Raw genomic sequence first — 93168 nt, forward strand, 5'->3', positions numbered from 1 at the left:
AAATCCCCTACTTCATGCTTTCGAAGTTCTTGAAAAGATGAGATACAAATTTTGTGGTTCTTCAAATAGAATAGATTGTATTATTTAAATGTCATCCGGATGTATTGAAAATCATTAGTAATGTTGTGCACGATCTAAATATCAAAGGCGAATGCCATACCGACGTGGAGTTTTAAAAATTAGAAGCGAATTTTTAATTACTGAGCCGGGATATGAGCGAGGTCAAGTAGTTAATCATATCTCGATTGTAGATTCCTTGGTAACTCTTTACGAACTATCAGAATTAACAGGTTGGACGAGGGAGAGCATTCGAATGTATTTTAAATCAAAAGGTGTAAAAGCAATAAATGGATCGCGGTACCAAAGCATCATTACTTCTTACCCTTATAGTAATAATAAATACATAGGGGTTGATAATAGATTTCTTCTACCTCATGATCATAATCGGCAAGTCTGATATAATGTAACTCTAGTCTGCCTTCCCAATGGACCATTTGATTTGTTTTATAGAATGGTTCCTTACCTCTATATATTTTTCAACGCCTTGCTTTGATTTTTCGTGCCGGTTTATACATTAACATCCCCTCCTCAAATTAGATCAAAAACGTATACCACCGGTAAATGACCTGAACATATACATCATCACATATACCAGATAACGAACTTACTTATGAAATTCTTCACATTAGATGTGTTCCGCTCATGTTCCTGATCAAGGAATAGAAGTAAACACAATACTTGATGTCTGTATTTCTTTCAATTTTGTTACTGGCCAGAAAAAGAAAAGGGATATTGATGAATATCTGTCTAACTATCCTCCCGGGAACACCGTGAAAAAATTTTTGATTTAGGTTACGGAACGCGCCTTCTATTGTGCCTTTATGATGACCAGCTTCGACGGGAGCATATTGCAGCCCTATATTCAACACACTGTTTATCATAGAGAGGAAGGGCTCGTGGCTGCACAAATCATTCCCCTTGAAAAAAATGCATATATGAGTAAATCAAGTACGATCAAGCGATTAGGGAATGGTAGGTTTAAATTGTTTAATAGAAAGGAATTAAATCCGATTTATTTTGTCGATAGCCTTAATTATTATGATCAACCGTATTACTTGGTATCGGAAATAAAATTGAACTTGCTCAAGCATATGGAAGAGACCAGCTTATTTTCGCGCAAACGGATGTAAACAGATAAGAGCTTCCTGCTGAAAGCGTCTCTTATGCTGTATCCCCTTGCAATCCAAGTAGCCTCTCTTTGCTGAATGCATTGTGAGATTGGAATCTCCATAATCAAATACGATAAAAGAATCAAATTATGTAATGGAACTAGTCTGAGTTGTTTAGCATGCTTCCATACCTGATCCGTATTCTGATTATTTGAACAGTCTATCCACATACAAGCTCCCTTTTACTAAAATTCCCAAGACATTTCCTAGTTTAAAAGTGGTATTTTTGTGCTAACCACCTTTCATACTTTGTTTCTATTAGCAACTGGGATCGGGATGATCCTGGTTGTTATTTGTGTTTCCCCTCCACGAAGTCAGTAAAAAAAAGTGCCGTACTAAACAGAAAGAGTTTAGTATGGCATTTTTGTATATTTATTCAATTTAATGTATATTTCTATATTTTCTCATTAATTTTGCGAATTTTTCTCAAGTTTCACGCTATTTTTCTCAGTAATCATGCTCACACGCAATAAATGTGTGGTGTCATAATTATTGAGAAAAATGCATCCAGAAATGTTGATTTATCAGGTATGATTTTCACAATTATTGAGAAGACCAATGAATGATTTTATTTATTATAAAGAACTTTTTCATAATTAATGAGAATATCCGCAATTCGTATTATGTATTTTTATGCATAAAATGTATAAGATTCAGAAGTAAGTATTCCGGCAATAAAAAAAGTGCTTAGCATTAACTTAATTCAACGCTAAGCACTTTTTTATTGATTTGCAAATTAAGATGCACGACTGTATTTAACAGATAAACTTCTTCTTAAGATAGATTCTGGTAAGTTGAATTTTCCGGAAGGCTCAGTCCCTAAATAGAATACTTTTAAATCAACTCTATTAATAAGCGAAGAAATAAAATTAAAGTGTTCTTTTCTCATTTCCTTATTAAATAAAAGATTTTGAGAGTTATCGATTAATAATACTACCTCTTGGGCCCTTTCTAGAGGTACGACAATGACACCGCTGTCATCGCCGACGATAATGTCACCGGGCTTTACCTGAACACCTCATATATTGACCGGTACATTACAAGCATCACCTGAACCCGATCCTTTCCAGTTACCATGAATCGCCCCTTTGTAAATATGGGATATTTCAGCTCCAATATACGAGGTATATCCCGGCAAACACCACCACTCGTGGTAGAATAACGCTGGACGAAGGAGCTGTCCCGGAAGCGAATTGCTTTATCTAGGGGCGGCTTCTTCGAATTTCAGCCCCCTCCCGCCCCGCTACCGGTTTTAATGTTCTCTGGCCCTGGATTCCCGATATTCCTGTGGCGTAACCATGAAGTATCTTTTAAAAATGTTAATAAAGTGATGTGTCGTTTGATAACCGAGCTTTAACGCAATCTCATAAACCTTATCGTCTGTTGTTGCTAATAAGAATGAAGCTCTTTGCATTCTAAGCTTGAGCAAATAATCGCCAATGGTTTCACCGGTTTCTGACTTATAAAGCTTAGATATATAGCCGGGATGCAGATGCAGATGCTCCGATAAAGACTGAAGGGTCACACCTTCAGATATATTGTTTTCTACATAGTTTTGAACTTTAATCACAATTTTGGATCGGTTATCTTCGATATCGTGTTCGACATCCTGCCTGATTCGCTCCAGTGTACCTAATGCCCATTCCTTTAGCTGCTGGGGGTTGCGAAAAGCTTCCCCATTTAGAAATTTTTCATAATCATTCCCCAAAATATAGCTCAGCTGCTTTCCATTCTTATGAACGATATAGCAAAAGGCGCTGCACATGACATGGAAAACTTCGAGAATAAATTCATGTGATTTCACATTTTCTTGTTGCAGCTCCATAACGATTGCATTTATTTTGTTAGTTACTTCTTCCCAGCGCCCTGATTCAAGTAAATGAATTAATGAGGGGGGCTCATACAGGGATAAAAAAGATTGGACAGCTATTGGCGCGAAATCATTGGAAACGGTAAGAACCGTTTCTATCTCCTGTCCGATTTGATTTCTCATGCAGCTAAGTGATGCTTCATACAAATAGGTGAGTTTATGGGGAAACTCGCCCAATGGACTTATAACGATCGATATCTTCCCTTTTAGATAAGTGCTGACACACTTTTGTATATGAGATGCCATTCGTTCGAGTAATTGCTGATCCGGCTCGGAAGACGACAGTGTGCTTCCACTTTTGCGCGTTAATAATCCAACCAGATAATCATGACTGTCCTTACAGCTCCATAGTTCAAAGTGCTCTCCCACAATTTCTTTGGTGATATTAAAAATCGCATATTCAATAAGCGAAAGATTATGCAAATCATACTTTCCAAAATCATCTTCTAGCCTTATAAGAAATAAAACAACCGGATGACCGTATTCAAAAGGGACAAGAAACATTTTCATTTTCTCTTCCAGTGCTTGCTGCTGCATTTTTTTGCCCAGGAACAATTGACTTAGAAGATTTTCCGCTAAAAGCGGAGCGTGCTCCCTCAAAGCCATCATTGCATTCTGGTAGCTGCTAACCTGCATCCATTCATGCCCCAATTGCTCTGTAAGATTTCGGACCGTATTCATAACGTCCTCATCGCTTACCGGCTTCAACAAATAGGCGGAAGCTCCCGATTTAATAGCCTCTTGAGCATAAGCAAAATCGGCGATTCCTGTGAGTAACACACATTTGGTTTTCGGCCATCTCGCTCGAATTTTCTCGATGAGTTCAAGCCCGCTCATACCCGGCATTCGAATATCCGTAATGACAATATCGATGTGTGATGAGCTTAGAGTATCTAACGCTTTAGTGGCGCTCAGCGCAATCTGAACCTTATCGATTCCGAAGTCCTCCCACGGAATCTTTCTCCTGAGTCCTTCCAAGACAGCGGCTTCGTCATCCACGATAAGTAATTGATACATAATCCATCAGTCCTCCAAGCAATCATTTTTTCCACTTTAACGTAACCTTGAGGCCTCCTAGAGCAGACTGATCGAAAAGCAACTCTGAGCCTTTACCGTATTGATAAACTAACCGCTGGTGTACGTTCCAAACCCCACAGCCATTCCCCTCTTGCAAAGGCTGCAGCAGCTTGATCTGAATCTGCTCCAGCTCTTCCTTGGTCATTCCAGCTCCGTTATCCTCTACGGTTATTCTGAAATAATCAGTATCCTCTTCCCCGGTAATATGAATTAGACCAATTCCCTCTTTCTTCTCAATGCCGTGGATAATGCAATTTTCTACTATAGGCTGAATCATTAAACGCGGAATTTGCAAGTCCATCATTTGATCGGGTATCTCAATTTGAAAATGAATCCGATCCGAGCGGTATTGTTGAATTTTCAAATAATGATTTAACAGCTGAACTTCATCACGCAAACTAGCGAGCGGGTTCTCTAGGCGCGTCGTATAACGATAATATTCGCCTAAATGCATAGCCATGGATTCGACGGCATGGTCGTTAATACCAACGAGGTTTTTGATAAAGAACAAGCAATTGTACAGAAAGTGAGGATTAATCTGTGATTGCAGATGCTTTAACGTTGCTTCACGGGAGCGAATTTCCTCCTCGTACACCTTCTCAATTAAAAACTGAATTTTTTCTGCCATTTCATTAAATTTCTGAAATACAAAGGTAAATTCTATATTCGTTTTCGCATCAATCCGTGTAGCATAATCGCCATTGCTGAAACGCTGCAGGCTCCTGATTAACCGTAAAATGGGAACCTGAACGTGACGATAAAGCAATAAAGCCGCAATAACACTGAGTACAAGCAGAAAAATTACGGAGACATAAAACAGATTTCTGCTGTTAGTAATCGGTCGCAAAACTTCCTGCACCGGAACATAATCCACTAAATACCAACCATCCAATTTCTCCGAACGAACATAAAAGACAAGATATCTATCATTACCTAGCTCATAGGTAGCATACCCTTTTCCATCCCCGAGCTGCTCCGATGTCAATAACTGAGACAGCCTCCCAATAGATTCCTGTCTAGAAGTTGAGCTGTAAATAAATTTCCCGGACGGGTGGAAAAAAAACGGGTCACCAGTACCGCCCTGTTTAAATTTATCCAGCAGACTAACAATGTTTTTCTCTGAAAAAGATACCTCCACAACAAGTTTTGCCGACTCTACATCGTTATCAACACTCCATGGCTCAACGACACGTTTATAGAAGCTGTATGTCTTTAGATCATCATCATAAAAATTATCTTGCCGAACGCTCCATTTTTGGGGCGAACGTCTATTAAGATGAATATCATCAAAATGTATCTTCGGATTTGTTGAAATAATTTGTTTAATATTCATAAAATAAACGGATAATACATTATTCCAGCTGTTGGATACACTTAGAGAAGTGAGTCTCTTCTCTATGGACAGACGATCTCTTGTGATTTCATAATTATCTTTAAAAATCATAAAATCTTTAAATTCCCTTACCTGGGAGTCACGACTGGCAAAAACGGCAAGCTGGTTCAGCTGCTCCAAATTCGTTTCCAATTGATGCAAAAAAAACATTAATTGCTTTAAGTTACTTGACTTAATTTCTTCTTCAACAACCTTAATACTGGAATAGTTCGAATAACCGTATAGAATGAGGATTGGAATCAGAAGCGCTGCAATTAAAATGACCATCTTTCTATAGATGGATAGTTGATTAGAGTCCATACTCCGCCCCCGATTCAGACATAACTGTATCTCCTGGCATAACACGAAAAGCGAGGAATTCCGGTTTGTAAAAATAAACCAGAATTCTCGCTGCTTCATGAAACACCTTATCTTAAGGCAATTATCGCAAAAAGAATAGCTATTTTAAAGTGTTTTTTTGCCGCTCCGGTGGCACATCATTTTTTAAACTTTGCAAATGACTTCTCGTATTCCTTAATCATTTGTTCACCACCGGCCTTCTGCCATTTTGCTATTTCCGCTTGGTAGCCGGCCTCATCAATTTTCCCCATAATGAACTTTGTTTGTGCGTCCTCCATGATAAGATCCAATTCCCTTCCGCGCTCCGTATAGGTGGCGGAATTTAAAGTGAGCGTCGGATTCGGAACGACATATTTCTGGCCTTCCATTTCGAGCTTGGTTCCCTTTGCCCCGATCGGTGAATCTTTAAGAGGTAGAGCACTGTAGCCTTCAATTCCCAATAAGGTGTCTGCAAATACTTGGACCTCTTTCACATATAAATTATAATCAATGAACTCCGCCTGGTTATCTGCCGTTTTTTTGTAATGCTTCCCTTCGATTCCTCTTAATAATAAAGTCTGCATCTCGGGATCCAATAATTTATTCATGAAGTCCAGCACTTTCCTTAGCTCGGCTTCGGTTTTCACAGAATCCTTCGGAATGAGATAATATCCGGAAGTACCATCAGGAAAACCGGATACCCGAATGCCAGCAGGACCATTCAAACGTTCGACATCCACAACGGCATTTGGTTGAACTTTCTGTAGTGCTTCAGAAAACTTTTTCGCGTTATCGGAGACATTCACAATAACCCCGGCTTTTCCCGCTTGGAATAAATTTCGCGACTCCTGCTCGTCAAAAGAAGCAAAATCTTGATTGATTAATTTTTCATCATACAGCCTTTTGAAAAGTTTAATGACTTCGAAGTGTACTTTAGTCATAAACTCCGGTGTGAACTTTCCATTCTGCTCTTCCCATTTCGTCGGAGCTCCCAGGCTTACAGCAATGCGAGTAGCTAGATTGGACAAGCCTTGGTTATAATTTTTATACAGTACAATCCCGTACGTATCGTTTTTCCCATTTTTGTCAGGGTCATTTAAGGTCATCGCTTTAAGCATATTGTACCACTCATCGATGTTTGTCGGCAGCTTCATGCCCAAGGCGTCAAGCCAATCTTTACGGTAAATAATAGAGGTACGTCCTACATTTTTAAAGAGGGGGATCCCGTACCGCTTCTCGTCAAAGGTACTAAGCGAGTAGTTATCCGGATGTTGCGCGGATAAGTTTTTATAATCTTTTAAATAAGGGCCGATCTCCCAAAAAATTCCGGATTGAATTGCGTTCCTGATACTCGGATCGTTTCTTACTCTTAAGAGCTTCGGCAATTCATTTGACGCAATCATGACATTGACCTTTTCATCGTAAGCGGCTGTCGGAACCCATTGAATATTTAATTTGGTATTCGTATATTTTTCAATTGCCTGCGAAATCTCGTTTCCTGTAGGAGCACTACTTGCGTAAGAAGTTAGTGTTATTTCAAAAGGAGCAGTATCACTTGCTTTTCCGGGATTACTTGAATTTGATGCGTTACTGCAGCCTGCAATTGCGCCTACTGTTAATAATGCCGAACAGCTTAATAATACCAAGCTATTAGTTTTCATTTATGATGTCCCCCTGTTTTTTTTATCCCTTAACCGAACCCAGCAATACTCCTTTAGCAAAATGCTTTTGCAAAAATGGATACACCAGTAAAATCGGTAAGGTCGCAAATACAATAACCGCCATACGTATGGTCTGCGGCTGTATCATTGCTTCATCAAATCCGTTATCTCCAATGCGGGTTTGGGCTAGCATGACGATTTCTCGAAGCAGTACTTGAACTGGCCACAATTTATTATCATTGATATACAATATAGCATTAAAAAAAGTGTTCCAATGACTAACGGCATAAAACAGAGAGAATGTTGCCATGGCCGGCATGGATAACGGCAGAATGATCCGGAACAGAATGCCCACATCGTTGCATCCGTCGATTTTGGCTGAATCTTCGAGTCCGTCTGGAATTTGCTGAAAGAAATTTTTCAAAACAATCAAATTGAACGCGCTTACCGCACTAGGTATCATCAGTGACCATAGTGAATTTGTCAATCCCAACGCTTTTACTACGAAATAGGTAGGAATCATTCCTCCGCTAAACAACATCGTAAACAGCACACCAAATAGTATTACTTGACGCCCTTGTAAGGTTGCGCGTGCCAACGGATAGGCCATTAACGATGTCACCACTAAGTTAATAAATGTTCCTACTACTGTAATGTAAATGGAGACCCCTAAGCTGCGCAGCAACGTATTGGTTGAAAAAATATATTCATACGCAGTAAGTGAAAACTTCTTAGGGAATAAAATGATGCCACCTTTGATAACCTCGGACGCGTCAGTGAAGGAAACCGCTACTATATATATAAATGGAAACACGGTGACTAAACCAATGATTATTAGAATTAAATAATTGAGTCCATCAAATATCTTGTTGCCAATCGACAGATCCTGCTTCATTGTTAACACCTCACTGCGTAGTTTGTTCAATATACCCCTTCTTGACCGAATCTTTTGGCTAACCAATTGGATCCTACCACGAGCACAAGTCCGATCGCTGACTTGAACAATCCGACAGCAGCGCTGTAGCTGTACTGAGCTTGGGTCAATCCCTTCATGTAGACATAAGTGTCGAAGACTTCACCCACCTCACGGTTCGTTGGAGTCAGCATGAGGAAGATTTGTTCAAAACCGATATCCAGAAAACTTCCCAGCCTAAGAATTAGGAGTATTACGATCGTACTTCCGATTGCAGGAAGCGTAATATGCCACAACTGCCTGAAACGATTTGCCCCATCCATACGGGCCGCCTCGTAGAGCTGTAAATCGACACCCGATAATGCGGCTAAAAATATAATGGTTCCCCAACCTACTTCTTTCCAAATCGATTGGCTGATAATAACCGTTCTAAACCATTCCGGTTCCATTAAAAATGCGATTTTATGACCGAATAGCTGGAAGATGAATTCGTTGAGAATTCCCCCTTCAGTAGTAAGCAATAAGTAAAAAACGCCTCCCACAACAACCCATGAAAAAAAATGCGGAATATAAATCAAGGTTTGAATAAACCGTTTGAACTTTTCCCGCCGTACTTCATTCAACATAAGCGCTAAGAATATAGGCAGTGGAAAGAAAAATACAATATTATAAATTGCAAGCAATGCGGTATTCCGAAAAAGCTGCCAAAATTGCGGTTCGCTAAAAAAACGGCTAAAGTGTTTCAAACCTACCCAAGGACTGTTCAAAATACCTAATTGGGGTCTGTAATCCTGGAAAGCCATCAACACACCATACATCGGCACATATTTAAAAATAATAAAGTACATCACGCCAGGTAAAAGCATGAAATATAACCAGCGGTCCCTGATAAAACGCCTTACTCTTTCATTCTTAGTGAGCGTTCTCTGTGAAGTCAAAACCTGATTTAATTCCAATGTACTTCCCCCCACTGTAAAATCGCCATTCTCACAATGAACCGGTGTGAACCGAGCATTTTTTTTGCTGTAATGCGGTGGTTATCCAACTCTTATCTGCTGTTCCATCTTCAATTTGAGACAAACGCAGCAGTTCCGCTTCATTTTGTTTAACGGCTTTTTGGGCAATTTCCAAGGCATGTTGGGGACGGACAAAGATGACTCCATCCGCATCACCTACGGCGATATCGCCAGGAAATACAACCATGCCGCCTATGCTGATCGGTACATTAATTTCACCTGGACCGTTCTTGTAAGGGCCGTTGGGGGATACACTGCGGGCATAAACGGGAAAAGGAACCGCTTTCAAGGACTCCACATCGCGAATCGCCCCGTCAACAACCATCCCGGCAATGCCCTTTGTTGCAGCATACCGAAACATCTGCTCGCCACAAAGAGCACGTTCACAATAACCGCCACCATCTATCACTAGAATATCCCCAGGCTGACAAAGATCGATGGCTCGATGAAACATCAGATTGTCGCCGGCAGGCACCTTCACCGTGCTGGCCGCGCCGAGCAGCGGCAAGCTGTTAAACGGACGAATTGCTGCATTTACGCAATAGATACGGCCCATGTTGTCTCCGATATTGGCAACGGGAATATTACGAAACTGTTCAATCAGTGATAATGGTGCACGCATAAATTGTTCGTAGATTCTAAATCCAACATTTTCCATAATAAATGCCTCCTTAAGAGTTGCTAACGGATATAAATGCTGCGGCAAGGGTTTGATCGTGTCCACATTCGTAAAGATGAACACGATCAAACAGCATTGCATCAGGCACGAAAAGCAGATAAATGGTTCTTGAGGGCTTTGTGCGCCAGCGACTCGTCGCGCCCTACAAGGAAGCAGTTCACTCCCATCTCTTTCAGCTCAGCGACGCGTTTAGGAGTTTCGGCTTTCAGCGTGGGGATTTTACCGTACTCCAGCGCCTTTTTCACTATAAACGCTTCCGCTTCGAGCACATCAGGGTGGTCCTTCTGCCCCGCCACACCCAACGCCTGCGAAATGTCGGCCTTGCCGGTCGCAACCATGTCGACTCCCTCCAAGGAGAGAATCTCGTCGATGTTCTTTATCCCTTCCAGACTTTCAATCTGTACAATAAGGTCGGTGACCGAGTTGGCGTTTGCGATATAGTCCTCGCGTGAGACGCCGCCAAAGCGGAGGGCCCGCGTGTGCCGTCCATGCCCCGCTCACCCACAGGGAGTTATCACGTGCTAATTAGCTTTTTAGTCTCAGGAATCCAACTCCTTAAATAAATAATATAAACTTAGTGTAATGGGATTGAACCCTTTTATATATACAAGAAATTCGATATCCATATCAGTAAATGTACTTTTCTCGAACTTCTTACCCATATCAGGCACATAACAATAAAATCCTCCCTATTTTTCTGGTTGGGGAGGATTTTACTACCATGTCGTTTATGGCCTAGTATTTCGTATTTATGGTCCCAGGAATTGGCTGAGCGAACGAGGAAACTGCTGGAGAGATTTTGCCGGCTTCTCCCATGGGATAGGTTACGACCTCATGCCCGTCAAGCGCCCCAACGAGGAGAAAGCGCCCGTCTGAGAATACCGCACAGCCTCTGCCGCGATCGATGCGACTTATCCGGGCTAGCATTATTTTCATCGAAGAAAGGGTCGCAAAGGATCTTAAAACCATCCGAGCGCTCGATAAGAATGCACATTCCGCCAAATAAGTAAAATTGGTACTCAATTTAGATCATCCTTTCTTGGTAACAGAGTTAAACAAGGTCATGATATCAGCTAAACAGAGTCACTGAGAAATATGAATTATAAATACGGTCATAATCATTATAAATACAGTTTTTCCAACTATAGGTGTAGAGGTTTGTTATGTCTCGTCATGTTTTGGAACTGCAAAGACCGATTTGGCTAACATTGATGAAAGCACTAGTGCTGACAGTAAAAATCCAGCAATCATCCCAACGACGCCTCCACAGCCATAAGAAGACCAAAAGCCCCCTGCAGTTGTCCCGCCAATACTAGAGCCGGCGTAGTAAAAAAATAAATATAATGAAGAAGCTTGGGCTTTGTCGTGACGACCACATTGGTTTACCCACCCGCTTGCAAGTGAATGACATCCAAAAAATCCGAACGATACGATTGGCAATCCCAATAGCTTAAGCCATTGATTGGAGTTCAGCGATAACCAGGCCCCGATCAATGTAAAAAATAATGAGAGGATCACGATCTTGGCTTTGCCATGTTTATTTGCTAATTTCGCCATCCAAACCGAACTAAACATTCCAACAAGGTATACGATGAAAATAAAGTATTAGACTGTAGATGTTGATTTGACGCGGTTTTCGAGTCTAAGAATCGTCAGCTTTTGAGAAATATGTTTTAGACTAGCAACATAAAAACACATATATCAACGACAAAGTGAAAAAATAAAGTGTTAGACTGTTCAGGCTACCTCGACTGTACGTTCCGGATGTGGACAAGTACCAGAAGCAAGTCGGCTCATCAGGCGAAGACGGTCAAGCTGTGCGCTTCTTAGATATACTTTCGGATGGGAGCCGGCACAGAGTGAGCGGTAGCAACGCAGAATCAACTAAATTCTTATGGGCTTCTTAAGACCGCTCTTTAGGAAAATTTTGTCGAAAAAGAAGGAGAAATTGTACAGATTTCGAATAAGAGTTTAGATAGCATTATGAAATGAGGCCAACTTATTATTCGGAGGGAGGCAGAATGAATGAATAAAAGAAATTCAACAATACGAACAATTGCTTCACTTGCATCAGCAGTGGCATTGCTTGTATTGGGGATCGATCGTTCCGTTGAAGGCCGCTGAGGCCGGGACAGGCGAGGAAATTATCAGTTCCCGGATCCGACATCGGAATAGATATGAACCACGACGGTAGCATCACACTCAAAGAGATGGAGACAATATCAGTGAAAAAATTAAAATTAATATTTGTAGCTTTAGGTATTATTTTGATTAATTTTATGCATTCTACGCTTGCTCAGGCAGCAGAAATTGAAATTGTTGTACCTCAGTATGATTCCATAAGTATTTATAGTAACGATTACATGGTGGTTAAGAAGGAAGGTAAATGGGGACTTATTGACAAAACAGGTCAGATCGTTGTTAGCCCAAAATACACGTATATGGGTAATTTAAGCGAAGGATTAGCACTTATAAATCAAGACAATAGATATGGCTTTCTTGACATTAATGGTAAAGTTGCCATTGAACCCACCTTTGAATCTGCAAAAGACTTTAAAGAAGGCTTTGCCGGAGTTACTGTGCGTGGCAAGATGGGGTTCATTGATAAAACAGGTTCGATTGTCATTGAACCTAAGTATTTGAACGTGGACAATTTTAGTGAAGGCTTGGCTCATGTAAATAAAGATTATAAGCATGGATACATTGATACTTCTGGAAAAATGGTCATTCAGCCGATCTATGATTATGCAACAGACTTTACCAATGGACTCGCTTTCGTTGCAGAAGGTGGACAAGGCTTCATGATTGACCATACTGGTGCTGTCATCAGGGAGGCTTCGTATAATAAAATTGAAAAATTCAGTGATAATGTGATTGAAGTTTACTCAAATGAAGCCAGCAGTTACTACAAACTAGGCCTAATCGATAATAATGGCAACACAATAGCAGAACCCGTCTACGAGAAGATCGGAAAATTAAATGAAGGATTAGCTAGAATCAAAAAGGACGGAAAATGGGGATTTATCAATGAAACGGGACAAATCGTGATCGATCCTGTCTTCGATGGTGTCTTTGAATTTAGCGATGGATTGGCCCAAGCAGAACTTCATGGCAAGTATGGATTTATCGATAAAAAAGGACAGTTTGTTATTGATCCACGTTATGATTTTCAGAATAATTTCAAAGATGGCTTTGCATTGGTCAATATTGGATGGAAATTTGGAATTGGTGGCGGTAAATATGGATTTATCGACAAGACGGGCAAAGCCGTTATTACCGCATCCTACGATAAAGCTCAAGATTTCCAAGAAGGTATAGCTATTGTAAATAAAAATAACAAATATCAACTCATTAGCAATATCGGTAAACTCTTATATGAGTTTAAAAATGCATACGATGAAATTTATCCCTTGAGCTCAAAATTAATGAAAGTTGGAATCGGAAAAAAATACGGATTAATCGCCAATCCGATTCACCCCTCAGTTTATTCAACTGATTCAAAGCTTAGGGTAAACGGCAAGGTGATTACGCTTGAAGCTTATAATATTAATGGAAACAACTACTTCAAGCTCCGTGACATTGCAACGGCCGTTAATTCGACGGAGAAGAATTTTAACGTGAATTATGATGCAGACAAAGGAAGCATCAACATTACCTTAAATCAGCCTTATTCAAAAGTTGGTGGAGAATTAACGGTTTCCACCGTAACTGAAATGAAGGAAGCAACAATGACCACTTCAGGACTGTTTGTTAATGATAAAGAGATTGATCTAACTGCTTATAATATTAATGGCAATAATTATTTTAAGCTTCGCGACATCGCTCAAATCAGTAACTTCAGTGTGTCATGGGATGCAAATACGAACAGTATTGATATCTCTACCCATTCTGAGTACATAATAGAAAGACAAGATGAGCTTGTTCATAAAGAGCCAAGTTCCATAGAAAGAATAAAACAATTGTTTGTAGATAAAGGGTTTGATGTACTTGAGCGAGAGTACAAGGTGAGCCCTAATGAACACATTTATTACATCGTTTATGATAAGGGGGAAGAAGTACTAGAACTTTCGGACTATCAAAAACTTAACTCTAGTAGTAGTAGTCGGATTTTACCTAAAAGCGTCAAACTCGATTTCATACTCGGAAAGAATGAATTGGAAGTGGTCTCCTTAATTACAGAAATTATTGAGAAGGATAAAGGCGTGCCTCTCCCGCATTTCACAGAGATCTTGTTACAAAATATACGCGGAGTTGACCTTAAAGCATTCAAAAATACAGGTACTAAGAATCTTACCATCGATGGTACTAACATATCTTTCTATGTGTCTAGAGAAAGCCAGGAAAACAATTATAGAATTGAAGTGAGTTTCTAAGAGACCAAAAGAAACGAGGCTACATTGAGATAGATAGCAGCCTCGTTTCTTTTCGTTTATTTTAGAAGACAACAACGTTTACATAAAGAGATTTATGCACGTAAAATTGACGTTAAGGGGTGCTGGGTCCCGCCGTCAACGGCCTGAACTACTACTACAAACATAACATCATTCCAAGAGTTCAATCTATCACTCCAATTAAAAATGTGTCAAAAATGCGACAAATAAGGGGCTATCTCAATATTTATGAAACAGCCCCAAATACGATGTGGATTTTATTAGGTTTTTTGTCTCAATCGTTTTGACTGCTATCTCATTCTGCTTGACGATTCACAACCACAATGCATAAGAGTGAATAATTATTCATTTATCAACATTTATGAAATTATTTTCTCAATATTTATTAAAATTTTCTCAAAAAATATGACACCACACAATAATAAATAATCCAACCTTCACATCATCACTTAGCCGCAGGCATAGGCTTCTGTTCCTTATACTGAAGCTCATACAAGCGATAATAATAACCTCGCTGAGCCAGGAGCTGGAAGTGGTTACCGATCTCTCGCAATTTCCCCTTGTGCATGACGATGATTTGATCAGCATGCTGAATCGTCGACAGCCGGTGAGCTACGATAAGCGTGGTCCGTCCCTTCGATATGTTATGCAGAGCTTCTTGAACAACCAGCTCGGTTTCCGTATCAATGTTGGAGGTCGCCTCATCGAGGATGAGAATTTCCGGACGGAACGCAATCGCCCGGGCAAATGAAAGCAGCTGGCGCTGTCCAAGCGACAGATTGACTCCACGCTCACCGAGCGGTGTTTGATATCCTTGCGGCAAATGCTTAACGAACTCGTCGATGTTTACCATCTTCGCCGCTTCTTCTACCTGAGCTTCAGTAATATCATGGTTGTTCAACCGGATATTCGAGGAAATATCCCCCGTGAACAGGAATACATCCTGCTGCACGATACTGATGCATCTCCGCAGCTCATCTAATGGAATATCGCGTATATCGATCCCGTCGAGCTTAATACTGCCTTTTTGTATATCATAGAAGCGGTTAATCAACTGAATGATAGAGCTCTTTCCTGCTCCTGTCGCACCAACGAAGGCTATAGTCTGACCGGGCTGGATCGTGAAGCTCACATCCTTCAACACCCAATCTTCCTTATTATACGCAAACCAGACATGGTCGAATGTAATTTCCCCACGGACCTGCTTAGGCAAGCTCTTGGGATTAACGGCATCATTAACTGTAGATTTCTCATCCAGCATATCGAAGATCCGTTCCGCACCGACCATCGAGGTTTGGATTTGGTTATACTTTTCCGCCAAGCTCATCAAAGGCTGGAAAAACTGTCTGACATAGTGAGTGAAAGCATACACAACACCGAAGGTAATGCCTCCATCTATAACGCTGCCACCTCCATACCATAGCAGTAGAGCTATAGCAAGGTTGCCAAGAAAACCAATTGCAGGCTGAAAGATCGAGTTGATCACAGTTCCGCGCATTCCTGCACGGTAGTATTGCGTATTATGATTGTCGAATTGCTCCTGCTGCCGTTCTTCTCGAATAAAGAGCTGAGTGATACGGATTCCAGATAAATTTTCAGCAAGAAAGGAATTTAACCGTGATAAAATAACTCGGGCAGTACGCTGTGCCTCCCTAATTACGCTGCGGTACCAGAAAGTCAGTACAGCCAGAAATGGGATAACTGCGAACGATAGAAACGCCAGCTTCAAATTCAACTGCAGCATAATAATGATAATCCCGATAAGCACGATGACATCCTTCACCAGATTGACAACGACTTGGGAGTACAATTGGTTCAATGCCTCTGTGTCCTGTGTAACGCGCACTACCAGCCGTCCAACCGGATTACGGTCAAAATAGGACATCGGCATGCGACTTAGATGTTTGAATAACTGCTCACGTATGTTGAAAATAATGGTCTGGCCCGTATATTGCAGCAGGTTGCTTTGCAAATAGCTAAGTATCGCCGCTGTGATAACCGTCAATAAAAATAAAATCCCTAGCGTTAAGAAACCGGTATAATCCTGCTTGCGAAAAAGCTCCGATGCTTGCTCGTCAAGCGCTACCGCTTCAAAGCTCTGACCCTCCGCCGTGATAAGCGGTTTACCTCCAGATTCCGATAGCTTCAGTATCGATTGCTGAGAAGGCAGCCAGCCGGAAATCATGTACTCCTTGTTCTCTAGCTTAACTATTTGCCGCTTTTCCGCCCCAGCCGGAAAGCCGCCTTGTTCAACAGCCTCAGGTTCGAGTCTGACATATTCGTATTGATCCCACGAGGTTGAAGTTCCATAGGATTCCAGCTTCTTCCCATTACTGCTTTCTACGGCCAGCATTGGCTTATTGAGCCCATTAATATGCCCGTCTATCGCTACTTTAATTAAATAAGGTCTGGCTAGATCGGCCACAACGACCAGAAAAGCCATCGCAATACATAAAACGATCATTTTCCAATAAGGCTTGGCATATCCTAACAGCCGCAATAGCAGCTGCGAGTCCTTATATTTCTTAACGTCTTTTTCTATATGAATATTCATGCGCCCGCTCCCCCCTGCATAGCTCGTACTTGCGTCAGAGGCTCATGGTCCTGTCCATCCTGCCGTTCCGCTTCCTGATCCAGCAATTGCTTATGATACATATCGGCATATATTCCGTTGCGGCGAATAAGCTGCTCATGCGTACCTCGCTCGACGATTTTGCCTTCATCCATTACGATGATCTGATCTGCTGCTTGAACCGAGGATACACGATGTCCGATAATGATTGTCGTACGCTTGTTCATTACCGATTGCAAGCCTTCGAGGATCAAATCCTCCGTTATTGTATCCACCGCCGACAGGCTGTCGTCAAAAATTAATATCGAAGGCCGTTTGATAATAGCCCGTGCAATACTGACACGCTGGCGCTGCCCTCCTGACAACGAGATCCCCCGTTCACCCAAAGCGGTATCGAACTGTTCCGGAAACTCAAGGATATTGTCATAAACCTGGGCGACCTTCGATGCTTCAATGACTTGGTCGTCCGTATAAGGGTTCGGGTCAAATCCGATGTTATCGCGAATGGTCGAGGAGAACAGAAACTGATCCTGGGGTACGATCCCGATTTGCCCTCGCAATGTCCGCAAAGGAATCTCATGTATATCGTGTCCATCCAAAAATACCGTTCCCTCAGGAGGGTTATACATCCGAACCAACAAGTGCACCAATGTGCTTTTACCACTGCCAATCCGTCCAACGATAGCTAAGCTGCTGCCCTTGGGCACCTTCAAAGAAATATCTCTCAGGGTTGGCCGGTCTGCTTCAGGATAAGAAAAGGTCAGATTGCGAATTTCAATATCACCATCAATTTGTTCAATTTCCTGGTTAGCGACTACATCATCAACAACCTCGGGCTGAGTTCGAAAAATTTCCATAAGACGAACCTCGGAAGCCTTCCCGCGCTGCAGCAGGTTAACTACTTTGCCCAAGTTTTCGATAGGTCCCATCAGCAACGAAAGATACGTATTAAAAGCAACAAATTCTCCAAGCGTAATAATATTTTTCAAAACCATAACCCCACCCAGCACAATGGAAACCAGGAAGCTAAAGCCTACTATCCCTGTACTGAGCGAACTGAACATCGAGTTGGATCTGGCAAATATACGGTTCATATTCACAGCATGCTGATTATCTTTAGTAAAGAGCTTCCGCTCCTCTTTCTCCTGCACGAACGCTTTTACAACACGAATGCCTGCTGTAAATTCCTGAACTCGGCTGGTTAAGTCGGAAACTGCAGCCTGTACATCCGTGGACTGTTTTTGCATCCTTTTATTAAACCGGTATGCCAATATACTGAGTAACGGCAGCGGAAGCATCGTTAGCAGCGTCAACATAGGATTCACTGAATAAACCATGGCCACCACAGAAATGATAATCAGCATTATAGCTTCCATGATGTTGAAATACCCCTGCATTGTCACCTCTCGGACAACACCGACATCACTAATCGCATGCGACATGAGGTCGCCAATACGCTGATTGTTGAAGTATTGCGCCGATAGCTTCTCCCAATGAGTGAACAGCTCTCCCCTTACTCGCGTCTCAAGTATCCGTGATAAACGAAACAGGTAAATTCGGCTCGTCGATCGAAAAAAGGCAACACCCAATCCAACCGCAGCCATCCATAATCCAAATGTAATCGTTTCCTTGTACGTCAATGTCGAACCTTGCAATTTGTCTGTAAATTGTCCCAACAATAAAGGAATAAACAATTGGAGCAAACTGGATATGGACAATAATGCAAAGCCTATCAAGTAAGACCATCGGTTTCTTTTAATATGATTCCTGAAAATATTCTCTCTCTCCATCCGTTCTCCTCCGCGTGCTTTCGCGATTGAAAGCTCTCTTTTGTTAGCAATGGCCGTATCGTTTATAAGGCTATTGTAAGATTACCGCGATTGGAAGAAACTTACCATGGATATAATTATCTTAGATTATGGACTATCTTACTTTCCCAAAATGCCAAATATGGATTTTCGCTGCTCCACCTGAAGTCCAATTATGCAGCTGATTCCAATCATTTTTGTCGAACTTCCCCTTTTCCGGCTGCTCATTTTCCACCTTAATGGATCGATTAACACGAGCTTCTTTCAGCTTCCCAAAATCCTCATGAGACTGTCCCTTCCAGAGCTCTACGAATAAACCGGGCTGATCCGTCCCTTCATAAACTTCAAGCTCAGGGTAATTCGCCCTCACCTGCTTGATCCAATGCGAATAAGCTGACCTATGCTCTGGTAATACTTGATATTCGATAAAGGTTATAGACATCATTTTTCGCTCCTATTACTTTATTTTGCAGAAGAATTTTCAAGAAGAAAATGATAAACTGTTACTATGTTTAAAAAGCAAATTGGTAAATTCCTTGCGAAGTTAGTTTTCCTAATCGAAAACCAGGCAGATGCTTACGAAGTAAACTTTGCTGAAGCAGAGTTCTCAGGAGGACCCCCCATGGACAGCGGAACACATCTTGTGATCGGATTCGGTTTGGCCGGCTTGGCTTACATCGATCCCATCGTTGCAGCAGACCCTACGGTTTCCACCGCCGTTCTGATCGGAACGGTTATCGGATCGCAAATACCCGATGTCGATACCCTTCTTCGCTTAAAAAGCAACGCTTCTTATATCAAAAATCACCGTGGCCTATCCCATTCCTTGCCTGCATTGGCACTATGGACGGCATTGATTACAATCGCTTTAATGCTGGGGTTTGGAGAGCTGCCATTGAGGCATGTTGCTTTGTGGGTATTTGTTGCCGTAACTTTTCATGTATTTACAGACCTCTTTAACACTTATGGTACTCAGGCGATGCGGCCATTGTCGGAAAAATGGATCTCTTGGAACATCATCCATATCTTTGATCCCATTATTTTTCTTTCCCATATCGTAGCTATTTTCATGTGGTCTGTCCACCTAGTCCGTCCTGAGCTTTTATTCCCTATCCTTTATGGTTTTTTGGCGGTATATTATATATGGAGATCATGGTATCATTATTATCTGGAATCGAGGCTATATCAGAAGGATTTCAACTATGAACCAGGCGATCGCTATTATTTGATTCCCACGTTTCACTTGAGTGTTTGGCAAATTGTTAAAAGAAAACCGAATGATCACTACGTATTGGGAGAATATAAATTCAGCCGGATCAAATGGGTGGATGAAGTAACATCCGCTGTTCATCCAGCTGTGGAAGCTTCCAAGGAGCATACGGATGTCGCGGCATTTCTCTACCTGAGCTCATTTGCCTGTGCCGAATTGCGCAGTCATGACTGGGGATACGAGGTATATTGGGCGGATGTGCGCTACCGTCACCGGAAGCAATATCCTTTTGTCGCCGTACTGCTGCTCGATAACGATCTAATGCCGCTTGATTCTTACGTTGGTTGGGTAAACGATTCTCGTTTGAGTAAAAAGCTTCGCGTCAATTTGTGAGATCACGAAAACAACTGTGTTTCTATAGAATGAATGATGGGCTGTTGAGGCAGCCCTTTCCTTATGGCATGGCATAACTTATGGTCCTCTTCAACTCAAAAAGCCCAAGGATTTCTCCTTGAGCTTCTATGATGAAGCTTACGTTACGATAACTAGCGTTGGCCGCCTGCAAGTGATTGCTCCGCAATTTGCACCAGACGGCGAGTAATGTGACCACCGATTGCACCTGTGTCACGAGTAGCCATATAACCGTAATAACCATCTTGTGGAATTTGTATACCCAACTCTTGAGCTACCTCATATTTTAGTTGGTCTAGAGCTGAAGCTGCTTGTGGAACCACCAATACATTACTGCTGCGGGATTGTCCTTGTGCCATGATGATCAGCACTCCTTTCAATCTGAATGAATATCTTTGATGTATTTGCAAGCTTGCAAACTTATTATGTGACGTAGAGAAAAAAGTATACGCACATTCTGAAAAATGTTTTTTTATATTTTCAAATACTCGATTAAAAAGGTGGACAACCCCTATGAACAAAGGACTCGCTCTCTTATTTGCCATTTGCGGCACTGCGCTCTTAGCCTGTATAAGCTATTCAATCAGCATAGGAAACGTGTGGCTGGTACTGCTGTTTTCCATACTGTCTATATCGTTCATCGGCTTCGGCTTCATTGTTAAGGCTAAGCTAAGAAGGCGGAACGGCGGTTAAAGCTTTCAATAGCCTCTAGTTCGGTCTAGTTCAACTAAGGACCCGTTCAATAAGATCAAAGTTCAAATAGACCCAAGTTCAAACTAAGACCTAAGTTCAAACTAAGACCTAAGTTCAAACTAAGACCTAAGTTCAAACTAAGACCTAAGTTCAAACTAAGACCCAAGTTCAACTAACACCCAAGTTCAACTAAAGACAGTTAGCTCCGCTTAAGGCCGAACGAGTCTATCCAGGTTGAGCTGAGCCATTCTAAAAGTTTTTGTTCTATGAGTTTACAGTAATATTATTTCGTGGGGTTCGACCGACCACCATACAACACCTCAACGCGCGCCCGGGATTGCTCGCGTTGTATAATAGTTGAAGCTAGTTCACTTATAGGATATTATTAATTTTAAGTCAGGTCATACATTTACGTCGTGAAGAACACGCCGCTCGTTCCCATTATTGATGGGGATAGAGTGGCTTTTTCAATTTTTGCAGCTGCTATCTCATAGGGAGGGGTTAGTGAAATTGTTCAAAAAAGAATATGGGTTATTTATTCGAAAACAAGCAGAAGAGCGTTCAGTGAATATCTTCGCCGCTTACAAGAAGGGCATGGACATGCGGAGCGCTCATTTTTGGAGCATGTTTGGTGGCCAGCGATCGGCAATTTCGATTATCTGCATCCGGAATATGAGGTACATGATTTTAAAGACGGCACACGGTATCTCGATTTTGCCTATCTCCGTTCTCCTTTGCAGCTATGCATCGAAATCGATGGTTACGGTCCCCACAGCCGGGATGTGTCACGCTGGCAATTTGCAGATCAGCTCATGCGCCAAAACCATCTGGTGATTGACGGTTGGCGAATCATTCGTTTCTCTTATGATGACGTTGCAGAGCAACCGCGGCTTTGTCAGCAGCTTATCCAGCAATTCCTTGGCATCTGGTTTGCCGAAGGAGCGCAGCAGTTGTCCTTGTCGCCGAAAGAACAGCAGATTATCCGCCTCATGTTACGTAAACAAGAGCTTTTAACACCATTAGATGTGTCCAAGTATATCGGAATCTCTGACCGCCATGCACGAACACTGCTTCATCGTCTTGTACAAGCGAAGCTATTACTGCCCGCATCAGGAGACAAGCGTATTCGATCGTTCAAGCTGAATCCGGGAGCGAAACATTTGTCTTGGTAAAGGGAAGGCAGCTGTTGCTGTACCAAGGGAGCGAAAGCAATAAAGGAAGCGAGTAGAGAGGTCATAGAGGAAGCAATCCTTCCGCTATGACCGAAAAGCACAGCAAAATGGACCGATAAGGGAAGAACTGCTTCCGTTATCGGTCCGTTTTGTTAGCGATACACCCATTTTCCACTAAATAAAGGAACTGCGACTTCCGCTAAGGCCCTAAATTAGACGCGGTTGATCGAATAACGGAACTCTCTGTTCCTGTATGTTATCTCTACCCATTGACAGAAATACACTCTGCTCCGTCGCCTCATTCTTACCAGTGAAGAACCTTACCTGAAGTCAGGCCAATACTACTTCTTTGCGCTACTTGGGAAGAGATACTATCGTAGTGTAACATCCTAGCGCTAGCGAGCTTCGCTGTTCCTATCGTTGCTATGGTGTCCTAAAAGTATGGATTACAACTCAATTAGGCAACAACTTATAACACTAAAAATCCCATCTTTTCTTTTGTAGCACGAAGCATCTTCTCTGCTTGCACTGAAGCACGTTCCGCACCCTCACGCAGTATGCTGTGAAGCTCTCCTGAAGCGCGAATATCACGATACCGTTCTTGAATAGGCTCAAGCAGTCCTACTACCTGCTCCGCTAAATCCTTTTTGAACGGCCCATAGCCTTGCCCATCATACATAGCTTCTATCTCGGCAACAGGTTTTTTCGAGCATTGTGCGTAAATACTGATTAAATTGCTGACTTCCGGCTTATTTTGAGGATCGAACTTTACTTCACGTCCGGAATCGGTAACGGCACGGCTGATTTTTTTGCGAATAACATCCGGTGCATCCAGCATGGTTATAAAGCTGCCTTGGTTCGGATTGCTCTTGCTCATCTTGTTGGAGGCATCGTCCAATGACATAACTCGAGCACCTACTTGAGGGATATAAGGCTCCGGAATCGTATAAGTATCCCCAAAACGTTGATTAAACCGGTGGGCCAAATCACGAGTCAGCTCCAAATGCTGCTTCTGGTCATCACCAACGGGAACTAAATCGGCATTGTACAATAATATGTCTGCGGCCATTAGGGAAGGATACGTGAACAGACCTGCTCCAACCGAATCTTTGCCAGCAGACTTATCTTTAAATTGTGTCATTCGCTCCAGCTCACCCATGTAAGTAAGCGTGGTGAACAACCATCCTAACTCTGCATGCTGCCGTACGTGGGATTGCAGAAAAACGTTCGCCTTGGACGGATCAATGCCCGCCGCGATGTACAACGCCGCAACGGCCTCGCTTTGCTCACGAAGTGCAGCCGGCTCCTGCGGAACTGTAATCGCGTGCAGATCGACCACCATAAAATAACAATCATGTGTATGCTGCAGCTCAGTGAAATTTTTCAATGCCCCAATATAATTGCCTAATGTTAGCTGTCCGCTTGGCTGCATGCCGGATAGTACTCTTTTCATTTTTTGTTTCCTCCATTATCTTATATTTTTATTTTTGCTCTTTCTCTCTCCGACTCTTGTGCGCTTACTGCCCTTACGTCCTTATGCTCTTACGCACTTACGCACTTACGCACTTACGCTCTTACGCTCTTACGCTCTTGCTCTCTTACGCCCTTACGCCCTTATTCCCTTATGCCCTTACGCCCTTACGCCCTTATGCCCTTACGCCCTTACGCCCTTACGCTCTTGCTCTCTAGTAATATCCCACTTTTTTCGTTTGAAAAACGTGCAGCCCTGCGAGAAAGCCTGCGAATCTCGCCTGAAGCCCTTCCCCAGCGTTGAAAAGTGTGAGTGGAGGGAGCAAGGGAATGTGCGGAGAGTTTACGTGCCGCCTTTGAAAACGGGTTATTACCTTAATCGAGTCCAATCAGATAACCCGTTTTCAACAGCGGCCGCAGCACATCCCTTCTCCCGGAACTCACACAGCTTTCAACACTAAGGTTTTAAAAGGGTAAAGGGGGTTTAAAGGATTTAAACAAGCTTTTTCGAACGCAAAAAAGCCTCCGCCAAAGGGACGAAGGACCGTGGTGCCACCCTATTTCATTTTCCGCCGGACATCTATCGCGGCAAAAAACCTTAAGCTCCTGTAACGGGGAGCCCCCGGAGCGGCATTAGACCCGTCGTGTTAAGCCGTAGTCATGTTATGACAACGTCTCCCGCACGCATCGTTCAACCGTCAGCTCAAGGATCCATTCGACGTAAGCTATCTACCGGTTCTCAGCTGCCACCGGCTCTCTGAAAGAATCGCCATCGTTTACTTGTTCCTGTCATTGCTTGTTTGTTTTATTATCATAATCAATGCCGTCCGTTCTGTCAATTCGACTATAAGCCGCTCGTGCCTTCATCCAGGCTTGGGCGTTTTTTTTCGTTCTGCATGTCCTATGTACGTACTTTTTGACATAAGCTATAATAATAATTACGAATACGGGAGGGGAAATGTCCATTGCATTCGAAAGTCCAACGCATAACTACCAATGTACTAGCACTCATTTGCCTTGTTCTATTATTCCTTATTTTTACTCAAAAGCAGCAGCCTACTTTAACTTTTATAAACAGCGACAATCTCCAAAACTTTAAAACATTATTTTTAAGTATCATTCTCGAAGCCTTCCCTTTCATTCTGCTTGGGGTGCTCGTATCGGCCTTGCTCCAAATGTTTGTTTCTGAGCAAACGATACGCAGGCTGGTGCCGAAAAACCCGCTTCTGGGGATTTTGTTCGCCTGCCTGGTCGGTATTATATTTCCATTGTGCGAATGCGGTATGATTCCGGTAATCCGAAGATTGCTGCGTAAAGGCATGCCTCTTTATGTGGCAATTGTTTTTATACTGGTTGGACCCATTATTAACCCGGTTGTTTATGCGTCCACCTTCATGGCCTTCCGCACCCGCCCGGAAATTGCTTACTCCCGTATGGCCCTAGCTTTTATCGTTGCCATTGTAATCGGATTAATCATTTACCGGTATTTCAAATTCAGTCCTTTACGCGGAACACTTTCACTTGGACTGACAGAACAGCATGGACACCACAGTCATGATCACAATCACAATCACAATCACAACCACGGACACCATAATCACACAGATCATGACCACCATCAAGCACATTTGACAGAAAGCAAGCCGCAGCAAGTAGACCAGCATGAGGCTGATCCCAGCACCAACAATAAGCAGCAAACTCATCAGCATATTCATCATCACGATCATAGCCATTCCGGCTTTACCGGACGATTGTTCGGAGTGCTCGGGCACGCTTCCGATGAATTTTTTGACATGGGTAAATATTTGATGTTCGGGGCCTTCATTACAGCCGTTATTCAAACGCTAGTTGATCGGGAAAGTCTCGTTTCCATCGGGCAAGGCGCCCTTGGATCACATTTATTTATGATGGGCTTTGCTTTTATTTTATCCTTGTGCTCTACTTCGGACGCGTTCGTAGCCTCTTCCTTCGGCTCAACCTTTACTACAGGCTCTCTACTGACGTTTCTTGTTTTTGGACCGATGCTCGATATTAAAAGCTTACTAATGCTGCTGTCCACCTTCCGTACCAAGTTTGTTTTGGCGTTATCCGGGTTAGTGATCGTTGTAGTGTTAGTCTGCTCCCTTTTGTTTGAACGAATATTTTTTGCATAACCTACTCATATAAAAAGGAGCGTGCTGTTGTGAGTCCGCGTATTTATAGCTTGCATCATTTTATCAAAGCTTCCATCCTGTTTGGCTTTGCCATGTACATAGTCCATCTGGTCAGAACAGATAACATCTTGTTTTATATTGCTCCGCGAATGGTTGATTATGTCAAATGGTCCGCTGTCGCTTTTTACGCCATTGCCGTGTATCAGGTGTACCAGGCTATTCGGGCGCTCTTCGGCTCTGCCGCTGCTTGCGATTGTGATCATGATCATACTCCCTCCGCATCCTTGCTCAAAAACACGGTCATCTACGGGTTGTTTTTCTTTCCGTTGCTGCTTGGCTTTCTTCTCCCCGATACATCGATGGGCAGCAGTCTTGCGGCTAAGAAAGGAATGAACTTGAGCAGCTCGAGCAATGTGAAAAAGGAAGCGTCCTCCACGGCGCCGTCAGCACCTGTTCCTAACCCGGCAGCTCCATCATCAGGAGGCGCCGGTTCAAGCAATGGCTCTGGAACGACAGGCTCTGCTGCTACACCGGGAGCTGCTGTAACGCCCGGAGATTCAGCCGGAAAGACTGCTCCTTCCTCTTCAGGGAATCAAGATGCCATGTTCCCGTCGGACAGATTCACCGAGCATTATGCTAAATATGCCAAGGAATTGTACAAATCCGGAGTCATTCCGGTCAAAGAAAACATGTATATCGAAACGCTGACTACCCTCGACTTATATTTGGATCAATTTATCGGGAAAAAGCTGGAGTTAACCGGATTTGTATACCGTCAAGAGGATATGAAGGATAACCAGTTCGTCGTCGGCCGTTTCTCTATTCAATGCTGCTCCGCGGATGCCTCGCCATTTGGAGTCCTTGTGGAATATGACCGCGCCAAAAATTTTGCTGACGATTCATGGGTAACCGTTACAGGCACGATTCAAAAAACAAAATTCAACGACATGGACATCATGCTGCTAAAAGTAGAAAAGGTAGCCAAAGCGGAACCGGCTAAAACACAATACGTTTACCCTAATATTGATTTCGGCACATAGTACTGCGTATAAAACCAACCAGGCTCGCTTGTTATTATGGAGCCTCGCCTTTTTACCTGATGACACAGCTGCGCTCCTTTTGTTACAATAGGAGCGCAGCTGTTAGGTTAATTATGGAATTTAAAAATACAGCCCTACAAAGGAGCCCAAACTTATGGCTAAACAAATTGATTGGCAGGGAACTCCGGCTTACATTCTGGAAAACGATCAACTGATCGTCTCCATTTGCCCTGCTATTGGCAACAATGTTTACAGCATTTGGGATAAAAAATTGCAGCGGGAGCTGCTTCGCACACCCGAAAGTCCAACTGCGATGACTGAACAATTTGTTCAGTATGGAACGCCGATTCTAATGCCACCTAATCGGATTCGCAAAGGAAATTTCCAATTTGACGGACGCAATTATCAATTCGACATTACCCAGCAAAATACCGGGAACCATATCCATGGCGTTATCAGGCAGCAGTCTTGGACGGTGACTCAGGCTGGTGTATCAGAGGATGGCAAGCTGTTCATTACATCCTCATTCAATTTGAACGATGATGTTAATGTACAACGGCAATACCCGCATGCGCTGGAATTAGAAGTAACTTATACACTTGATGGCAGTGAGCTGATTCACTCGCTGAAGGCTACGAATAGAGGAACAGAAACAGCTCCGTTCGGCTATGGTCTGCATACATGGTTTCTGCTGGACGGTAAACCGGAAAGCTGGAAGCTGCAGCTGCCGGTCAGCGGAATTTGGGAATTGGATGAGCAAAATATCCCGACAGGCGAGATTATTCCGCTAGGCCGTTATGATGCTTTGATCGAAGGAGATGCGCTGAACGGCCATGACATGGACACCGTCTTCCAGGTTGGAGACAATCCTTGCATCGCAATTTTATCCAGAGATGACGTCGAAATTCGTTACAGCGGGTCTGACCTCTTTAAGCAATGGGTTATTTATACAAAGGGTGAAGCCCATGATTTCATTTGTCTGGAGCCCTATACTTGGGTTACTAATGCCCCGAATATAGATCAACCGGCAGAAGTAACCGGTGTTCGCGGTATTCAGCCAGGCAATACCTTAGAATTGGAAGTTGCCTTGAGGATTGTATATAAAACATCCTAACCCAGCTGTAAACGGCATAGATGCACTTAACTGCATCTAGAACGGATGCCGACGATTGTATGGACCATGATTGGTAAAAATACGATCATTATGACCCCTATGCAATCGTCGAGGCTGCACCTTAGATGCAGTAACTGTAACTGCATCTTCAACAACAAAAACAACCTTGGCAGCCTGCCAAAGTTGTTTTTGTTGTTGCCTATAGTTCATCTCCAAGCTAAAACGTATATTTTCTTTTTGCAAGTAACTACCACAGGAATCCTCTGCTTATACGAGTCTGGCCAATTCAACATCTCTGCGCACATCATCGGCATAATACGGATACCCGAAGGTATGCTTCACCCTTGCCATATAGTAGGGCTTGTTATGCAAGCTCCACAAGTAGCCAAGCCTATCCCAATGGCCGCAAGCTTCCTCCAGCAATGCTACTGCCCGCTCCTTATGGGTAACATCACCCGTGTGCTTGTATCTGTTCAACTCCAAAGCCGCACCAAACTTACACCAGTAATAGCGCCCCATCGCAGCATAGGATTTCAAATCATGCAGCGTGCATTCCGCATGACCGCCCTTCCATTCTCCAAGGCTTGAATCCAGCTGCTGAGCCGCTTGTTCCGCGGCCGCGGAAGACTCTTCCAGTATTTGCAAAATATCAGTCGGAGCTTCTTCATATTGAAGCATCACTTCGTTAATCCTTCCCTCTGCTTCTGCTTGAGCAAATTCAGGCAAGCCCATCACTCCAACTCCCGGCATCGGGACTGCTTCTACAAAATCCAGTATCGTTTTAAAGCCGCTTACTTGAGACAAGCAGCTCTCCGCATGCCATTGAAAGTCATAATCGATCCAGAATAACCGATTCAAAGCAGGAATTATGCGTGAAGCCTTCCTCAGCCCATCCAGAAAAACGGGAGCATGCTCCGGTCCATAATGACCCTCCTGTAAATGCGTCCATGTCTCATCATTGGTCTGTGGATCGTAGGAAAGCCGCCCCCATAGCTGGAACTGAAATAAATGCCGTTCAAAATCATACTTCCATGTTTTATGCCCGTGATCAACATGTTGAAAATCACTTCCCCAGATATAGCCGTCCGCTCCCCAATAGAAGCCTTTTACATAAGGCTTCTGCATCCCCAACACATACGAACGCACGTAGTCCGGATCACCCCAACGGTGAGTAAATACATCGTCATTGCGAACCGTAAATAACACCTGAGTGGTGGATAGATCAATTCCGTTCCATGCATTCCACAGCTTCTCAAACTGAGGCTGGGGATGCGAATAACAGTGGGCATTGGAATATTTCCAGCTGATGTAGAACTGCGACGGATCGAACTGAGTCTGCACCATCTCTTTAATTTCCTTACCTGCATTCTGCATATTCGTACGATGGATAAACGGGATTTCCCTTCCCGATTGCTTGATAGCTTCTACATAAGTGTCGACAATCCACTGTTCTCGTTCGTAACCAGTACCGTCCATCCATTCACTGGCAGAGGTGCCAAGCCCCTTAAGCTCTGGGTAGGTTAGCAATAGTTGCAGCACCATTTCGCGGATATAGTCTCGAATCACTTCAGACTGTCCGCGGTAGCGATTGAGTGGCAATCCTACCCGATGAATCAGATCATCGTACATATTGCCGTAATCCCCTACATTCTCAGGCAAGCCCAATCCCTTAGCCACCTCAGGAGTCAGGCGTATATTCCACGTGAATAAATAAACATCAATGCCTCGATTTGCCGCATACCGGAATAATTCACGAAAAAAACGGATATTCCGATCAATCTCTACATCACTGAACGGATTCGCTGCGCGAAATTTCGAGGATACCACCATTAGATGATACGGATGCTCCGACCATAAGCTGAGACAATTATAGCGGTTCAATGCCAGCATATCGATAAAGGCACGCCAATACTCCATATCCATACAAGTCTCTAAATTACGTACGAACGGATCTCCATCATCGAACGGAGCATAAGGAAGATTATATTTAATCCCGCGTATGCCAAGCGCCGGCTTATTGCTGATCTCGGCTCCATCATCAAGCGTGGCCCCGCGTGCCAGCCGTTCTGCCCATTCCAAACAGCCATACATGACTCCCCGCGAATCCGAGCCTTCTATATGAATACGCTCCCCGGAACGATAAATACGATACGCTTGATCTTCATAACGGGGTGACTGGTTTCTTGGCGTATGCACTTTCTGAATGATAATACCACTCACAGGCAGCACTACCGTTCCTTGTCCATTAAATTGCTCAATAAAATAACTGCCTTGACGAACCAAGCTTTTCTTAAGCTGCTCGACACCAAAACAAATCGAGGCATCACGATGATCATAAATGAGTTTCATTGGACATTTCCTCCCAAAAAATTTATAAGCTTGCTCACCACTGCCTTGCTGGTCTCATGTTAGCATTGAGCTAAACGGCATAACAGAGACACTTTTTGTCCTAAGCGATCAAGCCGCAAAAGTGCATGGTTTGACTAGGATTAAAAGGTGATGATAAGATATCGGTACACTATAATGAACTAATTTCACTATTTAATATAGAAGCACAGAGAAATGGATGGGACTTTAATGGATAAAAAATATTGGGTGCCGGCATTAGAAAAAGCGCACGCAGTCACACGGCTTGTGGCTGAAGAGCCCGGCCAACTGAAGCTGACAGATTTATGCAAGCGGCTCGACATTAGCAAGAGCTCTATGTTCTCTCTGCTGCAAACTATGGAAGCCCTCCATTGGCTGGCCCGCGATCGTTCCGATACTTACACCCTCGGCATGCATTTTGGAATGATGGGCAGCGCCTTCTTCCGGCAGTTCGATTTGATCGATGCTTTCCGCAAGGAAGCTCCTTCTTATATGCGGGAGGTCAATGAATCGATACAGCTTGCAAGCTTAGAGGGGAATGAAATTGTTTATATGGCCAAGGAAGCGGCCCCCTCTCTTGTGCAGATGGTATCGGGCCCAGGCACGCGGCTGCCCGCCCATGCGACAGGGCTTGGCAAAATGCTGCTATCATCCCTCGATGAATCCCAGCTTGGGCTGCTCTATTCTGAGGATTCCTTGTCAAGCCTGACTCCTTTTACATTAAAGACCAAGCAGGAGCTGTTCAGGCAGCTTGCTGCTATTCGGCAGCAAGGCTATGCCCTTGACCTCCAGGAAGGGGTTATGGGCTTCAATTGTATTGCCGTGCCCGTCTACCAATCAGGCAATAAGATGATAGCCGCGATCAGCTTCTCTATGCCTCTGCATAATTGGGAGGAGAAGCGTGAACAGGCTCTGAAGCTCATCCTTAGCCTCGCGAACAAGCTCTCCTTCAGCACGAATGCCGCAAGCGAACTTGAATAACGCTGGTGCTGCCTCAGAAGGACTTCTAATTCCACTGGCAATACGGAATTAGAGGTCCTTTTATTCTAAAAACATTCTTTGTCTTCATATTGACCCCACATATTGATGGTGATATATTTATTATACGATTTTATTGAACTTAGTTCATTATATTGAACTTAAATTTCATTAACTAAAGGGAGATGATGAACCGATGAAATTCGCCCGCTATCAGGAGAAACAGACAGGTTTAATAAAAAGCGCTGTCCTCAGGGAGGAAACCCTGTATGAAATCGAAGGCGATCTGTTTAACGGCTGGACCTATACCGGTCCCTCCAACCAGTTAAATAATGTGACCCTGCTCTCTCCATTGGAGCCGCGTTCGGTTATTGGAGTTGGAAGCAACTACATAGTTCAGGGGGGCGTCAAGCCGGAGCAGCCTCCGCAAATTCCTGTATTTTTCTATAAATCCCTAAGCTCGGTCATCGGTTCCGAAGAGCCTATCGTCATTCCTGCCGGCATAGAGGAAGTTAAATTCGAATCGGAGCTGGCGGTTATTATCGGTAAAACTGCGCGCCATATTTCTGAGCAGGATGCATTGGATTACGTATTCGGCTATACCATAGCTAACGATGTAACGGCATCGCAATTTTTTCATCCTAATGGTCATTGGATGGTAGGTAAATCATTCGACACCTTTACACCTCTCGGCCCTTACATTGAAACGGAGCTTCAACTGGACTCCATACGAGTACAGGCTGTTCACAACGGAGTTATGAAGCAGGACAGCGGTCTTGATTTGATTATTTTAAACATCCCTTTCCTTATCTCTTATCTATCTCGCGTTATGACTTTGCAGCCGGGTGACGTTATTTTATCCGGATCGCCGTCAGGTGCAGACTTTATGAAAAAAGGCGACGAAATCTCTTGTATCATTGAAGAAATCGGCGTTTTGCGCAACCCTGTTATTACCGCTTAAAGCTTGGATTTTGTTCAACAAGGAATGTAATCTGCACAAAACAGACTTGAGAGGGTGTTGAATCGATGCGTATTGAAATTAAAGGAAAACTTAACCCGGCATTTCAGGAAATTTTGACCCCGGATGCATTGGAATTTGTATCCGCCCTACAGCGTAAGTTTGGCCCGGTTCGTAAGGAACTGCTGCAAAAGAGAGCCGAAAGACAAGCAAAAATCGATGCCGGAGAGCTGCCCGATTTTCTCCCTGAAACCGCAGCGATCCGCTCGGGTAACTGGAAGGTAGCCAAGGTGCCGCAGGATCTGCAGGACCGCAGAGTCGAGATTACCGGACCTGCCGGAGACCGGAAGATGGTTATCAACGCTCTCAATTCCGGCGCTAAAGTGTTTATGCCTGATTTTGAAGATGCCAACTCGCCTACCTGGGAGAATTCTGTACAAGGACAAATCAATCTGCGTGATGCCATTCTCCGTTCCATTGACTTTGTCAGCCCTGAAGGGAAAACCTACAAGCTGAATGATGAGGTTGCTGTGCTGATTGCAAGGCCCCGCGGCTGGCATTTGGAAGAAAAGCATCTGCAGCTGGATGGTCAACCGGTATCGGCCAGCTTATTTGATTTCGGCTTGTACTTTTTTCATAACGCGAAGCAGCTGTTGAGAAACGGCAGCGGCCCTTACTTCTACCTTCCGAAGCTGGAAAGCCATCTGGAAGCCCGCTTATGGAATGATGTGTTCGTCTATGCCCAGGAAGCGTTAGGCATTCCGCAAGGAAGCATCAAAGTTACAGTATTGATCGAAACTATTCTTGGTTCGTTTGAAATGGACGAAATCTTGTATGAGCTGCGCGAGCATATTGCTGCATTGAACTGCGGACGCTGGGACTATATTTTCAGCTACATTAAGAAGCTTCGCAACCAGCCTGATGTTATTTTGCCGGATCGCGGCTTGGTCACTATGACCTCCCCTTTCATGAAGGCTTACTCACTTCTCGCGATCCAAACCTGCCATAAACGTGCTGCACATTGCATTGGCGGTATGGCTGCACAGATTCCTATTAAGAATAATCCGGCAGCAAACGAAGAAGCAATGAATAAAGTACATGCCGATAAGCTGCGTGAAGCGACTAATGGTCATGACGGAACATGGGTTGCCCATCCAGGTCTCGTTCCTGTTGCCTTGAAAGTATTTAATGAAATCATGCCGGAACCCAATCAGGTCGGCAAGCAGCTGGACGATGTGGTAATTACAGCCGCCAATTTGTTAGAGGTGCCTACTGGTCCGATTACAGAAACAGGTTTGCGGCTTAACGTAAGCGTCGGCATTCAATATGTAGAAGCTTGGCTTAGAGGCAATGGCGCAGTTCCGATCAACAACCTCATGGAGGACGCGGCAACGGCGGAAATTTCCAGAGCCCAGGTGTGGCAATGGATTCGTCATCCTAAGGGCGTGCTCGAGGACGGGAGAAAAGTGACCGTTGAGCTATTCGAGCAAATTCTTCAGGAGGAGCTTGAGAACATCAAGCAGGCTTGGGGAGAGGAAGCTTTCAATAAAGGCAAGTTCGAGCTGGCGAGCAGCTTATTCGCCAAGATGACCACAGACTCGGAATTCGTAGATTTCCTGACCTTGCCTGGATATCAATATTTGTAAGTGAATGCTGCGGTATTTTCCCTAATTTCTTAACTTCATAATTACTTAACGTCAGTACAGCTAGCTTGAAGCCTCTATCCCTGGATCGTCATACTTAGACGAAGCCATCCAAGGGATAGAGGCTTTTTTCCATGCTGTGTACCCTTGCATATTTTCAAATAATTCCCTGTGACTACATAATAATACGATAAGACCCTCATCACTGCGTGTGTATAGGTGAGGCCCTCTGCAAATGTCTATCAGGGTCTGCTATCCATACCTGGAGCAGCTTTATCGCGGAATTCGGCGTCCTGAAGCAGCTTCTGTCCGAATACATTCAAGCTGGAGGACAGCTTTTCCATTTGCATCTTATCCAGATCGTTAAAGAATATAGCGAGCTCCGTCCGGTTCCCCTCCTTATCGGTCGCATAAATCGCTTGCGTCAGCACGAAGGCTGTAGAACCGCCTTTACTCCCGGCATGTTCAAGCCACAAACGGTTGGCCGGATTTTGCATGAGCCCTTCCAGAACCGTTTGCAGATGTTTCTGTATAGCCGGGGCAAAAACATTGCGGCCGTTAATTTTGGCCAGCAAGCCGGCATACTCGGCTGTAGTTGCTCCAATGAGCTTATCCGAATTCATACGGTCCAGCTCCCCGTCATACCAGTCCACGATGTTTGCTTGTCGCTTATATACGCCATCATCGTCCCATTTTAGCTTCTCATGAATGTCGGCTGCCTTTGTCCGCAACATCTCGGCTGGCATGCCTGCCAGCTCCGCTTTGGCTCTGACGAGTGCTTCCTTCTTCCCCAATCCCTTGTAGCTCTGCATAAGCTCATAAGGAATTAGCAAGCTGGAAACGAATGGATACAGTGGCTCGTGATGATTCAAGCCCAGCTCTCCAAGATTCCGATTGATGTTGGCCAAACCGAGCTTCTCCATTAAGTACTCCGTATTCGCATTCGAGCTAAACACGATCATCCCTTTTGCGACTTCCTCCAGAGGCACGGCTCCGTCCTTCACCAATTGTTTGCTTTCCATCTCACTAAGCCAGGAAGGATGGGCACCTCCATCCAAATTCGCCAAATAATACGGTTCTAATTGTTTGAGTTTCACCGATTCATCCGGGCTTACTGTCCCTGCAGCCGCCTGTTTCGCGTATTCGATCGCAACGATAATTTTGACGGTGCTGGCCAGCGGCATCACTCGGTCCGGCTCAGTTTGAGCCATTATCTCACCATTCCTGACATACGTAACCGATGCTTTCTCAGGATGCTTCTGGACAAACTTCCATACATATTCGGCATCCGGCTTGGTCATCCATATGGCTGTCCCGATGACCAGGCCAACCGCGGCCACAATCAATACGAAGACAATAATGACGATCCACATCCATTTCTTCATCGCCAATCGCTCCTTTGCTTTATTGCGCTTTTTCTCATCTCGCCCTATTATCGTAATACATCAAGCTTTCGCGAAACGAAACCTAGCCTTATGATTACCTTACTTTTGGCTGGCCTCCCATGCAGAGTAGAAGCTGGCGGTTGAAAATCTGTGAAGTGTATCGGGGGCAGCGCGGCCTGATGCAAAGGATTTGCATAATATTCGTTAAGGCTCCGTTAAGATTCCGTTTGATTTCGCGTAAGAAAACGATGATACAATATAACCAGAACAATTCACTTATACATAATCTTTTGATGTTTGACATTTACCTATAATGGGGAGTGAAACGAATGATGAACGATGCCAAGCTGCTGCTTGTGGATGACGAACCGTCCATTCTTCGGATGCTCCAAACGGTGCTGGCCAAAGAGGGATTCACTCATGTCGATACGGAAACCTCGGCGGAAGGTGCTCTCGCGGCATGCCGAAGCAAGACCTATGATTTTATCCTGCTCGATGTGATGCTGCCCGGTCAAAGCGGGTTCGACATTTGTCCATTTATTCGCGCTACAACCGATGCCCCAATCTTTTTTATTACAGCGCGGACGACCGACTTTGATAAGCTGACGGGCTTCGCCGTCGGCGGAGACGATTATATCGTCAAGCCGTTCAACCCCCTTGAGGTGGTTGCCAGGATCAAAGCCCATCTGCGCCGTTATCAGCGGCAAGCCTCTTCCGTCCTTTCCGCATCCGTTATTTATGATTTCGGACGCTTCCAGGTCGATGAAAGCGCCGGTGAGCTCAGGGTTGAAGGAGTACCACTAGACTGCCCTGCTCAGGTGTTCCAATTATTGCTTTTTTTATGCAAAAACCCGAACCGCATGTTCAGTAAAAAAACGTTGTACGAACGTGTATGGGGTCAAGACAGTCTTAGTGACGACAATACCGTTATGGTGCATATTCACCGGATTCGTGAACGAATCGAACGCAATCCGTCAGAGCCAGAGCTTTTGCTGACCGTGCGTGGTCTGGGCTATAAACTTGTGCGCAGAGGTGACGCCCGTGAGCCGTGAACAAACGATTATAACGGATAATAGATCAGAAGAAAGTGTTCCGCTCATGCCTGCTGCGAGCCGCAAACCGATGCAGAGCATCAAAAAACGGCTGATCACCCAGTTTGTCGGCCAATTCGCGATCGTTGGCCTTATTGCTCTTGCACTTATGGTTGTTGCGTTATTCTTTATGCTAATACGATTGGCCCAGCTCGATATGAACCGCAGCTTCACTAGCTCGGGCCTACAGCTGCTCGTCGATTCACTGGAAATCAAGGACGGACAGATGTCATTCGATCCTGCGCTGCTTGCCAAAGTAAATGACAGCGGCGGCTGGCTACAGACGTTAGACGAGCACGGTACCGTTACTTCATCGCATTTTACGCCGGATGATGTGCCCAATCGTTACAACGGCGGCGAATTGGCTGCCTTCTGGTTAGGCAAGCGGCCATTTCCATATTCGCTGTACATTTGGATCGAAATGAAAGGCGGCATCCCTTATACGCTGCTGTATGGGGTTAAAGATACAGGCTCCCTGCTCGTGCAAAAAGTGGCCGAATCGGCACAGCCAGGTGCCGGAACGATTCAGCTGCCGGATAACTTACAGCGCGAGATCAAGGAAAGCGGCGGTTGGCTCCAACTGCTTGACAGCGAGATGAAAGAGCTCTCCTCTTTCGGCAAGCCGGAAGGAGCACCTGCCTCTTATAGTGTGCAGGATTTTATTTTGCGGTCTGAATATGCTGATCGGTACGCAACCAAATTATCATCCTTTTTCAACGAGCGCACAGCGCAAACATGGGTGCTCCATATACCACAAACCAATGGTGCACAGCATGGATTATTCGGTTCAATTGAGGCTGTCATGATATTCGGCTTTGCCGGCTTGCTTGCAGTTGTCCTGCTTGTTTTTGTCGTTCTTGCTTTCGCATATGCGCACCGATTCGGTACGCCTGTCCTTCATATGATGAATTGGCTGCATCATTTGGCGAACGGCGACTACAAGGAACCGACTGATCGTACCGGCCGGCCGCGGAGCCTTCGAAAGGACTGGAAAATAAAAAGACAATACCGGTTGTTCACAGAGATGTTCAGCTCTCTGTCCCGGTTGTCCGATACGCTTAAGCGAAATGACGATCTAAGAATGAGGGTGGAAAAAACGCGCGAGGAATGGATTGCCGGAGTAACGCACGACTTGAAAACGCCGTTGTCCTCCATCGTTGGGTATGCACACATGCTGGAAACGGATGCCTATGATTGGACTCGTGAGGAGGTGCGCGAATTCGCCGCCATCATGAAGGAAAAGGCGGCTTATATGGATGTGCTGATCGGGGATTTAAGCATTACCTACCGGTTGAAAAACGAGGTCCAGCCCCTCACCTTCGAAAAGGTCGAGATGAACGCATTCATGGAGCGTACAGTGATGCAGCTGCTGCAAGACCCCCGATTTTCGGATGCCAAGGTCTCCTTCATCAGAATGGCGCGAACACTGACTTATCCGATTGATCACGGATGGTTTCGGCGGATCATTGATAATATCGTTGCTAATGCCGTTCTGCACAATCCGCCCGGCACAGCTGTGAATATCTCATTGTCAGCACCAACCGAAGGTGGATTTGTCATTTGTGTACGTGACAATGGGCTAGGCATGGACAAGGAAACTGCCGATCTGCTGTTCGAACGGTATTACCGGGGGACGAATACGGAGGAAAACGGGCAAGGAACCGGCCTCGGCATGGCGATCGCTAAACAGCTCGTATTAGCGCATGGCGGCATCATAGAGGTGGAAAGCACTTCTGGTGCGGGTACCGTCATACGCATGACTTTTCCACCGAAATAGCTATTGCTTCACTTCCGATTCGGACGATACCAGTTCATGATCTCGTGGCACTTCGATAATTGCAAACCAGGCAGCTCGAACTGGGCGCCCGCGAAACGGGAAGCTACAGCAACGCCAAGTGTAGCGAGCCCCCAACGGCGTTCCAACGGATCACTTTCAATCCTGCACGATTGGATACGATTTCTCGGTACCCTAACCGTGATTAACGCAAGCCGGCGAAAGCGGAGTAAAAGCAAGTCATTCGTCAGTACAGAACCTGCATCTCTATATTTCCGGTAGCCGAAAGCAGCGGCAGCTAAGCCAAGTATCGCACCGCCCCATCCCCATGGTGTAAACCAAACTGTCACCACAGTCGCTATCGCGAGAAAAAGGGTCCACGGCAGTACATAGCCCCTCCATGCTTTGGCAGGCAATGCTTCAAACAATTGCAACGGCTGCACAGCAAACCTCGGCGCCATTCGCTGCAGGAACGGTTCAATTTCCCTACGTCGGAGCAGCGGGAACAATAAGGTCGTTTCCCCCTTCTCATTTCCGTATCCGGCGCTTTCCACATGAATCGCAGCAAATCCGAAGGGCTGCCACAAAACATCCTCAACGATCCGAATCGCTTGGATTCGGGCAAGGGGAAGCGTAACTTGTCTTCGCTCCAAAAGTCCCCGTGAGATGATCAGCTCATTCCCCGAACGAATAACGGTAAAATTAGCAAACTTAATAATCGACAAGCAAACGCCTAAAATCCAAGCTATCAATAATCCACCTGCGATGATCACCGGTATAGTCGCAAATTCAAAGAGGTCTGCTACGCTATGAAAAACCTTCAAGTCAGGGAAAATTTCATCCACCTTGGACATCAGCGCTGCAACCAGAGATATCGCTAACCCCATGCTGCCTGAACTCATCCCGGCTATGAGCAAGCTGCCCAGCGTGCTCTTATACCTGGGCTTCAGCTCGTCTTCAAATCCCTTCTGATCTTCCTGCAGCTGCCCTGGCAAATGCCCCTCCCGACTTACTGCCTGACCGGCGGACACAGTAGTATGCTCATCTCGAGCAGCCGGTTTATCTCCACGCAGTTGTTCCTTAAGATGTTGAGCCTCGACAAGTGTTAACGCAGATAGCACCACCTCCGGTTTATTGCCCCCTGCAGTCTGAACCTGCAGCCTCGTAACCCCGAACATTCGGTGCAGCAGCCCTTCGGTCAAATCAATCGTTTGAATGCGTTCAAGCGGGATGAACTGCCTTTTGGTTACCCAAATACCGTGTTCCACTTTAAGCATCCCATCAGAAACCTCATACCGGTAACGAAGCCACGTCAAAATACCGGACCCGATCATGACAACAACAATCGCTGCACTTATTAACATTTTCCAGTATCCTGCTCCAGTATGTCCCTCGCCGCGAAAAACCCATGTAGCTAAAAAGACAATCAAGGGAATCAGCCACTCTTTAATCAACCCTAATGAGGAGAGAACCGCAGCTAGCGGGTGCATCCTTTTACCGTTTTGAATGGGCTTAGACATCTTCATTGGTCACCCTCGCGAGCTCGGCAATTTGTTTGCGCACCCGAGCGGCCGTATCATCAGCAAGCGCTGGAATATGATGCTTACCCGCTGCTGTGGAGAACGTTACGCTCGTAAGTCCGTATTTGCGCAAAATCGGCCCCTGATGCGTATCGACATGCTGAATCCGAACCATGGGAATAACCGTTCTTGTAACGAATATGACACCTTGCAGAAGATCAATCTCTTCCTCACGTATTTCATAGCGCCAACGCTTCCATCTGAGAGGCGGCATTATGGTTATATCCAAAGCCATTTCCAGCACCACTGCGACACATACAAGCACCGGAATCCACCAAGGCCAAGCAAACTTAATGGAAACAATAATAGCAGCGACCCCTACAGCTGCGAACAATGCACTTGTAATAGCGGCACCCAACTGCCATACTGCAATCGCTCGCTGGTCTATTCTTTCACTTGGTTGTGAATGCATTGCAGTCTTCCTCCCCCTGCACATAAATATCTTCGTCAATTATGAATGTTCATTTACCAGTTGTCTAACAACCTTAACGGTGTCGGCAAAATAAGGACGGTATTCCAACCCTTCTACAAAAGACAAATACTGATTGGCGACAGGTATGATTTGAGACTTGTATGTCTCCAATGGAATGATGTAGGTCGCCAGAGCTTTAGCTTCTCCATGCTGCCTTTCCTCCATCTCCGTCAATTCTACCAGCCCTCCGTCTAGATGCCGGGTACGAAACGAAAACGCCCGGCATTCCGGATCACCGCAGCCGCAGCAGAAAAAGGGCATCCGAAAGCACTCCTCGGGCGATGCCCAACGATTCGGCTCCACTTCATGATTTAAGCTGTAGAGCAAGGCGGGCAGTCCTACATCCACACATAGCGGTTCGTCTATGAGTACCTCTCCATCCACCTCTAGCCGTACGTCAGCATGAATTATTTGCAGGTCTTGATCCCATGACCAGCCTTTGCACTCTAATTTAAACATAAGTTTCCACTCCCCGTTTAATAAGACGTCCGGTACCATAAGTATCCCTTCATTATAAGCAACCTCAAAAGCACTGTATAGCTGCCGCTGTCCTCCAAAAACATTTGGATTCATTTTCCATTTTTTCCTATGAGTATATTTCATCTTTTGACACATACTACCTAAGGAACGGAGGTGATAACTATGGCACAAGGACAATCCCGCAGCAGCAACGTTTTGGTTGTACCTCAAGCTTCCCAAGCTTTAGAGCAGCTCAAATACGAAGTAGCACAAGAATTGGGAATTCAAATCCCGCAAGATGGTTACTATGGCTTCATGGCGACTCGTGACACTGGTGCAATCGGTGGCCACATCACCCGTCGTCTTGTACAAATCGCTGAGCAACAACTTGCAGGCAAATTCTCAAGATAATGTTTGGCTTCCATACTTACACGAGGTGACTCCCCAGGGGTCGCCTTTTCCAATTAAAAACCCCGCCAACAATAGCTGTCAGCGAGGTTTGAATACTATAAACTTATCTGTTTCCCCTTTCCCCATACAAGGAAGTAACGGAGAGAATCTCTATTTCTGCCTCTTGGTCGATGGCATGTATTAAATCATACAGCATGACTTCCTCCAATCTGTAAATTTCCAATCGAAGTGTTTGCCGGGCTAATCCTTTGTTATCCGATTTTCTGCCAAGCAATACTGCCTTGCGACCCGTCACTTTTGTAATTTCCTCACTAATTTCAGCAATCCTTCCGCTGCTTATTCTTAATATACGGACTAAAGACGATCGTTTGGAAAGCTTACTAACACAATAAAGCCCGACAGCCATTGCAATGACGTAAGCCGCTACTGTGCTCGTATCCTGCATATGATCAAGCACCGAACCCCCGTCTCTTAACCCAGCCTCATTGCTAGTTAAAGTATACAGTGCCTGTTTGCCAAATACTGCTCCGTCCCCACCCAAAATATATTCTTTTATTGTTTTCATCCAACTCCTCCTTACCCATAAAGGAATAGAAGTTCTGATCTACTTAGTAGAGGTATCCGATTTCGTCACTGTGTTTCAGCTTTTTTAGCCTTTTTACCGCCCGAAGCCGATATTTTAAACAGAAAGTCCAACGCTGCATAAACACGTTTATTTTCTTTTGTAAGCAGAGGTCCGAGCACAGCCAGAATAAGAACATACAGTGCCGCGAATGGCTGTATAACTGGCAGAAGATGTCCCGATTTGGCTAAATTAGCCATAATAATGGAGAACTCTCCGCGGGCAACAATGGTAAGACCAATATTTACCGATGCTTTAGGAGACAAGCCAGCCAAGTGACCGGCCCACATCCCAGCGGCAAAATTTCCTGCCAATGTCAGCAGCACAGCCCCCAATGATAACCATACAGCTCCGCCAAGTGAGAACGGGTCGATCGTTAATCCAAAGCTGAAGAAGAAAATAGCCCCAAAAAAGTCCCTGAACGGTAAAATCAGATGCTCAATACGTTTCATATGCTCCGTTTCGGCCAATACCAGTCCAACTAACAGGGCTCCAATCGCTTCTGCCACATGAATCGTTTCGGAGAAACCCGCTATTATAAACAACACAGCGAATATAACGAGTAAAAACAGCTCATTGGAGCGTATATGCAAGAACCGGTTGAGGAAAGGGACGGATTTGCGCCCTACTACGAGCACTAACAGCATGAATCCAAGAGCTATGAGAGCCGATAGAACGACTCCGCCAATCGAAGTAGACCCGCTCAGCACAAGCCCGGACACGATTGAAATATAGACCGCAAGAAATACGTCCTCAAACATAATGATGCCCAGTATCATCTCGGTCTCCGGATTTGCCGTGCGCTTTAAATCAACCAGCACTTTAGCCACTATCGCACTCGATGAAATGGTAGTAATTCCGGCAACAATCAAAATTTCAAGCATGGGCAGCCCAACCAGCCAACCAAATAATAGGCCCAGTGTGAAATTGATCAGGATATATATCGTCCCGCCCACAGCAATGGATTTTCCTGATTTAATAAGCCTTCCTACCGAGAACTCAAGCCCCAAATAAAACAACAGGAACAAAACTCCGATTCTTCCAAGAAACTCGATGAGCTCCGCGCTTTCTATAAAACGCAAATCAATATGCCACCAATTAATGGAATGAGGTCCCACTGCCATGCCGACCAATATATAAAAGGGGATGACCGAGAAACGCAATTTAGCCGACAGCAGTCCAGCAAGTGCAATAAGTCCGATCGCCAGCCCTATTTCAAATACCATATAGTTCATAGGTTCAACCACATCCATTCATTAAAATAGTTTTAAAATGCTTCTGCTGCCCCCTCTCTCCTGCAACTACCAGGGTAGAATCTACCATAATGACAACGTCCGGTCCTGGGTTTATAATCTTTTTTTGCTTCTCTACAATGGCAATAATCGTGGCTCCTGTGTTTTGACGAACTTTTAAATCACCAATCGTTTGACCAACGCATTTATATCCGGACTCCACCCGATACCATTCAATAACCAGATCATCCAGCGCAACTTCAATAGTCTCCAAAGCCTTCGGTTTGTAGTTCATTCCGCCAATAATACCTGCAATCAGACGCGCCTCATCATCATCCAAAGTAACTAAAGAAATGCTTTCCTCTAAGTTTTCATGATCAAAATGGTAGCATTCCCTTCGGCCGTCATCATGGATAACGATCACCAGCTTGTCGCCTCCGCGTGTGGTCATTTGAAACTTTTTTCCAATTCCCGGAAGCTCAATTTCTCTAATATTCATATATAAATCCTCCTAAAGGTTCCTCCTGAACTTTTTAAATACAGCTATAAATTTGCTTATATTAATCATGAGAAGTGATAGGTCCAGCCAAAATGGCTAACTATTAGTGCGCAGCACCAAATAGACCCTCATATCCTGTTTTTCAAAAAACAAGATACTGGCAGCATAAATAACCCTCATGTCTATTATTTTCAGTTTAAGTCGAAGCATAGGCAGCACTAAATAAACCATAGTCTGCGTGAAAATTTTTCAGCAGTAAACAGCACAAACAGAATGTTCAAATGTGGGTGTTAGAAACATACAAGGGGCTAACAAAAACTACACGTTAAGGGAGGTGAATTTGATGGGGAGCAACAGCATACGGGTTAATCGACGGGCAATCTGGGGGCGAAACGAAGCGCGGGCTGCCGGTAAGCCGCACAAAGAGAAATGAATGACAGCACATAACATAAATAATAAGGTAGGAACGTAGGAGGCGAACCTTTTGCTCTCGGAGACGGTATTTTTTCGAACAACCAGGTTCGTGTTGTATTCAATTCCTTGTGAAGAGGAGGAACTGTGAACCGTCTCTACAGCATGGATTTCAAGGCTAGGGGTTGGTGTGGTGAAAAGCATAAATACGGCAATCATAATAATAGAAAACCAACGATTGGACGACCTATGAAGAGATATCATTCAATTACACCTCCTTTCTTCGTGTTTTCAATGAAATTATACCATAAATCGTCGTTTTCGGCAAATTTCAAGACTTATTCTAATCAAAAAAATCAGTGGAAATATGAAAAACACCCCGCCGCCAGTACTGTCAGCATAGCGCTTCCAAGTACTAAAACGATGAGGTGCTCTCTTCCAAATTAATAAGAAATAAGTGCGAAATAATAAAAATTAAATACTATTTGTTATGCCGATCTTTTTCTTTGTCCGTGATGATGCTCGCCATATTGTAGTTAGATTCGAAAGCAACGCTAGTACACAGCTTGTCCTGCCGTTTGGCAAATTCGAACTGGATTTCGCCATGGCTCCAGTTCTTAAGCTTTAATGATTCCATAGCTGTCATTCGAAAGGTTTGCAGTTCAGGATCCGAAAGCCCCCTTTCCATTTTGTGCAATTGGCTTCCCTTGCTTTCCAGGGGAAAAGCTCTGACCCCGAATTTGCCCACAACATTGTTGCGGATTTGTACAAACACCGTTCCTGAAGTCAGTTGTGTCAGCTCTTCTTTAATTTCCCGGAATACAATTTCAAGCTGTCTGGCCAAAGGCACATTTTCTAAGATCATTAACATCCTCCTACCTAATTTTGAATTATGTTTCCTACAACCTCTAGGGCTGTAGCCCCATTATATGTAATAATTTTCCTTTATTCAACAAAAATTTTCAATATTCAGAAAACTTCCTATAATGCAACAAATTAATACATAAAATTACAAAAACACCAAAGAAAATCATCAATTCCAAAAAAACATATGAATATAATTTTATACCATCTCAAATTGACCACAAACCGATTTTAGAAAGATACACAGGTCATATGATTAATAATGATTTTTGTGAAATATGCGTGCCTGTAAAACCGTTATAGCTTTACTAGTACATTTTTACTTTTTCGAGGCTTTATGTGCATCACCAGAAAACCAAACATACAAAAAGAAATGCCCAAGACCGCCAGAATAGGTCATCTTCTGGCGGTCGCGAGCAACCTGTCTTCATCATACGCAACAGTGGAGCCAAAATTCCAAGCTAAACGAGTGTCGGCACCTATATATCTCCATCAATATTTCGCAAGGATTCGGAAAACTTCTCCACTCTACTCCCCATCATACCGCTCGGCATTGAATTCGATAATATTACGGTCCGGATCAAGTACGTAGATTTGCGGAAAGCCCGCCTTGGCAAACGGTCTGGCCTCATACGGAACCCCCTTCTGATCCAACCAAGCAATCGCCGCCTTGTAGCTGCCGACCCTTATCGCGAAATGTCCGTCACGAGTGTTAATCTCACCTTCCCTCAACGTCTCCCCCTCATGAACGATTAAGTGCAATTGCTGACCTCCCTCCCCAACCGCATACCACGCTCCGGCAAAATCAAACGGAGGACGCTCGATTTCTTTTAATCCAAGCACTTCTGCATAAAAGGTTTTAGCCCTTTCCAGATCCCGCACAGTCAAGCTTACATGATGAATCGCTGAATAATTAATCATACTGTTCATCTACTCCATTCGTATTAGTGTATTGCATCAAAAGTCCTATTAACGCTAAAAAGGTCGAAACATGCTGAAGTATCGGGATTCGAACTATAGACCATGGTACTATTGGGTGATATAATGCTCTCATAAGTAAGATTTTTACATACATTCCAAAGGAGATATGCTAATGAATTTTCAAGCCCTTTCATTTAAAAAGAAGCTTCAACTCGGATGTTACGCGATAGTTGCTCTTTATTCTATCGCATTAATTATTCTGATTACAAAGTCTCCTGATCTTATGGTTTTAGGCATTATCTTCCTGGTGGTTATGATTGGGCTTAGCTTTCCTTTTATCAGCTGGTTTGAGAGAGCGCTTACAGAACCGATAAGCAACATTTCCCGCATTGCGTTAAACATTTCCAAAGGCGACTTTTCACAAAAGGTTACCGTTCAATCTGACGATGCATTAGGCGAGCTGGGAACTTCCTTTAACAAAATGATGGACAAGCTTCGCGAGATTTTGCAGGATACAGGCAGTATGTCGAAGCATGTTTTCGACTCTAGCCGAGATATTTTTTTCAAAAATGAAAATTTGAAAGTTGTTTTGGAGCAGGTAGCCGTTTCCTCTAATGAGCTCGCATCAGGCGCTAACCAAATTTCCGAGGAAATTTCGGATATATCCATCGCAACCAAAGATATTGAACAAAAAGTAACAGGCCTAACAACTTCGACTCAGGAAATGAATTCACGATCCGGACAAATGCTTTCTTTGGTCGAAAAAGGGATTCAATCCGTCGAAAATCAAGGAACGGGTATGAAACGTAACGTAGAGGCCACCTCTAATGTATCACGTACGATTGATCAGCTAGCTTCAAAAGCCAATAATATTTCCCAAATTACAAGATCTATATCTGAAATTGCGGAGCAAACCAACCTGCTTTCCCTGAATGCCTCCATTGAAGCGGCACGTGCAGGCGAGCACGGAAAAGGCTTTGCCGTAGTAGCCCAGGAAGTTCGCAAGCTTGCCGAGGAATCCACAACCTCCACAAGAGAAGTATTCGAGCTGGTTCGCAGCATCGAAGAAGGAATCCGTCAAGCGCTGACCCATATTGCAGAGAACGAGCAAATCGTAAATAGACAAACGGTATTGATCTCTGAAACGGAAACGGTTTTTGCCGAAATCGTCAGCAGCGTCAAGTTTATTTCAGAGCAGATAGCATCCTTCGCAAGTGAAAGTCAACAAATGCTGGACAGTGCTCAACGTATTTCCGGTACTATGGAGAGTATCTCGGCCATCACAGAGCAATCGGCTGCAGGTACTCAAGAGGTTTCGGCTTCAATGAATGAGCAGATTCATGCCGTTCAAGACATTGTTGATCAATCGGAGCAAATGACCAAGCTGGTTACCAAGCTACAGCAGACTATGCAGCTTTTCAAACTGTAGGTGGTGGAAATTTGTCCGGCTTAGTGATGGAAGAAGCTTACGCTGCCGCGGGAAAGGGATGTACCTCCGGTCCCTATTGAAGCCGTGTTCCTTTGATTAGACTAGGCGGCTGGAACACGGCTTCAAAATGGGACTCGTAAACTCTACGGTACATTCCCTTTCCGCTCTGCGGTCGCTTCTTCTTTCTAGGCTAAGCCAGACAAATTTCTTCTTATTGGTAGAAAGAAGGCCGGGGGCTTCGAGCCCCGGCTTCTTTTTATTAGGGCAAGAGCCCACCTTTTAAACCCTGACCCCTTAAACCTTAAACCTTAAACCTTAAACCTTAAACCCTTTAAACCTTTAAACCTTAAAACCAGAAACCACAAACATAGAACTACTCCGTCAAACGAAGGAATTCAACAACATCCTCGACAGATAAATCCATCGCACGCTGCCAGAAATCAGGCTGCCGAAGATCAACACCCAAATGCTTTTGAGCCAACTCCTCTACGGTCATACGGCCGGTGTCACGAAGCAGCGCGACGTATTTTTCTTCAAATTCAGCTCCTTGACGCAGTGCCTCTGCGTAAATCCCTGCGCTAAACATATAGCCAAATGTATACGGAAAGTTGTAAAATGGAACTTCAGTTATATAGAAGTGAAGCTTGGAAGCCCAGAAATGCGGATGATACTCGGCTAACGCGTCGCGGTAGCCTTGCTTTTGTGCCTGCACCATCAGTTCATTTAATCGTTCCACACTTACGAGCCCTTTGCTGCGCTCTTCATAAAACTGTGTTTCAAAAATAAATCTCGCATGAATGTTCATGTAGAAAGCTACAGATCTTTGAATCTTATCTTCCAGCAGTGTCAACCGCTCTTCTTCGCTGGAAGCTCCCTTCATGGCTGCATCAGAAACAACCAATTCAGCAAACGTAGAGGCCGTTTCTGCAACGTTCATGGCATAATCCTGCGCCAGCGCAGGCAGATCATTCATCACATGCTGGTGATAGCCGTGACCCAGCTCATGAGCCAAGGTAGCCACGTTGGAGGCTGTGCCCGCGTAGGTCATAAAGATACGCGTTTGCTCTGCAATCGGAAACGATGTGCAGAACCCGCCCGGCCTTTTACCTGGCCGGTCCTCGGCCTCAATCCAGCGCGACTCGAACGCTGCAACGGCGAAATCCGCCAGCTTGGGGCTGAAGCGGCGAAACTGCTCGACGATAAGCTGCGCGCCTTCGTCGTAGCTGAAATGCTTGCTCCCTTCTCCAACGGGAGCATCTACATCGTACCAGCTCAGCCTCTCGATTCCGAGCAGCTTGGCTTTACGCTGAAGATACTGCACGAAGATGTCCTTGCCCCGGTCAATCACGCCCCACATGGCGTCTAATGTCTCCTTGGACATCCGATTAATCGCGAGCGGTTCCTTATGTATGCCTTCCCAGCCGCGGCGCTCATACAGCTTCAAGCGGAAGCCTGCCAAATGGTTCAGCGCATCGGCGCAGTAATCCGCGTGATCCGCCCATTTGTCCTCCCACAGCTTGAACAGCTGCTGTCGGACTGCGCGATCAGGGCTGTGCATCTTGTTCGCCGCCTGCCCGGCGGAGAGCTCCTGCGTCTTGCCGTTGTCCTCGTACAATATACGGAACTTGCTGACTGTAGTGTTGTAGGCTTCCCCCCATCCATGATAACCATCGATGGCAAGCTCATTGGCTAACGCTTCCTGCTCTGGAGGCAGCTTCTCTGCGGCAAGAGCCCGCCGTTCGTCGAGCGGGAATGCAATTTCTTGCAGCTGTGGCGATTGCAGCAGTTCTTCCCATACAGCATCGCTGATTTCAGTCAGCTGTTGATCGAACTTCGTCAAAGCCGAGGTGTAGGCTGCCGATAATGTTTTGACTCGGCCCGCCAAAATTACGGCTTGCTTGTCAGCCTGATTTTCAGCCGCCAAGCAAGCGACGAATGAGTCGGCTTCTCTGATCTTTTTGGCGATAGACTGAAGCAGCACCAAAACCGGCTGCAAATCTGCTGCCTTGAGGATTTGTGAAGCTTTAAGCCCGCCCAGCAGCTCGTTAAAACCGGTTACATCCGTTCCAAGCTGTTCAAGGAATGCCCGGAACGCATCCGAAGTGCTTCCACCCGGAAAAAATACAGATAAATCCCATGTTTGCTGCAATTGCTTCTGCATGTAAGCATCACACCTTTCGAAAAAAATATATACAATCTAATTAAACCATAGATTAAGTCACAGCCAAAATCCAGACCCTCCAAATTTTGGTTGTATTGTTACAGTTCATATGATTAAATGGTGACTATAGATCTATTGACAGGAGTTGACAGCAGCATGAAACCTTTACAGATCTCGCCTGAAACGGCACAAAAGCTAGCCAAACAGTTAAATGTTCCTTTAGAGCATTTGATGCACATGCCTCAACATATTTTGCTTCAAAAGTTGGCCGAGCTTGCAAAAAATTCAACGGCTCCCAGCGAGCAAACAAACCAGGATTCTAACACGGATTCACCCAAGCAGGAGTCTTAATTTATGATTCCATTTGATTGCACCTGGCCTTATGAATTGATTCAGCAGGATGTATATGTGCATGAATGTCCTTTCTGCAATCAGCCTAATGTACTTCTGCCGCTCAAGCGCACAGATTTACCCGAAATTAGCCGGGGTACAAAACGGCTGCTCGTATTTCCATGCTGCCACAATAAGATTACGCTTGTGGACGCCGATCAGGATTATTTGCTTGCCAATCAACCATTAAGAAACCGACGCTGAGAATTCCACAGCGATTGCCGGCTTTATCAGGAGTGGAAACAGTCATGTACCCGATACCGTTTGCCAATGCCTGCGTCCTTATTGCACTGAGCTATATCGCATTAAAATTAAAAAACAGGCTGTTTATGGAGCGATACGAATCAGTAACCGCTCCCCTCTTAACTGGCTTGGCCTGCATCATCATGATGCTCCAGCCCTTACCTGACTACGTACTGGCAACTGACTTATCTTTTGCTCCCATAATAATGGCAGGCTTACGCTTCGGATGGTTGATTTCACTTCTGTCAGCAATGATCCCCTCCCTATACATCTATGTGATACAAGAGCCCTATGGGTGGATGCGTATTGCGCAGGATTTCATCATCCCTGCCGTTATTAGCTCCATGTTCCACCGTAAGGAGAATGAATCAGGTTATGCTGTCATTCCCTATTGGGATGGAATCAAGATATGCATCATTCTGGCCATTGTACGTTTAGCAATGAACGGATTTATGCAGCAAAATGTATCCTTTTCCTTTTTCAGCACTCAACTCGTTATTCTGATTCTTTCTGCTTTAGCCATACATACATTGATTGTCATGTACAACGATGAGAATCGCAGTTGGATGCTTCAACGCCGCTTGGAGCTTCAAGCTAATCAGGATGGTCTTACGGGTCTGCCAAATCTTAGAAGCTTTATGAATATCGCAAGCAACACGATGCGATTCAGGCCTGTCACCATCATGATGGTCGACATTGACAATTTCAAGAAATATAATGATACATTCGGACATCTTCAAGGGGATCGACTGCTGCAGGAAATTGGGCAGATCCTGCGGACTACGATCTACGAGCACGACTATGTAGCCCGTTATGGCGGAGAAGAGTTTATTATTATGAGTCAAATAACCGACTATTCCGAGTTAGCACACTATGCCGGGAAGTTATGCCACGCCGTGAAAGCGTATCAATCGATTGGCTTGGAAGAACCGACAACAACGATATCCGTCGGTATCTCCATCTCGGGGAGCAAGCACGACGAGCTTTTGCACATCATATCTGAGGCCGATGAAGCCCTTTACTCCTCCAAAGGCAGTGGCAAAAACCGCTACACCTTTTATAGCGACATAATAGCAACAGCAAAAAACACTTGATGCAGGTTCCCATAAGCGGATGCTGCATGAAGTGTTTTTCTATAAATATGTATCCAAGTTAATTGTTATGTATGAATCAAGCTTGTCCGAGACTACTTCTTCTCACTTAGCATTTCTTCAGGCAGCTCTAATTGTCTAGCCAGCATATCTTCCCTTGTTACTACCCACTGCTCTCTTGAAGCGCGAATCATAGCTGCGTCCATGATCCTTTTATCATTGATAACTCTGCCGAACCATTTCACCGCATCCTTATAGTTTCTTACCCTACGGTTTAGCTCCCCAAGTAAGTACATAAGACGTGCATTGTTGAGTTCCCCCGCCTCCGTTTCAAAAACATTCGTATAAGCGTCCAAGGCAAATTGCAGAAAACGAAGCTCCTGCTCCTCTTGCTCGCGGTAACGGTACAACCACGCGATATGATGCAGCAATCCGGCGATTACGCGCCCTTTCTCGTTTCGAATCTGGGCACAAACCAGCGCAAGCTTGTAAGTCTGCATAGCCTCCTCCCAAGTACGCTCATTACCGAATTCCTTCTGCAGCCAATTATCAGCAACCTTCTCACGAAACTCCTGAATTTGAGGGGCAGTTAGCTTGTTGGTAGAATTCTCTGAATCCGCGTATCCACACAAAGGACATACACGAACCACATAGTAATCGGGATTTATTTCCTTGTAATGAATGCAGAAATCGGTATCCGTATGCTTGGCCTTTTTAAAGCTGGGCCTTACTCTTGAAGTGCGGTATGTAGCTTTGCAATACACGCACTCCACCTTCACATGAAATAACGGTTCAACCATTAGCTCACTTCCTTATGATAAAAGTAGTCCATCCCCATCATCAATAAACTAATTATCCGTATTAACAAAATGATACGCCGGACCTTGCAGCCGCTGCAGCAGCAGTTTTCTCAATTGGGGATCTATTCCGATGTCTGTAAGCGCCTGCTCCATACACCCAAGCCAAGCGTCGGCACGCTGCGGAGTAATCTCAAACGGCATATGACGGGCTCTCATCATGGGATGTCCGTATTGCTGGGAGAATAATGGGGGTCCTCCAAAAAACTGTGTCAAAAACAAATATTGCTTCTCCATGACTGGTTCTATATTTTCGGGAAATAAAGGCCCGAGCAGTTGATGAGCCTGTACAAGCGGATAAAATGCTTCCACTATGCGGCGGACTGTTGTCTCTCCACCGATCATTTCGAACAATGTTCTCTCATGCTGTGAATTCTGTTGATCGGACATATTGTTTCTTCACCTGACTTGTGAATATATTTTTTTCAAAACAAAAATAGATGCTAATGCCTTGGCGATTAGCATCTACTACTAAGTGAAACAAACTAAACGCCTGCTTCAGTTTACAAATCCTCCTCGCCGGAGGTCATCAATGTTTCCCTGATCACATAAACGAACGCACATACGAGAATCCCAGCAATTACACCCATCACAAGGATCAACTCCTACTCTCATATTGGTACTATTGTACCATAAACATTTTGATAATTCAGCAAATTTACAGGTATGCGCTATTTTTTTATACCTGTTTGTCCTACTTTGAGCATGCATGTCTATATAGCCTTGTACATATAGTTACTGATGAGGCCTAAAGCCTCAAAGCTTCAGAAAGCATTCCAGCCCAGCCCATGCATTGTTAACTTCTTACACAAAGACAGCTCATGCTTACGATGCCATTTCGCCAAAGCGAAACTCTCAGGAGGACACCCACTATGTTGTTAAAAAGGTTTCCAATCGTATATGCCATCGCATTACTTGGTCTAAGCTTACTATGCTTAATGTTATTCTTCCCAACGGAGTCATTTCATGCATCGCTAAAGGGGCTTTCCATATGGTGGGATGTCCTGTTTCCTGCACTCTTTCCGTTTTTCGTTATTTCCGAAATGATGCTGGGTGTCGGTCTAGTCCATTTCTTTGGTACGCTGCTTGATCCGCTAATGCGTCCTGTGTTTCGGATTCCTGGAATCGGCGGCTTCGTTATGGCTATGGGTTTCGCTGCAGGCTATCCTGTAGCTGCGAAACTTACGTCACAGCTATGGGAGCAGCGGCTCATCAATCGCGAGGAGGGAGAACGACTCGTCGCATTCACTACTTCCTCCGATCCTATCTTTCTGATTGGAGCGGTATCTCTAGGCTTTTTCCATGATGCCAGCTTGGCTGGAATCTTAGCCGCGGCTCATTATGGGACAGCTATACTGTTAGGTTTACTGATGCGATTCCATGGTGGATCGCAAGCCGTCATGACACACGACCCGATGCCGATCACGAAAAAGTCCAACACAGCTTCCCGCAGCATACTGATTCGGGCATTTGATGCGATGCATACAGCCCGTATGATGGATGGCCGATCTTTGGGCGAGATGCTTCAGCAGGCGGTACGAACAGGTCTTCAGCTTAATTTTGTCGTGGGAGGGCTTGTAGTATTCTTCTCCGTTGTGATGGAGGTTATGACTTCCGCGCATATAATGAGCATTTTTTACATAGGCATTAATTCGGTGCTTCAGCTGTTTAATGTCCCTTTGGAGCTATCGAAAGCCGTTGCTAACGGCATTTTTGAAGTGACACTTGGAGCCAAGGCTGCGGGCGGGGCTGGAAGTCATATTGATCTAGTGTTCAAAACAGCCATCGCCGCTTTTGTACTTTCCTGGGCCGGTTTATCGGTACACGCACAAATCGTCAGCCTGCTGCATCATACCAACCTGCGCTACCTCCCCTTCCTTGCGGCGCGTTTCCTTCACGGATTGATGGCAGCCACTGCGATATTCATCTTGTGGGAGCCTATGCAGCCTTATCGGGCTACTGTGGCAGCTTTTATCCCTCAGATAGACGTTACATCACCATTAACAACCTTGTGGCGCTACACAATACCTTGGGGGATCGCCTCCTTTGCCGGAGTGTCCATTATGCTTGCCTTCATGTATCTTTTGTATCTCATTGTGAAGCAATGTATGAAGCCGTTGGGTAAATAGGATAATAACCAAGAATAAACGGCTGCGCCGCCCCAGGGGGACGAGCGCGTGTATCAAGTTGAGCGAAGCAAAGTTTAAGAATTTAACCTTGTTGTTCAACGAACAAAAAGATTATTCCAAAAGGTTGGTGGAACGATAACCATGAATACCATGTTTTCTTATCGAAATATGAAGCTACCGCAGACGATTGAACGATTGCCGGAACTGGCATACAACATGTGGTTCAGTTGGAACGACGACGCCTTGGAATTATTCGCCCTAATCAATCAGGAGCTGTGGGATCAGTTCTTGCACAATCCTGTCCGGATGCTGGCTGAAACACATCCTGATGTATGGGAGCCTCTAAGCAAGGATTCTGCTTTCGTAAAGCAATATGAAAAGGTTATCCGGCAATGGGATGAATACTCCAGCGGGACTACATGGTTTCAAAGAACTTATCCTGAATTTCTGCACCATCAGATTGCTTACTTTTCAGCCGAGTTCGGCTTTCATGAGTCACTGCCCATTTATTCTGGCGGACTTGGCGTGCTTGCCGGAGATCATTGTAAGTCTGCCGGTGATTTGGGCCTCCCTCTGATTGGTATCGGACTTTTGTACAAAAAGGGATATTTTAATCAAAAGATCAACAAGGAAGGCCAGCAGCAAGCTGAAGCCGTCAGCTATGATTTCTCCAGGCTTCCGATCCTCCCCGCCTTTGATGATCAGGGCCAAGAATTAAAAGTACCAATTCAACTGGCAGACCGCACGGTTCAACTGAAAATATGGCAGGTGTTGGTGGGACGCGTCAGTCTCTACCTAATGGATGCCGATCTTGAAGAAAACAGCCAATGGGATCGCGATTTAACAGCTCAACTGTACGGCGGCAATCAGGATATTCGCATCGCACAGGAGATTCTTCTGGGTATGGGCGGAGTAAAAACTCTGCGAGCTCTCGGTGTTACAACGGCCGTTTATCATATCAACGAAGGCCATGCGGCCTTTCAAGCTTTTGAGCGGATAAAGGAACAGCTGGATGCCGGCTTGCCATTCCATGTTGCCGTAGAAGTAATCCGTGCAAGCTCCGTCTTTACCACCCATACCCCCGTTCCGGCTGGCCATGATGCATTTCCCATACCCATGATGGAATATTATTGCAGTTCGTTATTTGCCAAATGGGGTGAGTATAAACAGGGATGGACCCAGCTTGGACTGGATGCGAGCAAGCAGCTGTTTAATATGACTCACCTGGCGCTTAACACTTCGGCCCTGCGCAATGGCGTCAGCAAGCTTCACGGCCAAGTATCAAGAGATATGTTCCGTTCCTTTCATGGAAACATTGATGCCAGTGAGGTTCCTATCGCACATATTACGAATGGGGTGCATATGAATACATGGCTTGCCCCCGAGCTTAAGAAGCTGTACAGCCGCTTCCTGCCCGGAACGTGGGCAACGAACCAAACGAATGAAGATATTTGGAAGCAGCTCGAGATTATTCCTGCGGAGTCTCTATGGGATGCTCATATCCAGCTGAAGGAGAAGCTAATCCGCTATGTTCGTTCTAACCTTCGGGAACATCGCCGCAGAAACGATATGCCCGCGGACAAAGTTGAAGAAGTGCGAGGTTACTTGTCCGCAAAAGCATTAACGATAGGCTTTGCCCGCCGTTTCGCCACTTATAAAAGAGCAAATCTGGTGTTTAATGATTTGGAGCGCTTGGATCGGCTTGTCAATAACGATGATCGTCCTGTACAATTCCTGTTCGCTGGCAAGGCTCACCCTGCAGATATACCCGGTCAGCAGATGATACGCGAGATTTACCGGGTTTCCCGGATGGATCGCTTCCGTGGAAAAATCATTTTGCTGGAAAATTATGATATGAACATGGCACGGTATCTGGTGCAAGGTGTAGACGTCTGGTTGAATAACCCCCGTCGTCCTTATGAAGCAAGCGGCACAAGCGGTCAGAAGGCTGCAATGAATGGGGTCATTAATTTTAGCGTGCTTGATGGATGGTGGGAGGAAGGCTACGACGGAACGAACGGTTGGAGCATCGAAGGAAGCAATGGAGCCGACAATGAGAAGCTGGCGCGGGAAAACACCGAATCTATATACCGGCTGCTTGAACAAGAGATTGTCCCACTCTACTATAATCAGGGCAAGCTGCCCGTTCAGTGGGTATCGCGCATGAAGCGTTCCATCGCCACGCTTGCCCCTGTTTATAACACGGATCGAATGGTTATGGACTACACAAATGAAACCTATATTCCAACTTTGAAGCGAACGATGGCTTTAGTCACTGACCAGTATGATCTGGCTACCAAGGTTGCCGACTATAAAAACTTTATTAAAGCGAACTGGCACTTTGTAAAATTTCTGGAAATTAATGATGGCTCGGGCAGCAGGTCCGCCTCTTCTGCCGATGCAATCCCCGACATAAGCAAGTCAACAAAGGAAGTCACTTCTACCATTAAATTCGGACCAATCTGGTATAAAGATACGGTCGTTGAGCTTCTCTATTATGAGGAGCAGCCTAATCATCAATGGCAGCAGGTTATCGTTACAATGAATGCCGTTAAGGAGCTTGACAACCGCGTTGTACAATACAGTGCTGTTGTCCCTTCCCACCTACGTCATGGCTCGCATTTCTCGCTCCGTGTAAGACCGGTCAGCCCCAATTTCGCTACAGCCTTCGAGCTGCCGCTCGTAACTACGCTGTAAACCGTCAACAAACGCTCCCTGCACAGCCATCAAGGCTGATAGGGGGCTTTTTTTACTGTCATAGTGCTCTGCTATTGTTGTATTATTGGGAAATATTGATTATGATGGAGTTATTGCACGAATGATATCGAAAATGTAAAAGCAATGCTTAGGAGGATCCACCTTGAAATATAACGTTGTACATCGCGGTGACGATATTTCTATACAATTGATGCAAACCTTCCACCGCCTCGTTCAGCAGCATGGCTTGATTCATGATGAGGAAGCTCCGGATATCGTACTTTCTATCGGCGGTGACGGAACACTGCTGCATGCTTTTCATCAATATAAGGAACAGTTGGAGACGATCGCCTTTGTTGGTATCCATACGGGACGACTCGGATTTTTTGCCGATTGGAAGCCTGATGAAGTCGAATTGCTTGCTGATATGATGGGAGAAAGCGCGGTCGTTAACGATTTGCGGGTAGTCAAATATCCATTGGTAGAGATACAAATTACGACAGCACAAGGAATCGAAACACAGCTGGCTCTTAACGAATTTACGTTAAAAGGAGTCGACGCTACTCTGATGGCACAGCTTCATATTAATGACGAGCTTCTGGAAACGTTCCGCGGCGACGGCATCTGTATCTCCACCCCTATGGGCAGCACGGCCTATAACAAAAGCTTGGGTGGCGCTATCGTTCATCCTTCACTGGACGCCATTCAGATAGCGGAGATCGCTTCGATCAACAACCGTGTATTCCGTACTTTAGGATCGCCGATAATATTGCCCAAGCATCATCATTGCGATATTTACCCGAGAGCCAATCAAAATATTTTGCTATCCCTTGATCATGTTTACGTGCAACGCAACGATATCCTATCGATTCGGAGCATGGTCGCTGCTGGCAAGAAGGTGAAGTTCGCCCGCTTTCGCCAGTTCCCTTTCTGGAATCGGGTACGTGAAGCATTCATCGGCTACGAACCAATCAACGAGAACAGACCCTGACCATTGTCAGGGTTTTCTTTTTAAGATTATAGGGTACTCCAAGGACGCCGCAAGGCGTTTTTCTTAACATTATAGAATCTATAAATTTTCGAGATGGAGAAATTATTTCACCTTCTTTTTGTTTTTGGTAAATTTAAGTTATGGAGATGAACATTCAAAAACGAATCTTCGATGAATATGGACATTGGAATAGCTCTGTCACAAAGCATAAGAACAAGCATGTCTGGAGAGGATGATAAAAGATGTCACCGGTATCAAAGAAGTAAAAGCAGGGAAGAAAAAGAAGAAGCCATTAAGCATATGCAAGACCATGTTAGCCAAAGAGACGGTCAAGCACATTTGTTTGAACTGCGAAGAGACGGAAGAGATACCGCTTAGCGTAGTGCGAAACTTGATCTGATGGACGATGGAGATCCAGAGGTGCCGCCGCAGTTTATATGCGAAGCGTGTGAGGAGAAATGTACCCTGAGCATTACAAGGGAGTCCATGGATACGAGTACCGGATTGAAGATCGGCTCGGCACTAGAAAAGTAGAAGGAAGTACCGAGTAGAACAAAGGGAGTGGATATGGGGTGGAAAAGCGATAGCGGCCGCCTTTAAAGTCGTGTTTATACCGCCTGATAAATTCAAAGAACACGACTTTAACAGCGGTTGGAACCCCATATCCACTCCCTCCCATGCTCAAATGGTGAATTTAAACAAGGACCTAGCCGTAGGCTAGCTTCTCTTATCTGCGGGTAAGCAGATATAGAAAGTACGGCGCTCCGATACCGGCCGTCACAATGCCAACCGGAATTTCAACGGGCTGGGCAATAACTCTCCCAATCGTATCGGATAAAAGGACAAGCACAGCGCCAATGATGGCCGATGCTGGCAGCATCACCTTGTAATCGCGTCCAAGTAATTGAATCGCCAAATGGGGAGCAATGAGCCCGACAAAGCCGATGCTTCCGGCAACCGCTACACAGGAGCCTGCCAGACCAACAGCTATGGCCATTAGAACTATTCTTTCCCGCTGAACGCTAACTCCTACGCCTTGGGCAATTTCCTCCCCCATAAACAACAGATTAATCCGATGGGATTTATATACAGCCACTGGAAGTAAGACGGCTATCCAGATCAACACAGCTAACACATACTTCCAGTTGGTCCCCCAAATGCTGCCGGATAGCCATATTTTCACAAAGTCATAATTATATGCATTCATCCGATAAGTCAAAAACAACATTCCCGCGCTAATGCCTGCTCCGGCAGCTATACCAACCAGAAGCAAACGAACCGGCAGCAGCTTGCCGTCCTTATAGGCTAATGCAAAAACTAGCAGCGCCGCTGCTGCCGCCCCAACAAAGGCTACTATAGGCAGCATATAGACAGGTGCGAACTGGATCTTCCCATAGAAAAAGGCGATATATACGACAACGGCTAGCCCCGCTCCAGCATTAATGCCAAGTATACCCGGATCAGCCAAGCTGTTCTGCGATACTCCTTGCATTATTGCACCTGTTACTGCGAACCCCATTCCAACGAGTATGGCTATAGTTATCCTTGGCAGCCTGATGTCAAACAGCACAATGGAGGATGGTCCGCTCTCGTAACCGAAAAGAGTTTGAATCACTTCTATAGGGGTAAGCCTGATCAAACCTGAGTTAAGGCTTATCAGCACAACAGCAACGAAACATATCGCCAGCAGTGCAAATTTACTCGGAATGGACATTTTATATTTCCGCTTAAGCCAATTTTCCGTCATCATAGGTTTGCCTTGCCATCCTTTCGTGCCAAATACAGAAAAAAGGGCACCCCGAGCAGGGCCGTTATTATGCCAACAGGCGTCTCCTGAGGAGGATTAACCAACCGAGCGACTGTATCCGCCGTCAATAATAGCCAGCCCCCGAATAATCCTGAGCAAGGAATGACCCAACGGTAATCCACACCGATCAGAAAACGGGTAAGATGTGGAATTATGAGACCAATGAAGCCTATAGGTCCCGCTACAGCAACCGCAGCGCCTGTAAGTGCGAACACCGTAATCGCCCCCAGCAGCTTTACACGTTTCACCCGCTGGCCTAAGCCTGCCGCAACCTCGTCTCCTAAGCCAAGAAGATTAATATTTTTGGAAATCAGAAGTGCCAGCAGGAACCCTCCTATTGCCCATGGGATAATTGAAAAAATATCTATCCACTTCACTCCGGCTATTCCAGCTGCATACCAGTACATAACCTCTTGTGCGATGCCAAAATAAATTTGGATCCCTTCCGATAATGAGGCCAGCAGCGCACTTACAGCCGCCCCCGCCAATGCGAGCTTTACGTGTGAATAATGCTGTGAAGCCTTATAGGACGCGAGGACTCCAACTCCATAAACCGTTATCGTTCCAAGAGCCGCTCCCAGGAAGGAAACGACAATCATTTGCTGGTAAGAGAGATGTGGAAAAAAAGCAAATGCAAGCACAATTCCAAACCGCGCGCCTGAGGAAACCCCCAGAAGACTTGGGCTTGCAAGAGGATTGCGGGTCATTCCCTGCATGATTGCACCGGATATGGCAAAGCAGGCACCAACAATTATTGCAGTCAATGCCCTGGGGAGCCGAACCGCGAGAACCGTATAATGCTGAACTTGTGATTCATCGTAATGCAGCATGGCTTCAATAACGGTGTGAAGGCTAATATCAGCAGCACCTGTAGTCACAAACAGCAGGATACCGGCTGCGATTCCTGCGCTTAACAGCAAAATAAGAAAAGAAGGGCTCAGCCTTCTTTTCTTAGCTTCGTTAATGGCGGCTTGCCTCGAGTTTTCGTTTATGCTGAGGCTTGAGTCCGAACTCATGGGCCAAGCAGCTCCTTTTTAATCTCATCAACAAATACGTTGTACATGATTAAACCGAACCCTGTTTTCGTTCCCCTTATCGGTTTCATGTACATGTGCTGATTTTTTACAGCCTTCAAATTTTTCCAGAGCGGCGTTGCGATTGCTTCTTTCATTTTGGCCTCATAGTCAGGTACATTTGTATCCAACAGGAAGATATGATCCGGGTTGATCTCAGGTAGCTTCTCAAGGGCTAGCTTAATTTCTCCGTCTTCCTCTGGCAAACCAGCCGGATATTTTAATCCTAATTGCTCATAAGCAATTTTACCAAGAGGGCTCTTGCTCCCCATTACGCGGGTATCCTTATCTGTAACCTTAAAGAAAACAACTGTTTCATTCCCCATCTTGGCAGCCAGCTTTTCCTTCAAGCCTTTGGTTTTCGTGTCAAACTCCTGCAGTTTCTCTTTGGCTAATGAACCTTTGCCTACTGCATCTCCAACGCTTAGAAATACTTTTGTCCAATCGCCTTCCATGTCCTTGGTGGAGTACACGAGGGTTGGAGCCATTTTGGACAGCGCCTCGTAAGGCTTGGAATGGTTCTTTTCTTCACCGAAGATCAGATCGGGCTTCAGCTGAAGCACTTTTTCAAGATTGGGCGCTGCGGATTGGCCTACTGACTCGGTCCCCTTCAACAAGGCCGCTGTATAGGGCTCAAAATCCCCTGCTTCACGCACAACAGAGCCTACCGGACGAATTCCCAATGCCAATAAATGGTCGGCAAAATGAGGGGTCAAAGCCACAACGCGTTCGACCTTATCCGGGACTACTGTTTGCCCCAAAGCATGCGTGATCGTTTTCTTCTCTGCTGGAGCCGCGGCTGGTGCAACTGCAGGCGTTGCTTCGGTCTTCTTGGCTGCGGCCGGTTCCAGCGCTGCATTATTGCTGGAGCTGCATGCACTAATTACGATGGAAAATATCAGGATCATACATAAAGAAATAAACGTGCTCTTTTTATAAAACATAGCCATACCCCTTTTATTTATATTGTTTACCAGTAACGCAGCGATTTTGTGATAATGATTATCATTATTAGGAGTATAAGGTTGGAAGCCAAATTATGTCAAGTATTATTCCTATAAAAAAAATCAGGGCACAACAAAAAAACTTATACCTATGTAAGCGTATAAGTTTTGGGATATGCTCTTAATAATGGCTGCTATCTTATTTCGTGTTGTTGCCGGATTGCTGCTTCGGCGAGTTGTGATGCGGCTTGCGATGCGGGCGCTGCTGACGATTATTCTGCTGCTCCTGATGCCGCTGTTGATGGCGTTGAGGCCTCTGCTGATGCGATTGGGACTGCTCTTGCTTGTACTCCTGTTTCAGCTCCTGCTGAAACTGCTGTTCAAGTTCGGATTGCTCCTGCTCGTCCAGCTCATTCTGGTTGTCTTCCGTTGCCATATTTTGCTGATCGCCGGACTGATGCTTAGATGCGATCCGTTCAATAATAAAATACGCGCAGCCAAAATTGCAATACTCGTTCAAGTAATCTTGCAACGTAGCGATAGAAGATTCCTTCGTTGCTTTTGGATGGATTTCCTTAAAAAAACCACGCAATCGAAGCTGATTATAGCCCCAATCCCCTACGATGTAATCATACCGCTCCAACACCTCGCTGTAACGCTCTTTGAATGCATCTGGCTTCCAGCCGTTTTTATGGTCAACTACCACTTCGTATGTTTTATTGGCAATGTGGATCACTCTGTTATCCCTCCTAAGGGTTTTGCGTAAGCAAAACCGGCGTCGTAAGCATCGTCTGGACTTTGCAGCAGCAAAGCCACTTCGTAATTGTTGAAATTCTCTGTAAGCGGGCCTTCCCTGAGTATGAATCAAATCAAGTCCCCTGAATGGGACTTGATTGCGTCCGTTTCTCTTAAGGGTTTGCTAAATAGCTAATGTATTAACTTATGCCTGCTGGGCGGATTTCACTTGCTCATGTGCGTGGTAAGAGCTGCGCACCAGTGGACCCGATTCAACATGATTGAAGCCGCGCTTCATCCCCTCAGCTTTAAGCTCAGCGAATTGATCCGGTGTATAGAACTTTTCGACCTTCAGATGTTTAGTAGTAGGCTGCAAATATTGGCCGATTGTCATGATATCGCAATTGATTTCGCGCAAATCATCCATCGTTTGTATAATCTCCGCCCATTCCTCTCCTACCCCGAGCATGATGCTGGATTTCGTAGGAATCCCTGGCGCTATTTGTTTGGAACGAGCAAGAAGCTCCAGTGATCTGCGGTATTTTGCCTTGGAACGTACCTTATCAGACATACGCTCAACGGTTTCCACATTGTGGTTCAAAATATCCGGCTTTGCTTCCAATACCGTCCTGAGTGATGACTCTTTACCCAAAAAGTCCGGAATCAGCACTTCGACACTGCAGAGCGGCATTCTTTTTCGAATAGCCAATACAGTCGCTGCAAATATCGAGGCCCCTCCATCCGCCAAATCGTCTCGGGCTACAGAAGTTACAACTACATGCTTAAGACCCATCTGTTCCGCTGCTTCTGCAACGCGCTCAGGCTCTTGTAGATCCAGCTCAGTCGGAAGTCCGGAGGTAACCGCACAAAACCGGCAAGCACGGGTGCAAATATCGCCCAGTATCATAAAAGTAGCGGTTCGATTAGCCCAGCATTCATGAATATTGGGGCATTTCGCTTCTTCACAAACCGTATGCAGCGTTTTATCGCGCATCATATTTTTTAATTCCTTGTAATTTTCACCTGTTGTCAGCTTAATTTTTAGCCACTCGGGCTTACGCTCTACTGGAGTAGACATCTTTTTGTACCTGCTTTCTGCTTCTTTGTCCATACTCTTGAAGCTATTATATCAACCAATGCCATAACAATCCACTTTCCTTTTGATTTATGATAAACTAGAAAAGGTTATGAAATTTAATGGTATCTAATAAGAACACCATTTCGGAGGAATAAGCCTTATATGATTAATTTAGAAGCTATCCTGAAGCTTGTTCGCGCTGGGGACCTGGATATTTCCGAGGCTCAGAAGCACATAGACCAGCTAATGAATAAGAATAACGAAGAAGGCTTTCGTATCGAAGATCTCGGCTTTGCTCAATTGGATATCGACCGGGAGCGCAGAACCGGCTTTCCAGAAGTTATTTATGGAGAAAGTAAAACCGCAGAGCAAATTACTTCTATCTTTCTTAAACTGATGGAGCATTCCCAGAAGGTTCTGGCAACACGGGTAAGCGCCGAAAAAGCCGTTTTGATCCAACAGCAGATCGCTGGCATTACATATAATGAAGCAGCGCGAGTTCTGGTTTGGTATCAAAAAGAGGAAGCGCGTACATCGAAAAGCGATACTTATATCGCCGTTGTTTGCGCGGGAACTTCCGACCTTCCTGTTGCAGAAGAAGCCGCAATAACAGCAGAATACTTGGGCTGCCGTGTGGAGCGGGTTTACGATGTAGGCGTGGCCGGCATTCATCGGCTATTTCGCAGGCTCGAGCTCATTCGCGGTGCGACAGCAATAGTCGTGGCTGCAGGTATGGAGGGCGCGTTAACCAGTGTGCTCGGCGGACTTGTGTCCAAGCCGGTTATAGCTGTTCCAACCAGCGTTGGTTACGGGGCAAGCTTTCATGGTGTGGCAGCTCTTCTGGCAATGCTAAATTCCTGCGCACCAGGTGTCTCCGTAGTAAATATCGACAATGGTTTTGGTGCCGGATATAACGCTGCATTAATACATAAAACCATGGTAGAGAGGAACTAATCGATGAAAATAGCTTACTTGGACTGTTTTTCCGGCATTAGCGGGGATATGACGCTGGCCGCGCTTGCAGATGCTGGAGCAGATCGAAATTATATCGAGGAAGAGCTGCGTAAAATTAAGATCGAGCCCTTCTCCCTGGAGTGGAAACGGGTCAACAAAAAAGGAATATCTGCCTTAAAAATGGATGTTCTGCTGGATCCTAACACGCCTCCTGCTCATCATAGACATTATTCAGAAATTGTAAAAATTATCCATGATTCTGGATTTAATGATCGTGTTATCAAGCTCAGTCTTGCTATTTTCGAAAAAATCGCGATTGCCGAAGCAAAAATACATGACGTCCCTGTGGAAACCGTTCATTTTCACGAGGTCGGAGCCATTGATTCCATTGTTGATGTAATTGGTGTAGCACTTGCATTAGACTCGTTGGAGGTAGAGAAAATCTTCTCTTCCCCTGTTGTACTGGGCTCCGGAACGGTTCGCTGCGACCACGGTATTTATCCCGTGCCTGCCCCGGCAACTCTGGAAATGATGCGTGGACTTCCGATTGCGCCAAGCAATTATTCTTTAGAAATGACTACTCCTACGGGTGCAGGAATCATTGCAGGAGTTGTTGATGAGTTTGCCAAAGGCTATCCGCCTATGATCGTAGAAACCATCGGCTATGGCGCCGGGACCCGTGACCTGCCTAATCAGCCGAATGTACTGCGTGTTGTAATCGGTAAGGCGGATCCATATGCTCATAAGTTCCAGGTTCAGCATATTGAAACAACCCATTCACACACTCACCATTCCGAGCATGAACATCATCATCATCATGGACATAGCCATTCTCACAGTCATAGCAATGGGGCTGATCATAGCCATAGCCATAGCCATGACCATGATCACAGCCATAGTCATGACCATGGACATACTCACGATCACGGCAGCCATTCTCATGACCATGGACATAAACACGATCACGATCATGCCCACAGCCATGGTCATACTCACGATCACGGCCATGAACATGATGACCATAAGCACCATCACAGCCACAGTCATGATCACGATGATCATGAGCATGAGCACGATCACGACCACCAACACCACCATGAACATGATCATCCGCATAATGAGCACGTACATAAGCCGCACACTCATGAACATCATGTTCATGACCACAGCAACCATATTCCTCCTGGAATTAAGCAATAGTTAGCTGGAGGCTTATACACTAAGGGGGCTGTGCCAAAAGTCATTTTGGGACAGCCCCTAACCACTTTACCACTCATACGGCATGCGCGACCAGATGAGTGAACCCCACACCACCAATATCAGGAAAATATCATGTTAATTACTCCGAAAACTAGCGTTTCTAGCCATATAACTGGAATTTCTCATGTTAATTCTACATATTTTGGCTATCATCACCATTATCACCTAAATTAGACGGAGTTTTTCCAATTAAAATGATTTCAGAGGATTTCCTGGCTGGATTAACGTGAGAATTTCCATCTATTCCCTTCCATTCAGAATTTCTTCCTACCAACTTCTCCTTCTTTGGCCCATTGAGCAAACCTTAGTATTACATCCATCGATAAGCCGCCGGAAAACCCCAGTCTCCTCTTAATGAAAGCAACCTTTGAACAGCTGTTCTCGCGCCACCATCACCTTAAGCAACATACACAAGGGCCATCCCCTGGTAGCTTTAGCAGTTCAACCAGCGGACATCCCCTTGTTCTATGGCATTTAATAAGGCACCGTAGAGCCAACGTGTGTGAATCCCAAGCGCTCGTTGCGGCGTTGCATGCCTGTCGGTCGAACCCCGTGCTTTTATTGATTACTATCTTTTCTTTCCGTTCAGGAACAGCCTTCTGACCTCTTCGTAAACTTGCTTAAGCGCAACCCCATATTGCTTAGCTGCCTGCTCACATTCTTTAAATTCCGGTGCAAACTGCACCAATCGCCCTTTATGGTAGCCGATTTTCACATTGATTCCGCCCCATGGGGTCTCGACCTGCTCGAACTCACGAGCGAGCCGATGGCAGGAGGCGTGCAAATAGCGAAGACCGATCGTGGTAGTTTCACGAAAAATGACTTCTTCCATCCGCTCAAGCCCGCTCTCATCTATTAGCACGTTTAGCATGACGCCAGGACGGCCTTTTTTCATAATAATCGGAATCCAATATACGTCATTGGCACCCGCTTCAAATAAGCAATCACTAACATAAGAGCATAATTCCGGATTCATATCATCAATATTAGCCTGTAACAGCAGCATCCCATCGTCGACGTGCTCTTCCCTATGTTGAAATCCCATATATTATCCCTCCTTAGTAACCTTCCAGTAAAAAAGTAAAAAATCTAACATCCTATAAGCTATCCTGTACGCATCATAACAAAAAAATAATGTGCTGGATATGTACCCTTTTTTTGAGCTATCCTTTGGATAAAAATAGATCGTATTTCACATGCTATTACCATGTATGAGAGTTCCAAAAGTCAGCTTTTCTGCATCGAGAAGGTTGCAATAAGCAGCGTATGGAAAACTCTAAAAAAAAGGCATGGGCACCCCAGCTATGATGGCCAACTATGGAGGTTAACTGAGCATGGCAGCACAATGGAAGCGTTCAATCCTCACTCTATCGTTATGCGGAAGCATCCTACTCGGAACCGTGTTACCGGTGCATGCCGCCCCTGCTGGCAAGACACCCAAAGAAGGTACACCCAGCAAAACCATGAAAACCATATTTGCAGAGCGTAAGGATATTTTTGATAAAGTCAGCGCATTAACAGGTATGCCCTGGTACTATCTCGCCGCAGTCGATCAATACGAACGAACAATTAATATAGCCCGGAAACGTTCGGGTACGGATGACTATATTGGTATTCACTTCACAGAGCTTAAATGGTGCGGCATGATGAATCCTGACCATGAGGATACCAATGAAATGAGCATTAAGCTATTCGAAGGGATTGGCAGAGACGGCTCCGGAGACGGTATCGCTGATCGAAAAAACGGTCTTGATGTCCTTTATTCGATGTCGATGTTTCTTTTAAAGCACGGCACTGCCCAAGAAGACCTTCGAATCGGTCTGTGGGAATATTATCAAAACACTCGAAGCGTTGAAAGAATTGAGCAATTTGCTTCTGTTTACTCAGCATTCGATACATTGGATTTGCATGAGCATACATTTGTAACACCTCTGCGCTCTGATTATACTTTCCGCAGCACATGGGGTGCAAGCCGCGGCTGGGGAGGCTTCCGTATCCACGAGGGCACCGATATATTTGCTCGACATGGAGTACCGGTTCGAAGCGCTACCTATGGCATCATTGAGGTTATGGGCTGGAATCCTTACGGGGGTTGGAGAATTGGCATTCGCGATTTAAATAATGTATATCACTACTTTGCTCATCTATCGGGGTTTAATAAAGAGGTCAAAGAAGGAGACATTGTCAAACCAGGTCAAGTCATCGGTTGGGTCGGCAGCTCAGGATACGGCAAGCCGGGAACTTCAGGGAAATTCCCGCCACATCTCCATTATGGGCTTTACCGCGACAATGGTTTAACCGATTGGTCTTTCGATCCTTATCCTCATTTGCGAAAGTGGGAGAGAGAAGAACGGATGCGAAGCAAAAAATAGCCATACTAGCTCAACGCCACGATGTGCTTTAAACAAGAAAAACGCAAGAAGAACCGTCCAACCTGAATTGCACCTCTAATTGTTAGTTGTGTGTAACATTGGGGTACAGTTCAACCATTGGACGGTTCTTTGCTGTAGAACATCTTTGCCTCTGGAATCAGAGTTTCACTAAACTCCTCCTTCCGTAATCCCTTAAAATATCGCCACGTGTCCGTCTGTACGGGGCTCCGTTCCTCCTACAAGGACTCCATTGTCTTGTCTCCATATAATTTGCCCGCGCCCGAATCCTACATTTCCAGTAGCCCATTTGATGTCATGCCCCATACGGGCCAACGACTCGACAATATGGGCAGAAGCCGTATGCTCGATTTCAACCGCTTTTTCATGTTTCCAAAGCCATCTTGGTGCATCAAGCGCAGCCTGCGGGTTCAAGTGGAAGTCCACCGTATTCATCACTACTTGTACATGGCCTTGAGGCTGCATAAAGCCACCCATCACGCCGAACGGTCCTACGGGTTTGTTCTCCTTTGTGAGAAAACCGGGAATGATCGTATGGTATGGTTTCTTGCCTGGTGCGAGACAGTTGTCGTGTGCAGGATCAAAAGAGAAGTTATGGCCTCGGTTATGGAGGGCAATACCCGTTCCAGGTACGACCAGTCCCGAGCCGAAGCCCATGTAATTGCTTTGAATGAATGATACCATGTTTCCTTCACCGTCTGCTGTACAAAGGTAGACCGTGCCGCCGCTTGATGGTTGTGCTGGCTTGGGCAGCAGCGCCGTTTTTCCGATTAGAGCACGTCGCTCAGCCGCATAGGATTCGGACAGCAAATCTTCTACCTTCACCGACATCTTGCCGGGATCTGCAATGTACTTCTGTCCGTCCGAATAGGCAAGCTTCATCGCTTCAATCTGCTTGTGGAGAGTATCAACCGTATCCCGCTCGGTAAACTCAAAGCCCTTCAGGATATTCAATGCCATTAGAGCCACCAAGCCGTGACCGTTCGGTGGAATCTCCCATACATCGTATCCGCGGTAATTGATGCTGATCGGATTCACCCATTCCGGCTTGAACGCAGCTAAATCCTCTTTCCTCAGATAACCACCGTATTGTCTGGAAAATTGATCAATCTTCTCCGCCAATTCCCCACGATAAAAGGCTTCTGCTTTCGTCTCGGCAATAGCCTGCAACGATCGCGCATGATCCGGTGAACGCCAGACTTCTCCAATTTCGGGTGCTCTCCCCAAGGGGGCAAATGTATCAAACCAAGCCTTATGTGGCTCACCTTTCAGATTATTGGAGAAATTGCGAAACGTTCGATCCCAACTGAATCCGAGGATTGGCGTTAGTGGAAAGCCGTTTTCCGCATATTCAATAGCTGGCTGAAGCACTTCCGTTAATGAGAGCTTTCCAAACTTTTCAGACAGTTCCGCCCACGCTGCCGGCGTGCCGGGAACCGTAACTGGAATAAAACCATATTTAGGAATTTCCTCTATCCCTGCTTTTTTTAATCCATCTATTGATATGCTTTGTGGTGCTGGACCGCTTGAGTTTAGCCCATGCAGCTTGCCTTGTGTCCAGACAAGCGCAAAGGCATCTCCGCCGATTCCGTTGGAGGTTGGCTCAACAACGGTCAACGCGGCTGCAGTTGCAATGGCGGCATCAATAGCATTGCCTCCCTTGCGAAGAATTGCCAGTCCGGCTTGAGCGGCAAGAGGTTGGGAGGTGCACACCATCCCATTGTTGGAGTAAGCGGACATCCGCTGTGATGAATATGGATGATATAATGGATCGAAGGACATATCTGTATTCTCCCATATACTATATTTTAGTTATATACTTACCTTTTTAACTTAGGATCAAGCACTTCTCGTATTCCGTCCCCAAGCAGATTAAAGCCAAGTACGACAAGGAAAATGGCGATTCCCGGCCAGTATGCAAGCATCGGTTCCGTGTTCAAATACCCTTGGGCAATATTCAACATCGAGCCCCAGCTTGGATCTTCCGGCTTCGCCCCTAAGCCCAAGTATGAAAGGCCTGCTTCTGCAATGATAGCCGATGCCATGGCCAATGAAATCTGTACAAGAATAGGAGGAAGTGAGTTTGGAAGAACATGTAAAAACATGATGCGCCAATGACTGGCCCCCGTTGCTTTGGCTGCCTGGACGTATTCCAGATCGGCTATCGACATAACCTGGGCGCGAGTGATGCGAACAAAAGCAGGCAGGAAACCGAATCCGATCGTAATCATCGCGTTGTAAAAGCCACCGCCGAGTGCTGCCGACATAGCCAAAGCGAGGATAAGCGAGGGAAAAGCTTCGATTGCATCGACAATCCGCATGACTATCCATTCATCCCAAAAACCGCGAAAGTACCCCGTCATCAGTCCAACCGGAACACCGATTACCGTAGCAATGAAGACAGAAATTATCGCCGCCTGAATGGACAACCGAGCACCGTAAACAAGTCGTGAAAATGAATCCCGCCCCAGGTCGTCTGTTCCAAGAATGTGACCATTGCCAGGCTCGGCTAGAACCGAAGAGTAATCTTGACCATATATGGGGTCGTGTGTAGCAATGATCGGAGCAAATATAGCTGTCAACAGCAGCATTCCAATAATAAAAGCGCCAACTAAAGCAAGTTTGTTGCGGGCAAATTGGCGGAAGAATATTCGCCATCGACTTTCCGATTTACTTTTGGGAAATGCTTGTGATAATTCGATCTTCGGGGTTGGTTGGATAGCTTGGCTCATCTATTCTCCCCCCTTTGCAGTTTTTATGCGAGGATCAATGATCACATATAAAATATCAACCAATAGATAGACTAAGACGACCATCAGAGCCGATACAAGTATCGCTCCTTGAACGGTAACAAAATCTCGTTTGAAAATCGACTCGACAATTAATCTTCCGAAACCAGGAATAGAAAAAATGGATTCGGTAATAACAAGCCCTCCTAATAGTCATGCGACCATCAAACCACTCATGGTGACAACCGGAACGAGCGCATTCTTCATTGCATGGAGAAAAATGACAGACAATTCGCTCAGCCCTTTGGAATGAGCTGTACGAATGTAATCCGCATTCATCACTTCCAGCAAACTGCTTCGCATCATCCTCGTTAGAATGGCCGATTCGCGTAAGCCCGTCGCAACCATAGGCATGATCATCGCCATCAGGTTTGAAACCGGATTTTCGAAGAAAGGAACGTAGCCGGACGCCGGCAACCAGCCCAAATGTACCGCAAAGAAAACGATAAACATCATGCCAAGCCAGAAGTGAGGGACAGACATCCCTCCCAATGCCAGTGTGGTGCTTATATAATCCATCCAGCTCCCAGGACGCGAGGCAGACATAATCCCTGCGGGAATAGCAATCAGAACAGCAACAAGAAAGGTGCCAATCGTCAATTCAAATGTCGCAGGCAACCACTGTAAGATCAACTCCGATACCGGAGTACGGTCAACGAGGGAGCGTCCGAGGTCTCCTTGAAGCACTCCTCCCAACCAATTGAGATACTGAACTACAATCGGTTTATTTAAGCCCAGTTGTTCCCGCAAAGCGGCCTTTTACTTCCGGGGTCGCTTCATCGCCGAGAATAACCGTTGCTGGATCTCCAGGTATTAAATGAAGCAATGAGAAGACCATGACGGTAACCAATATGACAACCGGAATGGATAACAGCAGTCGTCTAACTATAATTGTCATAATGTCCCTCCCCTTAATAAATGTGACAAGCTATCCAATGTTCGTCTGAAGTTTGTTTAAGTATGGGCCTTTCTGTCTTACATATCTCCATATTTAGAGTTAGTTTTTCCAGTTATATTGTTCTCAAACGATATCCAGGCCGGATTATCGTGAGGATTTCCATCTATTCCTTTCTTTCAGCGGCCGTCCAAAAATCCTAGTCTCCTCTAGAGTGAATGCAAGCTTTGAATTCTGTTTTTGCGCCATCACTTAAACAACATCTAATTAGGAGCTATTCCTTAGCAGCTAAAGCTACTTTAGGGACAAACCCTTTCCTTATCCCAAAAGCTTCTATTCGAAACCCTCTCGATAAAGATACATTCGTGCCCTGAAGGTGGCTTTTCTTGCAATATTAGAAAGGCGAACCTCCGGTTCAAACTTATACTTTCTTTACACAAAAAAAGCCGCTGGAGAACGACCTCTGACGGACTTTTCGTGCATCCTAAACTATAAATACTCCAACACAGAATCAGGCAAGCAACATGCTGCTAAATTTATTCCTGTAATTACTATTAATCTATGAAAAATCACTTGATATTTATAGGTCTCCCCCTCAGAATAAAGGGAATATGAATAATAAGGGAGTCCAATAAGATGAACGACGTTACTGTACGGAATAACGTGAAAACGATTGGCGAAGGAGAACGTACAATCATTTTTGCGCATGGATTCGGGTGTGACCAGAGCATGTGGAAATTCATTACACCCTCTTTTGAGAAAAAGTTTCGAGTGATCCTGTTTGATTATGTCGGCTCAGGAAACTCAGATTTAAACGCATATACGAAGGATAAATATCATACCTTGCGAGGCTATATGCAGGATGTGCTGGATATTATTGAATCCTGTAATCTTAAAAATGTTATTTTTATCGGTCATTCTATCAGTTCTATGATCGGGATGCTTGCATCCATCGAGCGGCCGGAATATTTTGATAAACTGATTATGATCGGGCCTTCTCCGTGTTATTTGAATGAGGCTGGCACCTATGTTGGAGGCTTCGAGAAAAGTGACATTATGGAGCTGCTGGACATGATGGAGATGAATTTCGCAGGATGGGCCAGCTTTATGGCTCCCTTAGCCATGAATAATCCTGAGTTTCCAATGCTGTCCAAAGAGCTGGAACGAAGCTTTATATCGACAGACCCCGTTATTGCCAGAGAATTTGCAGAAGTTACATTTTTCTCTGATCATAGGGAAGATTTAGCTAAAGCTACGGTTCCCACGCTCATTTTGCAATGCTCGGATGATAGTATTGTACCGCTGGAAGTTGGAGAATATTTACACCGCCATTTGCAAAATAGTACGTTTCGATTGATGGAGGCCAAAGGTCATTATCCACATATTAGCCATCCGGAGGAAACCATCTCTTTGATTAAGGAATATCTTCAATGTAATTGACCCAATCAACCTGTATTGAAAGGATATTAGACAATGGATGAGCGATTGAAATATGCGCCATGCGGGTATATGTCCATTACACATGAAGGCATAATTATGGATGTAAATCAAACCTTCCTCGATAAGATGGGATATACACAAGCTGATTTGGTGCACAAGCATTTGGAATCTATAATGACCATCGCGAATAAACTCATTTTTCACTCTTACTTTTACCCTTTTATCAATTTGAATGGTCAGGTGGAGGAGTTATTCATCAATTTGAAGGATAGCAGCGGACAGTCCATCCCTTATCTCTTGAATGGAAAACGCTTAATAAGTGAAGGTGTAGAGATTATCGACTGTATATTGATGCAGATGGGGAATCGGATTGATTATGAGCTTGAGCTGCGGTCTGCGAAAAAGCAAATAGAAGAGGCTTATTGGGAAAAAGAACAAGCACTTGAGAAGCTGCAGCAAATTCATATGGAAATTGAAAAGAAGCAAGCCGAACTGATAGAGATGAATACCTTGCTAGTAGAATTATCTACCACCGATAAGCTCACAGGCTTGAAAAATAGAAGGTTTTTTCAAGAGAAGCTGGAAGAGCAGATGGCCTTGTACAGCAAGACTGGACAGCCTTTCTCTCTCTTCATTCTGGATATCGATCACTTCAAAAAGGTAAATGATACCTATGGGCATCAGATCGGTGATTATGTACTAGAGAAGCTGGCCGGCATCTTAAAATCTCATTCCCGTAAAGTGGATATTGCGGCCAGATATGGCGGAGAGGAATTTGTGCTGATCTTGCCTAACATGGATGTACCTGAATCAAAGATACTGGCCGAAAATTTACGGCAGACCATCGCCAGTTCTGCTTGGGAAATCATTGGCAGCCTAACGGTGAGTATTGGCATTGCCACAATTACTCCGAAGGATTCAGATACAAGTATACTGAAGAATGCCGACCAAGCTCTATATGCATCCAAAGCAAATGGCAGGAATCGTGTCACACACATCATGGATTTGAACGAAAAGCCACTATAAAGCAAGCTTTAGCTTTGATGTCGAAAGGGAAATAAGCGATACCGGCGGGAGCATGAAGCTGCTGAGTAACTCTGTTGAGGCTGCCGATACATTCCGGTAGCCTCATCTTCGCTTCGCTTGCTTGTTAAGCTAACATTTCCGTTAAGAGAGTTGCTTAAAGATCTTGAGATACTTGTTTTAAACGTTCTCTAACTAACGCAAGCAACACATTCTTCTCTTCCGCTGGAATCCATTCTACTAATCTGGCCGCAGCAATAGGCAATGTCCACCGATCGATATCCTCGAAATGAAGATCAGAATAAGCGAGGTACTGCTCTATATATCCATCCCCCATGCTCTTTCTCATGAGACGCAAAGCTTCCATTACGTGACTAGGTATGCCCTCTGGCAGTGTACCAAAACGGAATAAGAGCATTGTGCGCGCAACATCCCCTGCGGGATTGCCAATCATTCCGGTCATCCAATCGATGATCCAATTCTGCTCTCCGATCATTGCGTTATCGGGGTGAAAATCGCCATGACAGAGACATCTCCCGTCCGGCAGCTTCTCCAGGTATCTCGTAATAGCAATCTTTTCATCCTTCGAAAGCTCAGAAGCATTATGAATGTTTTGTGCCAGCACTTCTTTTTGTTTGCGGAAATGCATGCCTAAATTATTTGAATTTAATTCATTTTTATGGATTTGGAAATGCATTTCAGCCAGCAATTTAGAAAAATAATGTAACTGGGCAGGACTCTCGACCATCTTTTGAATGAGAGTCGTCCCTTCTATAAACCGAAATATAATTCCGACCCTTTCCTCGTACTCTATCAGCTCATAAACTTCGGGAGCAGCAATGCCAAGAGAACCAACAAGTCTGGTTATTTCAAATTCATACTTGATCCCGTCCTTTGGAAATCCGGTACGATAAAGCTTTAGCACCTTCTCATGGCTATACTCGAATATCTCTGCCGTTCTACCTTCACCTATCCGCTTCACTCACCTGTTCCCCTTTCCTTAGACGGATCTTTAGAGTCATTATTTTTTCATAGCCGTAATAACAGATACCGCCAGCTCTTCAGTAAACACTCCAGCAGAATCCACGTCCAATAAAGCTGATTTCAAATCATGCTCAAACCGTTCCAGGTTATCGCCAAAAAGACGTTTAGAAGCAAATGAAGAGGAATACAGATTTCCAAGAATTGAATCTATGGTCCACGTGTATGAGTAACAGGGTAACACATGACTTTCCACAGCCTTAAAACGAGAGTTCGCTATGGTATCCTCATATCTTTCTTTGGGAGGAGTGTAGGTACGGTTACCGGCTCTTCTTTCATCTCCAAGCCACCGTTTAACTGTTTCATTTACTTTGAGCTTCCAATTTGAGGATTTCTGTATTTTGTTAAAATTATCAATAATAGCTATACCGCCATTTTCTTCTGTACTGTTATACAGGATTTCAAGAATCGATTCTCTATCCATCCAATGAAACGCCTTAGCAATTGTAATGAGCCTAAAGGAACCCCATTCAGCTGCTAACTCTTCCGCTCTTCCTTGTAACCATCTAACGTCGTCCACCCTATTGGCATTGGACAGGCGATTTGCTTCATCCAGCATCTCCGGCTCCGTATCTACACCTACTGTTTCTTCAAACCAATCATTAAATCTTAGAGCTAATTGCCCTGTTCCACATCCCAGATCAAGCAGCCGGCCTTCACCATTAAGCGAAAATTTGTTAACAAGAAACCGAATAAGCGACGAAGGATAAAGAGGTCGATATCTGGAGTAGTACCAAGCGGTACCTTTAAATAAATCTGCACCATAGTCACTCATGCTTAACCTTCTTTCTAATAACTTTAAGAGTAAAAACTATTCGCCAAAGCATCTTTTTTTCCTTTTTTTACAAAATAAAATTTATTTTATTGCGACATTTCGGAAGCCACTCTGAATAAAGGAACAGACTGCCGCGGCAACCTGTTCCTGTGGCCATCCCGGCCGGTACAATGAGTTTTCGAGATGAGCGGGTGATTACTTGCAATCATTTCTTATCCTGTTTGGTCTGACCATCATCATGCTGAGGGACCTGATTTTGTGTCTTAGGTGCACTTATCTGTGGCAGAGAAACTCCCGGTGGAAGTGCCTGACTATTTCCGGCAGGGTTGCCTTTTCCATCAAAATAATAAGTTGGAACGTCACCAACAACAAGCGCATAAGAGATCGGCACCTCGGTTTCTACAACCTCTGGCACGGTATCCAAAGGAATGATGATAGATACCTCCGCTGTAATCCGTATGTAGACCTCCACTAGAATCATGTTAATTCCCGCATTTTGATAACGGGTATCCAAATCGACCTTAACGGCCCCCGCCGGTACTAGCCGGATTGGAATATCGGGGCCAAAGGAGGCTAGAATCGAGCTGTTCATCGCCTGCCCAAGAGGGATATGCTCGGGAATTGTTTTCAGGCTGTTCAGCTGATTTTGGACTGTTTTAATCGTATCCGCTGTAATTTTCATATGCTCCGCATAATTAAGCATGAAGCCTGTAACTTTCCCGTTACGGTCGGTTTGCCAATCGATCAACCGTTCAAAATTAGTGTAATTCGCAATCCTATCGGATATGGCCGTGTTGATGGACTGGGTTGCTATCTGCTTCACACGAACTTTTGCCAAATTCATCAGTGGCGGCTTCAAATTTTTCTCCAGATATACAAAAGATTGTATGACAAACAAAAGCACGATGAAAACAATCAACACAGCATTACGCTTGAGCTTCTTGGTACCTGTGGGCCTGCTTCTCCACCTTCGTCTAAGCACAATCATGTCTGTGGCTCCTTCTAAGAGTTTTGCTATTGCAAAACTTACTTCGCAAGCATCTGCCGAGTTCCAGGCATCCGATAAAACTAACCATCCTCAGCCTGTACGTTACAGCTTATGCCGTGCGTAAGTAAATAATCCCCCTAAAAGTTACGTTAACCTCTGCCGTTAGTTTGCTTTCACAACTTTCTCCATACGAAAAACCCGGCCTTTGGCCAGGTGCGCAGCAACACTCCTTAATTTATCCGCTTTAACCAAAACAATCATTGGGCATATAGTGATGTATCTAATCTAATTTAAAAGGAACGTGAACATGCGACAAAACACTACCGGATTGAATAACACTCATTATCTCCCTATTACCGAACGGCAAGCTTATCCTGCTTATCCATGGCCTTATTACTTCATTCCAGCCCCTCTTCCCGGGATGCGTTGGGATCCGAGCTATTATCCAGCCGGTCAACCTGCTATTCCCACTCCTCCGGTTGCTCCCGCGGCTTCCAGGAATCAAGAGGATTATTGGGATCGGCAGCAGCCGCTTACCTTTGTTCTTATCCATGGTTCATGGGCAGACTCCAGCTTCTGGAACGGAATAGCTAATGAATTGCGTAAAAAAGGCCACACCGTCTATACACCCGAGTATCCGGGACATGGCGCCGACCCTAACAAGAATGTATCACACGCCATGATCACAAAATCGATTGCCGACTACATGATTTCGAAAAATTTGAGTAACGTCATTTTACTTGGGCACAGTTTCGGAGGCACATTAGTTCAAAAGGTTGCCGAACTCGTACCGGACCGACTTAAAAGACTAGTATTCCTAAATGCCTTTGTTCTGAAGGACGGAGAGAGTCTTGGAGATGAGTTTCCGGCTCCGTTTCGCGAGACAATAGTTAGCCTAACTCAAAGCTCAAAGGACAATACCATCATGCTTCCATTTCCTCTGTACCGGGATGCATTTGTTAACTTGGCAAGCCTGGAGCTCGCTCAGCAAATGTACAGTGAAATCTCTCCTGAACCTGCAAAACCTCTTTTAGAAAAACTGGATCTCAAAAAATTTTATAGTCTAAATATTCCAAAGAGCTATATCTACCTCACAGTGGATAACGCATTGCCCCAAGGCGGGGGATATGGCTGGCATCCGCATATGTCCAGCCGTCTAGGCTTATTCCGACTTATTAAAGGACATGGCGATCATATGTCTACAGCAAAAACAGAGCCCAAGATGCTTGCTCAAAAAATTTACGAAGCGAGCAGAGATTGATTCTTTACCCTATTCCAATATTCCATTTAGAGCGAGGACAATAGTAAGCTCTTTTAAAAACCTGTCCCAATAAAGAGCCACCTTCAGCTCCCCGCTCCTTCGTATTGACTCAAACCTTTTCTAAATATCGCTAAGCCAAGAACTACACAGTAGATGGCAGCCAGCGGAGTTAGCAGTCCGATCCAGCCCCAGCTCTGCTTGTCGAACAAGTAGGCCGCAGGAAAAAAGCTCACAAACGCATACGGGATTATTAACGAGAAAAATAGCTGTACGCCGAATGAATAGATCGTTATTGGAAATTTGGCAAACTCGGCTAAGCTGCTGACCATCATCGGCAATGCGTTACTAGGGGCATGTGTCCAAAAAGCAAGTGAATTGGAGATTAGGTTAATTGCGGTACGCGTAACCATAGCTGAGACAAACAATACAAATCCCATGAGCGCCTTATCCCAAGTCCAATCGATATGAACATAACGAAGCGCATTTACCAGCATGATACCTCCGACCGCCATGTTTCCTAAACCGTTCATTCCGACAGCACCGCCAAGCACCTGAAGTACAGGCGATATGGGGCGGAGCAGCATTCGATCCAATTCCCCTGAGTTAACCAGAAATCCAATGCGCCATGTCCCTTCAAAAAAGAACTGGGAAACGCCTGTAGTAAAATTGATGATCGCATAAATAAAAATAACTTCCCAAAAATCCCAACCGTGGATTTGAGGTATTTTCTGATAGATGACCCATATAAAAATAAGTCCCATAGCTTGCGTTAGCCCCGCTGCAATAACCAGAAGCAAGAAATCCGCCTGATATTCCAATATGGCTTTCAATTGCTGGCTCATCAGCCGAATATATAAATACATAGCTCGACTTATCTTCCTCTTCATTGGCCACCTCTTTCCTGCTCTAATTTCTCTCCTTTATCCACCATGTATCGTCACTTTTTTGACCGCTATGCTCCACAGCAGTTTACCAAGCAACCATAGCACTATGCCCCATATCAGTTGGACGGCGACCATACGAACAGCTTCGAATGAAGATGCCTGTCCCAAATAGATCGAAGCTGGAATGTGAACGATACCTTGAAACGGAAGCAGCAGACAAAGCGATTTCAACCAATCCGGAAAAAACGCCAATGGAGCCAATGCTCCCGAGAGCAGGTTGGTGATTGCTGCTCGCGCAAGTGAGATGCCGTAGTAGCTATCCGTCCAAAAGCAGCATAAACCGGCGAGATAGACCACACCGAATTTTACAAGCAGCGCGGCAAGTAAGCTTATTGCAAATAATAACCAAGCCGTAAAGCCTGCAGGCATCTGTACTCCTGAGAAAAAGGCGAGCACCGAGACCGTCAGCAGAATGGTCACCGTTCCTTCGAATAAGCTCGTCCCCAATGTTTCGGCGAAGCGTGCTTTTTGAAAATCCAACGGCTTAAGCAAATCCAAGGAGACGCTGCCGTCGCGGATTTTTCCGGCAATGCGGCCTTCTGAAGTATAGGACAGGACTGAATTCGAAATAAAGGTTATCAATAAATACGCTTTCATAGCTTCCCAAGTAAAACCGCCTACTTCGGTTCTCTCCGCGTAAATCGCCTTCCATAGATACATCATGGATACAAGCAGAAGAAGACTTCCTACAATATTGATGATGAAGGAACTGCGATACGCAATGCTGTTTTGCATGGATATTTGAGCTAATGTCACATATTTTCTAATCATTCGCCACCATCGCTTTCGGTGGCTCCGTATCCGTCAATACAAGCTCGCCCTCGTAAACTCTGCGAATCACTTGCTCGATTTTCGGTTCATCTATGCGGAAGTCAATGACTTCACCCAATCGCATAACACGGCTTACTACCTCACTTGCCGATACCTCAAACCGGTCAAATCGAATCGCAATATGCTGCCCCTCCTTCTGTTCTACGAAAGCCCCTGGCCAATCGGTTAATATGTGTCTATTGCCGGATAGCGGCTCACTCAACTGGAAGTGAATCGTCCTCTCTCGAGCAAAGGCATCCTTGACAGCCTGCAGACTCCCATCATAGATGATCCTTCCCTGATCGATAATAACAAGTCTGCGGCAAATATCCTCAATGTCTTCCAAATCATGAGTCGTTAAAATAATCGTCGTTCCATGCTCACGGTTTATCTGCTTAATAAACTCACGAATCTTCACCTTTACTGCAATATCCAAGCCGATTGTCGGTTCATCCAAATAAACAATTTGAGGGTCGTGCAGCAGAGCAGCAGCTAAATCCGCTCTCATCCGTTGCCCTAAGGACAGCTTGCGGGTAGGTAGATGCAGAAATTCATCTAGCGACAGCAGCTCTGTAAAACGGCCCATATTGAACCGGTAAACCGCTTCCGGAATTTCGTAAATATCTTTGAGCAGCGCAAAGGATTCTATGATCGGGAGATCAAACCACAATTGTGTCCGTTGGCCGAATACAGCGCCGATTTTGCGTGCATTGTCCGTTCTTTGTTTATGCGGAACCACTCCATCAACCATTACACTACCGGATGTCGGAACCAAAATGCCTGAAAGCATCTTGATCGTAGTGGATTTGCCGGCTCCATTGGGCCCTACATATGCTACGGCTTCCCCGGCCTCAATACTCAGATTAATGCCGTTTACCGCCTGCTTCTCCCTGTATTGCTGAGTAAACATGTGTTTAACCGCACCTAACAACCCGGGAGCTTTAACCGCTTGCCGGAATGTTTTGTTTAAATTCTGCACTTCAATAAGACTCATCCGTTCACCTTCCCTTATTTCAATCACCCTGCACTTGGCCATTTTTCCATATTATAGAATAATACCTCATAGGTGATATGCGGGCAATCCTTTCTTATATAAAAAAAGGAAAAATAAGCAGAAGCAGAGCTATGCAGACTAACGCCAACGTTGTTCGCTTCGTTAATTTACGATTAACCGGACTTTTAAACCAGCCTGAGAATTGCAACCAATTGTGGTAAGCGATAAATATAAGCAGCACATTAGCGAGTCCAGGCATCCACCACAGGCTCCCACCCATTTGGATTCCCAGCGATTGATACAAGACTCTCTCCAGTTCACCTAATACCATTAGACCTAATGCAAAAATGATGATGAACCGTATAAACTCTAATAAAAAAGTCACCCATTTCATCAATGTGCGCTCGCTCCCAACTGTTCAGCTTTTTGCTTGGCGCGCTTTGAGCCTAAGTACACAACCGTACCCGTTCCTATCAGAATCATCCCTGTTACGACAAAAATCCAATGGATGTTAAGTCCAATTCCCAGCACGCCTCCTATCAACGGTCCCGCCATAGCACCAAATTGATTGGCGCTTGTGGTCAAGCCGAATGAGCGTCCACGGAATCCGGCATCCGTATTATTAATAACCATTGTATTGATAGAGGGCGTGACCCCAGCCATGAAAAATCCGAATATAAACTGCACTACCGTAAATAACCACAGCTGCTGCACAAAATATTGGGTAGAGCCTACACAGCCAGCGATAAGCAGACAAATACTGAGGATGATGGTATAGCTATACTTCTGACCTATTCTTCCCCAAAAGGGAGAAGCGACAATGCCGGCTATACCGATAATGGAAAATATTATGCCCGAGGTTAGCACCGCACCCTGAAGCTTACCTTGAAGAGCCGCTATGTGTAACGTAAGAAACGGCTGGATCATATTAATGGACAGCTGAAAAACAAACAGTAGGAGCAGCATAAGCAAAAGTGTCCGGTTTCGTCCCGCTTCCTTCCACGTCTGCAGCACTCCAACTCTCGCATTAGTCGCTGTAGAAGCGGTCTTCCCTTCATCCACCCAGAAAATGACAGCCATAGATGCCATAAAGATGATACAGGCGGCTACGACAAAGGACATCCTAAATCCGAACCACTCCGCCAGAACACCGCCGAATAGCGGACCTAAGATGCCGCCGGACATCGTCCCAGCCTGCATCATGCCCAGGCTCCAGCCCATATGCTGTTCCGGGGTTTTCGAAGCTACGATAGCCATCGAGGCTGGGACGAAGCCGCCGACAAAGCCGTGAAGAAGCCTTGCGCCAACAAGCTGCCAAGGGCTCTGTACAATCGAGAACAAAGCGTAGATGACCGCAATGCTCAACCCTGCGCGAATAACCATCTTCCGCTTCCCATAACGGTCAGCTAGTGAGCCCCAGAACGGCGCCATAATAGCGCCAATTAAAAAAGCCGAGGAATACACGATCCCCGCCCACAGATTGACGCTTCCTTGGTCCACACCGAGATCCAACAGAAACAAAGGAAGAAAGGGCACCGACATCGTATAGCTCGAACTGCAAAGAAGCACACCTACAAATAATATCCACATCGTACGTTTCCATGGTTCCATGCTGACCACTCCGATACGTTTATTAATTTATTGTTAATGGTACCCCTTTCATCGGCAAAATAAAAGATCGTTTCTTAAGTGAAAGTTACTTACCTATATGTTAGTTAGATACATATTCACTAAGGAATTCCCCTCTCTTATGTTACTTAATGAATGAAGAATGTCGATATTTCCCGGGAAACTATTTGGAATTCTGGTTGAAAAAAGAGCCTCATGCTGTACGCATGAAGCTCTACCATTTATATATTTAGGTTAGCTTTTTATTAATTCAAGCTTGCCGGATAAAACCTCGTCTATCCGCACAGCTCTTTTCTCCTTAACTGAACGCCAGACCGCTTCGCCGGTTCCGATAGAATCCGCACCGTCCTCACTGCCGGACAGGATCGTGTAAGGTCTCTTCGGATCAGGTCCAAGGAATAGATCCTCCAGCAATACCGGATCGCCGCCGCCGTGTCCGCCTTCACGATGGACAACATGAATCGTTTCCTTCGAGCCGAACATCGGGAAGTAATCGATGGTTTGCACAGGAGTAGGGAAAGGTACTCTTGCTGGCATATGGAATTCCGTCGTTTCCAATCTGCCTTTGGTTCCGTTAATAGCTAGACGATAGCCCTCATAAGGAACTGAGAAGTTAACGGAATAGCTAAGCAATGCTCCTTGATCATACCGAACTGTAGCTGTGTACGTATCCTCGATATTGATCTCAGAGTCGTAAATACAGGCATCCGGTCGGTAGTTGCTATAGGCCTCTGTCGGTCTCATATTGCCCAATGCTCCCAAGTGGTCATCCTTGATGTTCATATCTCTGCTGCGGGTAGACCAGCGTGTATAGTAATTGCAATCCTGCTTCACTTCACAGGTGCTGCAATAGCGGCCGTCCTCTTTCTTAGGGTTTAATTCACCCTCGGGACCGTAATAGTTCAGTGCGCCAAAAGCAAATGCTTCAACAGGCTTTTGCCCGATCCACCAGTTTACCAAATCAAAGTGGTGAGAGCTTTTATGAATGGACAGACCGCCGGAAACTTCACGAACGCGGTTCCAACGCTTAAAGTAGCTTGCTCCATGATAAGTATCAATATACCAGTTCAAATCAACGGATGTAATGCGGCCCAGCTTGCCTTCCAGAACCATTTCCTTGATCTTGGTATGAATCGGCGCATAGCGATAATTGAAAGTAACGGTTACTTTACCTTTGCTTTTAGCTTCGGCATCCATAATTCTGCGGCAATCGGCTCCGGTCGTAGCCATTGGCTTTTCTGTAAGTACATCCAGATCATGCTCCAACGCACTGATAATGTAGCCAGCATGAGTATCATCACGGCCTGTTACGATAATGACATCTGGTTTCGTTTCCGCAACCATGCGGTCAAAATCATTAGCTCCGTATTGTTGAACATCGGCGAGCTGCGGAAACTTCTCCTTACAGATATCATGGCGCTTTGGATCAATATCGAGCAACCCTACTACTTCAGTGTGATTGTTAAAAGTTTTCAGCATAGGTCCGATAAACATCCCCATTGCTCTGTTACTTACTCCGCATACAGCATATCTTTTCTTCATGTTAGATTCCACCTCTGCATTTGTTTGATTATTTATTTTTCGTTTTTTCGTAATCGGCCTTATACTCTTGCATCACTTTGGAACCGCCAGCCTGCATCCATTTGTCGATTTCAGCCTTCCAGCCGGCTTCATCAATTTTACCCATAATGTATTTCGTTTGAGCGTCCCAAATGATCTGCTCCAGGTTTTTGCCTTGCTCGGAATAAGTCTGTGACAGTAAATTTAGCGCTGGATTAGGAACCAAATACCGGAAATTATCCACAGCAATTTTTTGACTTTTCTCACCCAGCGGCGTATCCTTCAACTCAGCTACATTATAGCCCTCGATTTGCGGCAAATTATCACGATAGGGCTTCACTTCTCTTTGGAAGGCTGTAAAATTGATATACTCCGTTTTATCCCCGGTTTTCACAAAGTGCTTGTTCTCAACCCCTCTAAGAAGAAGCGTAGCCATAGGAGGGTCCATCATTTGATCCAGGAAGGTAAGCACCTTCCTTAATTCCTCCTCGGTTTTAACGGAGGATTTGGGAATAACATAGAATCCGTTATTTCCCGTTTCACCGGCGACACGGATACCTTGTGCCCCTCGCATCGGCTCTACTTCAACGATGGACCTCGGATCCGTCTTGGATAAGCGATCCTGCTGGCTCTTAGCATTTTGTGCAACAGCTACGCGAATGCCTACCCGACCGGAGTCGTACAGCTTCTCAGCTTCCGATTGGTCGAACACAGCAAAATCCTGATTGATCAGCTTCTCATTATACAGCCTTCTGAACAGCTTCAGCATTTCACCATATTCTTTGGACATGAATTCGGGTACGAAGCTCCCATTTTCAATTGACCATTTATTGGGCGCTCCCAGACTAACAGCCAACCGTGTGGCTAGAGAGGCTTGTCCTTCATTGTACTTTTTGTACAAGACCATGCCGAACGTATCGTTTTTGCCATTTCTATCAGGGTCATTCAGTGTCAACGCTTTGAGTACTTCATACCATTCATCTATAGTTTTGGGCTGCTGCAATCCCAAGTTGTCCATCCAGTCCTTCCGGTAAATGAATGCAGCGCGGCCCATCTCTCGAAAATTGGGTATGCCGTATATTTTTCCATTAACGGATACGTTGTCATAATATTGGGCGTTTTGGGCGCTGAGATTTTTGTAATCCTTCAAAAAAGGTCCCAGCTCCCAAAACAAACCCGTCTGAATGGCCCCGACAATAGCCGGAGTATTCTCTGCTCTTAATAGCTTAGGCATCTCATTGGAGGCAATGATTACATTGATTTTATCGGTGTAAGCTGCGTTCGGAATCCATTGAAAATCAAGTTTGGTATGCGTGTAGTTCTCGATGAGCTGCTCGATCTCATTTCCTTTATCTGGAATATCACCAACTTGAGGTAAAGCAATGGAGAGCCTCATTGGAGAGCTGCTGTCCTTTACTGAAACCTTGGTTTGTTGAGCTAAAGACCCGCCGCCGCAAGCGGCAAGGGATGCCACTGCAACGAAAGCTGCGCACCCCATCGCCATCCTTGACTTCAAATTCATTCCTGAGTCCCCCCAGCTTAAAGAGATCAGCCTTTAACCGAGCCTAGCATAACTCCTTTGGCAAAATGCTTCTGCAAGAACGGATACACCAGCATAATTGGAATTGTTGCAAACACGATAACCGCCATACGAATGGTTAACGGTTGAATCTCCGCTTCCTCGAAGCCTGTGTCACCGATTCGACTTTGCGCCAGAATTACGATCTCACGAAGCAATACCTGCACCGGCCATTTGTTGTTGTCGTTAATGTACATAATGGCGTTAAAAAATTGATTCCAGTGAGTTACCGCATAGAACAGACCGAATGTAGCCATAGCCGGGAGTGACAAAGGAAGAACGATACGGAACAACACACCTACGTCGCTGCAGCCATCGATTCGAGCCGAATCCTCCAGCCCATCAGGGATTTGTTGGAAAAAGTTTTTCAAAACAATCAGGTTAAACGCACTGATAGCATTAGGAATCATCAGCGACCACAACGTATTCGTTAGTCCCATTGCTTTTACAACGAAATAAGTTGGAATCAGTCCGCCGCTAAACAACATTGTGAATAAAACAGCCATCATGATCGTTTGACGCCCACGCAATGTTTTGCGAGCTAATGGATAAGCCATAAGTGAGGTTAACAACAAATTAATCGCTGTTCCCACCACTGTGATGTAAATCGAAACGCCTAAGCTTTTAATAAGTGTGTTCGTTGAGAAAATATATTTATATGCGGACAAGGAGAACTCTTTGGGGAATAAAATGAATCCACCCTTGGCTACCTCATGCGGGCTTGTGAAAGAAACTGCAAGAATATAAATAAATGGAAGTATAGTGATAAGACTTACAAGTGTAAGCACTGTATAGTTAACGCCGTCGAAAATTTTATTGCCTAATGTGTTATCGTGATTCATGCGTTTTATCCTCCTTAGAGTTTCGCTTTTGCGAAACTGGCATTGTAAGTGTTACTTGGTTACTTCGTGATCAAAAGGGGACTTTTTCAATATCCAGGCTTAGTAGACGCCTTCTTCACCGAATTTTTTGGCAAGCCAGTTAGCGCCCATAACAAGAGCTAATCCAACGACTGACTTAAACAAACCAACCGCGGCGCTGTAGCTGAACTGCGACTGCGTCAAACCTTTTACATACACGTAAGTATCGAACACTTCCCCAACCTCACGGTTAGTCGGAGTCAGCATCAGGAAGATATGCTCGAACCCTGAATCCAAGAAAGAACCCAAACGAAGTATTAGCAAAATAACAATAGTGCTTCGGATAGCAGGAAGTGTAATATGCCACATCTGTCTCCAACGGTTAGCTCCGTCCATCCGTGCAGCTTCATACAATTGCAGATCAACACCGGATAAAGCAGCCAGGAAAATAATCGTGCCCCAACCTACCTCTTTCCAAATCGATTGAGTAACTATCATAGTTCTGAACCATTCTGGCTCCAATAGAAATGCGATTTTTTCACCAGTAATAACGAAGAGCAATTCATTAAGAATACCGCCCTCAGTAGTAAGCAACATATAGAAAACACCTACTACAACAACCCAGGACACGAAATGGGGAACATAAACCAATGTTTGTACAAAACGCTTGAATCTCTCTCTTCTAACCTCATTCATCATCAAGGACAATACAATGGGAAGTGGGAAAAAGAAAGCTAGGTTGTAAACCGCAAGCAATGCTGTATTTCGGAACAACTCAAAAAACTGCGGCTCGCTGAAAAAGCGGGTAAAGTGTTTTAAGCCTACAAAAGGACTGTCCATCATACCTAAATGTGGTTTGTAATCCTGGAAAGCAATGATCAAACCGTACATAGGGACGTATCTAAATATGATAAAAAACAGCACCCCCGGCAGTAACATAAAGTACATCCATCTGTCTCTGATCAAATCTTTCATTAAAGGGCTGCGTTGTTTAACCTTTACTTTTGCATTTGTATTGTTCACTAGTAAACTCATAAACTGTCCTCCCAACATGCTTTGTTGTCTGATTTAACTTTATTATCACACCTTAACTCAGAACAGGCTATCGCCTTAATTAAACTTGTTGTAATACAGTATTTTCACTTAGGTTTCATCGCGTTTTAAAGCCATATTAAGGGGTTTAAGCGCGCCAATAGTCGAATTTCAACCTTGAATCGACTTTATTTAACCTCATTCTTCCTTGAAAAATCAGCATATGCAGATATAAATCCAAAAAATGAGCGCAGAGGAACCACCCCGTCCCGTCTCTGAAAAAAGTGCGGTATCATCGGCCTTGGCTTCTTATTATCGGTTTTGCTTATTACAGGCGCGCCTCTGGATGCATCAATAGGGGTTTCATTCGGGGCAAAGCCCGGTAACTGAAGCTTTGGATGACAATCTACATTGTCTTTTGAAGTGTTGTACTTACCGCAGCCGCATCGTTAGGATCATAAATTTAGCTTGATCAGGTATAAATAGCTATGCTTCAATATCAGTTGGCAATAGTGAACATGAGAGCCATGCTAGGTCCCCTAAATTAGCGGGAAATCCTCAAGTTAATAAAAGCATATGCAAATGAATCGCCTAAATAACAGGAAAGCGTCCTGTTATTACCAACATTTTTGGTGTTTTTCCTCCAATAGCGCTTTATTAGATGGAGCTATTCCAGTTAAATCTATATAAACGATGAAGTGGAAAAATTAGCTCCAGAAATTCCAGTTAACCCATCTCTACTGCCCCGACCATGAAAAAAAAGATCCGGGCAGCTATCGCCCGGATCTTCACTCTATCCTATCATTGGTCTCTATTGTATTGCTCCCTGTACTGCCCTGGCGTCACTCCGACAATTTTCCTAAAGGTTCGGATAAATGCCGTCGTATTTGTATAGCTCAGCTTCTCGGCAATTTCGGAGATTTTCCAGCTTGTATTCTCAAGCCATGTCTTCGCCATATTCATCCGATATTCCGCCAAATATTCACTGAAGTTGATCCCCATCTCCTTCTTGAACACCCGGCTTAAGTACACCGGATGGAAGTTAAGGATCGAAGCACAGGCCTCGAGCGATATTTCCTGGTCGTATCTTTCATGAACAAGCCTCACCATCTGAGTTGCAATATTTAAATATTGCGATTCGGCCTGTTGGTTCAAGAAAGCGAGAATCGGTTCGAAGAGGATGTTCTTAAACCATTTGATAATATCCTCCAGCGTGTTCAGCTTCAGGAAGTGCTCGATCGAAGCTTTATCTCCAAGCACTTTTTTAACGGCTCCACCTTGCTCCTGAACAAGCTGAAATGCTTTTGAAATGAGCTGCATCATCAGTACCGGATATTCATTAAAGTGGATGTCCTTACTTACAATAGCCGTAATATATTTATCAAAAACCTCGTCAACACGCTGCACATCGCCCAGCTTCAAGGCATTAACCAACTGATCCTCGAGCAGCTTCAGCTGAGTGTACACGGTAACTTCCATAGGCTGCTTGCCCGCATCAATATCCTCGTAATGGACAATAATAGTATGACCCAAGCTCATTCTGCATTTAAGCGCCTCCAGGCACTCTCCGTAACCATTCACGGCTTCCGTTACTTTATAGAATGGCCGACTAATCCCTATGCTAACCGGAAGCTGCAAAAATTCGTCAACCTTATTCTTAATAAGTTCCGCTGTTTGATAGAAATAGGTTTTTAATTCATCTTCATTTTCCAAGTCGCTGGTCATTAATGTTACTTGTGATAGCTCCAGCAAAACAGGACTAAACCGTTTATTCTGCGGAACGAGCTCACCTACGATATTATTGATGGCAAACAGCAGGAGCTCCCTGTCATGCTCCTCATAGCGGGTTTCATCCAACGAATCGATCTGTAGGGTCAGAACTCCAAGTCTTTTCCATTCAGTTGGAAAACCGTACATTTGTGAACGGTAAGCGAAATCATTATCAGACAGCTGCCCGGTAAAAAGCTTGAGCACAAAAAATTCCTTCAGCTGTGAAAACTGGCCGCTAACCTGCTGCTGCAGCTGCTTCTCTGTACTAAACATAGTTCGGAAACGCTCTTCTAATGAAACAAATTCATCTCTGGGGTCTTGTCCTTCCGTATGAATTCCTTTCGTAAACTCGGATAATCGTTTTATAGGAGAATACATTTTTCTGCTGCCATAGAAAGCGAACAGAGCAATTAAAGCGAACAAAATCGTACAAACGATAAATGTAATCCAAGCTATTTTCTTGGATTGCTGCGTAATGTCTTCAATGGATACGGAAGAAACATAGATCCAACCATTATACGGAGAGGAACGGTAAGAGACTCCGAGCTCCGTACCATTAACCTTCGTATTAAAAAATCCGAATTCATCTTGGGTTGCATGAACCTTTTGAAGAACAAGTTCGTGGATGGCCCGATTATTTTCAGACTCATTTTGATCCGAAAGGAAATTATTTCCATCTCGATCAAGAACAAACACGTCTCCAAGCTTCTTATTGTTAGAAAGCAGGCTGCTTACTTGATTATTTAATATCTCAACGACCAGCAGCGCCTTAGGCTGGCTTAAAGTAGGAACGACAGGAATTTTGTAAACCATACGGATAGCTGGAAGTGTGAATGATTCCTCCGCAGCAGCAGCAGAATCAACCGCTTTATCATTTTTCCGTGCACCGGTGTCCCAGAATAAGCTGGTGTTAGGCTTCTTAGCATAAGCCGCAAACGTATCACGCTCAGCAAATGCGCTATATTTTCCAAAAGTAGAAAAGCTGATCATCCAGTCCTTCTGTATATTAACCAAATAAGCTTCACGAACACTTGTAAAGGTTTGCAAATTGTACAAGCCCGTTGATAAGCTCCGTACCTCTGTAAAATCATCCGAAGTCAAATTTGCATTCAGAGAATTAATGACCTGCGGTGAATTGATATATTGCAGCGAAGTCAACTCCAGCGTCTTCAATACTTGCTCCACACGCATTTGCGTCTGCAGCAATACCTGCATATTCCCTTCCTTCACTTTCTCTTCTATATCATTAGAGGATATAAAATATGAAATAATTCCTATGGAAATGACAGGGATCGTCGCAAGAATAAAGGTAAAGCTAAAGAGGCGCATTAAAAATTTAGGCATCGGGCGACTTTCCCTTCTTGTAGGCGTTGACTAAATTCTTTACAATTTCAAGCAAGACAAAAACAAACCATTCGGATCTACCGACAGTTCGGGTTCATTATACAGCAAGGTGTGCGGTTACTGCAAACAATCAACTTAATGCTACAGCCGCAAAGCAAACAATTACATAGATGGGTTGGCTATAAAAAAAAGCAAAAAAAGCGGTTCAGCCCAGCTCGGGTCTGAAACCGCCTTTTATTCAAAGAAGCTAATTTACGCTTGAGACGACATAGGATAGAACCGCACGCATGTTGGCTGCGATATTGAAATATGTTGGCCGGTTGAGGTCAGCTTACCGCTCGCCAGGTCGACCTTAAATAGCTGTACCGAATCGGAATCCTTATTGGCTGCGAACAAATAACGGCCGCTTGGAGTCAGGCTGAAATGACGCGGATGACTGCCCAGCGTAGAGGTATGATCTACCAGCGTCAGCATACCCGTTTGCGGATCGATTGAAAATACTACAATGCTATCATGTCCCCGATTGGAGCCGTATAAAAAGGAGCCGCATGGCGATACTTGCACTTCAGCGCAGCTGTTATCGGAGCCATCATATTGCTCCGGAAGCGTATTGACGATTTGCACCGGCTCCAGCTTGCCTGCTTGACGATCATAGGATAGCACCGTCAAGGTTGAGCTGAGCTCCTGAATGACGTAGGCATAGTCCAATGTCGGATGAAACGTCATATGCCGCGGCCCTGATCCAGGTGTCAGGTGAACCTCATCATGCGGGATCAGCTTACCTTCTGCTCGATCCAATCGGTATACCATGATTTTATCTAAGCCAAGATCGGGAACAACTACGAATTGATCGGACGGATCAGTGTAAATCGAGTGCGGATGTGCGCTTTCCTGGCGCTTAGGCATAATGCTGCTGCCTTCATGCTTCACCTGATCACATAATTCGCCAATTTGGCCGTCTTTACTAAGCGGCAGCAGAGAAAGTGTGCCACCTGAATAGCTGACCAGCATGAGGAATTGCTCGGCGTGATCTGTATTGATATGAGTTGAGCTCTTGTCTGCAGTGAACTGCTGCCCCAATAAGTTAAGCTTGCCTGTACCCGCTTCAATCCGGTAAGCGACCGCTGCCGACTTAACCGTCTCCCCTTCAGCTTGAGAGAATGCATAAAGAGTCTCATGCTTGGGGCTTAGTTTCATGAACGATGGGTCCTTCAAGCCCGACACGAACTCTATGAAGGACAGCTCCTCTTTTTCTTCGTCAAAATGATAAATATAAATACCCGGCGACTCTTTACCCGCATAGGAACTGAAATAAGCTATGTACTTTGCTGCTTCCATACTTTCATCTCCATTCTTCTTTAAATCATCCCTCCTATTGTATCCTAAATTATTGCTAAAAAGGAATCTCTGTATTCGAAGCCATTTATTTCGAGGAATCTGCGATCTCAATGGATAATGGACCGAAGATCATTAGATCAATGGATTGAAGATCATTAGATCAATGGACTGAAGATCATTAGATCAATGGACCGAAGATCATTAGAATCAATGGATTGAAGATCATTAGATCAATGGACTGAAGACCATTAGATCAATGGACTGAAGATCAAAGATCAATGGTTCTTGACAAGATCTTGACTGCAATCGACATAGAACGGGTAAACGAGCGTTGGATCATGATCCGGTACCTTTTGAGCTTGTGTTTGTGATTGTGTTGTTGATTGGGCTTGTAACCGGGTTTGAGATTCTTCTACTAATATAGTGATTTTTTCATTTTTCAAAGATGGATTGGTTTCAATATCCAAAGAGTGAACCTTTTCATATCCCCTTCTTACAACGTCCATAAACAGAACCAACATAAAGCCAATAACTAATACGACTATTGCATAAATCACAAGCTTTTCATGAAGTGTCATTAATTAGTCCTCCTTAGTGTTTCGTTTTAGTGAACCTTACTTTATTGGGTTGGAATCATTTAGCTGGCGGTGGACAGGCGGCAGGGTTTCTATGAATCTACTCCTTTTTAATAGATTACCTATTAACTAGTAAAAATGTACTCGAAAGCTGCTGTCATTATGTGACTTTTATTGTTAATAAATCACATGACAGTATTCGACAAGGTTCCACATATGGGTTTACAACCAATTTAAATAGCTACTCATTGAGTTACTATCAGCGCTATTTATTCATATCTATTTAGTAACTTCATCCCCTGCCGCGGATTTAATTAGCTGGAAAATGCGCACTAGCGTTGCATCGAAGCTAACACACAAATATTAATTGTATAATTTACTATTTATGTAATTATATATTATATTTTCATGGACAAAACATAAAAAAATCTCCAG

General features: G+C 44.8%; 78 protein-coding genes, 1 pseudogene and 1 other annotated feature. Of the genes and pseudogenes, 27 read left to right on the forward strand and 52 right to left on the reverse strand.

The genetic code is table 11. The features are described from left to right. Window positions 1-2481: 2481 nt before the first annotated feature. From ACFQ0C_RS19620 to ACFQ0C_RS19660, 9 genes are all read right to left on the reverse strand, one after another. Window positions 2482-4116 carry a response regulator transcription factor gene (locus ACFQ0C_RS19620; RefSeq protein ID WP_379368708.1) on the reverse strand — a complete coding sequence of 545 codons (1635 nt, stop codon included), beginning with the start codon at window positions 4114-4116 and terminating at the stop codon, window positions 2482-2484. A gap of 22 nt (window positions 4117-4138) precedes the next feature. Continuing rightward, window positions 4139-5869 (reverse strand): sensor histidine kinase, encoded by a 1731-nt coding sequence (locus tag ACFQ0C_RS19625; RefSeq protein ID WP_379368710.1) that lies wholly within the window; start codon window positions 5867-5869, stop codon window positions 4139-4141. Window positions 5870-6045: 176 nt separating this feature from the next. After that, window positions 6046-7548: an extracellular solute-binding protein gene (locus ACFQ0C_RS19630; RefSeq protein WP_379368712.1), complete on the reverse strand. Its 1503-nt coding sequence runs from the start codon at window positions 7546-7548 to the stop codon at window positions 6046-6048. A 22-nt stretch (window positions 7549-7570) separates the two neighbouring features. Then, on the reverse strand, window positions 7571-8443 hold the full coding sequence (locus ACFQ0C_RS19635) for a carbohydrate ABC transporter permease (RefSeq protein WP_379368845.1): 873 nt from the start codon (window positions 8441-8443) through the stop codon (window positions 7571-7573). Between the two features lie 26 nt (window positions 8444-8469). Beyond that, window positions 8470-9399, reverse strand: coding sequence for an ABC transporter permease (locus tag ACFQ0C_RS19640; protein ID WP_379368847.1), 930 nt, complete (start codon window positions 9397-9399; stop codon window positions 8470-8472). A 49-nt stretch (window positions 9400-9448) separates the two neighbouring features. After that, window positions 9449-10219 carry an RraA family protein gene (locus tag ACFQ0C_RS19645; RefSeq protein ID WP_379368849.1) on the reverse strand — a complete coding sequence of 257 codons (771 nt, stop codon included), beginning with the start codon at window positions 10217-10219 and terminating at the stop codon, window positions 9449-9451. 17 nt (window positions 10220-10236) lie between these two features. Then, complete coding sequence (locus ACFQ0C_RS19650; RefSeq protein WP_379368851.1) at window positions 10237-10593, reverse strand: aldolase/citrate lyase family protein; 357 nt, start codon at window positions 10591-10593, stop codon at window positions 10237-10239. 298 nt (window positions 10594-10891) lie between these two features. Then, window positions 10892-11179 (reverse strand): hypothetical protein, encoded by a 288-nt coding sequence (locus ACFQ0C_RS19655; protein ID WP_379368714.1) that lies wholly within the window; start codon window positions 11177-11179, stop codon window positions 10892-10894. Window positions 11180-11317: 138 nt separating this feature from the next. Beyond that, window positions 11318-11713: an MFS transporter gene (locus tag ACFQ0C_RS19660; RefSeq protein WP_379368716.1), complete on the reverse strand. Its 396-nt coding sequence runs from the start codon at window positions 11711-11713 to the stop codon at window positions 11318-11320. Between the two features lie 668 nt (window positions 11714-12381). On the opposite strand from ACFQ0C_RS19660, the gene ACFQ0C_RS19665 reads away from it, so the two are divergent. Beyond that, on the forward strand, window positions 12382-14529 hold the full coding sequence (locus ACFQ0C_RS19665) for a WG repeat-containing protein (RefSeq protein ID WP_379368718.1): 2148 nt from the start codon (window positions 12382-12384) through the stop codon (window positions 14527-14529). 463 nt (window positions 14530-14992) lie between these two features. Here the strand turns inward: ACFQ0C_RS19665 and ACFQ0C_RS19670 are convergent, their stop codons facing one another. From ACFQ0C_RS19670 to ACFQ0C_RS19680, 3 genes are all read right to left on the reverse strand, one after another. Next, window positions 14993-17101: an ABC transporter ATP-binding protein gene (locus ACFQ0C_RS19670; protein ID WP_379368720.1), complete on the reverse strand. Its 2109-nt coding sequence runs from the start codon at window positions 17099-17101 to the stop codon at window positions 14993-14995. Next, window positions 17098-18909, reverse strand: coding sequence for an ABC transporter ATP-binding protein (locus tag ACFQ0C_RS19675; RefSeq protein ID WP_258214414.1), 1812 nt, complete (start codon window positions 18907-18909; stop codon window positions 17098-17100). Before ACFQ0C_RS19675 ends, ACFQ0C_RS19670 begins: the two co-directional genes overlap by 4 nt. A 133-nt stretch (window positions 18910-19042) precedes the next feature. Further along, window positions 19043-19372, reverse strand: coding sequence for a hypothetical protein (locus ACFQ0C_RS19680; RefSeq protein ID WP_379368722.1), 330 nt, complete (start codon window positions 19370-19372; stop codon window positions 19043-19045). Window positions 19373-19549: 177 nt separating this feature from the next. Here ACFQ0C_RS19680 and ACFQ0C_RS19685 point away from each other — a divergent pair, with 177 nt between their 5' ends. Further along, window positions 19550-20530 (forward strand): metal-dependent hydrolase, encoded by a 981-nt coding sequence (locus ACFQ0C_RS19685; RefSeq protein WP_379368724.1) that lies wholly within the window; start codon window positions 19550-19552, stop codon window positions 20528-20530. Between the two features lie 152 nt (window positions 20531-20682). On the opposite strand, the gene ACFQ0C_RS19690 is transcribed toward ACFQ0C_RS19685, so the two are convergent. Then, complete coding sequence (locus ACFQ0C_RS19690) at window positions 20683-20907, reverse strand: alpha/beta-type small acid-soluble spore protein (RefSeq protein ID WP_171654000.1); 225 nt, start codon at window positions 20905-20907, stop codon at window positions 20683-20685. 154 nt (window positions 20908-21061) lie between these two features. Here ACFQ0C_RS19690 and ACFQ0C_RS19695 point away from each other — a divergent pair, with 154 nt between their 5' ends. Together ACFQ0C_RS19695 and ACFQ0C_RS19700 are read left to right on the forward strand one after the other, a co-directional pair. Beyond that, complete coding sequence (locus ACFQ0C_RS19695) at window positions 21062-21241, forward strand: DUF5325 family protein (RefSeq protein WP_258214417.1); 180 nt, start codon at window positions 21062-21064, stop codon at window positions 21239-21241. 617 nt (window positions 21242-21858) lie between these two features. Then, window positions 21859-22413 carry a DNA-binding response regulator gene (locus ACFQ0C_RS19700; protein ID WP_379368726.1) on the forward strand — a complete coding sequence of 185 codons (555 nt, stop codon included), beginning with the start codon at window positions 21859-21861 and terminating at the stop codon, window positions 22411-22413. Between the two features lie 469 nt (window positions 22414-22882). On the opposite strand, the gene trpS is transcribed toward ACFQ0C_RS19700, so the two are convergent. After that, window positions 22883-23866, reverse strand: a complete 984-nt coding sequence (trpS, locus tag ACFQ0C_RS19705; protein ID WP_258214418.1) for a tryptophan--tRNA ligase — start codon at window positions 23864-23866, stop codon at window positions 22883-22885. A gap of 546 nt (window positions 23867-24412) precedes the next feature. Next, window positions 24413-24685: a binding site (T-box leader), on the reverse strand. A gap of 163 nt (window positions 24686-24848) precedes the next feature. Between trpS and ACFQ0C_RS19710 the strand changes: the two genes are divergently transcribed. The 3 genes from ACFQ0C_RS19710 (at window position 24849) to ACFQ0C_RS19720 (ending at window position 28190) form a co-directional block, all read left to right on the forward strand. Next, a complete protein-coding gene (locus tag ACFQ0C_RS19710; RefSeq protein WP_379368729.1) occupies window positions 24849-26036 on the forward strand; it encodes a permease in 1188 nt (395 codons plus the stop codon). 29 nt (window positions 26037-26065) lie between these two features. Further along, the gene (locus ACFQ0C_RS19715) at window positions 26066-27076 is read left to right on the forward strand and encodes a TIGR03943 family putative permease subunit (protein WP_379368731.1); all 1011 of its coding nucleotides are present in this window, start codon (window positions 26066-26068) and stop codon (window positions 27074-27076) included. A gap of 154 nt (window positions 27077-27230) precedes the next feature. Beyond that, complete coding sequence (locus ACFQ0C_RS19720) at window positions 27231-28190, forward strand: aldose 1-epimerase (RefSeq protein WP_379368733.1); 960 nt, start codon at window positions 27231-27233, stop codon at window positions 28188-28190. A gap of 267 nt (window positions 28191-28457) precedes the next feature. On the opposite strand, the gene ACFQ0C_RS19725 is transcribed toward ACFQ0C_RS19720, so the two are convergent. Then, complete coding sequence (locus ACFQ0C_RS19725; protein ID WP_379368735.1) at window positions 28458-30539, reverse strand: hypothetical protein; 2082 nt, start codon at window positions 30537-30539, stop codon at window positions 28458-28460. Window positions 30540-30767: 228 nt separating this feature from the next. Here ACFQ0C_RS19725 and ACFQ0C_RS19730 point away from each other — a divergent pair, with 228 nt between their 5' ends. The 3 genes from ACFQ0C_RS19730 (at window position 30768) to aceB (ending at window position 34139) form a co-directional block, all read left to right on the forward strand. Then, window positions 30768-31538 carry an IclR family transcriptional regulator gene (locus ACFQ0C_RS19730; protein ID WP_379368737.1) on the forward strand — a complete coding sequence of 257 codons (771 nt, stop codon included), beginning with the start codon at window positions 30768-30770 and terminating at the stop codon, window positions 31536-31538. 193 nt (window positions 31539-31731) lie between these two features. Continuing rightward, window positions 31732-32496: a fumarylacetoacetate hydrolase family protein gene (locus ACFQ0C_RS19735; RefSeq protein ID WP_379368739.1), complete on the forward strand. Its 765-nt coding sequence runs from the start codon at window positions 31732-31734 to the stop codon at window positions 32494-32496. Window positions 32497-32561: 65 nt separating this feature from the next. Next, complete coding sequence (aceB, locus tag ACFQ0C_RS19740) at window positions 32562-34139, forward strand: malate synthase A (RefSeq protein WP_379368741.1); 1578 nt, start codon at window positions 32562-32564, stop codon at window positions 34137-34139. A 239-nt stretch (window positions 34140-34378) separates the two neighbouring features. Here the strand turns inward: aceB and ACFQ0C_RS19745 are convergent, their stop codons facing one another. Beyond that, window positions 34379-35521 (reverse strand): serine hydrolase, encoded by a 1143-nt coding sequence (locus ACFQ0C_RS19745; protein WP_379368743.1) that lies wholly within the window; start codon window positions 35519-35521, stop codon window positions 34379-34381. 332 nt (window positions 35522-35853) lie between these two features. Between ACFQ0C_RS19745 and ACFQ0C_RS19750 the strand changes: the two genes are divergently transcribed. Together ACFQ0C_RS19750 and ACFQ0C_RS19755 are read left to right on the forward strand one after the other, a co-directional pair. Continuing rightward, window positions 35854-36573, forward strand: a complete 720-nt coding sequence (locus ACFQ0C_RS19750; protein ID WP_379368853.1) for a response regulator transcription factor — start codon at window positions 35854-35856, stop codon at window positions 36571-36573. Beyond that, complete coding sequence (locus tag ACFQ0C_RS19755) at window positions 36563-38389, forward strand: sensor histidine kinase (protein WP_379368745.1); 1827 nt, start codon at window positions 36563-36565, stop codon at window positions 38387-38389. Before ACFQ0C_RS19750 ends, ACFQ0C_RS19755 begins: the two co-directional genes overlap by 11 nt. Window positions 38390-38397: 8 nt before the next feature. Here ACFQ0C_RS19755 and ACFQ0C_RS19760 read toward each other — a convergent pair whose 3' ends face one another. From ACFQ0C_RS19760 to ACFQ0C_RS19770, 3 genes are read right to left on the reverse strand one after another with little or no spacing between them, the layout of a single operon-like run. After that, window positions 38398-39912 carry a PH domain-containing protein gene (locus ACFQ0C_RS19760; protein WP_379368747.1) on the reverse strand — a complete coding sequence of 505 codons (1515 nt, stop codon included), beginning with the start codon at window positions 39910-39912 and terminating at the stop codon, window positions 38398-38400. Then, window positions 39899-40378, reverse strand: coding sequence for a PH domain-containing protein (locus ACFQ0C_RS19765; protein ID WP_379368749.1), 480 nt, complete (start codon window positions 40376-40378; stop codon window positions 39899-39901). Before ACFQ0C_RS19765 ends, ACFQ0C_RS19760 begins: the two co-directional genes overlap by 14 nt. A gap of 39 nt (window positions 40379-40417) precedes the next feature. After that, entirely contained in the window at window positions 40418-41011 is a 594-nt protein-coding gene (locus tag ACFQ0C_RS19770) for a hypothetical protein (protein ID WP_379368751.1), read from the reverse strand. Window positions 41012-41080: 69 nt separating this feature from the next. Here ACFQ0C_RS19770 and ACFQ0C_RS19775 point away from each other — a divergent pair, with 69 nt between their 5' ends. After that, the gene (locus ACFQ0C_RS19775; protein ID WP_133226880.1) at window positions 41081-41308 is read left to right on the forward strand and encodes an alpha/beta-type small acid-soluble spore protein; all 228 of its coding nucleotides are present in this window, start codon (window positions 41081-41083) and stop codon (window positions 41306-41308) included. Between the two features lie 103 nt (window positions 41309-41411). Here the strand turns inward: ACFQ0C_RS19775 and ACFQ0C_RS19780 are convergent, their stop codons facing one another. The 6 genes from ACFQ0C_RS19780 to ACFQ0C_RS19805 all read right to left on the reverse strand — a co-directional run bounded on the left by ACFQ0C_RS19780 (window position 41412) and on the right by ACFQ0C_RS19805 (window position 45857). Then, on the reverse strand, window positions 41412-41873 hold the full coding sequence (locus tag ACFQ0C_RS19780; RefSeq protein WP_379368754.1) for a hypothetical protein: 462 nt from the start codon (window positions 41871-41873) through the stop codon (window positions 41412-41414). Window positions 41874-41938: 65 nt separating this feature from the next. Next, window positions 41939-43165 carry a cation:proton antiporter gene (locus tag ACFQ0C_RS19785; RefSeq protein ID WP_379368756.1) on the reverse strand — a complete coding sequence of 409 codons (1227 nt, stop codon included), beginning with the start codon at window positions 43163-43165 and terminating at the stop codon, window positions 41939-41941. A 4-nt stretch (window positions 43166-43169) separates the two neighbouring features. Further along, a complete protein-coding gene (locus tag ACFQ0C_RS19790) occupies window positions 43170-43661 on the reverse strand; it encodes a cation:proton antiporter regulatory subunit (RefSeq protein ID WP_258214432.1) in 492 nt (163 codons plus the stop codon). Between the two features lie 318 nt (window positions 43662-43979). After that, on the reverse strand, window positions 43980-44336 hold the full coding sequence (locus ACFQ0C_RS19795) for a hypothetical protein (protein ID WP_379368758.1): 357 nt from the start codon (window positions 44334-44336) through the stop codon (window positions 43980-43982). A 217-nt stretch (window positions 44337-44553) separates the two neighbouring features. Further along, window positions 44554-44937, reverse strand: a complete 384-nt coding sequence (locus ACFQ0C_RS19800) for an O-methyltransferase (RefSeq protein WP_258214434.1) — start codon at window positions 44935-44937, stop codon at window positions 44554-44556. A 527-nt stretch (window positions 44938-45464) separates the two neighbouring features. Further along, window positions 45465-45857 carry a VOC family protein gene (locus ACFQ0C_RS19805; protein ID WP_379368760.1) on the reverse strand — a complete coding sequence of 131 codons (393 nt, stop codon included), beginning with the start codon at window positions 45855-45857 and terminating at the stop codon, window positions 45465-45467. Window positions 45858-46029: 172 nt separating this feature from the next. Here ACFQ0C_RS19805 and ACFQ0C_RS19810 point away from each other — a divergent pair, with 172 nt between their 5' ends. Then, a complete protein-coding gene (locus ACFQ0C_RS19810) occupies window positions 46030-47286 on the forward strand; it encodes a methyl-accepting chemotaxis protein (RefSeq protein WP_258214436.1) in 1257 nt (418 codons plus the stop codon). 373 nt (window positions 47287-47659) lie between these two features. Here ACFQ0C_RS19810 and ACFQ0C_RS19815 read toward each other — a convergent pair whose 3' ends face one another. Beyond that, the gene (locus ACFQ0C_RS19815) at window positions 47660-49447 is read right to left on the reverse strand and encodes a M3 family oligoendopeptidase (RefSeq protein WP_379368763.1); all 1788 of its coding nucleotides are present in this window, start codon (window positions 49445-49447) and stop codon (window positions 47660-47662) included. Between the two features lie 156 nt (window positions 49448-49603). Between ACFQ0C_RS19815 and ACFQ0C_RS19820 the strand changes: the two genes are divergently transcribed. From ACFQ0C_RS19820 to ACFQ0C_RS19830, 3 genes are read left to right on the forward strand one after another with little or no spacing between them, the layout of a single operon-like run. Then, the gene (locus ACFQ0C_RS19820) at window positions 49604-49798 is read left to right on the forward strand and encodes a YycC family protein (protein ID WP_379368765.1); all 195 of its coding nucleotides are present in this window, start codon (window positions 49604-49606) and stop codon (window positions 49796-49798) included. A gap of 3 nt (window positions 49799-49801) precedes the next feature. After that, window positions 49802-50041 (forward strand): hypothetical protein, encoded by a 240-nt coding sequence (locus ACFQ0C_RS19825; RefSeq protein ID WP_258214439.1) that lies wholly within the window; start codon window positions 49802-49804, stop codon window positions 50039-50041. Window positions 50042-50085: 44 nt separating this feature from the next. Beyond that, the gene (locus ACFQ0C_RS19830) at window positions 50086-51174 is read left to right on the forward strand and encodes a GGDEF domain-containing protein (RefSeq protein ID WP_379368767.1); all 1089 of its coding nucleotides are present in this window, start codon (window positions 50086-50088) and stop codon (window positions 51172-51174) included. Between the two features lie 92 nt (window positions 51175-51266). Here ACFQ0C_RS19830 and ACFQ0C_RS19835 read toward each other — a convergent pair whose 3' ends face one another. Both ACFQ0C_RS19835 and ACFQ0C_RS19840 read right to left on the reverse strand, forming a co-directional pair. Next, window positions 51267-51971 (reverse strand): DUF2225 domain-containing protein, encoded by a 705-nt coding sequence (locus ACFQ0C_RS19835; protein ID WP_379368769.1) that lies wholly within the window; start codon window positions 51969-51971, stop codon window positions 51267-51269. A 48-nt stretch (window positions 51972-52019) separates the two neighbouring features. Next, a complete protein-coding gene (locus ACFQ0C_RS19840; protein ID WP_379368771.1) occupies window positions 52020-52418 on the reverse strand; it encodes a globin domain-containing protein in 399 nt (132 codons plus the stop codon). A gap of 482 nt (window positions 52419-52900) precedes the next feature. Between ACFQ0C_RS19840 and ylbJ the strand changes: the two genes are divergently transcribed. The 4 genes from ylbJ to ACFQ0C_RS19860 all read left to right on the forward strand — a co-directional run bounded on the left by ylbJ (window position 52901) and on the right by ACFQ0C_RS19860 (window position 58245). Continuing rightward, on the forward strand, window positions 52901-54157 hold the full coding sequence (gene ylbJ, locus ACFQ0C_RS19845; protein ID WP_379368773.1) for a sporulation integral membrane protein YlbJ: 1257 nt from the start codon (window positions 52901-52903) through the stop codon (window positions 54155-54157). Between the two features lie 141 nt (window positions 54158-54298). Next, window positions 54299-56854: an alpha-glucan family phosphorylase gene (gene glgP / locus ACFQ0C_RS19850; RefSeq protein WP_379368775.1), complete on the forward strand. Its 2556-nt coding sequence runs from the start codon at window positions 54299-54301 to the stop codon at window positions 56852-56854. Between the two features lie 163 nt (window positions 56855-57017). Continuing rightward, window positions 57018-57845 (forward strand): NAD kinase, encoded by an 828-nt coding sequence (locus ACFQ0C_RS19855; RefSeq protein ID WP_379368777.1) that lies wholly within the window; start codon window positions 57018-57020, stop codon window positions 57843-57845. 232 nt (window positions 57846-58077) lie between these two features. Continuing rightward, entirely contained in the window at window positions 58078-58245 is a 168-nt protein-coding gene (locus ACFQ0C_RS19860) for a hypothetical protein (protein WP_379368779.1), read from the forward strand. Between the two features lie 327 nt (window positions 58246-58572). On the opposite strand, the gene ACFQ0C_RS19865 is transcribed toward ACFQ0C_RS19860, so the two are convergent. The 5 genes from ACFQ0C_RS19865 to lipA all read right to left on the reverse strand — a co-directional run bounded on the left by ACFQ0C_RS19865 (window position 58573) and on the right by lipA (window position 63515). Continuing rightward, complete coding sequence (locus ACFQ0C_RS19865; RefSeq protein ID WP_445324359.1) at window positions 58573-59595, reverse strand: FecCD family ABC transporter permease; 1023 nt, start codon at window positions 59593-59595, stop codon at window positions 58573-58575. Continuing rightward, window positions 59592-60668 (reverse strand): FecCD family ABC transporter permease, encoded by a 1077-nt coding sequence (locus ACFQ0C_RS19870; protein ID WP_379368781.1) that lies wholly within the window; start codon window positions 60666-60668, stop codon window positions 59592-59594. The genes ACFQ0C_RS19865 and ACFQ0C_RS19870 overlap by 4 nt, the downstream gene beginning before the upstream one ends. Further along, window positions 60665-61669 (reverse strand): ABC transporter substrate-binding protein, encoded by a 1005-nt coding sequence (locus ACFQ0C_RS19875; protein WP_379368783.1) that lies wholly within the window; start codon window positions 61667-61669, stop codon window positions 60665-60667. The genes ACFQ0C_RS19870 and ACFQ0C_RS19875 overlap by 4 nt, the downstream gene beginning before the upstream one ends. A gap of 199 nt (window positions 61670-61868) precedes the next feature. Beyond that, window positions 61869-62405 carry a YutD family protein gene (locus ACFQ0C_RS19880; protein WP_379368785.1) on the reverse strand — a complete coding sequence of 179 codons (537 nt, stop codon included), beginning with the start codon at window positions 62403-62405 and terminating at the stop codon, window positions 61869-61871. A 204-nt stretch (window positions 62406-62609) separates the two neighbouring features. After that, on the reverse strand, window positions 62610-63515 hold the full coding sequence (lipA, locus tag ACFQ0C_RS19885; RefSeq protein ID WP_258214450.1) for a lipoyl synthase: 906 nt from the start codon (window positions 63513-63515) through the stop codon (window positions 62610-62612). A gap of 129 nt (window positions 63516-63644) precedes the next feature. On the opposite strand from lipA, the gene larB reads away from it, so the two are divergent. Both larB and larC read left to right on the forward strand, forming a co-directional pair. Further along, window positions 63645-64436, forward strand: coding sequence for a nickel pincer cofactor biosynthesis protein LarB (gene larB, locus ACFQ0C_RS19890; RefSeq protein WP_379368788.1), 792 nt, complete (start codon window positions 63645-63647; stop codon window positions 64434-64436). Window positions 64437-64439: 3 nt separating this feature from the next. Beyond that, entirely contained in the window at window positions 64440-65636 is a 1197-nt protein-coding gene (larC, locus tag ACFQ0C_RS19895) for a nickel pincer cofactor biosynthesis protein LarC (RefSeq protein WP_379368790.1), read from the forward strand. A 628-nt stretch (window positions 65637-66264) separates the two neighbouring features. Here the strand turns inward: larC and larC2 are convergent. Beyond that, window positions 66265-66741, reverse strand: a complete 477-nt coding sequence (larC2, locus tag ACFQ0C_RS19900; RefSeq protein WP_379368792.1) for a nickel pincer cofactor biosynthesis protein LarC2 — start codon at window positions 66739-66741, stop codon at window positions 66265-66267. Window positions 66742-67030: 289 nt separating this feature from the next. Here larC2 and ACFQ0C_RS19905 point away from each other — a divergent pair, with 289 nt between their 5' ends. After that, the gene (locus ACFQ0C_RS19905) at window positions 67031-68068 is read left to right on the forward strand and encodes a M23 family metallopeptidase (protein WP_379368794.1); all 1038 of its coding nucleotides are present in this window, start codon (window positions 67031-67033) and stop codon (window positions 68066-68068) included. 192 nt (window positions 68069-68260) lie between these two features. On the opposite strand, the gene ACFQ0C_RS19910 is transcribed toward ACFQ0C_RS19905, so the two are convergent. The 3 genes and pseudogenes from ACFQ0C_RS19910 to ACFQ0C_RS19920 form a co-directional block, all read right to left on the reverse strand. Further along, a complete protein-coding gene (locus tag ACFQ0C_RS19910) occupies window positions 68261-69868 on the reverse strand; it encodes a gamma-glutamyltransferase family protein (protein WP_379368796.1) in 1608 nt (535 codons plus the stop codon). A 38-nt stretch (window positions 69869-69906) separates the two neighbouring features. After that, window positions 69907-70818, reverse strand: a complete 912-nt coding sequence (locus ACFQ0C_RS19915; protein ID WP_379368798.1) for an ABC transporter permease — start codon at window positions 70816-70818, stop codon at window positions 69907-69909. Beyond that, a pseudogene (locus ACFQ0C_RS19920) lies at window positions 70819-71773 on the reverse strand (ABC transporter permease). A gap of 633 nt (window positions 71774-72406) precedes the next feature. Here ACFQ0C_RS19920 and ACFQ0C_RS19925 point away from each other — a divergent pair. Together ACFQ0C_RS19925 and ACFQ0C_RS19930 are read left to right on the forward strand one after the other, a co-directional pair. After that, window positions 72407-73210, forward strand: coding sequence for an alpha/beta fold hydrolase (locus ACFQ0C_RS19925; protein ID WP_379368800.1), 804 nt, complete (start codon window positions 72407-72409; stop codon window positions 73208-73210). A gap of 33 nt (window positions 73211-73243) precedes the next feature. Then, on the forward strand, window positions 73244-74236 hold the full coding sequence (locus ACFQ0C_RS19930; protein WP_379368802.1) for a sensor domain-containing diguanylate cyclase: 993 nt from the start codon (window positions 73244-73246) through the stop codon (window positions 74234-74236). Window positions 74237-74390: 154 nt separating this feature from the next. Here the strand turns inward: ACFQ0C_RS19930 and ACFQ0C_RS19935 are convergent, their stop codons facing one another. The 3 genes from ACFQ0C_RS19935 to yunB all read right to left on the reverse strand — a co-directional run bounded on the left by ACFQ0C_RS19935 (window position 74391) and on the right by yunB (window position 77037). Further along, complete coding sequence (locus ACFQ0C_RS19935) at window positions 74391-75215, reverse strand: phosphotransferase family protein (protein WP_379368804.1); 825 nt, start codon at window positions 75213-75215, stop codon at window positions 74391-74393. A 39-nt stretch (window positions 75216-75254) separates the two neighbouring features. Next, window positions 75255-76049, reverse strand: coding sequence for a class I SAM-dependent methyltransferase (locus ACFQ0C_RS19940; RefSeq protein WP_379368806.1), 795 nt, complete (start codon window positions 76047-76049; stop codon window positions 75255-75257). A gap of 205 nt (window positions 76050-76254) precedes the next feature. Continuing rightward, window positions 76255-77037, reverse strand: a complete 783-nt coding sequence (gene yunB / locus ACFQ0C_RS19945; protein WP_379368808.1) for a sporulation protein YunB — start codon at window positions 77035-77037, stop codon at window positions 76255-76257. 307 nt (window positions 77038-77344) lie between these two features. Here yunB and ACFQ0C_RS19950 point away from each other — a divergent pair, with 307 nt between their 5' ends. Continuing rightward, complete coding sequence (locus ACFQ0C_RS19950; RefSeq protein WP_379368810.1) at window positions 77345-78298, forward strand: alpha/beta fold hydrolase; 954 nt, start codon at window positions 77345-77347, stop codon at window positions 78296-78298. A gap of 83 nt (window positions 78299-78381) precedes the next feature. Here ACFQ0C_RS19950 and ACFQ0C_RS19955 read toward each other — a convergent pair whose 3' ends face one another. The 12 genes from ACFQ0C_RS19955 to ACFQ0C_RS20010 form a co-directional block, all read right to left on the reverse strand. Next, the gene (locus ACFQ0C_RS19955; RefSeq protein WP_379368812.1) at window positions 78382-79185 is read right to left on the reverse strand and encodes an ABC transporter permease; all 804 of its coding nucleotides are present in this window, start codon (window positions 79183-79185) and stop codon (window positions 78382-78384) included. Between the two features lie 33 nt (window positions 79186-79218). After that, a complete protein-coding gene (locus tag ACFQ0C_RS19960) occupies window positions 79219-80013 on the reverse strand; it encodes an ABC transporter permease (RefSeq protein ID WP_379368814.1) in 795 nt (264 codons plus the stop codon). Further along, the gene (locus tag ACFQ0C_RS19965) at window positions 80006-81046 is read right to left on the reverse strand and encodes an ABC transporter ATP-binding protein (protein ID WP_379368816.1); all 1041 of its coding nucleotides are present in this window, start codon (window positions 81044-81046) and stop codon (window positions 80006-80008) included. The genes ACFQ0C_RS19960 and ACFQ0C_RS19965 overlap by 8 nt, the downstream gene beginning before the upstream one ends. Window positions 81047-81140: 94 nt before the next feature. Then, a complete protein-coding gene (locus ACFQ0C_RS19970; protein ID WP_379368818.1) occupies window positions 81141-81443 on the reverse strand; it encodes a hypothetical protein in 303 nt (100 codons plus the stop codon). Further along, the gene (locus ACFQ0C_RS19975; RefSeq protein WP_379368820.1) at window positions 81440-82657 is read right to left on the reverse strand and encodes an MFS transporter; all 1218 of its coding nucleotides are present in this window, start codon (window positions 82655-82657) and stop codon (window positions 81440-81442) included. The genes ACFQ0C_RS19970 and ACFQ0C_RS19975 overlap by 4 nt, the downstream gene beginning before the upstream one ends. Before the next feature lie 252 nt (window positions 82658-82909). Next, the gene (locus ACFQ0C_RS19980; RefSeq protein ID WP_379368822.1) at window positions 82910-84217 is read right to left on the reverse strand and encodes a Gfo/Idh/MocA family protein; all 1308 of its coding nucleotides are present in this window, start codon (window positions 84215-84217) and stop codon (window positions 82910-82912) included. A 28-nt stretch (window positions 84218-84245) separates the two neighbouring features. Further along, window positions 84246-85757, reverse strand: a complete 1512-nt coding sequence (locus tag ACFQ0C_RS19985) for an extracellular solute-binding protein (RefSeq protein WP_379368824.1) — start codon at window positions 85755-85757, stop codon at window positions 84246-84248. Window positions 85758-85783: 26 nt separating this feature from the next. Further along, on the reverse strand, window positions 85784-86656 hold the full coding sequence (locus tag ACFQ0C_RS19990; protein WP_258214677.1) for a carbohydrate ABC transporter permease: 873 nt from the start codon (window positions 86654-86656) through the stop codon (window positions 85784-85786). A gap of 99 nt (window positions 86657-86755) precedes the next feature. Continuing rightward, window positions 86756-87649 (reverse strand): ABC transporter permease, encoded by an 894-nt coding sequence (locus tag ACFQ0C_RS19995; protein WP_379368857.1) that lies wholly within the window; start codon window positions 87647-87649, stop codon window positions 86756-86758. Between the two features lie 858 nt (window positions 87650-88507). Beyond that, complete coding sequence (locus ACFQ0C_RS20000; RefSeq protein WP_379368828.1) at window positions 88508-90820, reverse strand: AraC family transcriptional regulator; 2313 nt, start codon at window positions 90818-90820, stop codon at window positions 88508-88510. Window positions 90821-91072: 252 nt separating this feature from the next. Continuing rightward, entirely contained in the window at window positions 91073-92158 is a 1086-nt protein-coding gene (locus ACFQ0C_RS20005) for a lactonase family protein (RefSeq protein ID WP_379368830.1), read from the reverse strand. 275 nt (window positions 92159-92433) lie between these two features. Further along, window positions 92434-92736, reverse strand: a complete 303-nt coding sequence (locus ACFQ0C_RS20010) for a hypothetical protein (protein ID WP_379368833.1) — start codon at window positions 92734-92736, stop codon at window positions 92434-92436. Window positions 92737-93168: the final 432 nt, after the last annotated feature.

The sequence above is a fragment of the Paenibacillus sp. GCM10027630 genome (assembly GCF_042676305.1).
Taxonomy (GTDB): domain Bacteria; phylum Bacillota; class Bacilli; order Paenibacillales; family NBRC-103111; genus Paenibacillus_S.

Coding starts and splice junctions, on each gene's coding strand:
- ACFQ0C_RS19790 (WP_258214432.1), bottom strand. CDS start 43,661: ATGAATATTAGAGAAATTGAGCTTCCGGGAATTGGAAAAAAGTTTCAA.
- ACFQ0C_RS19835 (WP_379368769.1), bottom strand. CDS start 51,971: ATGGTTGAACCGTTATTTCATGTGAAGGTGGAGTGCGTGTATTGCAAA.
- larB (WP_379368788.1), top strand. CDS start 63,645: ATGATTAATTTAGAAGCTATCCTGAAGCTTGTTCGCGCTGGGGACCTG.
- ACFQ0C_RS19785 (WP_379368756.1), bottom strand. CDS start 43,165: ATGAACTATATGGTATTTGAAATAGGGCTGGCGATCGGACTTATTGCA.
- ACFQ0C_RS19735 (WP_379368739.1), top strand. CDS start 31,732: ATGAAATTCGCCCGCTATCAGGAGAAACAGACAGGTTTAATAAAAAGC.
- larC (WP_379368790.1), top strand. CDS start 64,440: ATGAAAATAGCTTACTTGGACTGTTTTTCCGGCATTAGCGGGGATATG.
- ACFQ0C_RS19995 (WP_379368857.1), bottom strand. CDS start 87,649: ATGAAAGATTTGATCAGAGACAGATGGATGTACTTTATGTTACTGCCG.
- ACFQ0C_RS19760 (WP_379368747.1), bottom strand. CDS start 39,912: ATGAAGATGTCTAAGCCCATTCAAAACGGTAAAAGGATGCACCCGCTA.
- ACFQ0C_RS19865 (WP_445324359.1), bottom strand. CDS start 59,595: ATGATGACGGAAAATTGGCTTAAGCGGAAATATAAAATGTCCATTCCG.
- ACFQ0C_RS19875 (WP_379368783.1), bottom strand. CDS start 61,669: ATGTTTTATAAAAAGAGCACGTTTATTTCTTTATGTATGATCCTGATA.
- ACFQ0C_RS19925 (WP_379368800.1), top strand. CDS start 72,407: ATGAACGACGTTACTGTACGGAATAACGTGAAAACGATTGGCGAAGGA.
- ACFQ0C_RS19965 (WP_379368816.1), bottom strand. CDS start 81,046: ATGAGTCTTATTGAAGTGCAGAATTTAAACAAAACATTCCGGCAAGCG.
- ACFQ0C_RS19750 (WP_379368853.1), top strand. CDS start 35,854: ATGAACGATGCCAAGCTGCTGCTTGTGGATGACGAACCGTCCATTCTT.
- ACFQ0C_RS19860 (WP_379368779.1), top strand. CDS start 58,078: ATGATAAAAGATGTCACCGGTATCAAAGAAGTAAAAGCAGGGAAGAAA.
- glgP (WP_379368775.1), top strand. CDS start 54,299: ATGAATACCATGTTTTCTTATCGAAATATGAAGCTACCGCAGACGATT.
- ACFQ0C_RS19990 (WP_258214677.1), bottom strand. CDS start 86,656: ATGAATCACGATAACACATTAGGCAATAAAATTTTCGACGGCGTTAAC.
- ACFQ0C_RS19805 (WP_379368760.1), bottom strand. CDS start 45,857: ATGATTAATTATTCAGCGATTCATCATGTAAGCTTGACTGTGCGGGAT.
- ACFQ0C_RS19725 (WP_379368735.1), bottom strand. CDS start 30,539: ATGAAACTCATTTATGATCATCGTGATGCCTCGATTTGTTTTGGTGTC.
- ACFQ0C_RS19745 (WP_379368743.1), bottom strand. CDS start 35,521: ATGAAGAAATGGATGTGGATCGTCATTATTGTCTTCGTATTGATTGTG.
- ACFQ0C_RS19675 (WP_258214414.1), bottom strand. CDS start 18,909: ATGGAGAGAGAGAATATTTTCAGGAATCATATTAAAAGAAACCGATGG.
- ACFQ0C_RS19770 (WP_379368751.1), bottom strand. CDS start 41,011: ATGAATCCAAATGTTTTTGGAGGACAGCGGCAGCTATACAGTGCTTTT.
- ACFQ0C_RS19825 (WP_258214439.1), top strand. CDS start 49,802: ATGATTCCATTTGATTGCACCTGGCCTTATGAATTGATTCAGCAGGAT.
- ACFQ0C_RS19625 (WP_379368710.1), bottom strand. CDS start 5,869: ATGGACTCTAATCAACTATCCATCTATAGAAAGATGGTCATTTTAATT.
- ACFQ0C_RS19910 (WP_379368796.1), bottom strand. CDS start 69,868: ATGTCCTTCGATCCATTATATCATCCATATTCATCACAGCGGATGTCC.
- ACFQ0C_RS19840 (WP_379368771.1), bottom strand. CDS start 52,418: ATGTCCGATCAACAGAATTCACAGCATGAGAGAACATTGTTCGAAATG.
- ACFQ0C_RS20010 (WP_379368833.1), bottom strand. CDS start 92,736: ATGACACTTCATGAAAAGCTTGTGATTTATGCAATAGTCGTATTAGTT.
- ACFQ0C_RS19670 (WP_379368720.1), bottom strand. CDS start 17,101: ATGAATATTCATATAGAAAAAGACGTTAAGAAATATAAGGACTCGCAG.
- ACFQ0C_RS19905 (WP_379368794.1), top strand. CDS start 67,031: ATGGCAGCACAATGGAAGCGTTCAATCCTCACTCTATCGTTATGCGGA.
- aceB (WP_379368741.1), top strand. CDS start 32,562: ATGCGTATTGAAATTAAAGGAAAACTTAACCCGGCATTTCAGGAAATT.
- yunB (WP_379368808.1), bottom strand. CDS start 77,037: ATGATTGTGCTTAGACGAAGGTGGAGAAGCAGGCCCACAGGTACCAAG.
- ACFQ0C_RS19915 (WP_379368798.1), bottom strand. CDS start 70,818: ATGAGCCAAGCTATCCAACCAACCCCGAAGATCGAATTATCACAAGCA.
- ACFQ0C_RS19975 (WP_379368820.1), bottom strand. CDS start 82,657: ATGGAACCATGGAAACGTACGATGTGGATATTATTTGTAGGTGTGCTT.
- ACFQ0C_RS19830 (WP_379368767.1), top strand. CDS start 50,086: ATGTACCCGATACCGTTTGCCAATGCCTGCGTCCTTATTGCACTGAGC.
- ACFQ0C_RS19810 (WP_258214436.1), top strand. CDS start 46,030: ATGAATTTTCAAGCCCTTTCATTTAAAAAGAAGCTTCAACTCGGATGT.
- ACFQ0C_RS19800 (WP_258214434.1), bottom strand. CDS start 44,937: ATGATCTTAGAAAATGTGCCTTTGGCCAGACAGCTTGAAATTGTATTC.
- ACFQ0C_RS19985 (WP_379368824.1), bottom strand. CDS start 85,757: ATGAATTTGAAGTCAAGGATGGCGATGGGGTGCGCAGCTTTCGTTGCA.
- ACFQ0C_RS19730 (WP_379368737.1), top strand. CDS start 30,768: ATGGATAAAAAATATTGGGTGCCGGCATTAGAAAAAGCGCACGCAGTC.
- ylbJ (WP_379368773.1), top strand. CDS start 52,901: ATGTTGTTAAAAAGGTTTCCAATCGTATATGCCATCGCATTACTTGGT.
- larC2 (WP_379368792.1), bottom strand. CDS start 66,741: ATGGGATTTCAACATAGGGAAGAGCACGTCGACGATGGGATGCTGCTG.
- ACFQ0C_RS19690 (WP_171654000.1), bottom strand. CDS start 20,907: ATGGCACAAGGACAATCCCGCAGCAGTAATGTATTGGTGGTTCCACAA.
- ACFQ0C_RS19680 (WP_379368722.1), bottom strand. CDS start 19,372: ATGATGTCTATAACCTTTATCGAATATCAAGTATTACCAGAGCATAGG.
- ACFQ0C_RS19950 (WP_379368810.1), top strand. CDS start 77,345: ATGCGACAAAACACTACCGGATTGAATAACACTCATTATCTCCCTATT.
- ACFQ0C_RS19620 (WP_379368708.1), bottom strand. CDS start 4,116: ATGTATCAATTACTTATCGTGGATGACGAAGCCGCTGTCTTGGAAGGA.
- ACFQ0C_RS19695 (WP_258214417.1), top strand. CDS start 21,062: ATGAACAAAGGACTCGCTCTCTTATTTGCCATTTGCGGCACTGCGCTC.
- ACFQ0C_RS19780 (WP_379368754.1), bottom strand. CDS start 41,873: ATGAAAACAATAAAAGAATATATTTTGGGTGGGGACGGAGCAGTATTT.
- ACFQ0C_RS19795 (WP_379368758.1), bottom strand. CDS start 44,336: ATGATATCTCTTCATAGGTCGTCCAATCGTTGGTTTTCTATTATTATG.
- ACFQ0C_RS19685 (WP_379368724.1), top strand. CDS start 19,550: ATGGACAGCGGAACACATCTTGTGATCGGATTCGGTTTGGCCGGCTTG.
- ACFQ0C_RS19960 (WP_379368814.1), bottom strand. CDS start 80,013: ATGATTAGAAAATATGTGACATTAGCTCAAATATCCATGCAAAACAGC.
- ACFQ0C_RS19765 (WP_379368749.1), bottom strand. CDS start 40,378: ATGCATTCACAACCAAGTGAAAGAATAGACCAGCGAGCGATTGCAGTA.
- ACFQ0C_RS19820 (WP_379368765.1), top strand. CDS start 49,604: ATGAAACCTTTACAGATCTCGCCTGAAACGGCACAAAAGCTAGCCAAA.
- ACFQ0C_RS20000 (WP_379368828.1), bottom strand. CDS start 90,820: ATGCCTAAATTTTTAATGCGCCTCTTTAGCTTTACCTTTATTCTTGCG.
- ACFQ0C_RS20005 (WP_379368830.1), bottom strand. CDS start 92,158: ATGGAAGCAGCAAAGTACATAGCTTATTTCAGTTCCTATGCGGGTAAA.
- ACFQ0C_RS19630 (WP_379368712.1), bottom strand. CDS start 7,548: ATGAAAACTAATAGCTTGGTATTATTAAGCTGTTCGGCATTATTAACA.
- trpS (WP_258214418.1), bottom strand. CDS start 23,866: ATGAAAAGAGTACTATCCGGCATGCAGCCAAGCGGACAGCTAACATTA.
- ACFQ0C_RS19940 (WP_379368806.1), bottom strand. CDS start 76,049: ATGAGTGACTATGGTGCAGATTTATTTAAAGGTACCGCTTGGTACTAC.
- ACFQ0C_RS19635 (WP_379368845.1), bottom strand. CDS start 8,443: ATGAAGCAGGATCTGTCGATTGGCAACAAGATATTTGATGGACTCAAT.
- lipA (WP_258214450.1), bottom strand. CDS start 63,515: ATGGACAAAGAAGCAGAAAGCAGGTACAAAAAGATGTCTACTCCAGTA.
- ACFQ0C_RS19980 (WP_379368822.1), bottom strand. CDS start 84,217: ATGAAGAAAAGATATGCTGTATGCGGAGTAAGTAACAGAGCAATGGGG.
- ACFQ0C_RS19720 (WP_379368733.1), top strand. CDS start 27,231: ATGGCTAAACAAATTGATTGGCAGGGAACTCCGGCTTACATTCTGGAA.
- ACFQ0C_RS19815 (WP_379368763.1), bottom strand. CDS start 49,447: ATGCAGAAGCAATTGCAGCAAACATGGGATTTATCTGTATTTTTTCCG.
- ACFQ0C_RS19930 (WP_379368802.1), top strand. CDS start 73,244: ATGGATGAGCGATTGAAATATGCGCCATGCGGGTATATGTCCATTACA.
- ACFQ0C_RS19870 (WP_379368781.1), bottom strand. CDS start 60,668: ATGAGTTCGGACTCAAGCCTCAGCATAAACGAAAACTCGAGGCAAGCC.
- ACFQ0C_RS19660 (WP_379368716.1), bottom strand. CDS start 11,713: ATGGCGAAATTAGCAAATAAACATGGCAAAGCCAAGATCGTGATCCTC.
- ACFQ0C_RS19775 (WP_133226880.1), top strand. CDS start 41,081: ATGGCACAAGGACAATCCCGCAGCAGCAACGTTTTGGTTGTACCTCAA.
- ACFQ0C_RS19955 (WP_379368812.1), bottom strand. CDS start 79,185: ATGAAGAGGAAGATAAGTCGAGCTATGTATTTATATATTCGGCTGATG.